The sequence below is a fragment of the Pseudarthrobacter sp. TAF60_1 genome (assembly GCF_052113505.1).
In the GTDB taxonomy this organism is placed as follows: domain Bacteria; phylum Actinomycetota; class Actinomycetes; order Actinomycetales; family Micrococcaceae; genus Arthrobacter.
The window spans coordinates 337,622-447,660 of the sequence record NZ_JBFRDI010000001.1 but is presented as its reverse complement, the minus strand read 5'-3'; the positions used below and the strand labels follow the sequence as shown (position 1 = coordinate 447,660).

General features: G+C 65.5%; 111 protein-coding genes, 2 pseudogenes and 1 riboswitch (1 of these 114 cut by a window edge). Of the genes and pseudogenes, 61 read left to right on the top strand and 52 right to left on the bottom strand.

The window, feature by feature from the left end:
- Positions 1 to 263: pseudogene (locus AB4Y73_RS02230) on the bottom strand (hypothetical protein); the annotation flags it as partial.
- A 179-nt stretch (positions 264 to 442) separates the two neighbouring features.
- Here AB4Y73_RS02230 and AB4Y73_RS02225 point away from each other — a divergent pair.
- From AB4Y73_RS02225 to AB4Y73_RS02205, 5 genes are all read left to right on the top strand, one after another.
- A complete protein-coding gene (locus AB4Y73_RS02225) occupies positions 443 to 793 on the top strand; it encodes a DUF3846 domain-containing protein (protein ID WP_441867928.1) in 351 nt (116 codons plus the stop codon).
- 184 nt (positions 794 to 977) lie between these two features.
- A complete protein-coding gene (locus tag AB4Y73_RS02220) occupies positions 978 to 1,979 on the top strand; it encodes an acetylxylan esterase (RefSeq protein WP_441867926.1) in 1,002 nt (333 codons plus the stop codon).
- 239 nt (positions 1,980 to 2,218) lie between these two features.
- Complete coding sequence (locus AB4Y73_RS02215) at positions 2,219 to 3,322, top strand: 3-deoxy-7-phosphoheptulonate synthase (protein ID WP_441867924.1); 1,104 nt, start codon at positions 2,219 to 2,221, stop codon at positions 3,320 to 3,322.
- 141 nt (positions 3,323 to 3,463) lie between these two features.
- A complete protein-coding gene (locus AB4Y73_RS02210) occupies positions 3,464 to 3,676 on the top strand; it encodes a helix-turn-helix domain-containing protein (RefSeq protein ID WP_190987656.1) in 213 nt (70 codons plus the stop codon).
- Positions 3,677 to 3,849: 173 nt separating this feature from the next.
- Entirely contained in the window at positions 3,850 to 3,948 is a 99-nt protein-coding gene (locus AB4Y73_RS02205) for a 30S ribosomal protein bS22 (protein ID WP_003792170.1), read from the top strand.
- Positions 3,949 to 4,017: 69 nt separating this feature from the next.
- On the opposite strand, the gene AB4Y73_RS02200 is transcribed toward AB4Y73_RS02205, so the two are convergent.
- Positions 4,018 to 4,836, bottom strand: a complete 819-nt coding sequence (locus tag AB4Y73_RS02200) for an HAD family hydrolase (RefSeq protein WP_441867922.1) — start codon at positions 4,834 to 4,836, stop codon at positions 4,018 to 4,020.
- Between the two features lie 100 nt (positions 4,837 to 4,936).
- Between AB4Y73_RS02200 and AB4Y73_RS02195 the strand changes: the two genes are divergently transcribed.
- Positions 4,937 to 5,191, top strand: a complete 255-nt coding sequence (locus tag AB4Y73_RS02195; protein WP_441867920.1) for a glutaredoxin family protein — start codon at positions 4,937 to 4,939, stop codon at positions 5,189 to 5,191.
- Positions 5,192 to 5,282: 91 nt separating this feature from the next.
- A complete protein-coding gene (locus AB4Y73_RS02190) occupies positions 5,283 to 5,990 on the top strand; it encodes a redox-sensing transcriptional repressor Rex (protein ID WP_441867918.1) in 708 nt (235 codons plus the stop codon).
- A gap of 61 nt (positions 5,991 to 6,051) precedes the next feature.
- Here AB4Y73_RS02190 and AB4Y73_RS02185 read toward each other — a convergent pair whose 3' ends face one another.
- From AB4Y73_RS02185 to AB4Y73_RS02175, 3 genes are all read right to left on the bottom strand, one after another.
- Complete coding sequence (locus AB4Y73_RS02185) at positions 6,052 to 6,876, bottom strand: hypothetical protein (RefSeq protein ID WP_441867916.1); 825 nt, start codon at positions 6,874 to 6,876, stop codon at positions 6,052 to 6,054.
- Positions 6,877 to 7,092: 216 nt separating this feature from the next.
- Positions 7,093 to 7,620, bottom strand: a complete 528-nt coding sequence (locus tag AB4Y73_RS02180) for a hypothetical protein (RefSeq protein ID WP_441867914.1) — start codon at positions 7,618 to 7,620, stop codon at positions 7,093 to 7,095.
- A gap of 138 nt (positions 7,621 to 7,758) precedes the next feature.
- A complete protein-coding gene (locus AB4Y73_RS02175; RefSeq protein WP_441867912.1) occupies positions 7,759 to 8,307 on the bottom strand; it encodes a YceI family protein in 549 nt (182 codons plus the stop codon).
- A gap of 195 nt (positions 8,308 to 8,502) precedes the next feature.
- Here AB4Y73_RS02175 and AB4Y73_RS02170 point away from each other — a divergent pair, with 195 nt between their 5' ends.
- From AB4Y73_RS02170 to AB4Y73_RS02140, 7 genes are all read left to right on the top strand, one after another.
- Positions 8,503 to 9,183, top strand: a complete 681-nt coding sequence (locus AB4Y73_RS02170; protein WP_441867910.1) for a histidine phosphatase family protein — start codon at positions 8,503 to 8,505, stop codon at positions 9,181 to 9,183.
- 1 nt (position 9,184) lies between these two features.
- The gene (locus AB4Y73_RS02165; RefSeq protein WP_441867908.1) at positions 9,185 to 9,799 is read left to right on the top strand and encodes a TlpA family protein disulfide reductase; all 615 of its coding nucleotides are present in this window, start codon (positions 9,185 to 9,187) and stop codon (positions 9,797 to 9,799) included.
- 15 nt (positions 9,800 to 9,814) lie between these two features.
- On the top strand, positions 9,815 to 10,570 hold the full coding sequence (locus tag AB4Y73_RS02160) for a cytochrome c biogenesis CcdA family protein (protein ID WP_441867906.1): 756 nt from the start codon (positions 9,815 to 9,817) through the stop codon (positions 10,568 to 10,570).
- Positions 10,570 to 12,324, top strand: coding sequence for a cytochrome c biogenesis protein ResB (gene resB / locus AB4Y73_RS02155; RefSeq protein WP_441867904.1), 1,755 nt, complete (start codon positions 10,570 to 10,572; stop codon positions 12,322 to 12,324). The genes AB4Y73_RS02160 and resB overlap by 1 nt, the downstream gene beginning before the upstream one ends.
- Complete coding sequence (ccsB, locus tag AB4Y73_RS02150) at positions 12,324 to 13,445, top strand: c-type cytochrome biogenesis protein CcsB (protein ID WP_441867902.1); 1,122 nt, start codon at positions 12,324 to 12,326, stop codon at positions 13,443 to 13,445. Before resB ends, ccsB begins: the two co-directional genes overlap by 1 nt.
- Positions 13,446 to 13,601: 156 nt before the next feature.
- Positions 13,602 to 15,764 (top strand): Hsp70 family protein, encoded by a 2,163-nt coding sequence (locus AB4Y73_RS02145; protein ID WP_441867900.1) that lies wholly within the window; start codon positions 13,602 to 13,604, stop codon positions 15,762 to 15,764.
- A 3-nt stretch (positions 15,765 to 15,767) separates the two neighbouring features.
- Complete coding sequence (locus tag AB4Y73_RS02140; protein WP_441867898.1) at positions 15,768 to 17,873, top strand: LuxR C-terminal-related transcriptional regulator; 2,106 nt, start codon at positions 15,768 to 15,770, stop codon at positions 17,871 to 17,873.
- A 104-nt stretch (positions 17,874 to 17,977) separates the two neighbouring features.
- On the opposite strand, the gene AB4Y73_RS02135 is transcribed toward AB4Y73_RS02140, so the two are convergent.
- Positions 17,978 to 18,310: a hypothetical protein gene (locus AB4Y73_RS02135; RefSeq protein ID WP_441867896.1), complete on the bottom strand. Its 333-nt coding sequence runs from the start codon at positions 18,308 to 18,310 to the stop codon at positions 17,978 to 17,980.
- Positions 18,311 to 18,315: 5 nt separating this feature from the next.
- On the bottom strand, positions 18,316 to 18,717 hold the full coding sequence (locus tag AB4Y73_RS02130; RefSeq protein WP_441867894.1) for a PLD nuclease N-terminal domain-containing protein: 402 nt from the start codon (positions 18,715 to 18,717) through the stop codon (positions 18,316 to 18,318).
- 60 nt (positions 18,718 to 18,777) lie between these two features.
- On the opposite strand from AB4Y73_RS02130, the gene AB4Y73_RS02125 reads away from it, so the two are divergent.
- Entirely contained in the window at positions 18,778 to 19,089 is a 312-nt protein-coding gene (locus AB4Y73_RS02125) for a DUF4229 domain-containing protein (RefSeq protein ID WP_441867892.1), read from the top strand.
- On the opposite strand, the gene AB4Y73_RS02120 is transcribed toward AB4Y73_RS02125, so the two are convergent.
- The 6 genes from AB4Y73_RS02120 to AB4Y73_RS02095 all read right to left on the bottom strand — a co-directional run bounded on the left by AB4Y73_RS02120 (position 19,086) and on the right by AB4Y73_RS02095 (position 24,797).
- A complete protein-coding gene (locus AB4Y73_RS02120; RefSeq protein ID WP_441867890.1) occupies positions 19,086 to 19,967 on the bottom strand; it encodes a 1,4-dihydroxy-2-naphthoate polyprenyltransferase in 882 nt (293 codons plus the stop codon). The genes AB4Y73_RS02125 and AB4Y73_RS02120 overlap by 4 nt on opposite strands.
- Before the next feature lie 82 nt (positions 19,968 to 20,049).
- A complete protein-coding gene (locus tag AB4Y73_RS02115; protein ID WP_441867888.1) occupies positions 20,050 to 21,243 on the bottom strand; it encodes an AMP-binding protein in 1,194 nt (397 codons plus the stop codon).
- Positions 21,244 to 21,256: 13 nt separating this feature from the next.
- Positions 21,257 to 22,210 (bottom strand): 1,4-dihydroxy-2-naphthoyl-CoA synthase, encoded by a 954-nt coding sequence (locus AB4Y73_RS02110; protein WP_441867886.1) that lies wholly within the window; start codon positions 22,208 to 22,210, stop codon positions 21,257 to 21,259.
- A 21-nt stretch (positions 22,211 to 22,231) separates the two neighbouring features.
- Complete coding sequence (locus AB4Y73_RS02105; RefSeq protein ID WP_441867884.1) at positions 22,232 to 22,672, bottom strand: VOC family protein; 441 nt, start codon at positions 22,670 to 22,672, stop codon at positions 22,232 to 22,234.
- 66 nt (positions 22,673 to 22,738) lie between these two features.
- A complete protein-coding gene (locus tag AB4Y73_RS02100; RefSeq protein ID WP_441867882.1) occupies positions 22,739 to 23,500 on the bottom strand; it encodes a CPBP family intramembrane glutamic endopeptidase in 762 nt (253 codons plus the stop codon).
- A gap of 46 nt (positions 23,501 to 23,546) precedes the next feature.
- Positions 23,547 to 24,797: an Nramp family divalent metal transporter gene (locus AB4Y73_RS02095; protein WP_441867880.1), complete on the bottom strand. Its 1,251-nt coding sequence runs from the start codon at positions 24,795 to 24,797 to the stop codon at positions 23,547 to 23,549.
- A gap of 245 nt (positions 24,798 to 25,042) precedes the next feature.
- Here AB4Y73_RS02095 and AB4Y73_RS02090 point away from each other — a divergent pair, with 245 nt between their 5' ends.
- Both AB4Y73_RS02090 and AB4Y73_RS02085 read left to right on the top strand, forming a co-directional pair.
- Positions 25,043 to 26,728: an ABC-F family ATP-binding cassette domain-containing protein gene (locus AB4Y73_RS02090; protein WP_441867878.1), complete on the top strand. Its 1,686-nt coding sequence runs from the start codon at positions 25,043 to 25,045 to the stop codon at positions 26,726 to 26,728.
- Positions 26,729 to 26,950: 222 nt separating this feature from the next.
- On the top strand, positions 26,951 to 28,411 hold the full coding sequence (locus tag AB4Y73_RS02085) for an amino acid permease (protein ID WP_441867876.1): 1,461 nt from the start codon (positions 26,951 to 26,953) through the stop codon (positions 28,409 to 28,411).
- A gap of 47 nt (positions 28,412 to 28,458) precedes the next feature.
- Here AB4Y73_RS02085 and AB4Y73_RS02080 read toward each other — a convergent pair whose 3' ends face one another.
- Positions 28,459 to 29,238, bottom strand: a complete 780-nt coding sequence (locus tag AB4Y73_RS02080; protein WP_441867874.1) for a dienelactone hydrolase family protein — start codon at positions 29,236 to 29,238, stop codon at positions 28,459 to 28,461.
- 92 nt (positions 29,239 to 29,330) lie between these two features.
- Entirely contained in the window at positions 29,331 to 29,507 is a 177-nt protein-coding gene (locus AB4Y73_RS02075; protein WP_441867872.1) for a CsbD family protein, read from the bottom strand.
- A gap of 127 nt (positions 29,508 to 29,634) precedes the next feature.
- On the opposite strand from AB4Y73_RS02075, the gene AB4Y73_RS02070 reads away from it, so the two are divergent.
- Both AB4Y73_RS02070 and AB4Y73_RS02065 read left to right on the top strand, forming a co-directional pair.
- Positions 29,635 to 30,093 carry an SRPBCC family protein gene (locus AB4Y73_RS02070; protein WP_441867870.1) on the top strand — a complete coding sequence of 153 codons (459 nt, stop codon included), beginning with the start codon at positions 29,635 to 29,637 and terminating at the stop codon, positions 30,091 to 30,093.
- A complete protein-coding gene (locus AB4Y73_RS02065) occupies positions 30,093 to 30,755 on the top strand; it encodes a pentapeptide repeat-containing protein (protein WP_441867868.1) in 663 nt (220 codons plus the stop codon). The genes AB4Y73_RS02070 and AB4Y73_RS02065 overlap by 1 nt, the downstream gene beginning before the upstream one ends.
- Positions 30,756 to 30,777: 22 nt before the next feature.
- On the opposite strand, the gene AB4Y73_RS02060 is transcribed toward AB4Y73_RS02065, so the two are convergent.
- Positions 30,778 to 31,011 (bottom strand): DUF6480 family protein, encoded by a 234-nt coding sequence (locus tag AB4Y73_RS02060; protein ID WP_441867866.1) that lies wholly within the window; start codon positions 31,009 to 31,011, stop codon positions 30,778 to 30,780.
- A 75-nt stretch (positions 31,012 to 31,086) separates the two neighbouring features.
- Between AB4Y73_RS02060 and AB4Y73_RS02055 the strand changes: the two genes are divergently transcribed.
- A complete protein-coding gene (locus AB4Y73_RS02055; protein WP_441867864.1) occupies positions 31,087 to 31,695 on the top strand; it encodes a GNAT family N-acetyltransferase in 609 nt (202 codons plus the stop codon).
- A gap of 39 nt (positions 31,696 to 31,734) precedes the next feature.
- Here the strand turns inward: AB4Y73_RS02055 and AB4Y73_RS02050 are convergent, their stop codons facing one another.
- Complete coding sequence (locus AB4Y73_RS02050; protein WP_441867862.1) at positions 31,735 to 32,616, bottom strand: SGNH/GDSL hydrolase family protein; 882 nt, start codon at positions 32,614 to 32,616, stop codon at positions 31,735 to 31,737.
- A gap of 177 nt (positions 32,617 to 32,793) precedes the next feature.
- Between AB4Y73_RS02050 and AB4Y73_RS02045 the strand changes: the two genes are divergently transcribed.
- The 5 genes from AB4Y73_RS02045 (at position 32,794) to AB4Y73_RS02025 (ending at position 38,208) form a co-directional block, all read left to right on the top strand.
- The gene (locus AB4Y73_RS02045; RefSeq protein WP_441867860.1) at positions 32,794 to 33,510 is read left to right on the top strand and encodes a tyrosine-protein phosphatase; all 717 of its coding nucleotides are present in this window, start codon (positions 32,794 to 32,796) and stop codon (positions 33,508 to 33,510) included.
- A gap of 103 nt (positions 33,511 to 33,613) precedes the next feature.
- A complete protein-coding gene (locus tag AB4Y73_RS02040; protein ID WP_441867858.1) occupies positions 33,614 to 35,782 on the top strand; it encodes a S1 family peptidase in 2,169 nt (722 codons plus the stop codon).
- Positions 35,783 to 35,872: 90 nt separating this feature from the next.
- Positions 35,873 to 36,955, top strand: a complete 1,083-nt coding sequence (locus tag AB4Y73_RS02035) for a permease (protein ID WP_441867856.1) — start codon at positions 35,873 to 35,875, stop codon at positions 36,953 to 36,955.
- Positions 36,956 to 36,980: 25 nt separating this feature from the next.
- The gene (locus AB4Y73_RS02030) at positions 36,981 to 37,700 is read left to right on the top strand and encodes a TIGR03943 family putative permease subunit (RefSeq protein ID WP_441867950.1); all 720 of its coding nucleotides are present in this window, start codon (positions 36,981 to 36,983) and stop codon (positions 37,698 to 37,700) included.
- 100 nt (positions 37,701 to 37,800) lie between these two features.
- Complete coding sequence (locus tag AB4Y73_RS02025) at positions 37,801 to 38,208, top strand: VOC family protein (RefSeq protein ID WP_441867854.1); 408 nt, start codon at positions 37,801 to 37,803, stop codon at positions 38,206 to 38,208.
- Between the two features lie 53 nt (positions 38,209 to 38,261).
- Here AB4Y73_RS02025 and AB4Y73_RS02020 read toward each other — a convergent pair whose 3' ends face one another.
- Together AB4Y73_RS02020 and AB4Y73_RS02015 are read right to left on the bottom strand one after the other, a co-directional pair.
- Entirely contained in the window at positions 38,262 to 38,549 is a 288-nt protein-coding gene (locus AB4Y73_RS02020) for a hypothetical protein (protein ID WP_441867852.1), read from the bottom strand.
- Between the two features lie 120 nt (positions 38,550 to 38,669).
- Positions 38,670 to 40,022, bottom strand: a complete 1,353-nt coding sequence (locus AB4Y73_RS02015) for an MFS transporter (RefSeq protein ID WP_441867850.1) — start codon at positions 40,020 to 40,022, stop codon at positions 38,670 to 38,672.
- A 310-nt stretch (positions 40,023 to 40,332) separates the two neighbouring features.
- Here AB4Y73_RS02015 and pta point away from each other — a divergent pair, with 310 nt between their 5' ends.
- The 4 genes from pta to AB4Y73_RS01995 all read left to right on the top strand — a co-directional run bounded on the left by pta (position 40,333) and on the right by AB4Y73_RS01995 (position 46,409).
- Positions 40,333 to 42,459: a phosphate acetyltransferase gene (gene pta, locus AB4Y73_RS02010; protein WP_441867848.1), complete on the top strand. Its 2,127-nt coding sequence runs from the start codon at positions 40,333 to 40,335 to the stop codon at positions 42,457 to 42,459.
- Between the two features lie 94 nt (positions 42,460 to 42,553).
- Positions 42,554 to 45,316 (top strand): LuxR C-terminal-related transcriptional regulator, encoded by a 2,763-nt coding sequence (locus tag AB4Y73_RS02005; protein ID WP_441867846.1) that lies wholly within the window; start codon positions 42,554 to 42,556, stop codon positions 45,314 to 45,316.
- A gap of 123 nt (positions 45,317 to 45,439) precedes the next feature.
- Positions 45,440 to 46,129: a hypothetical protein gene (locus AB4Y73_RS02000; RefSeq protein ID WP_441867844.1), complete on the top strand. Its 690-nt coding sequence runs from the start codon at positions 45,440 to 45,442 to the stop codon at positions 46,127 to 46,129.
- Positions 46,130 to 46,160: 31 nt separating this feature from the next.
- The gene (locus AB4Y73_RS01995) at positions 46,161 to 46,409 is read left to right on the top strand and encodes a hypothetical protein (protein ID WP_441867842.1); all 249 of its coding nucleotides are present in this window, start codon (positions 46,161 to 46,163) and stop codon (positions 46,407 to 46,409) included.
- On the opposite strand, the gene AB4Y73_RS01990 is transcribed toward AB4Y73_RS01995, so the two are convergent.
- Complete coding sequence (locus tag AB4Y73_RS01990; RefSeq protein WP_441867840.1) at positions 46,406 to 46,675, bottom strand: hypothetical protein; 270 nt, start codon at positions 46,673 to 46,675, stop codon at positions 46,406 to 46,408. The two genes, AB4Y73_RS01995 and AB4Y73_RS01990, sit on opposite strands and share 4 nt — an antisense overlap.
- A 145-nt stretch (positions 46,676 to 46,820) precedes the next feature.
- On the opposite strand from AB4Y73_RS01990, the gene AB4Y73_RS01985 reads away from it, so the two are divergent.
- The 4 genes from AB4Y73_RS01985 (at position 46,821) to AB4Y73_RS01970 (ending at position 50,058) form a co-directional block, all read left to right on the top strand.
- A complete protein-coding gene (locus AB4Y73_RS01985; RefSeq protein WP_441867838.1) occupies positions 46,821 to 47,264 on the top strand; it encodes a hypothetical protein in 444 nt (147 codons plus the stop codon).
- Positions 47,261 to 47,566, top strand: a complete 306-nt coding sequence (locus AB4Y73_RS01980) for a winged helix-turn-helix domain-containing protein (RefSeq protein ID WP_441867836.1) — start codon at positions 47,261 to 47,263, stop codon at positions 47,564 to 47,566. The genes AB4Y73_RS01985 and AB4Y73_RS01980 overlap by 4 nt, the downstream gene beginning before the upstream one ends.
- 84 nt (positions 47,567 to 47,650) lie before the next feature.
- Positions 47,651 to 48,811, top strand: a complete 1,161-nt coding sequence (locus AB4Y73_RS01975; protein WP_441867834.1) for an acetate kinase — start codon at positions 47,651 to 47,653, stop codon at positions 48,809 to 48,811.
- A 116-nt stretch (positions 48,812 to 48,927) separates the two neighbouring features.
- Positions 48,928 to 50,058, top strand: a complete 1,131-nt coding sequence (locus AB4Y73_RS01970) for a metallophosphoesterase family protein (RefSeq protein ID WP_441867832.1) — start codon at positions 48,928 to 48,930, stop codon at positions 50,056 to 50,058.
- A 57-nt stretch (positions 50,059 to 50,115) separates the two neighbouring features.
- Here AB4Y73_RS01970 and AB4Y73_RS01965 read toward each other — a convergent pair whose 3' ends face one another.
- The 4 genes from AB4Y73_RS01965 to AB4Y73_RS01950 form a co-directional block, all read right to left on the bottom strand.
- Positions 50,116 to 50,478, bottom strand: coding sequence for a hypothetical protein (locus AB4Y73_RS01965; RefSeq protein WP_441867830.1), 363 nt, complete (start codon positions 50,476 to 50,478; stop codon positions 50,116 to 50,118).
- Positions 50,479 to 50,491: 13 nt separating this feature from the next.
- Complete coding sequence (locus AB4Y73_RS01960) at positions 50,492 to 52,468, bottom strand: amino acid transporter (RefSeq protein ID WP_441867828.1); 1,977 nt, start codon at positions 52,466 to 52,468, stop codon at positions 50,492 to 50,494.
- 102 nt (positions 52,469 to 52,570) lie between these two features.
- Positions 52,571 to 53,254: a response regulator gene (locus AB4Y73_RS01955; protein WP_441867826.1), complete on the bottom strand. Its 684-nt coding sequence runs from the start codon at positions 53,252 to 53,254 to the stop codon at positions 52,571 to 52,573.
- A complete protein-coding gene (locus AB4Y73_RS01950) occupies positions 53,251 to 54,891 on the bottom strand; it encodes a sensor histidine kinase (protein ID WP_441867824.1) in 1,641 nt (546 codons plus the stop codon). The genes AB4Y73_RS01955 and AB4Y73_RS01950 overlap by 4 nt, the downstream gene beginning before the upstream one ends.
- A 58-nt stretch (positions 54,892 to 54,949) precedes the next feature.
- Between AB4Y73_RS01950 and AB4Y73_RS01945 the strand changes: the two genes are divergently transcribed.
- The gene (locus AB4Y73_RS01945; RefSeq protein ID WP_441867822.1) at positions 54,950 to 55,501 is read left to right on the top strand and encodes a GNAT family N-acetyltransferase; all 552 of its coding nucleotides are present in this window, start codon (positions 54,950 to 54,952) and stop codon (positions 55,499 to 55,501) included.
- A gap of 16 nt (positions 55,502 to 55,517) precedes the next feature.
- Here the strand turns inward: AB4Y73_RS01945 and AB4Y73_RS01940 are convergent, their stop codons facing one another.
- The 5 genes from AB4Y73_RS01940 to AB4Y73_RS01920 all read right to left on the bottom strand — a co-directional run bounded on the left by AB4Y73_RS01940 (position 55,518) and on the right by AB4Y73_RS01920 (position 63,577).
- Positions 55,518 to 56,720 carry an NAD(P)/FAD-dependent oxidoreductase gene (locus tag AB4Y73_RS01940; protein WP_441867820.1) on the bottom strand — a complete coding sequence of 401 codons (1,203 nt, stop codon included), beginning with the start codon at positions 56,718 to 56,720 and terminating at the stop codon, positions 55,518 to 55,520.
- A gap of 126 nt (positions 56,721 to 56,846) precedes the next feature.
- On the bottom strand, positions 56,847 to 59,321 hold the full coding sequence (locus AB4Y73_RS01935) for a hypothetical protein (RefSeq protein ID WP_441867818.1): 2,475 nt from the start codon (positions 59,319 to 59,321) through the stop codon (positions 56,847 to 56,849).
- 7 nt (positions 59,322 to 59,328) lie between these two features.
- Positions 59,329 to 60,039: a peptidoglycan-binding protein gene (locus tag AB4Y73_RS01930; protein ID WP_441867816.1), complete on the bottom strand. Its 711-nt coding sequence runs from the start codon at positions 60,037 to 60,039 to the stop codon at positions 59,329 to 59,331.
- Positions 60,040 to 60,174: 135 nt separating this feature from the next.
- Positions 60,175 to 61,221 (bottom strand): hypothetical protein, encoded by a 1,047-nt coding sequence (locus tag AB4Y73_RS01925; protein ID WP_441867814.1) that lies wholly within the window; start codon positions 61,219 to 61,221, stop codon positions 60,175 to 60,177.
- Positions 61,222 to 61,348: 127 nt separating this feature from the next.
- Positions 61,349 to 63,577: a S9 family peptidase gene (locus AB4Y73_RS01920; RefSeq protein WP_441867812.1), complete on the bottom strand. Its 2,229-nt coding sequence runs from the start codon at positions 63,575 to 63,577 to the stop codon at positions 61,349 to 61,351.
- 189 nt (positions 63,578 to 63,766) lie between these two features.
- On the opposite strand from AB4Y73_RS01920, the gene AB4Y73_RS01915 reads away from it, so the two are divergent.
- Complete coding sequence (locus AB4Y73_RS01915) at positions 63,767 to 64,219, top strand: hypothetical protein (protein WP_441867810.1); 453 nt, start codon at positions 63,767 to 63,769, stop codon at positions 64,217 to 64,219.
- Positions 64,220 to 64,433: 214 nt separating this feature from the next.
- Positions 64,434 to 64,613: pseudogene (locus AB4Y73_RS01910) on the top strand (Hsp20 family protein); the annotation flags it as partial.
- Here AB4Y73_RS01910 and AB4Y73_RS01905 read toward each other — a convergent pair.
- A complete protein-coding gene (locus AB4Y73_RS01905; RefSeq protein WP_441867948.1) occupies positions 64,591 to 65,490 on the bottom strand; it encodes an NAD(P)H-hydrate dehydratase in 900 nt (299 codons plus the stop codon). The pseudogene AB4Y73_RS01910 and the gene AB4Y73_RS01905 sit on opposite strands and share 23 nt — an antisense overlap.
- Before the next feature lie 88 nt (positions 65,491 to 65,578).
- Positions 65,579 to 66,370: a histidine phosphatase family protein gene (locus AB4Y73_RS01900; RefSeq protein ID WP_441867808.1), complete on the bottom strand. Its 792-nt coding sequence runs from the start codon at positions 66,368 to 66,370 to the stop codon at positions 65,579 to 65,581.
- A gap of 161 nt (positions 66,371 to 66,531) precedes the next feature.
- Between AB4Y73_RS01900 and AB4Y73_RS01895 the strand changes: the two genes are divergently transcribed.
- A complete protein-coding gene (locus AB4Y73_RS01895) occupies positions 66,532 to 66,945 on the top strand; it encodes a hypothetical protein (RefSeq protein ID WP_441867806.1) in 414 nt (137 codons plus the stop codon).
- Between the two features lie 503 nt (positions 66,946 to 67,448).
- Here AB4Y73_RS01895 and AB4Y73_RS01890 read toward each other — a convergent pair.
- The 8 genes from AB4Y73_RS01890 to AB4Y73_RS01855 all read right to left on the bottom strand — a co-directional run bounded on the left by AB4Y73_RS01890 (position 67,449) and on the right by AB4Y73_RS01855 (position 75,455).
- Entirely contained in the window at positions 67,449 to 69,146 is a 1,698-nt protein-coding gene (locus tag AB4Y73_RS01890) for an alkaline phosphatase D family protein (RefSeq protein ID WP_441867804.1), read from the bottom strand.
- A gap of 99 nt (positions 69,147 to 69,245) precedes the next feature.
- Entirely contained in the window at positions 69,246 to 70,352 is a 1,107-nt protein-coding gene (locus AB4Y73_RS01885; RefSeq protein ID WP_441867802.1) for an LCP family protein, read from the bottom strand.
- 181 nt (positions 70,353 to 70,533) lie between these two features.
- On the bottom strand, positions 70,534 to 71,196 hold the full coding sequence (locus AB4Y73_RS01880) for an arsenate reductase/protein-tyrosine-phosphatase family protein (protein WP_441867800.1): 663 nt from the start codon (positions 71,194 to 71,196) through the stop codon (positions 70,534 to 70,536).
- Between the two features lie 143 nt (positions 71,197 to 71,339).
- Entirely contained in the window at positions 71,340 to 71,972 is a 633-nt protein-coding gene (locus AB4Y73_RS01875) for a DUF305 domain-containing protein (RefSeq protein ID WP_441867798.1), read from the bottom strand.
- Between the two features lie 61 nt (positions 71,973 to 72,033).
- On the bottom strand, positions 72,034 to 72,549 hold the full coding sequence (locus AB4Y73_RS01870) for a hypothetical protein (protein WP_441867796.1): 516 nt from the start codon (positions 72,547 to 72,549) through the stop codon (positions 72,034 to 72,036).
- On the bottom strand, positions 72,546 to 74,741 hold the full coding sequence (locus AB4Y73_RS01865; RefSeq protein ID WP_441867794.1) for a heavy metal translocating P-type ATPase: 2,196 nt from the start codon (positions 74,739 to 74,741) through the stop codon (positions 72,546 to 72,548). Before AB4Y73_RS01865 ends, AB4Y73_RS01870 begins: the two co-directional genes overlap by 4 nt.
- 25 nt (positions 74,742 to 74,766) lie before the next feature.
- Positions 74,767 to 75,105, bottom strand: a complete 339-nt coding sequence (locus tag AB4Y73_RS01860) for a heavy-metal-associated domain-containing protein (RefSeq protein ID WP_441867792.1) — start codon at positions 75,103 to 75,105, stop codon at positions 74,767 to 74,769.
- A gap of 143 nt (positions 75,106 to 75,248) precedes the next feature.
- Positions 75,249 to 75,455 (bottom strand): PLDc N-terminal domain-containing protein, encoded by a 207-nt coding sequence (locus tag AB4Y73_RS01855; RefSeq protein ID WP_441867790.1) that lies wholly within the window; start codon positions 75,453 to 75,455, stop codon positions 75,249 to 75,251.
- 151 nt (positions 75,456 to 75,606) lie between these two features.
- On the opposite strand from AB4Y73_RS01855, the gene AB4Y73_RS01850 reads away from it, so the two are divergent.
- From AB4Y73_RS01850 to AB4Y73_RS01840, 3 genes are read left to right on the top strand one after another with little or no spacing between them, the layout of a single operon-like run.
- Positions 75,607 to 76,287: a PAS and ANTAR domain-containing protein gene (locus AB4Y73_RS01850; RefSeq protein ID WP_441867788.1), complete on the top strand. Its 681-nt coding sequence runs from the start codon at positions 75,607 to 75,609 to the stop codon at positions 76,285 to 76,287.
- A 31-nt stretch (positions 76,288 to 76,318) separates the two neighbouring features.
- The gene (locus AB4Y73_RS01845; protein ID WP_441867786.1) at positions 76,319 to 76,693 is read left to right on the top strand and encodes an ArsR/SmtB family transcription factor; all 375 of its coding nucleotides are present in this window, start codon (positions 76,319 to 76,321) and stop codon (positions 76,691 to 76,693) included.
- Positions 76,690 to 77,916 (top strand): cation diffusion facilitator family transporter, encoded by a 1,227-nt coding sequence (locus AB4Y73_RS01840; protein ID WP_441867784.1) that lies wholly within the window; start codon positions 76,690 to 76,692, stop codon positions 77,914 to 77,916. The genes AB4Y73_RS01845 and AB4Y73_RS01840 overlap by 4 nt, the downstream gene beginning before the upstream one ends.
- On the opposite strand, the gene AB4Y73_RS01835 is transcribed toward AB4Y73_RS01840, so the two are convergent.
- The 3 genes from AB4Y73_RS01835 to AB4Y73_RS01825 form a co-directional block, all read right to left on the bottom strand.
- Positions 77,903 to 79,246, bottom strand: coding sequence for an MFS transporter (locus AB4Y73_RS01835; protein ID WP_441867782.1), 1,344 nt, complete (start codon positions 79,244 to 79,246; stop codon positions 77,903 to 77,905). The two genes, AB4Y73_RS01840 and AB4Y73_RS01835, sit on opposite strands and share 14 nt — an antisense overlap.
- A 97-nt stretch (positions 79,247 to 79,343) precedes the next feature.
- Positions 79,344 to 80,357 carry a PDR/VanB family oxidoreductase gene (locus AB4Y73_RS01830; RefSeq protein ID WP_441867780.1) on the bottom strand — a complete coding sequence of 338 codons (1,014 nt, stop codon included), beginning with the start codon at positions 80,355 to 80,357 and terminating at the stop codon, positions 79,344 to 79,346.
- A 27-nt stretch (positions 80,358 to 80,384) separates the two neighbouring features.
- Entirely contained in the window at positions 80,385 to 81,479 is a 1,095-nt protein-coding gene (locus AB4Y73_RS01825) for an aromatic ring-hydroxylating dioxygenase subunit alpha (RefSeq protein WP_441867778.1), read from the bottom strand.
- A gap of 164 nt (positions 81,480 to 81,643) precedes the next feature.
- Between AB4Y73_RS01825 and AB4Y73_RS01820 the strand changes: the two genes are divergently transcribed.
- From AB4Y73_RS01820 to purU, 12 genes are all read left to right on the top strand, one after another.
- Positions 81,644 to 82,243, top strand: a complete 600-nt coding sequence (locus AB4Y73_RS01820) for a PadR family transcriptional regulator (protein ID WP_441867776.1) — start codon at positions 81,644 to 81,646, stop codon at positions 82,241 to 82,243.
- A 72-nt stretch (positions 82,244 to 82,315) separates the two neighbouring features.
- Positions 82,316 to 82,900, top strand: a complete 585-nt coding sequence (locus AB4Y73_RS01815; protein WP_441867774.1) for a histidine phosphatase family protein — start codon at positions 82,316 to 82,318, stop codon at positions 82,898 to 82,900.
- Positions 82,901 to 82,971: 71 nt separating this feature from the next.
- A complete protein-coding gene (locus tag AB4Y73_RS01810) occupies positions 82,972 to 83,376 on the top strand; it encodes a LapA family protein (protein ID WP_441867772.1) in 405 nt (134 codons plus the stop codon).
- Between the two features lie 188 nt (positions 83,377 to 83,564).
- Positions 83,565 to 83,662, top strand: a riboswitch (glycine riboswitch).
- Positions 83,663 to 83,820: 158 nt separating this feature from the next.
- Positions 83,821 to 86,673 (top strand): aminomethyl-transferring glycine dehydrogenase, encoded by a 2,853-nt coding sequence (gene gcvP / locus AB4Y73_RS01805; RefSeq protein ID WP_441867770.1) that lies wholly within the window; start codon positions 83,821 to 83,823, stop codon positions 86,671 to 86,673.
- A 12-nt stretch (positions 86,674 to 86,685) separates the two neighbouring features.
- Positions 86,686 to 87,798 carry a glycine cleavage system aminomethyltransferase GcvT gene (gene gcvT / locus AB4Y73_RS01800; protein ID WP_441867768.1) on the top strand — a complete coding sequence of 371 codons (1,113 nt, stop codon included), beginning with the start codon at positions 86,686 to 86,688 and terminating at the stop codon, positions 87,796 to 87,798.
- Between the two features lie 231 nt (positions 87,799 to 88,029).
- On the top strand, positions 88,030 to 88,413 hold the full coding sequence (gene gcvH / locus AB4Y73_RS01795) for a glycine cleavage system protein GcvH (protein ID WP_441867766.1): 384 nt from the start codon (positions 88,030 to 88,032) through the stop codon (positions 88,411 to 88,413).
- The gene (gene glyA, locus AB4Y73_RS01790; protein ID WP_441867764.1) at positions 88,410 to 89,729 is read left to right on the top strand and encodes a serine hydroxymethyltransferase; all 1,320 of its coding nucleotides are present in this window, start codon (positions 88,410 to 88,412) and stop codon (positions 89,727 to 89,729) included. The genes gcvH and glyA overlap by 4 nt, the downstream gene beginning before the upstream one ends.
- A 103-nt stretch (positions 89,730 to 89,832) precedes the next feature.
- The gene (locus AB4Y73_RS01785) at positions 89,833 to 91,245 is read left to right on the top strand and encodes an L-serine ammonia-lyase (protein ID WP_441867762.1); all 1,413 of its coding nucleotides are present in this window, start codon (positions 89,833 to 89,835) and stop codon (positions 91,243 to 91,245) included.
- A gap of 13 nt (positions 91,246 to 91,258) precedes the next feature.
- Entirely contained in the window at positions 91,259 to 92,269 is a 1,011-nt protein-coding gene (lipA, locus tag AB4Y73_RS01780; RefSeq protein WP_441867760.1) for a lipoyl synthase, read from the top strand.
- Positions 92,270 to 92,308: 39 nt separating this feature from the next.
- Positions 92,309 to 93,142 carry a methylenetetrahydrofolate reductase gene (locus tag AB4Y73_RS01775; RefSeq protein WP_441867758.1) on the top strand — a complete coding sequence of 278 codons (834 nt, stop codon included), beginning with the start codon at positions 92,309 to 92,311 and terminating at the stop codon, positions 93,140 to 93,142.
- Positions 93,132 to 94,643, top strand: coding sequence for a D-serine/D-alanine/glycine transporter (gene cycA / locus AB4Y73_RS01770; protein WP_441867756.1), 1,512 nt, complete (start codon positions 93,132 to 93,134; stop codon positions 94,641 to 94,643). The genes AB4Y73_RS01775 and cycA overlap by 11 nt, the downstream gene beginning before the upstream one ends.
- 9 nt (positions 94,644 to 94,652) lie before the next feature.
- Positions 94,653 to 95,507 carry a formyltetrahydrofolate deformylase gene (purU, locus tag AB4Y73_RS01765; RefSeq protein ID WP_441867754.1) on the top strand — a complete coding sequence of 285 codons (855 nt, stop codon included), beginning with the start codon at positions 94,653 to 94,655 and terminating at the stop codon, positions 95,505 to 95,507.
- Between the two features lie 162 nt (positions 95,508 to 95,669).
- On the opposite strand, the gene AB4Y73_RS01760 is transcribed toward purU, so the two are convergent.
- Positions 95,670 to 96,419 (bottom strand): GAF and ANTAR domain-containing protein, encoded by a 750-nt coding sequence (locus AB4Y73_RS01760; RefSeq protein ID WP_441867946.1) that lies wholly within the window; start codon positions 96,417 to 96,419, stop codon positions 95,670 to 95,672.
- Positions 96,420 to 96,602: 183 nt separating this feature from the next.
- Here AB4Y73_RS01760 and AB4Y73_RS01755 point away from each other — a divergent pair, with 183 nt between their 5' ends.
- Complete coding sequence (locus AB4Y73_RS01755; RefSeq protein ID WP_441867752.1) at positions 96,603 to 96,860, top strand: type II toxin-antitoxin system Phd/YefM family antitoxin; 258 nt, start codon at positions 96,603 to 96,605, stop codon at positions 96,858 to 96,860.
- 2 nt (positions 96,861 to 96,862) lie between these two features.
- Positions 96,863 to 97,126: a type II toxin-antitoxin system RelE family toxin gene (locus AB4Y73_RS01750; protein ID WP_441867750.1), complete on the top strand. Its 264-nt coding sequence runs from the start codon at positions 96,863 to 96,865 to the stop codon at positions 97,124 to 97,126.
- 14 nt (positions 97,127 to 97,140) lie between these two features.
- Here AB4Y73_RS01750 and AB4Y73_RS01745 read toward each other — a convergent pair whose 3' ends face one another.
- A complete protein-coding gene (locus AB4Y73_RS01745; protein WP_441867748.1) occupies positions 97,141 to 97,509 on the bottom strand; it encodes a VOC family protein in 369 nt (122 codons plus the stop codon).
- A gap of 10 nt (positions 97,510 to 97,519) precedes the next feature.
- Positions 97,520 to 98,539, bottom strand: a complete 1,020-nt coding sequence (locus tag AB4Y73_RS01740) for an NAD(P)/FAD-dependent oxidoreductase (protein WP_441867746.1) — start codon at positions 98,537 to 98,539, stop codon at positions 97,520 to 97,522.
- A gap of 113 nt (positions 98,540 to 98,652) precedes the next feature.
- Between AB4Y73_RS01740 and AB4Y73_RS01735 the strand changes: the two genes are divergently transcribed.
- Positions 98,653 to 99,237, top strand: coding sequence for a helix-turn-helix domain-containing protein (locus AB4Y73_RS01735; protein ID WP_441867744.1), 585 nt, complete (start codon positions 98,653 to 98,655; stop codon positions 99,235 to 99,237).
- Between the two features lie 40 nt (positions 99,238 to 99,277).
- Here AB4Y73_RS01735 and AB4Y73_RS01730 read toward each other — a convergent pair whose 3' ends face one another.
- Both AB4Y73_RS01730 and AB4Y73_RS01725 read right to left on the bottom strand, forming a co-directional pair.
- On the bottom strand, positions 99,278 to 99,517 hold the full coding sequence (locus AB4Y73_RS01730) for a DUF2188 domain-containing protein (RefSeq protein WP_441867742.1): 240 nt from the start codon (positions 99,515 to 99,517) through the stop codon (positions 99,278 to 99,280).
- 135 nt (positions 99,518 to 99,652) lie between these two features.
- Positions 99,653 to 100,462: a hypothetical protein gene (locus AB4Y73_RS01725; protein ID WP_441867740.1), complete on the bottom strand. Its 810-nt coding sequence runs from the start codon at positions 100,460 to 100,462 to the stop codon at positions 99,653 to 99,655.
- A 190-nt stretch (positions 100,463 to 100,652) separates the two neighbouring features.
- Between AB4Y73_RS01725 and AB4Y73_RS01720 the strand changes: the two genes are divergently transcribed.
- Positions 100,653 to 101,489, top strand: a complete 837-nt coding sequence (locus AB4Y73_RS01720) for a polysaccharide deacetylase family protein (RefSeq protein WP_441867738.1) — start codon at positions 100,653 to 100,655, stop codon at positions 101,487 to 101,489.
- A gap of 78 nt (positions 101,490 to 101,567) precedes the next feature.
- On the opposite strand, the gene AB4Y73_RS01715 is transcribed toward AB4Y73_RS01720, so the two are convergent.
- Positions 101,568 to 102,302 (bottom strand): GAF and ANTAR domain-containing protein, encoded by a 735-nt coding sequence (locus AB4Y73_RS01715; protein ID WP_441867736.1) that lies wholly within the window; start codon positions 102,300 to 102,302, stop codon positions 101,568 to 101,570.
- Positions 102,303 to 102,452: 150 nt separating this feature from the next.
- Here AB4Y73_RS01715 and AB4Y73_RS01710 point away from each other — a divergent pair, with 150 nt between their 5' ends.
- From AB4Y73_RS01710 to AB4Y73_RS01700, 3 genes are all read left to right on the top strand, one after another.
- Entirely contained in the window at positions 102,453 to 103,151 is a 699-nt protein-coding gene (locus AB4Y73_RS01710; protein ID WP_441867734.1) for a TetR/AcrR family transcriptional regulator, read from the top strand.
- A gap of 124 nt (positions 103,152 to 103,275) precedes the next feature.
- Complete coding sequence (locus AB4Y73_RS01705; protein ID WP_441867732.1) at positions 103,276 to 104,196, top strand: DUF4389 domain-containing protein; 921 nt, start codon at positions 103,276 to 103,278, stop codon at positions 104,194 to 104,196.
- A 28-nt stretch (positions 104,197 to 104,224) separates the two neighbouring features.
- Entirely contained in the window at positions 104,225 to 104,941 is a 717-nt protein-coding gene (locus AB4Y73_RS01700) for a DUF2306 domain-containing protein (RefSeq protein WP_441867730.1), read from the top strand.
- A 54-nt stretch (positions 104,942 to 104,995) separates the two neighbouring features.
- Here the strand turns inward: AB4Y73_RS01700 and AB4Y73_RS01695 are convergent, their stop codons facing one another.
- From AB4Y73_RS01695 to AB4Y73_RS01685, 3 genes are all read right to left on the bottom strand, one after another.
- Entirely contained in the window at positions 104,996 to 105,991 is a 996-nt protein-coding gene (locus tag AB4Y73_RS01695) for an alpha/beta fold hydrolase (RefSeq protein ID WP_441867728.1), read from the bottom strand.
- A gap of 184 nt (positions 105,992 to 106,175) precedes the next feature.
- Positions 106,176 to 106,577 (bottom strand): VOC family protein, encoded by a 402-nt coding sequence (locus tag AB4Y73_RS01690; protein WP_441867726.1) that lies wholly within the window; start codon positions 106,575 to 106,577, stop codon positions 106,176 to 106,178.
- Positions 106,578 to 106,587: 10 nt separating this feature from the next.
- On the bottom strand, positions 106,588 to 107,025 hold the full coding sequence (locus AB4Y73_RS01685) for a helix-turn-helix transcriptional regulator (RefSeq protein ID WP_441867724.1): 438 nt from the start codon (positions 107,023 to 107,025) through the stop codon (positions 106,588 to 106,590).
- 918 nt (positions 107,026 to 107,943) lie between these two features.
- Here AB4Y73_RS01685 and AB4Y73_RS01680 point away from each other — a divergent pair.
- Positions 107,944 to 108,414, top strand: coding sequence for a hypothetical protein (locus AB4Y73_RS01680; protein WP_441867722.1), 471 nt, complete (start codon positions 107,944 to 107,946; stop codon positions 108,412 to 108,414).
- Between the two features lie 424 nt (positions 108,415 to 108,838).
- On the opposite strand, the gene AB4Y73_RS01675 is transcribed toward AB4Y73_RS01680, so the two are convergent.
- Positions 108,839 to 109,045 (bottom strand): hypothetical protein, encoded by a 207-nt coding sequence (locus AB4Y73_RS01675; RefSeq protein WP_441867720.1) that lies wholly within the window; start codon positions 109,043 to 109,045, stop codon positions 108,839 to 108,841.
- 278 nt (positions 109,046 to 109,323) lie between these two features.
- Between AB4Y73_RS01675 and AB4Y73_RS01670 the strand changes: the two genes are divergently transcribed.
- On the top strand, positions 109,324 to 110,039 hold the 5' portion of the coding sequence (locus tag AB4Y73_RS01670) for a DUF4839 domain-containing protein (protein WP_441867718.1). It continues 70 nt past the right edge of the window; 716 of the gene's 786 nt are visible here — the first part of the coding sequence; its start codon is at positions 109,324 to 109,326; the stop codon falls past the right edge of the window.

Sequence of the window (110,039 nt, the reverse complement as noted above, 5' to 3'; positions counted from 1 at the left end):
ATGGCCTGGGTGCGGGTCCGGTCCACGGCCCCTGCGGCGAGGATCTGCAGGTAGTCCACGGACCGGGAGAGCTCCTCGGCCTGGGCGGCGAATTCGGCGGCCTCGGCATAGCCTGCCATGGCCAGCTGGTCCGGGGCGGCAGCGACTGCGGCTCGGACCACCGCGATCGCCGCTGTCAGGCTCACCGGCGCAGGAACACCAACGCGCGTCAGCACCGCGGTACTGCCGACGTTCCCCGCGAGCTGCGCCGTCAAAGCCTCCATAGGAATACTCTGCCTCGAGGCACTGACATTTTCGCCGCCGTCGGACTTCCTTTTCGGAAGAGTGCCCAAGGAACCCGCGAAATCCCCGAACCGACCTTCCGTGAAGCCGTTCTTCACGCGGCGTCGAGCGGGCGGGAACATCCGGATCCGGGGCGTGGTTAAAGCAAATAGGACGAAAAATGAACACCATGTTTACGGCATTAATAATCCCGGCCCGCATCGCAGAACCAGTTCGCATCGAGCCGATCGAAGCCACCCTGAAGAACCTTCAGGAACTGGTTGATGGCGATATTGAGTCAATCACGCGCGGTGACTGGCATGTTTACCTGAACGCGGAAGGCATGATCCGGAACCTGCCGTCGAACCTGCGCGCCGCCCAGCTAACCTACGATCGCGGCCTTGACCTGGCCGGCGCCGGGCGCGGATGCGCCGTCTTCCTGGGAAACGATGGACGCAGCGGTGAATCGGACGTGCCCGCGCATCTTGTCAGGCGGGCCGAGGAACTCTTTGGGATGCCCTTGGCCGCCTAGCGCGCAAGCCGTCATCGCAAACGGACAATCCGGGAAAGCCGTGGCCGCCTCCGAATCTGCGGCCGCGTGGGTCAGCTTCATAGGTTCGCGCCGCAGGCCGCCTGGCCAGCCGGATACTGTCACCGCACGGTTGTATGACATAGGATCTCCAGAGGTATTCCAGACGAGACAGGACCGGCAAACGATGCCCCTCTTCGACCTCCCTCTTGAGCAGCTCCGCGGCTACACCTCAAGCATCACAGCGCCGGCGGATTTGCGGAGCTTCTGGGACGCGACCATCGAGGAGGCGCAGGCATACCCGCTTCGAGCCACGTTCGAGCAGGTGGAGAACCACTTATCCGTGATCGACACCTTCGACGTCACGTTCGCGGGTTTTGGCGGCGCACCGATCAAGGCCTGGCTGCACCTCCCGGCGAACCGGCAGGCTGGGAGCCGGCTGCCCGTCGTCGTGCAGTACGTCGGCTACTCCGGCGGGCGTGGCCTGGTTAATCAGGACACGAAGTGGGCGCAGGCCGGTTACGCGCACTTCATCATGGACACCCGGGGCCAGGGTTTCGGCGGAATCGTGGGCGACACTCCGGACCCCCACCGGTCCGCCGGTGACGTCGCGTATGCCGGGCTCATGACGCGAGGTGCCGGCAGCCGCGAGGACTACTACTACCGCCGCGTTTACGTGGACGCATTCCGGGCGGTGGAAGCTGCGCAGTCCCACCCGGAGGTGGATGACGCGCGCGTCGTCCTGGCCGGAATCAGCCAGGGCGGCGGCATCGCGGTGGCGGTAGCCGGGCTGGTGGCAGGAAGGCTCGACGGCGTCATCGCCGCGCTGCCCGACGTTCCGTTCCTGCAGGACTTCCCCAGGGCGATCGACACCGCACCCCGTGGCCCCTATCCGGAAATTGCTGCCTTCCTGGGCCGGCACCGGGACCGGTACGACCAGATGCTGGAGGTTCTCAACTATTTCGACGGCGTCAACCTCGCCCGGGCGGCGACTGCCCCGGCCCTGTACTCGGTCGCGTTGATGGACGACGTCTGCCCGCCGTCCACCGTCTTCGCCAGCTTCAACGCCTACGGCGGCGACTCCGCGGCACACAAGGAGATCGAGATATACCGGTTCAACAACCACGAAGGCGGCCAGGAGCACCACTGGATCCGGCAGTTGCAGTACCTCCGCAAGCTTCTCGGGTGAGCGGGGCTACGCAGTGTGACGAAAGCGATTTTGTGGAGCCCGGTGCGCGTGGTTATCGTGTGCCTATGACAAACCGTTGGTATGCGTATTTTTCGTTGGCTCTGGAGGGGCCCGCGTCTAACTGACACGCATCCAACTTCCTTCAGAGCCAACAGGGCAGAGATCATTCTCTGCCCTTCGCCATTTCTCCGGCGGGTTCTGATCTGGGCCCGCTTCCTATCTGGAACAGGACCCCGAGCATGAGCCCCGCAACAGCCACTCCCGCAAAATCGTCCAACCTGCGCGTCAGCGAATTCGCCCCGCTGCCCACGCCCGCAGAACTCATCGCCGAGTTGCCGCTTGATAACCGGATTACAGACGTCGTCGAACGCGGACGCGATGAGGTCCGCGCCATCATGGACGGTGTGGACGACCGTCTGCTGGTCATCGTGGGCCCCTGCTCCATCCACGATCCCAAGGCCGGCCTGGAGTACGCCCGCCGGCTGGTGAGCCAGGCTGAAAAGCACAAGGAAGACCTGCTGATTGTCATGCGGACCTACTTCGAGAAGCCGCGCACCACGGTTGGGTGGAAGGGCCTGATCAACGATCCCCGCCTGGACGGCAGCCACGATATGGAGGCCGGCCTCCGCGCCGCACGTCACTTCCTGCAGCAGGTCACCGCACTGGGACTGCCCACTGCCACCGAGTTCCTCGAGCCCATCAGCCCGCAGTACATGGCGGACCTGATCTCCTGGGGAGCGATCGGTGCCCGCACCACCGAAAGCCAGATCCACCGCCAGCTGGCCTCCGGCCTGTCCATGCCCATCGGCTTCAAGAACGGGACCGACGGCGACCTCCAGGTTGCGGTCGATGCATGCGGCGCCGCCGTGGCGGCCCAGGCTTTCCTGGGAATCGACGGCGACGGCCGCGCCGCGCTGGTGGCCACGGCCGGGAATCCTGACACTCACGTCATCCTCCGCGGCGGACGCAAGGGACCGAACTACTCGGCAGCCGACGTCGAAAGCGCCTCTGCCAAGCTCGCCGGAAAGGGCCTCAACCCGCGCCTGATCGTCGATGCCAGCCACGCGAACAGTGGAAAGAGCCACCACCGGCAGGCCGAGGTGGCGCTGGAAATCGGTGCCCAGCTTGAAGAGGGCGGCCAGGCAGCGCAGGCCGTCGCCGGCGTCATGCTGGAAAGTTTCCTCGTGGGCGGCGCGCAGAACCTGGATGTTGCCGAGCACGCCGCGGGCACGTCCGAGCTGGTGTACGGGCAGAGCGTGACAGACGCGTGCATGGAGTGGGACGTTACAGTTTCGGTGCTCGACCAGCTCGCGGCGTCTGCCCGGAAACGCCGTATTGCATAGTGATTACTCCGGATGACTTTCACTACAGCCCCATGAACCTCTAGAGTATCTATCACATGGTTGGTGGATGGCTCAGCATCGGCACACCGCAATGGAACACAGCTGGGGTTAGCCGTCATCCGTCAGCAAAGGAATAGGGAAATGTCCGCAGAACAGAACTTCTCGAACGCGAAGTTCCTGACCGTGGCCGAGGTGGCCGAGGTCATGCGCGTCTCCAAAATGACCGTCTACCGCCTGGTCCATTCCGGCGAAATGCCCGCGGTGCGTTTCGGCCGGTCGTACCGGGTGCCGGAAAGCGCCGTCGAGCAGTATCTTAAGGGCGCTGTAGTGGACGGGCACACCGAAACGGCCTGAGCACTGTTACGGCCTATGGGACGGCTACGGTCAGTGGCCGCCGCAAAGAAGCGGTACCCTGTTAAGGAACGTTTTACGTCATTGTAAGAATCTGTCAGTTGTTTTTGTCTGTAGCTCTGTCCACGGACCTTTTCCATCAGACAGGTACTACATCTAGTTTGTGAGGAACTTTCGTGGGTTCAGTTATTAAGAAGCGTCGCAAGCGTATGGCCAAGAAGAAGCACCGCAAGCTGCTTCGCAAGACCCGTCACCAGCGCCGCAATAAGAAGTAGAGATACTTCGACAAGCGTGAAAAATGCCCGTTGCCCTTCCGGCAGCGGGCATTTTTGTCGTTCCAGCAGTTACATGCGGGGCCCGCGGATGCGGGCGAAGCCTTTCCAGAGCCCGTAGACCACGCCCCCCGCTGTTGCCGCCTTCAGGCCAAGGGTGGCGGCGCGCCGGCCGGAGCGGAAATCGTAGACCGGCCAGTTGTGGTCGCGGGCGTGGCCGCGCAGCCTGGAATCGGGGTTGATGGCCACGGGGTGCCCGACGAGCGTCAGCAGCGGGATGTCGTTGTAGGAATCGCTGTAGGCCCAGCACCGCTTGAGGTCCAGCCCTTCCGCGTCGGCCAGCTCCTGGACTGCTACAGCCTTGGCCGAGCCGTGCAGGATGTCACCCACCAGCCGGCCGGTGTACATGCCGTCGGCTACTTCGCCAACAGTGCCAAGTGCCCCAGTGAGGCCCAGACGGGTGGAGATGACGGTGGCAACTTCGATGGGCGTGGCCGTGACCAGCCAGACGCGCCGTCCCACGCGAAGGTGCTGCTCCGCCAAAGCTTTCGCTCCGGGCCAGATCCTGGAGGCGATCATTTCGTCGTACACTTCTTCGCCCAGTGCCTTGATGTCATCCACCGTGATGCCCGCCGCGAGGGTGAGGGCTGAATCGCGGACCGCATGGACATCGTCCATGTTCTCTCCGCGCGCCACGAATTTGAACTGCTTCCAGGCGAAGCCGGCTGCCTGCGCCAGGGTAAAAGCGCCGCGCTGGTGCATCTTTCGGGCGACGTGAAAGAGGCTGGCACCCTTCATGAGGGTGTTGTCGACGTCGAAGAAGGCCGCTTCGCTGGTCTGCATCACCGCATCCGGCTGGGTGACAACAGCGACGTACTTCTCCTCGGGCATGTCCACGAGTCTAGTCAATGGCCGGCCGCGCGGATTCCCGACGAGGCGTTGGCGGACACCGTGCGCCGCTATACGCCCCCAAGGGCGATACGGTTAAAGCATGGCCAACCCGGAGGTAGTCCTCATCACCAAAGCAGACTGTCACCTTTGCGAAGACGCGCGCGACGCCGTCGAACGCGTTACCTCCGCACTGGGGCTTGGGTGGACGGAACAGCAGGTTGACGAACTGCCCGAACTGCGTGAGCGGTACGCCGAGGAAATCCCGGTGGTGCTGGTGAATGGAGTGCAGCGCGACTTCTGGAAGATCGACGAAACTCGCTTGGAACGCGTCCTTCAACGGCTCCTGCACGATTAGGCAACCGATTGCACAGCATGACGCCGGCTTTTGTTGACAGCGGCGACGGGGATCTAGAGTGGAGTCACAACGCGAGGCAATGGAGGGGCAAGTGAGTTCGCTGGATTCATCTCCCCGGGCCGTAGACGGTACATCGGCGGCGCCGACGGGGGAGATCGCCAAACAGATTCCGCCCGCTGCAGTGGCGAGACTGACCATCTATCTGCGCGCCCTGAACACCTTGCTCGCCGACGGCGTGGAGCGCGTCTCCTCGGAGTCCCTGGCGGAAGCGTCTGGCGTGAGCTCCTCAACCCTCCGCAAAGACCTGTCCTACGTGGGCTCCTACGGGACGCGCGGCGTCGGCTACGAAGTGCAGTACCTCAGCCGCCATATTTCCGCGGCGCTCGGGCTGACCCACGATTGGAAAGTTGCCATTGTGGGCGCCGGCAACCTGGGTAAGGCCTTGGCCCGCTACGGCGGCTTTGAATCCCGAGGCTTCGACGTGGTGGCAATTTTCGACGCCGATCAGCTCGTGGTGGGGAACGAAGTGGGCTGGCTGCGTGTCAGCGATGTCGCGGACCTGGAAACAGTGCTCCACCGAACTGGAGCCAACATGGTGGTCCTGGCGCTGCCGGCGGCGGTTGCGCAGGCGGTCTGCGACCGCGTGGTGGCAGCTGGAGTCCACAGCATCCTGAGCTTTGCTCCCGTCATGCTCCAGGTCCCCGACGACGTCAACCTCCGGAAGGTGGACATGGCCACCGAACTGCAGATCCTGGCCTACCACGCGCAACGGGCGCAGACCCCGGACCAGACCGCCTAGGTTGTCGTTCGGCGGCCGGTGAGGTCCACGCCCGTTGAGGTGTGGGGTACTGCGTGGAACCCTACTGCCCGTAAGGGTTTCCTGGCGTGGTGTAGGGGTTGGCGAACGGCTGCTGCTTGCGGAAGTAAGGAGCGGCGGCTGGCAGGTAGAGGAGCACGATCGCCGCAATGCCCGCGAGCGTTCCCAAGGTGCCGATGTTGGGTACCTGGAACAGTCCGAAGACAGACAGAGCCGCGAATACGGTGCCGAGAATCCTTGCCCAGTTCTTACCCTTGCGGATGAAAAAGGCCACCAGCAGGTACAGGCCGGCACCCACGATGGCGATGACCACCAGCATTCCGGCGAGAACGCCCTTGAAATCATTGAAGTTGAACTCGGTGCCGGTGGCGCCGCTGCTGCGCATCGCGTCATCGAAGGCACGGCGCATCTGCGGGTCATCGAGCATCGTGATGCCCATGAGCATGGAAATGACAAACACCGCAGCGGCGGCGATCAGGAGCCAGAAGGAGATGTTGACCAGCTGGGGAACGCCGCCCGGCCCGGTGGCCTGCGGCTTTTCCGAAGGGTACTGGGCGTAGGGGGACTGGCTGTACGGCTGCTGGCCATAAGCCGGGGGAGTGGGCTGGCCGAACTGCGGTGGGTTCTGCCCGTACTGCGGGGCAGCGGGTGCGTTCTGACCGTACTGTGGAGCGTTCTGCCCGTATTGCGGGGCGTTCTGCCCGTATTGCGGGGCGGCGGGAGCGTTCTGCCCGTACTCCGGTGCGTTTTGGCCGTACTGTGGTGCGTTCTGCCCGGGCTGTGGGCTGTTCTCACCGTAGCGGGGTGCCGGCGGCTGGTTGCCGGGCTCAGGCTCGTTCGGGACGGGAGGCGGGACTGGCGTGCTCATGAGCGGTCCTTTGCAGGTTGGAAGTCAGTTCGGCTGCTGGGTGCAGTCCACTGGCCCTGCCCCCAGTACGGCTTAGTTCAACCGTACCCTCCGGCCGCGCCACGGAGGGTCATTCCAAAGAGGTATTCCCGGCTGAGCCCGGATGCCCCAACCGAGTAGCGGAACCGGCCTGAACGGCGTCAATCAGGTAGTCCAGGCCGGCGCGAAACGGACCGCCTAAGCGCGGCCCTTGACGGCCGTGAACCAGGCCTGCGAGTTAGGTAGCCACATGAGGACCGTTGCTGCGGCACTGATCAGGAATCCGAGCCAGTTGTTGCCGATGCCTTCACCCACACTGCCGCTGAGGAACGCCAGGACCAGTGAGACGCCGGCGACGATGGTGAGCGCCAGGCGGGCCCACTCCTTGCCTTCCTTCATCTTCATGGCGAGGACAATCTGGGCGACGGCCAGGGCGAGTGCCACCAGAACCAGAAGGAGCAGCAAAGCAGCCAACCCCGGGGCGACGGTGAACAGGGCCAGGGTGGCAAGGAGGCCGAAGAAGCTACCGAAGACACCGAGCATGCCGCCGACGAGCCAGATCCAGTAGGAGACCTTGAGCTCGGTGGGCAGTCCCGTCACGCTGAACATGCCGGAAAGACCGCCCTTGGGCATGACGTCGTTGAAGCTGCGGGGACCATCGGTAGGCATCTGGAACTGCCGTCCGCCGGGCTGCTGGGGCTGCGGGTCTTCACTAGGGTTGGTCATGGCTCTCACTGTAGACGGCGTATTCCCGGTTAACGAGGAGATTCGAGGCGAACTGGAGGGGAACGGCCGGGGTTAAAGTATTGAGCCCGGCCGCAGACCCCTTGGGGGATCCGGCGGCCGGGCTCAGTGTGCGAAGGATTATGCCGCGGGGGCGATGAAGGCCAGCTCCAGGTTGATGGCAACCTTGTCGCTGACCAGCACGCCGCCGGCGTCGAGCACTGCGTTCCAGGTCAGGCCGAAGTCCTTGCGGCTGATGGTGGTTTCGGCGGAAACGCCGGCGCGGGTCATGCCGAACGGGTCAACGGCAACGCCGTTGAACTCGGTCTCCAGGGTGACCGGACGGGTAACGCCCTTGATGGTGAGATCGCCGGTCAGCTCGTAGTTGTCGCCAGCGTTCACCAGGCCGTTGGAGACGAAGGAGATTTCCGGGAACTTCTCGACGTCGAAGAAGTCTTCGCCGCGGACGTGGCCGTCGCGGTTGGCGTCGCCGGAGTCAAAGCTGGCGGCCTGGATGGTGGCGTTGATCTTGGAATCGGCCACGTTTTCGGCGAGGTCCAGGGTTGCTGCTGCATCCTTGAACTGGCCGCGGACCTTGCTGATGCCTGCGTGGCGGACGGTGAAACCGATTTCGCTGTGTGAGTTGTCGAGGGTCCAGGTGCCGGTGGTGACGTCTGCGGGAAGAGTCATGGTGTTTCTCCTTGGGTTTGTCGGGTGGTACTTCCGGATAGGCTGATCGGTTGAACTCTCAACTATCCGCTGCACCTACTATAAGCATGCATTTGCATGTTTTGTTCCATGTTCAGGAACTTTTTTCCCAGAGTTTCAGTTCTACGCAATGTAGAAGATTTCGGATCGCACGCCATCTTTGAGAAACTGGTACACATGCCCCAAGCCACTGTCCATCTGCTCCGCCACGGCGAGGTCCATAATCCCGACGGCGTTCTGTACGGACGGCTGCCCGAATTCCACCTCTCCGAGCTGGGCCGGGAGATGGCGCAGACCCTTGCTGCGCACTTCGCGGACCGCGCGGCCCAGGGTGCCCGTATTGTCTATCTCGCCGCATCGCCGCTGGTCAGGGCACAGGAAACCGCAGCCCCCACGGCGGAGCTGCTGAACCTTGAGATATATACGGACGAGCGCATCATCGAAGCGGAAAACTACTTCCAGGGCATGAAGGTCAACAAGGCTGAGCTGCGCAAGCCCAAGCACTGGCCGCGCCTGATTAACCCCCTCCGGCCTTCCTGGGGCGAGCCGTACAAGGAGCAGGCGGTGCGCGTCCGCGCCGCCGTCGAGGACGCCAGGCTCCGGGCCATCGAACTGGCCGCGGGAGACTACGGCGTGGCCGGACCCGAGGCCATCATGGTCAGCCACCAGTTGCCCATCTGGGCCACCCGCCTCAGCGCCGAAGGCCGTCCGCTCTGGCATGATCCCCGCAAGCGCGAGTGCACGCTGACATCCGTCACCTCCCTGGTGTTCGACGACGACGGCTCCCTCCTGCGCGTTGAGTACAGTGAGCCCGCTGCCGCGCTTCTTCCCGGTGCTGCCACTACCCCGGGAGCGTGAGATGACAAACACCCAGCGCCCAACGTCCCGCCGCGCCATCCTGGCCGCCGGCGGCGCCGCCCTGACCGCCCTCACGCTCGGGCTCTCCGCCTGCGCGCAGGAGGATGCCCTGGCCAAGCAGGCCAAGGCCGGTGACAACAAGAACTACATCGCCGGCGACGGCTCCGTCACGGAATTCGCGGCAGGAGACCGGAAGGCCGCCGTCGCCGTCAACGGCACCCTGTTCAACGGCACCACCGTCACGCCCGCAGATTTCCAGGGCAAGGTGACGGTCCTGAATTTCTGGTTCGCCGCATGCGCGCCCTGCCGGGTGGAAGCGCCCATCCTGGAGGAGCTGCACCAGGAGTTCAAGGACCAGGGCGTGCAGTTCTTTGGCGTCAACCTCCGCGACGAAAAAGCCACCGCCGAGGCCTTTGATAAGACCTTCAACCTCACCTACCCGAGCTTCGACGACAAAAACGGCGGCGTGCTCCTGGCCGTGTCCGGGATTGTCCCCCCCGGCGCTGTCCCCACCACACTGGTCCTGGACAAGCAGGGCCGGGTAGCCTCCCGCGTGCTCGGCGAAATCCAGAAGGGCACCCTCAAAGCCCTCATTACCGCCGCCGTGGCAGAGTAGCCGCGGTCCCGGACCGTGAACAGCCCCTTCGCTGAAACCATCCTGAGCGGCTCGCTGCTGCTCGCCATTCCGGTGGCCTTGCTCGCCGGCCTGGTGTCGTTCCTCTCGCCGTGCGTGCTGCCCCTGGTGCCCGGCTACCTGGGCTACGTGACCGGCCTCAGCGGGGTGGACCTGCAAAAACAGAAGCGCGGCCGGATGTTCGCGGGCATCGGGTTGTTTGTGTTGGGGTTCTCGGTGATTTTTGTGCTGCTGGGCGGCGCTTTCGGCCAGCTCGGCACCCTGATCACTGGCTCACAAAACGCCTGGATCACCCAGCTTTTGGGGATCCTGGTGATCATCATGGGTGTGGTGTTCATGGGTGGCTTCGGGTGGCTGCAGCGGGACGCCAAGATCCACGCCAAGCCGCCTGCCGGCCTCTGGGGCGCACCTCTGCTGGGGCTCACTTTCGGCCTGGGCTGGGCCCCGTGCATCGGCCCCACCTACTCCGCGGTCCAGCTGCTGAGCCTGTCCGGCGGGTCATCCGCAGCCAAGGGCGCCTTCCTGGCGTTCGTCTACAGCCTGGGCCTGGGCATCCCCTTCCTGCTGATTGCCCTGGCCGTCCGGCGGGGCATGGGCGTGATGTCCTTTTTCCGCCAGCACCGCCTGGCCATCCAGCGGATAGGCGGCGGCATCCTGGTGCTGCTCGGTCTGCTGATGGCCAGCGGTGTCTGGGGCACCTGGGTCACCGAACTGCAGTACTGGTTCCAAACTGATGTGAAGTTGCCGATCTGATGAGCGAGCGCGTGAAAGAAAACAAGAAGTCCCCGGCCCCCGTAGCTGCTGCCAAGGCTGAAGCGGCCCTCCCCGTCCTGGGACCCCTGGGGATGCTGCGCTGGGCCTGGACCCAGCTGACCAGCATGCGCACGGCGCTTTTCCTCCTGCTGCTGCTGGCGGTTGCCGCGGTGCCGGGGTCGCTGTTCCCGCAGCGCCCCACCAACCCGTTCGTGGTAACGCAGTACATCAAGGACAATGGCGAGTACGGAAAACTGCTGGACACGCTGCAGCTGTACAACGTCTACTCCTCGGCGTGGTTCTCGGCCATCTACATCCTCCTTTTCATCTCGCTGATCGGCTGCGTGGTGCCGCGCGCCATCGCCCACTACAAAGCCATGCGCTCGCAGCCGCCGCGGACCCCCATAAGGCTCTCCCGCCTCCCCGAGTACGGCACCCTGGTGGTGCCCGCCGACGCCGGCCTCCCGGCGTCGGACGCCATCAACAGCGCCGCGGGGCTGCTCCGGAAGCGCGGCTACCGCGTTGAGGTGAGGGACGACGACGGCGCGCGGCCGTCTTTGGGCGCCGAGCGCGGCTTCGCCAAGGAGGTGGGGAACCTGGTGTTCCACACCTCGCTGATCGGCGTGCTGGTATCCGTGGCTATCGGCGGCCTGTTCGGCTACAGCGGCCAGCGCATCCTCGTTGAGGGCGACACGTTCGTGAATACCCTGGTGGGTTATGACCAGTTCACGCCCGGCACCAACTTCCAGTCCAGCCAGTTGCAGCCCTACTCCATCCAGTTGGACAAATTCGACGTCACGTTCGACCGCGAATCGCCGGGCAAGTTCGGCCAGCCCATCGACTTCAACGCCCAGGTCACCACGAGGGAAACGCCGGATGCGCCTGCCAAGCAGGAAAACCTTAAGGTCAACGACCCCGTCACCTTGGGCGGCACCAGCATCTACCTCACAGGCAACGGCTACGCCCCCGTGGTGACCATTCGCGACGGTGCGGGCAACGTGGCCATGCAGGGCCCCGTGGTGGCCAAGCTCCAGGGCCAGAACTACTACTCCTCGGTGGTCATCAAGGTACCCGATGCGCGGCCGGACCAGCTGGGCTTCGTCGGGTTCTTCCTGCCTACCGCGTTCATCACCGACGATGGTGTTTCCTTCAGCGGCGATCCGGGCCTCTTCAACCCGCAGCTCACCCTGAACTCCTACTTCGGTGACCTTGGCCTTGACAACGGTGCACCGCAGAACGTCTTCGAACTCGACGTCAAGGGCCTCACCCCGCTGAACAACCGGAAGCTGGCCGCCGGCGGCATCACCCTGGCGCCCGGCAGCACCTACACCCTGCCGGACGGCAAGGGCAGCATCAGCTTCGACGGCGTGAAGCGCTACGTCGGCGTGGACATCCACCACAACCCGGGCCAGGTCTCCGCCCTCATCTTCGCGCTGCTGGCCGTGGCGGGACTCATCACCTCCCTCTACGTCAACCGCCGCCGCGTCTGGGTCCGCACCGGCACGCACGAGGACGGCCGGACCATGGTGGAATACGGGCTCCTGGCCCGCGGTGAGGACCACCGGCTGGCCGCCGAGGCGCAAGCCATCCGCAAGCTCCTTACCGACGAGTGGCAGCTTCCCGCCGACGACGGCGGCCCGGCTGACCCAGCCGATCCCGCCTCCACCCAGCAAACTCCCAGCCGCCAGGGCCATAATGGCGCAGACTCCGTCACCATCCCCACCGGCTCCGCCGGACCCACAAAGGACCAGTAATGCCTTTCGTCATCAACGAAACCATGGGCGCATACAGCGAACTGCTGATGCTGCTCGCCGCCGGCACCTATACCGTGGCCTTCATCGCCTTCGCCTGGGACCTGGCCAAGAGCAGCAAGGCGTTGCGCGCCATTGACCTCAAGGCGGCGGAGGCTGCGGGGGCTGTTCCCGAAGCCAGGGTTGCGGTCGCAGCCGGGGTAGGTGCGTCTGCCGGCACAGTGGCGACAGCGAACAGGGTGGATTCGCACCTGGCCGGGCCTGCCGGACGGGCCGAACGGCCGTCGTCGTCCGCTGCCAAGCAGGCCGGAACAGGCTCCGCGAAAGGGCAAACGGCCGACGCCGACATGCGCTACGCAGCCGAACGCCGAGTTCCGGCGCGCGTTGCCGTCGCCCTGACCGTTCTCGCTGTCCTGATCCACGGCGCCGGTGTGGTCACCCGTGCGCTGGGTGCCGGCCGCGTGCCGTGGGGCAACATGTATGAGTTCCTGACCACCGGCGCCTTTGTGGCCGTCACCGTCTTCCTGCTGGTGCTCATCCGGCGCGATCTGCGCTTCCTGGGCACGTTTGTGGTGGGCCTTGCGATCATCATGCTGGTGGCCGCTTCCGTTGCTTACTGGACTCCGGTGGGCCACCTGGTACCCGCGCTGCAGAGCTACTGGCTGGTCATCCATGTCTCCATCGCCGTGATGTCCTCGGCGCTGTTCACCCTTACCTTTGCCATGTCCGCGCTGCAACTGGTCCAGTCCCACCGGCAAAAGACCATCGCTGCCGGCGGCGCCGACAAGCTTGGCTTCATGCGCCTGGTTCCTTCCGCCCTGAGCCTGGAAAACCTTTCCTACCGGATCAACGCCATCGCCTTCATCGGCTGGACCTTCACCCTGATGTTCGGCGCCATTTGGGCCGAAAAGGCCTGGGGCCGGTTCTGGGGCTGGGACACCAAGGAAGTCTGGACTTTTGTGATCTGGGTGGTCTACGCCGGCTACCTCCACGCCCGTGCAACACGCGGTTGGACCGGGACCAGGGCCGCCTGGCTGTCGATCGTCGGGTACCTCTGCGTGGTCTTCAATTTCACGATCGTTAACCAGTTCTTCAACGGCCTGCATTCCTACTCAGGCCTCTGAGCAGGGGTTTCATTCGGTTCCTCCCGACACGGTGGCGTGATTCGCCAATCGATGTACGAATGAGGGTGTCGCCCGGCAGGCTGTAATGCTACCTTGGTTGAAGCTCGTCCGTGATGAAGCTCGCGGATTGGCCAGCTGCGCTGTTCTGAGGTACCTATGAGCTACGTTCTCGCCATCGACGTCGGGACCAGTTTCACTGCCGCCGCTATCGCCACCCTTGACCACGGCGTCCAGGCCGCTCCGGAGAGCCTGCCCCTGGGCCTCCGCGGAACCGCAGTGCCGTCCGTGGTGTACTACCCCGAAGAGGGGCCCATCCTGGTGGGGGAAGCTGCCGAGCGCCGCGGCCTGGACGATCCCGGCCGCGTGGTGCGTGAGTTCAAGCGCCGGATCGGGGACAACGTTCCGTTCGCCGTGGGCACGCTGACGCTTCCGGCTGAGGAAATCTTCGCCACGGTGGCCCGCTGGGTAGTGGACAGGGCCGAAGAGCGAGAGGGCTCCCGGCCGGCGGAAATTATCATCACGCACCCGGCGTCCTGGGGCGCCCACCGGACCTCCGCTGTCCTCACAGCCCTGGCAAACGGGGGACTGCGCAACGTCACCCTGATCACCGAGCCGGAAGCAGCGGCGCTGCATTACGCCTCCCAGGTGCGGGTGGAGGACGGCAGCACCATCGCCGTCTACGATCTCGGCGGCGGGACCTTTGACACCGCCATCCTTCGGAAGGCCGGCGAGGGCCACTTTGAATTCCTGGGCAGCCCGGGCGGCATCGAAGGAATCGGCGGCGATGACATCGGCCCCACCGTAGATGCCCTCGAAAGTTCGTTGGAAAGCCTCGGGCTGGAGCCGGCGGACCTGACTGCGGTGCTCCTGATCGGAGGGTCTTCACGGATACCCCTGGTGGCGCAGCTGATTTCAGAACAGCTGGACCGGCCCATCGCAGTGGATGCCGATCCAAAGTCTTCGATCTGCTTTGGTGCGGCTGTGGCCGCCGTGAGGGCCCAGCCGGCAATTGCCGCCGAGCCCGCTGACGCGGTACCCGGAATCCCGGCGCCAGTAGATGTAGCTGTTGAGCCGCACGACGCCGACCGTCGTGCGAGTTGGTCCCGTAAGCCCGGGGCAGCTTTTGGCTCGTTGACTGGCACCGCCGCCGTCGGCGACGGTGCCAGGGGGGTTCCTGCGGGCCACGCCCACCATGACCATGCACATGTGGCGAAAGGCGGGACGCATGCCCCGCGTCCGGCCGTGCGGCTAACTGCGGTTGCTGCGGGTGCTGCCCTGTTCACCATCCTGTCCGCCACTGCGGCCCAAAGCCCCGGCGGCCTGAGCAGCCTCACGGCCATGCTCGCGCCGGATACCACGCCCTCCCAGGCTGCGACTCCAGGTCCGGCCGCACTGGGTGCGGCCGGACCAGCGGGCGGCGGCCCTGCTGCCGCGGCGCCGGGAGCTAACGAACCTCAGGTTGGCATTGAAGCCAGCGCCAAACCGGAAGCCCCGGCTGCCCCGGCAGCGGGGATCGAGGCAGCAGCTTCACCCAGCAGCAGGCCATCCGCCTCGTCACCCCCATCCAACGGTTCGACGCCGGGAGGGGCCACAGGGTCCACGCCCGGCGGGTCAGGCACGTCGAGCAGTCCCACCCTTGCAGCCGGGCCGGGTACGCCCCTGACACCGGGAACGCCCGGGACGCCGGGAACGCCCGGAACTACGTCCCCCACATCCACTGCGACAACGCCGCCGACTACGACGCCACCGCCTGCAACCACCGCGCCGGCTACCACCCCGCCGGCTACGACGCCGCCTGCAACCACCCCGCCGGCTACGACGCCGCCTGCAACCACCCCGCCTGCAACCACCCCGCCGGCTACCACGCCGCCCGCGACCACACCGCCTGCAACCACCCCGTCGACTACGACGCCGCCCGCGACCACCACGCCTCAACCGAGTGTCGATCCTGCCCCCACCACGCCGGCGCCGGCTCCTACAACCACTCTCGCGCCTGCGCCGACTTCGGTGGCGCCTGCTCCGGCTCCCGCTCCCGCGCCTGCTCCGGCTCCCGCGCCTGCTCCGGCTCCCGCGCCTGCTCCGGCTCCCGCGCCTGCGCCGGCTCCCGCGCCTGCGCCGGCTCCCGCGCCTGCTCCGGCTCCCGCGCCTGCTCCGGCTCCCGCGCCTGCGCCGGCTCCCGCGCCCGCGCCGACTTCGGTAGCGCCCGCTCCCGCCCCCGCTCCCGCGCCTGCGCCGACTTCGGTGGCTCCCGCTCCGGCTCCTACAACCACCCTCGCGCCAGCCCCGTCGCCTAGTCCGACCACCGTGCCGGCAGCGTGACGCATGATGCCCCACGAGGCCGCGCCGGCCCAGGAATCAACGGCGCCCCCTCATCCCCAGCACATTGCCAACCAGTTCCACGGGGAGAACGCGGCAGTCCGGGAACTCCTCCTGGCCTTGTCGGTAGGCTTCACTTTGCCAGGACCGCTGCCTGCGGACCTTGAGCGCAGAGTGGCCGAAGGCCAAGTGGAGAGCATGGAAGAGTTGGTGGCCCGGGCGGAATCGTCCGGGCTTCTCCAACCTGACGGCACGGTGGTAGGCACAGTTCAGCACGCGCTCCTCACCGCCACTCCCACCCCGAGAGTCCAGGCATTGCAGCGTGAGCTGGTGGCGTGTTTCGCCGCGGAGGGCCGCCCGTTGGGAGAATTCGCGCGTGAACTGGCGCGCAGCGGGCTAGCTGACAACCGTGTCGCCGCTGAACTCGAAAAAGCCGGGGACCGCGCCCTGGAACACGATCCAGGCTTAGCCGTCCAACTCTACGAGGAAGCCCTCCTTGCCGGCGCGGATGAGATGGCAACCGCAGCACGCCGGGCCCAGGCGGCGTGGGCCACGGGAGACCTGAACTCTGCCGGGCGGATCATCGATGGGCTCCTGATGTGTCCTAATCCGCCGGACCTTCAGCGCGGCGTAGATGTCTCGGCCGCTGTCTGGGCCCAGCGGGGCATGCTCGCCCGCAGCGCAGACGTCTACGGCTGGCTGGGTCCGGAACGGGTGGGGCCATCCGGACCGGCGGCCGCGGTGGCAATGATCGGCCGCGGCAACCGTGCGGCTGCCGAGGCAATGTTCCCGGCCGGTTCCGAGCCGGCGTCACCTACATTCCTCGCCGTGGCACAGGCACAAACGGCCATGGGCCTGGTGGAATCGTTGTCCGGGGACCCGCATCAGGGATTGCCGCTCCTGATCCATGCCTCGGACATGCTGAACGCGTCCGGGGCTGCCCTGCCCATTCCCGACGCGCCCGGAGCCCTGGCTGCGCTGGTTGCCCTGCACAGCGGCGAGCCGCATCTGGCCGAAACCATCGCGCATGCAGCCGCCGCTGCCGGCCAGGGAGGAGACGCCGTCAAGCCGCGGCTGTTCCTGCTCCAGGCGTGGTCGGCCATGCAACAGGACAACCCGGATGAGGCGCGGCTGGCCATCAATGAAGCCTCAAAAGCCAATCACTGGCCGTTGGTGCCCCGCGACGAATTCCTGTGCGTTGCCTTGGAAGTGGGCCTGGCCCGCAGAAGCGGCGAAGTCCACGACCTCATCCTGGCCTGGGAGCGCGCCCGCGAAGCAATGCTCCACACTACGGTGGACCTCTACAACCTCCTTCCCTGGGGGGAACTCCTGATCGCCGCAGCCCGGCTGGGGGAGACCAGGCGCGTCTCGCATTATCTCGAGGAAGCGTGGAAGCTGCTGCGGGACCTTGGCAGTCCGCCGCTGTGGGCGGTACCCCTGCACTGGGCGGCCGTCCAGGCGGCACTGCTGAACGAGAGCCCCACCGATCTGGCACCCCATGCGGCAGCACTTGCCCGGGCGGCGGACCACAGCCACCTTGCCTCGCAGCTGGCTTCAGCAGGGAAGGCCTGGGTATCGGTGCTCGCGGGCAGGTTCAGGGTCGCGGATGTGGAGTCAGCCGCACGTGGGTTGAACGCCGTCGGGATGCCCTGGGAAGGTGCACGGCTTGCCGGGCTAGCCGCTGCCCGGGCAGATGAGCGCAAGGACATGGTGCGCCTGCTGTCCTGCGCACAGGACCTACACCCGCAGGGAAACTCCTCCGCTCCCTCCACAGGCCAGTCTGAAGCCCGCGTTGCGCCCGCCAAGGACCAGGGCAACGGAAATGGCGCTGTCCAGCCGGACCCTTCGGTGCTGAGCGAACGGGAAAAAGAAGTGGCAAGGCTGGTGCTGGAGGGGAAGACCTACCGGGAGATTGGGGAAACCATCTATATCTCGCCCCGCACTGCTGAGCATCACATTGCCCGGATGCGCCGCCGTCTGGGCGCTGAAAACCGTTCGGACCTGCTGGTAAGGCTCAGGCTTGCCTTGGGAACCGAGAACCCGCAAGCGAGTGAATCCCCTACAACCCCTAACGGCACCGGCTCCGAAACCCCGGCCGAGGCTGGACAGTAGGGGGAGGCGGCCCGATGCCCCGTCCCCAGGGGGACCTTTAAGTTTGATTCAAGCCCAGCAGCGAGGCCGGGCTACCCACAAATTCAGAAAAGATTTGCGGACCATCAAATGCCAACGCTCCTGCCCCAAAAGACGATGCCCGCGGAGGTGCTGATGGCGTCGGCATCGCCGCCGGGCGCCATCTCGTCCACCACGGGTCGGAGCCGCTCCAAGTTGGAGGTGCGGGTCAGGAAAGATCCCACCACGACGGCGCTGCCTGCGATGAGGCTGAGCAGCCAGAGCCCCCGGGCCACGCTGATACTGCGCGGAGTCTCCGGGATGACTTCAATGGGTGCCGGGGCGGTGTAGGACAGGCCGGGCCGCGGCGGGGGAGGGGGCGTAACAGCCCCGGCGGGGGCAACTGGCAGTTGGTGGTCTCCGTCGGGGTGCTGGGGCATGGGTCCTACTTCACGTCGCCGGTGTCGTGGGTGTCTGCGTCTCCCGTGCCGTCGGATCCGGTGCCGGCCGGACCGGCGTCGCCCTTCGACTCCAGCTCATCCTTGAGCTTTTTGAGGCGGGCGGCTTCGGCCTGCTTCCGGCGGCGCATCTCCAGGTTCCGGAGGAAATCGGGATCGTCATCAGGAGCCGTGGGACCGCTGTACTGCCGGAGTACCGGTGCGGTGCTCCCGGGACGGCCGATCAGCAGCCACAGGACGGCGCCGATTACCGGCAGGACAATCATCACGGCGATCCAGGCCGGCTTCGAGATGCCCCGCGTCTGGCGGGCGTCAGTGCGGATCACGTCCACCAGTCCATACACAAAGACGACGAGTACTGCGACGGCCAGAACCACACGGAAGAGCATGCCATTAAGTCTATCGTCCGCAGGCGGTTGGCGTTCAGGGAGGGCGGCTAAACTTGGACGGTGGCTTTCCTGAAATACTCCCTGATCCGGCTGGCGCTGTTTGCGCCGCTCTTTGTGTTGTTTATGTTCCTGCAGTTGGGGGCGGTGCTGTCGGTGATCTGCGCCGGGCTGATTGCTTTTGCCGTCAGCTACCTGTTCTTCCAGAAGCAGCGCGACGACGCGACCGCTTCCCTGCACCACCGGTTCTCCGGCAAAGCCAAGCCGCTGCGCAGCGCCGGCGAGGTTGCTGACGCAGACGCGGAGGACAGCCTCCTGGACACCAACCCGGATGTCACCATCCGTTCCAGCACCCCGAAGACGCCCGACGCCTAAAATCCGTGGCTGAGGACCAGCCCCAGTGAGAAAAGCACGCTGTAGCCGAGGTTGATCAGGCCGGTCTGTTTGAGCACGGGGATCAGGCTCTTGCGTTTGCGTCCGTTGATCATCAGCCAGGCCGGCATCAGGCAGGCCGGGATGAGAAGCAGCACAATCAGGATCCAGGGCCGCCCGGGCGCCAGGATCACCACCAGCAGGATGGCTACGGCAAGCATCAGCACGTAGCTTTCACGGGCGTGCTTGTCGCCCAGGCGCACGGCGAGGGTCTTTTTGCCGGCCTGGATGTCGGTGGGAATGTCGCGCACGTTATTGGCCATCAGCAGCGCCGTGGCGATCAGTCCGGTGCCGATGGCGCCGATGACCGCGGACAGGCTGATCTGTCCGGCCTGCGTGTAGGTGGTGCCGAGGGTTGCCACCAGGCCGAAGAAGACAAAAACGAAGACGTCGCCCAGGCCCATGTAGCCGTAAGGGTTTTTGCCGCCGGTGTAGCCCCAGGCTGCCATCACGCACCCGATTCCCACCAGGATCAGCCACCAGCTTTGGGTGATCACCACCAGTGCCAGGCCGAACAGCATGGCCATGGCGAACGTTCCGAATGCCGCGTACTTGACGTGCTCGGGCCGGGCTGCGCCGGAACCCACCAGGCGCAGCGGACCGACACGGTCATCATCGGTGCCGCGGACGCCGTCGGAATAGTCATTCGCGTAGTTCACGCCGACCTGCAGGAGCAGCGCCACCAGGGCCGCCAGGACGGCGTTGACGGGGCGGAACGAATCCAGCTCATAGGCCGCTGCGGTGCCGATCAGCACGGGGGCGATGGCGGCCGGCAGGGTGCGGAGGCGGGCGCCTTGGATCCATTGTGCGGCTGTGGCCACGGTGAGTACCTCGTGTTGGGTTGGGAAGAACGGTGTAACGGTCTGCGCGCCGGCCGCGGATGGGCGCCGGTGCAGCTCTACTCTACTTTCCCTGATGCAGGGCGTTGAGCCGCTCGATCATGGCCAGGCGGTCCGGTTTGCCGTTGGGGAGCATCAGCAGCTCCGGCGCGGCCAGCACGGTTTTGGGTGCCAGCAGGCCCAGCCGCTGGTGCCAGTCGTGTTCAAGCACGACGGCGTGATCCCCGCTGGGGGAGGCGCCTTCCGCGCCCGGCGGGGCGCCGGCGCGGGCCAGCGCCACAAAGGCAGCCACGGCCTGGCCCCATTCCGCAGACGGAACGCCGGCCACAAAGGCCGCTGCGACGCCGTCGGACTTTTCCAGCTCTTCCTGCACGTGCGCGGCGGAGACCTTGACACCGCCGGTGATGATGACGTCGTCGGCGCGGCCCAGCACGGTGAGCCGGCCGTCCGCGTCGAGGGTGCCAAGGTCGTTGGTGCGGTACCAGCGGACGCCGTCTTCCTCGAAGAACGTGTCCGTGCTTTCGGGCGCGTCGAGGTAGCCGGCGGCTATGGTGTCGCCGCCCAGCAGGATGCGGCCGTCCTCCGCTATCCGGACCTCCACGCCGGTGAGCGGCACGCCGTCGTACACGCAGCCGCCGCAGGTTTCCGCGGAGCCGTAGGTGGTGATCACCCTGAGGCCGGCCTCGCGGGCGGCGGTCAGCAGCGCGTGCGACGCCGGTGCGCCGCCCAGCAGGATGGCATCGAACCGGCGCAGGGCGGCGAGGGTTTCCGGCGACGGCGATTCCAGGAGGCGCTGCAGCTGCGTGGGCACCAGCGAGGTGAAGCGGATCTTATCGGTCAACTCCAGGGCGCCGGCAGTGAATGCTGCGGGAGTGAAGCCGCCGGACATGTCCATGACCCATGGCCGGGTGCCGGCGAACAGCGACCGGACCAGGACCTGCACGCCGGCCACGAACTGCACCGGCAGCGCCAGGAGCCACTGGCCTTCGCCCTGGAGGGCAAGCGCGGTGGCCATGGAGGAGGCCGCCAGCGCTTCAACGGTCAGCACCGTGGCCTTCGGCGCCCCGGTTGAGCCGGACGTCCTGACCACTGCCACGGCGTCATCGCAGCCAGGGGTCTCCGTGTGCCCCACCACGAGCTCGCCGTCCGGGTTCACGGAAAGTTCGACGGCGGGTCCCTCACCGCGGAGCGCGGCGGCCAGTGCGGTGAGCGCCGGTTCGATGTCCAGAGGCCCGATGTGCTGGCGTCCGATGTTCATGTGCCGTCCTGCCTTAGAAGTAGTGCGGGAAGCGGGACCAGTCCGGGTCGCGTTTTTCCAGGAAGGCTTCCTTGCCCTCCACGGCCTCGTCCGTCATGTAGGCGAGGCGGGTGGCTTCGCCGGCGAAGACCTGCTGGCCGGCCAGGCCGTCGTCGGCGAGGTTGAAGGCGAACTTGAGCATGCGGATGGCCTGGGGTGACTGGCGGGCGATGTCCGCGGCGTATTCCAGGGCCACTTCCTCGAGCCGCTCGTGGTCCACAGCCTCATTGACGGCACCCAAGCGGACCATGTCCTCAGCGGAATATTCGCGGGCGAGGAAGAAGATTTCCCGGGCTGCCTTCTGGCCGATCTGGCGCGCCAGCAGCGCGGAGCCGTAACCGGCGTCGAAGCTTCCCACCGTGGCGTCTGTCTGCTTGAACTTCCCGTGCTGGCGGGAGGCGATGGTGAGGTCTGAGACGACGTGCAGGGAGTGTCCGCCGCCGGCGGCCCAGCCGTTCACGACGGCGATGACCACCTTGGGCATGGTGCGCATGAGCCGCTGGACTTCCAGGATGTGGAGGCGGCCGGCGCGGGCGGGGTCGATGGTTTCCTGGGTCTCGCCGTCGGCATAGCGGTAGCCGTCCCTGCCGCGGATCCGCTGGTCCCCGCCGGAGCAGAAGGAGTGGCCGCCGTCCTTGGGGGAGGGGCCGTTGCCGGTGAGCAGGACGGTGGCGACGTCCGGCGTCATGCGGGCGTGGTCCATGGCCCGGTAGAGCTCGTCCACGGTGCCGGGCCGGAACGCGTTCCGGACTTCGGGGCGGTTGAACGCGATCCGGACGGTGGGCAGGTCCCTTGTCACGGTGCCGTCCGCGGAGCGTTCCACCTGACGGTGGTAGGTCATGTCCTGGAAGTCATCGAAGCCGGAGACGGTGCGCCAGCGGGTGGGGTCAAAGACATCGGACACCTTGGCGGGAATTTGGTTGCTCACCGGACAAGTCTAGTAATCGGGTCAGCTGATGCAGAACTCGTTGCCTTCCGGATCGGCCATGGTGTGCCATCCGTGCGGCCCTTCGCTGGCGCTCCAGAGAAACGTGGCCCCACGGGCTTCCAGCTGCTTCCGGACCTCGTCCTTGTCCCGGCCGTCCAGGCGGACATCCCAATGGACGCGGTTCTTGACGGTCTTTCCTTCCGGGACCGCCTGGAACAGGACGCGGTGGCCGGGTGCTTTGGCCTCGAGTTCCTCCGGCGGACGGATGGCCTGTCCGGTCCGCCACACCAGTTTGCCGTGGTGGGTGAGGGTTTCCTCTTCCGTGGCGTAGCCCTGGCTGATCATGGAGCGGATGAAGGCCTCATCCTGCGGCTCAACGGCCCAGTCCAGGGTTTCCGCCCACCAGTCAGCGAGCTCGTGCGGGTTCTTGCTGTCAACCACCATCTGGATCTTCAGTCCCATGGCACCAACCTAGTCGCGGGGGCGGACTGGTGGATAGGGGAGGCAGCCCCCTCCTCACTGGCTGGCTTAGGGCTGTGCCTGCTGGAGCTGCTCGAAGAGCTCCGGCGGGATGGCGTAGATGAAAATGACTGCGAGCAGGTTCTTCGCCGCATGCACGAAGTAGGAGAACATCAGGTTCCTCCCGGTCCAGACGTACACAAACACCAGGGTGGCGCCCATGGCCAGGTAGGGCAGTAGGGCAGGTAAGGTGATCGCTTCCTGCCCCACGATGTGGAGTGCGGCGAACAGGACCGCGGACAGCGCGCAGCACAGCCAGATGTTGACCCGCCGGCTGAGTTTGCCGATCAGCAGGTGCCGGAAGATGTACTCCTCCACGAAGGGGCCCACGATCACCACCACCGGCACCATCAGCCAGGCGGGGACCTGCTGCATCAGGTCCTGCAGCCCGGCCTGGTTTGCGGAGGTCTGCACCCCGCCGGCGGCCGAGACCACCAGCGCGGTGAGAATCATCATGGCTATGACCGCCGCGGGAATCATCATGAGGGTGAACCAGGGCCGTGTGGCCAGCACCCGCAGGTCCCGGTTTATGACCCGCCGCGCGGCAATCACCGCCAGGATGCCAACGGACCCGTAGAAGAGCAGGTTCACACCGTAGGAGGCGGCGGCGGGGCTGGGGGCCAGTTGCCGCAGGAGCGGGGCGAGCAGTTCACCGGCGACGGCGAACAGTCCGGCCACGGCCACGTACAGGCCGACGTTACCGAAATCCAGAGGGGAAAACCGGTACAGCTCAGGCTGCGGAGCGGGTGGTCGCCGGTGTGTGGTTGTCATGCATTCAGCTTAACTTCCGCCTCGCGGCCCGTGGGTGCGGAATTCGTCAGGTCTGGCCCGTGATGGTGAGGGCGATCAGGACGCAGTTCAGGACAACGATCAGCGCCGCGCTGGTCCAGCCTGCGATCTTCAGCGGCAACGAGTCCGTGTGGATGCCCATGACGTCGCGTTTTCCCGTGAGCCGGATCAGGGGGATCAGGGCGAACGGTATTCCGAAGCTGAGCAGGACCTGGCTCAGAACCAGGGCCAGGGTCGGCTCGATCCCGGCCCCCAGGACCACCAGTGCCGGGATCAGGGTGATCACACGGCGGGTCAGCAGCGGCACGCGGACCCGCAGCAGCCCGCCCATGATGGTGGCACCTGCGTAGCAGCCGACCGATGTTGAGGCCAGGCCCGACGCCAGCAGCCCGATGCCGAACGCCACGCCAATGACCGGGCCGAGAGCGGAGGTGACAGCCGCGTGGGCGCCGGCAATGGTGTCCGTCCCTTCAACGCCGCGAAGGCTCGACGCGGCCAGTAGGAGCATTGCGATATTGACTATCCCGGCGAGCATCAGGGCCCCGGCAACGTCGAACCGGGTCGCCCGGATAAGCCGTGTCCGGACGGCAGGATCCTCCGAGAAGCCGTGCCTGTCCCGGGCCAGCGCCGAATGCAGATAGATGGCGTGCGGCATCACGGTTGCCCCGAGCATGCTGGCCGCGAGAAGAACCGTATCCGTTCCCTCAAAGCGGGGGATCAGGCCGTTCAAGGCGCTTCCGGCGTCCGGTGGATTCACGAAAAGCCCCGACACGAAACCGATAGCGATCACGCCCAGAAGGATCAGTATCGCGTACTCGAAAGACTTTTGGCCGCGGGAGGACTGCAGAGCCAGCAGCAGCATCGACGCCAGGCCGATGATGATGCCACCGGCCAGCAACGGCAGCCCGAAGAGCAGGTTCAGTGCCACCGCACCGCCGATGACTTCGGCCATGTCGGTCGCCCCGGCCACGACTTCAGCCTGGGCCCAATACAACCGCCGGCGGCCCTTGCCCAGGCGCCGGCCCATAATCTCGGGGAGACTCATACCCGTTGCCAGGCCGAGCTTCGCCGACTGATACTGCACCAGAACGGCCATCGCGTTCGCCGCCACCAAAACCCAGACCAGCAAGTACCCATAGCTGGCACCGGCCGTCAGGTTGGCGGCAACGTTCCCGGGATCCACGTAGGCAATGGCGGCAACAAACGCCGGTCCCATCAGGAGTAGGCGTGACCATCGCCCCCCTGCCGCACGCCGTGCCTGAAGTGTGGGAATAGCCATCACGGTCCTCATCATCGGGGCGAACTGATACCACCAAGATAGCCTAATTTAGGCATACCGAAAACTTTTATTCGGGATTCCGTATTGACCTGCCGGCCTGGCCAAGGCAGGCTGGACCGATGAAGTCCTAAGCAGCAGCCCGGCCGGACCGGACTGCAACCTCCCAATCCACGGCCGCCGTCGAGCCTTATCTGAGCCTGCATCTGCTCCGGCGGTCATACTGCGGAAAATCAAAAGGACTTCCTGTGACTGAACATCTCAATCTTTCGGGCGTTTCCCATGGGTACGGCGACCGGCTGCTGCTTGACGGCATTAGCCTGGTCATCACCGGTGGCGAGCACGTGGCGATCGTCGGCGAGAATGGCGCCGGGAAATCCACGCTGCTCCGACTCCTGGCCGGGCTCGAGGCTCCCGACCAAGGCGCCGTGAGCAGCCACGGGCGGTTGGGCTACCTTGCCCAGACCCACGGGCTGCCGGAATCCTTCACCGTCGGTGCCGCCATCGACGCATCCCTGGCGTCGCTGCGGATGCTCGAGGCCGAGCTGGACCGGCTGAAGGCTGGCCTGGCCGACGCCGAGGATGACGAGCTGGAGACCTACGGCCGGCTGCAGACCGAGTACCAGCTGCGCGAAGGCTACGCGGCGGAATCCAGGGTGGAGGCTGCGCTGGACAGGCTGGGCCTGGGCGGCTTGGACCGGGGCCGGCTCCTGGGCTCGCTCTCCGGCGGTGAACAGGAACGTGTGGCGCTGGCCTGTGTCCTGGCCGATCCGGCGGACATCCTGCTCCTGGACGAGCCCACCAACCACTTGGATGCCCGCGGAACGGCGTGGTTGGAGGACCGGCTGGCTGCGCACCGCGGCACCGTGGTGGTGGTGTCCCACGACCGCGTGCTGCTCCGCAGGGTGGCCAGCACCATTATCGAGGTGGATGCCGAGCGCCGTGCGGTGACCCGTTACGGCAACGGCTATGACGGTTACCTCCGCGAGAAGGCCGCAGAACGTCAGCGCTGGGTCCAGGACTACCACCAGTGGATCGACGCGATGGAGGCCGAACAGCGGCAGGCGGACACCGTGACCGGGAAGATGGGCTACGCCCGCAAACGCGACGGCGACAAGATGGGCTTCGACTTCAAAGCCGGCACCTGGCAGAAGGCGGCGACCAGCAAGGTCCGCAACGCCCAGGAGCGACTCCGCCGGCTTGAGGCCAGCCCGGTTGACCGCCCGCCGGTTCCCCTGCGGCTGAACGCGGATCTGGCCGTGGGCCCTGAAGTCTTGCCGACGTCGGCCGGCCTGGATGAGCCCTCGGCGGTGCTCTCGGTTCGCGGCGTGAGTGTTCCCGGCCGGTTGCGTCCTACAGATTTTGAAGCGTGGACCGGCGACAAGATCCTCATCACCGGCCCCAATGGCGCCGGCAAGTCCACGCTGCTGTCCGTGCTGGCCGGCACTCTGGAACCGGCCGAGGGGGCTGTGGTGCGCCCGGCCCGCGTCGGCTACCTGCAGCAGGAGCTCGAACTGCCTGAGCGGCCTTCGCTGCGTCTGCTGCCAGCCTTCGTGGCGGGCCTGGGCGGCAACGTCGATCAACATGCCGAGGCCCTCCTTCGCCTGGGCCTGTTCCGCACCAGTGAGTTCCACGTCCCGGTGGGCAGCCTGTCCGCGGGCCAGCAGCGCAGGCTTGCCCTCGCCCGCCTGCTCCTGGGTGGCTTCAGCACCCTGGTCGTCGATGAACCCACTAACCACCTGGCGCCCGTGCTGGTGGAGCAGCTTGAGGAAGCGCTCGCCGACTTCGCCGGGACCCTGGTCATGGTCAGCCACGACCGCGCCCTCCGGGACTGGTTTGCCCGGAATGCGAAGAAGAACGAAAAGTCGAGGACTGCCGAGGCAGGTCGATGGATCCGGTATTCGATGGACCGCGGGGTGCTGGCGCGAGCCTGATGACCGGCCGAATGACTTCGCAGCTTGTGCGTTATTTCGGAATCAAGCCGAAATATCATTTGGTGCGATCCGCCAGTTGGCCATTTTAATTCGCGTTAACCGCCGCTGAGTGTTGCCCGCGTCACGAACACATAACGGCACCTTGTAAGATTGAAAAGCCGCGCGGGCCCTCAACGCCTGGGACCTTGTGCTGGCCACCCCCCGACTCCACAAGGAATTGTTGTGCCTCAAAGTACCCCCACAGAACTTAAGAGCCAGGCGGCGCCATCCGCCGCCGTCGACTCTTCCCTCAGCGCCGAGGGCTACAAAAAGACCCTGGGCCGCCGCCACGTAACCATGATCGCGATGGGCGGCGCGATCGGCGTCGGGCTCTTCATGGGCGCCGGCGGACGCCTGGCCTCCACCGGACCCGCCCTGATCTTCTCCTACGCCATCGCCGGCGTGATCGCGTACCTGCTGATGCGGGCGCTCGGTGAACTGATCATGTACCGCCAGACCTCCGGCTCGTTCGTCAGCTACGCCGGGGAGATGTTCGGCAAGAAGGGCGCCTACCTGTCCGGCTGGATGTACTTCATCAACTGGGCCATGACCGGCATTGCCGAGCTCATCGCGATCGGCCTCTACTTCCAGTTCTTCTTCCCGAACGTCCCCGTTGAGCTGTCCGCCATCGCCGCGCTGGTGCTGCTGGTGGCCGTGAACCTGCTCAGCGTCAAGGCGTTCGGCGAGTTTGAATTCTGGGCGTCCTGCCTCAAGGTGGCGGCCATCGTCACCTTCCTCGCCGTCGGCACGTTCATGGTGGTCACCAACGCCAAGGTGGGCGACGGCCACGCTTCGGTCAACAACCTCTTCCACGACGACGGCGGCATGTTCCCCAAGGGTGCCCTGGTCATGATCCTGGTGCTCAACGCCGTCATCTTCGCCTACAACGCGATCGAACTGGTGGGCATTACCGCCGGCGAAATGGAGAACCCGGAGCGCGAAGTCCCCAAGGCCATCCGCGCCGTTGTGGTCCGCATCGTGGTGTTCTACGTGGGCTCGGTGTCCCTCCTGGCCATGCTGCTGCCCTCGGACCAGTATCACGCCGGCACGTCACCGTTCGTGACGGTGTTTGGCCAGATGGGCCTGGCCTGGATGGGCGACGTCATGAACATGATCGTCATCACCGCGGCGCTGTCCTCCTGCAACACCGGCCTGTACTCCATTGGCCGGATCTTCCGCACCATGGCCAACAACGGTCATGCCCCGCAGTGGCTGACCAAAATGTCCAGCCGGCACATCCCGTACGCAGGCATCCTGGCCATCGCCGCTGTGTACCTCGTGGGCATCCTGCTGAACATCTGGCTGGGCGGCTCGCACGCGTTCGACCTCGCACTGAACTCGGCCTCCATCGGCGTCATCTTCACGTGGGGCTCCATCTTCGCCAGCCAGATCGCGCTGCGGAAGAAGAAGGGCAAGGTGTCGTCGCTGCCCATGCCCGGCTCGCCGTGGACCAGCTGGGCGGGACTCGTGGCGCTGCTCGCGATCACCGTGCTGATCGGGTTCGACACCATGACCAGCGACACGGGCGAAGTCTTCATGCTGGGCCTCTGGACCCTTGCCACCATCCCGTTCTTCGCGCTGGTGCTGTGGCTGGGCTGGCAGAAGGTCAAGCACAACGAGCCCAAGAGTGAGCTCTTCAGCTGACGGTTCCGCCTCAGTAACCGGGCGCCCAGAAGTACGACGTCGGCGGGTCACCCTCTCGGGGGCGACCCGCCGACGTCGTTATTTGGCGTTGCCGCTGCGTCCGAGCCCTTCAGGTGCCGGGCGAAGTGGTCCTCGATCCGCCGCCACGCCTCGGGGGCGGACTGGGGGTCGGGGCCGATGCCCATCACGCGCATCAGCGGCCGGAGCACTGCCGGACCTTCCTCGGTTTCGTTGAGGAACGAGTGGCCGGCGGTGGGAAATTCCTTGACGCTGTTTTCGATCCCCAGGTTGTCCAGCGCGGTCTCGAGCTTGTCCGCGGCGCCCTTGAGGGTCTTGTCCTTACCGCCGAAGGTGGCCACGACGGGGCAGGCCCCGCGGAGGGCTCCCTCCAGGTCCTGGGGCAGGCGGCCGTAGTTAACCGAGGCCGCGTCAAAGCCGTCGCGGGCCACCAGCAGGGCGAAGCCGCCGCCCATGCAGAACCCGATCACGCCGGTTTTTCCGGTGGACAAGGGTGAGGCGGCCAGCCAGGCCCGGGCTGTGGCAAGGTCGGTAAAGACCCGGCCGCTCCCCGTCATCATGCTGCGCATGGTGCTGACCAGGCAGCGGCGGGCACCGCCGTCGCTGAACAGGTCCACCGCGAGCGTGAGGTACCCCGCCCGGGCCAGCCTGTCCGCATGTGCCCGTATCTGGTCGTTCAGCCCGAACGCTTCGTGGATCATCAGGACGGCGGGAAACGGGCCGGGGCCCGGGGGTGTGGCGAGGTATCCGCCCAGGGAGGGCGAACCTCCCGCAGCGGCACTCCGGGCACTGATGTCGACGTAGGTCATGGGCCAAGGGTAGCCGCCGCGCTCCAGGAAAAGGGCAAAAGGAAGGCGGCGGATCCCCCATGAGGATCCGCCGCCTTCCGGTTCTTGAAGGACTAGTCCTTCTTGAAGGTGTCCTTGACGTCTTCGCCGACCTTCTTTGCGTCAGCCTTGACCTGGTCGGTCTGGCCTTCGGCCTTCAGGCGGTCGTTGTTGGTGGCGTTTCCGGTCGCTTCCTTGGCCTTGCCGCCGAGGTTTTCCGCTTCGTTGCTGATCTTGTCTCCGAGGCCCATGGCTGGCCGCCTTTCGTTGTGCGTTGATCGAACAATGCAATTTCACCATAACACAAAGCATGCTTATCATTTCAAGCCCCCGGGACAACTCCTGCCCGATGTCACGCTCCCCGGCTAGGCTCGATGCATGGATCACACAACAAACCTGACCCAGCACATCGATGCCCGTCCGGACAAGGTTTGGACCGTTATCTCGGACATTCCAGGCTCCCCCGCAACGCTCTCCGGCATCAAGGCCGTGCAGTTGCTCACCGACGGGCCCTACGGTGAAGGGACCCGCTGGAAGGAAACGCGGACCATGATGGGCCGGGCTGAAACGGTGGAAATGTGGGTGGCCAAGGCCGATCCGCCCCGCAGCACCACCGTCAAGGCGCACCAGGGCGGCGCCGATTACACCACCCGCTTCAGCCTGGCCGAGCGGGACGGCGGAACGGACCTTACGCTGACCTTCGGTGCCGACGTCGTCAATCCCACCGTTCTCAGCAAGGTCACCATGGCGTTGTTCGGCAAGATCGGCATGAGCATCACCCGCAAGGCCCTCGCGAAGGACCTGGCGGAAATCGCGGCCAAAGCGGAATCGCTCTAGTGGCGGCCAAGCTGCCCAAAGTCACGGGTCCCCGGCTCTCGGAGGTCCGGTTGGAGGACCTGACCGAGGACGCTGCCCCGGATTTCCGGCGGGGTGAAAAGTACGACGGCGTCCGGTACAGCCGCGTAGCTGCCGACGGTCTCGAACTGAGCGGCACTGACTTCGCTGAGTGCGAGTTCCAGGGCGTCTCGTTTAACGACACCCAACTCCGCGGGGCAGGCTTCCGCGATTGCATCGTGTCCGAGCTGTACGCGCCAGTGTTCAGGGCGGCCCGTTCCACGTGGCGTGACGTGCACCTGAACAACCCTCGGCTCGGGTCGGCTGAACTCTACGAGAGCGGCATGCAGTCCGTGCGGATCGACGGCGGCAAGCTGGACTTCCTCAACCTGCGCGGAGCCAAACTGACGGACGTCCTGATCACTGATTGCATCATTAACGAACTGGACCTGGGTTCCGCCATGGGAACCCGGGTGGAACTGAAGAACTGCACCATTGGGGCGCTGGACTTCACTGGTGCACGGCTGAAGGACTTCGACGTCCGCGGCAGCGATTTCCGGACCATCAGCGGCCTGGGCAGCTTGGCCGGGCTGGTGGTAGACGACTACCAGCTGAGCCTGCTGGCCCCGCTCCTTGCCGGACACCTGGGTATCCGGGTGGTGTAGCGGGCGTTCGGTTCAGAGCCGGTCAGTCGAAAAAACCCACAATGTAGCCGATGAAGAAGAGCAGGACCAGCAGTACGCCGGCGGCGATGGCGCCTATCCAGAACACCTGCAAGCCTTTTCCTGAGCCCTTAATTACGGGTTCATGCGTGCCCGCCACGGAACCTTCACCGGGCGGTGTTTCGCCGGGAGGAACACCGCCGCCCGGTTCCAGTCCGGTGATCTTGTCGTCCTCCGGATCGGGATTAGGTCCAGTCACAATTACTCCCTCAGTTCGGGTCCTGGTGGTGTCCCCAGAGTAACCGGCAGGGGTTGGCGGGCCTAGGCTGGTGCCGTGACTTTTCTCGAACCCATTACCCTCACCGGCCGGCACGTCATCCTTGAACCGCTCAGCCATGAACACCACGACGGGCTAGTCGCCGCAGCGCGCGATGGCGAGCTGTGGAATCTCTGGTACACGTCCGTTCCCGAGCCGGAGAAAATGACCGCGGAGATTGAACGCCGGCTGGAGATGCAGGCGCAGGGGTCCATGTTGCCGTTCACCACCAGGCTCATCGACCCGACCACGGGCGGTCCGGGGCCGATCATCGGCATGACCACGTACTGCAATATCGACGCCGCCACGCCCCGAGTGGAGATCGGCTACACCTGGAATGCCGAGTCCGTTCACGGCACCGGCACCAACCCGGACTCGAAACTGCTGCTGTTACGCCACGCCTTCGAGACCATCGGCTGCGTGGCGGTGGAATTCTGCACGCACTTTATGAACCACCAGTCGCGGGAGGCCATTGCCAGGCTCGGCGCCAAGCAGGACGGCGTGCTGCGAAGCCACCGCCGGACCAGCGACGGCGTCCTCCGCGACACCGTGGTGTTCTCCATCCTGGAACACGAGTGGCCCATGGTCCGGAATGGGCTCGAACACAGGCTCGCCAAGCACCGGTAGGGGGTGCTTGGCGAGCTTCACAGCTTTAGCTCAGAGCGGTTAACGCCGGGCGAGTTGGGCCGGCTTCACGGCTCCCATTGTCGCTGCGGCATAGCCCAGGGAATAACCGGCCGGGTTCGGGTGCAGGTTCTGCGGATTCATCAGGTTATCTGGCGTAAAAACAATCCACGGATCAGCAGAATTGGCTGCGTGGCCAATGAACCGGTTGGTGACGTCGACGAACTGCACTCCTGCATCGTTAGCGGCGGAGGCAATGGTGGCGTTCAGGGCGTCGGTTGCCGTGTTGAGTGCATTTAGTACTGACGGGTCAACGTTCGGCACGCTCACGCTGGCATCGAACAGCCTGGGATAGCCAAGCACAGCGATCTTTGCGGTCGGGGCTGCCGTCCGAACGGCGCCGTACGTTTCGGCCAGTCCGACGCGAAGGTCTGTGAGGGTGGCAGTGGGCGGAAGTACGGCCGCGCAATTTTGCGGTTGGGTGGCGCACGTCAGAACCACACTGCTGAAGCCCACATCGTTGCCGCCGGCCGTGATGGTGACAAATTCGGCTGCAGCGAGGGGGCCCCCATTGGCAAGAATCTGTTCGGCAACGGTGGTGGCACTGGTGTCCGCCATATAGAGCGGGCTATTCGGCGACAGGAGTGCCCCATTGCAAGCGGCGTTGACTTCGAGATTTACCCGACCGGTGTTACCAACGATGTCTGCATAACCGCCGCGGCTCTGGAGACACCGGGGAGCGGACGAAATGTCGAAGGGGCCTGCCCCTGTCCCCGCCGTGTAGGAATCACCCAGCGCAACATAGTCGGCCTTGGGTGGAGGTGCGGCCTCCGCCGGAACGGCTGCAAAGCCCAGCGCCATGGCCATGGTGGCGAGCCCGGCTGCAAAAGCCGAGCGCCGTCGTCGTACTGCTGACGTTGCCATCGGATTCCCCTCAGATTGATCAATTGGACGAGCGACACAAACGGGTAATGGTTACCGTACGCCCCAAGCCGGCACCCGTCACTGAGTGGGTGTACTCGACTTTCCGTATACCCGGCTACGTATGAATACCGGCATCCGCGCATAGAGCCGGGAGCGGCTTTGTGGTTAGCTTTGCGGGTGGACAAACGAGGCGGGCCCGTGGGCTGGGACGGGGCCGTTAATGCCTGGCACGTCGCCGGCGGCGTCTACCGCATGGGGCGGCGCGAATGGCTCACCGAAACCGGGTGGCAGCAGGCGTACGACGACGGCGTCCGCACCGTGGTGGATCTGCGTCACCCCCGCGAGGCGCTGCGGCGGGACACGGACCCGGTTGTGGCCGACCGCGCGTGGTCAGGCGTGAAGATCGTCATTGCCGCCACCGAGGAACCCGGCGACCCGCGGTTTACCGCCGTCTGCGGCCCGTACCTCAACGATCCCGCCCATTACCTGCACAACGTCAGGCTTTACCCGGCGAAGTTCGTGGAAGTCTTCCGGGCTGTGGCTGAGGCCGTAACGGGCGCCGTCGTCATTCACTGTGCGGCCGGCCGGGACCGCAGCGGAATGGTTGCGGCCATGATGCAGGATCTCGCGGGCCACTCCGATCAACTCATCGCCGACGGTTACTCAAAGGCCGCCCGCGGCATCAACGAGCGTTACCGGACGCACGGTCCTCCGCACGCGCGTGAGCGCTACCTCCACGACGCAGAACTTACGCCACTGCTGGAAGAGCGGGGCCGGATGGTGGTGCAATTCGTCCGGGAGTTGGATACCCGGGCGTTCCTGCTGGAGCACGGTTTGTGCCTGGAAGAAATCAACGCCATTGATCGGCTCCTCAACAGGCCGGTACCCTTGTGACTTAAGTGGCCATTGTGACAGGTGGTGGACCGGTACGTGAGCAGGCCTAGCAGCTTCCGTGCGGAACGGACGTATTAGCAGGACGAGCGGAACGGCTACCCGAATGAAACGAATTTCTGCCGCAGGAACAATCGCAGGCATGGCTCTGGTGTTGGGATTCGGTGTTGTCCCGGCGGTGGCCGCCCCGGGCGCCAACGATTCGGCAGCAGCTTCCTCTCCCTCATCCGGGCCGTCGGAATCGGGCCTTTCGGAAGCCGTGCTTCGTGATCTGGGCATGAGCCTGGCGGAATTCAACGCCGCCGGGGAACTTGGCCGGCGTGCAGCCGACGCCCTCGACGCCCTGCAGGCGGTTCCCGGCTTTGTGGGCGTCAGCCTGAAGAACGGCGAGATCCTCATCCAAGGTGCGGGCCCGGCCCTCCACGCCAAAGTGGATGAGCTCAACCAACCTGGCCCGGCACACTTTGTGCTGACGCCATCCATGGCTGCACGGCCGGCACAGTCCTCCCGAACGCCCGAATCCACGGCTGTATCGGCCGCCCCCGTGCCAAGTGCCACCCCCGCCGCAGTTCAGCCGGATCCGGCTCCTTCTGCACCGGAGCTGGTGGCGCAAAATATTGATCAGCTGTTCCAGGCCTACGTCAGGGAGGTTGGAACCCGGGGCCTTCAGGCCGTTGCCTACACTGACGGGCACTTTGTGATCCGCACCGGTTCCGTGAATACTGCGGAATCCGATGCCCCCGTCACCGGGGGCGGACAGCCCTCCCCGCCGGGGACCACACCTGCACCGGCCACCGCCGGCAAGCTGACCCCTGCGCAGTTTGTGTCCCGCTACGCGAATGTGCAGCTGGAGAAGGGCGCAGCCGTCAAAACCGAGGACGATATTTTCGGCGGCCAGGGATATTTTGTCGACAGCATGGTCAGGTGCTCGACCGGCTTCAGCGCGTTTGGGCCCACAGGACTTCCACTGGTACTTACCGCCGGGCATTGCACCCAGGACGGTTCGGCCAAGGCTGCCGGCCTTGAGCCGCTCAGCTGGGCACCGGCCAGCGGGAGTCCTTCGCCCACCCCGTGGCCGCTGCCTCCGCTGGCCCCACTCGGCAACTTCGGGTTCAGCCAGTTCGGTGGGCCCAACAATGCCGCGGCAACGGCAGATGGATCTCCAGTGGGCACCGACATTGCGGTCATCAAGGACATCGCCCCCGGCCTCAATCTCGAGCCGGCCGCCACCACCTGGGGAGATGCCAAAACTCCGGACCCCGTCAAGATTGTGGGGACCAAAGCCCCGGTGCAGGGCGATCCCGTGTGCCGGTCGGGACGGACGACAGGGTGGAAGTGCGGCTTTATTGATTCCATTGCCATCCTGATGATGCCCGGGTCAAAGAGTATGCCGCCGAATTACGACAACGACCTGCGTCCTGTGCGCGCCTTCGACTCAACATCCGTCACGTCCGCGGGCGGTGATTCAGGCGGCCCCTGGATCAGCGGCAACTACGCGGTGGGCACGCACACCGGAGCGGAAATTCTCAACGGCGTTCAGACGCGGGCCATTGCCGCCACCCTCGAGAACTCTCTCGCCAGCATCCCCGGGGGAGTCCAGCTGCAACTCTTCCTCAACAAGCCCACCGTGACCGCGCCCGCCCCCGGTGCAACGTTCGACGCCGGCCAGACCGTCACAGGCATGGTTGCCGCCGCGCCGGCCTCCGCAGTCGCGGCCGGCTCAAAGGTCAAGGTAACGCTGGCAGGAGACGCGCCCTTCGAAGTGCCGGTGCACGCCGACGGGACGTGGTCGTTTACTGCGCCTGCCGGCGACGGGCCCCTGCGTTTTACGGCCGAAACGGTCAACGGATTCAGTGCATCCGGAGCCGTGGCGTTCGATTTCGCCGCGGCTACTCCGGTGTCGGCTGCGCCTCCGCCTCCGGCCGCCCCACCCGTTGTCGACGCGGCGGTCGGTGTGCCGCCGGTTGTCGACGCGCCGGTGATTGTGCCGCCGGTTGTCGAGGCGCCGGTGGTTGTGCCGCCGGTTGTCGACGCGCCGGTGGTTGTCCCGCCGGCCGCAACCCCGGCTGTGGCGCCTGCCGCGAACGGTGCGCCGACCCCCGCAGCCGGCACCGCCGTCGTCGTACGTCCGCTGGGAGATGAACGCCCCGCAACCCTGGCCAGCACCGGCGCGTCCGGGCTCTTCCTGGCGGGCGGCCTCGCGGCCGCAGCGCTCGCCGTCGGAGGCGTGCTGCTCGTGGTGCTCCGGAGGCGGAAGGGCCAGCGGCCCAACTGACAGGCGCTACCCGGGTTCGATGACCGCGCCCGGGGGAGCGCGGGGCGCCTCACCCTTGCCTACCGGCGACCCGGCCACTAACCTCGCTGCATGGGGCAACCGGCGCCGGGGTCAGAGAACGTGCCGGTGGCCGCCGCGCCGGCCTGGGACCCGGAACGGCTGGCCGACAGGGAGAAACGCCGCGCTGCTGGATACCGGCGGCTTAATCTCGTCCTTGCCATCGGCGTAATCGTTGCCATCGCCCTTCTCTTCCGGACGCTGGCCCCCTCAGCGACGGCCGGGATCGAGGGCGCTGCGCGGGACTTCTTCACGCTCGCGATCAGCGTGATCGTCGAGTCGCTGCCCTTTGTGTTTCTGGGCATCCTGGTCTCGATCCTCGTGCAGGTATGGCTGCCACCGGATTTTATGTTCCGCTGGCTCCCGTCCCGCCCGCTCCCGAGGCGTATGGTTCTTTCGCTGCTGGGGATGCTGATGCCCGTGTGTGAGTGCGGGAACGTACCCACGACGCGCGGGCTAATGCTGAAGGGGCTGGGCGTCGGCGAGTCCATGACGTTCCTCTTCGCAGCCCCCATCCTGAACCCCATCACCATCATCACCACGCAGCAGGCGTTTGGCTGGGACAGCGGCATTCTCGTGTGGCGGATCGCGGGCGGATTTATGATCGCCAACCTCATCGGTTGGCTCTACAGCCGCAACCGCGAGCCCCACCGCCTGCTGACGCCGCGGTTCGAAGCGGCCTGCAACGCGGACGACCATCATCACTCACCACACGGAAAATTGCGTCAAAGCGTCGAGCTGTTCCAGCGCGAAGCCAACGCCATGATGCCGGCCCTGTTCATCGGCGCCGGCCTGGCCGGGCTCATCCAGGTCGGCGTGCCGCGCAATATTCTGGTGGCACTCGGCAGCGATCCGCTGTGGTCGGTGCTCGCCCTGATGGTGTTGGCCTTCATCGTCTCCCTCTGTTCCACCGTTGACGCGTTCTTCATCCTCTCCTTCGGGGCCACCTTCCTGCCGGGGTCGATTGTGGCGTTCCTGGTGTTCGGCCCGATGATCGACGTGAAGATGCTTGCCTTGCTGCGAACCACCTTCACGGCCAGAACGCTCCTGCATCTGACCGGACTCATCTCGTTATGCGCTGCGGTGCTCGGATGGGGGGTCAACCTTGCTTCTTAGAGGGTTTGTGGGGCGGCACGGGGTGATGTTGAGCCTGATCGGCACCGCCGCCACGCTGTGGCTGGCCCTCACCGGCAAGCTCGAGCTGTACATCCACCCGCGCTACGTTCCGTTCACCGTGTCCATGGCCCTGATCGCCGCGGCGGTATCAATTGCGGGCTTCGTCATGCGTCAGGAGGATAGCGAAGATCCGCACGGACACCCCGATGCGGAGCCACCGAAGACCGGGCGGCTGCGCGCAGCGGGCAGCCTCCTCATCGTGACCGCCGCCGTTCTGGGCCTACTGATTTTGCCGCCGTCCCCATTGACGGCTGAGGCTGCCAACCAACGGGACCTGAATCACTCCGGCACGTTGAGCCGGCACCAGACCACTGACCTCCTACAGAACGACCCCGGCGACTTCACTGTGAGGGACTGGGCCTCGCTGCTCCGCTACAGCCCCGGTGAGGACTACTTCGCCGACAAGACGCCCACAATCACCGGATTCATCACCGCCGACCCGAAGGACGCGACAAACGTCTTTTACGTCACCCGTTTTGTGGTCAGCTGCTGCACCGTTGACGCCCAGCCGGTAGGAGTCCCAGTGCGACAAGCCGGCTGGCAAAAGCAGTACAAGCAAGGGAACTGGATCACCGCTACCGGCGGATTCGGACGCAACCCGAACCAAGACAGCACCAATGCCATCCTCATGACGGACCCCCAGATCACTCCTACCACCGAACCGCAACGCCCCTACCTCCACTAGCCCTCGACATAGCCACCCGCCGGAAGCAAAGGTGACAGCGCACGGTCCGAAGCTTTTGAGGGCGGCCAGGCGTAAGCTTTCCCCCGTAGGAGGTGGCGAAATGAACCTAGCCCTGAACACAGCCACAACCATCCTGCCGGTTGATGACGTGGCGCGCGCCCACAGTTTCTATACTGAAAAATTGGGCCTCCCGCTCCGCAGAACGACTGAGGATGGAAGCGAGTTACTCGGTGCCGACGGCGGCCCGATGCTGCAGCTGAAGCCAGTCTCGGATGGAAAGCATTCCGAGCACACCGCCCTCAGTTTCGAGGTGCGCGATATTGAACGGACCGTCCAGGACATGGAGGCCAGAGGCGTCCGGTTCCAGGATTACGACTTGCCCCATCTGAGGACCGAAAACCATATCTGCACCACGGACTCCGAGAAGTGCGCCTGGTTTATGGACACGGAGCACAACATACTCTGCGTCCATGAAACCTTGGAAGCCCAGGCTGATTACCAGCTTTGAGATGGCCCGCTAACACGGCCCGCTGGCAACACAGGCTGCTGAAGCAGACGTCCTCAGGCTTCCGCGCCGCCGTGGAGGCCGTCGTCGCTGCTGTCATCCGACGGGCCGGTGCCGGTGTCGGTCAGGTCCATGTTCCCGCGCGCTTCCTCCATGGTGGGCCCGCCGCGCGGCACGCTGTAGGTGTCCGGGCGGATGCCGTGCAGCTGTTCCTCGATCAGCGCCTGCTCTTCGCTGAACCGGATGACGTTGGCCTCGTCACCGACGTCGCCGGGGCTGTCCTCCCGGAGGGTGGAGGGGTCGGGAACGATGAATCCGGGGTCCGGCTCTTTGTGATGGCTCATGGCAGGCCTTCCTTCGTTTGCGGCTGATTCTGTCCTTCCACCGTAGCCGCACGAGCTCGGGGACAAAACAAAAGCGGTGGACCACCTGGGGTGGTCCACCGCTTTTGTAACGGAGTGCAGTTAGCTGGCGTTTTCTTCCAGCGTGAGGTCTCGGTCCTTGGTCTCGGGGGCCTTGATCGCCTGGAACAGGGAGATGCCCACGATGATCATCATGTAGACGGCGATGGGCCAGTAGGAGTTGGTCATCCAGGCCAGCAGAGCCGAGCAGATGATGGGTGCGATGCCGCCGCCGAAGATGGCGGAGAACTCGCGGGCGATGGCCACACCGGCGTAGCGGTACTTGGAGCCGAACAGCTCGGCATACATGGCGGACTGCGCCGCGATGCCGCCCTCAACGGCGAACGTGAAGCCGACGGCGTAGACGAGGGCGATCAGCCAGACGTTGCCCGTGCTGCTGAGCCAGAACGCCGGGAACGAGAACAGGAACAGGAACGCGAGGATGACGACGTTCACGGGCTTGCGTCCCCAGCGGTCGGTGGCGCGTCCCGCGATCAGTGCCGCGGGGATGGCGAACAGGCCGCCCATAGCCAGCATCTGGGGGATCAGTGACTTCTCGACGCTGACAACGGAGATCAGGAAGGTGCCCAGGAACGCCTGGTAAATGTAGGAGTGGGCGTGCGTGCCCATGTTGATGAGGAAGACCTGGCGCAGCGGCCGGCGGCCCTTCTTGAGTACCTCGGAGACCGGCGAAGCGGCCTCGACGTGCTCCTTCTTCAGCTCGGCGAAGACGGGGGATTCCTTCATGTTGCGGCGGATCAGGTACGCCGCAATGGTCACCAGCGCGCTGGAGAGGAACACCAGGCGCCAGCCCCAGGACTCGAGGTCTTCACGCGGCAGCAGCTGGACCAGGATCCACGCGCCGGAACCAAAAACGGAGCCGACGGCGGCACCCGCCCAGACGAGCGAGGTCATGGCACCGCGTTTGCCCTTGGGGGCAAACTCGGCGAGCAGCACCACGGCGCTGGCCATTTCGGCGCCGGCGCCGAAGCCCTGGATAAAGCGCAGCACTGTCAGCAGGATGGGGGCGAGGATGCCCACGGATTCGTAGGTGGGCAGCAGGCCCATGGCGAAGGTGGCGGTTCCCATCAGTGCCAGCGTTGCCACGAGGACGAACTTGCGCCCGATCTTGTCGCCGTAGCGGGAGAAGAACAGACCGCCCATGGGCCGAGCGATGAAGCCAACTGCGTACGCGCCGAAGCTGGCGATGAAGCCGACTGCAGGGGAGACGTTGGGGAAGAACAGGGTGTTGAAGATGATGGCAGTGCCAACGCCGTAGACAACCATGTCGTAGTTTTCCAGGACGGTGCCGATGAAACCGGCCCAGCCGGCGCGGCGCAGTTCGGTCTTATTGACGGCGGCAGGGTGAAGCGCACCGTGTGTCTGTGTGCCCGTAGGCGAGGGGGTTTGCGTCATTGCTTTTCCTGTTCTGAGACGGCGCCCACAGCTCCGTCGACGCGGTACTACCGTAGCGGAGGAAACAACTTTTGGCAATCGGTTGCCTCAAGTTGGCAATAAGTTGCCACGCGCTCCACCCGCCGCGACGCTCTCTCACTTAATGGGTGCTTTTTTGAAGCGCTCTCTCACTTTCCTCAAGAAAGTGAGAGAGCATCCCGAGAAAATCCACATTAAGTGAGAGAGGGTCCGTGCTGGAGGGATTGACCTGCGCCGACCCGGGAGGTGCAAGGATGGTTGGTACCTGCACCAGCACAGCAAAGGGCGGACCATGGCCAAAGGCATTTACGTCAGCGCAACCACTCCGGGCTCAGGCAAATCGCTTGTGGCCCTGGGCCTCGCGGACACACTTCACCGGCACGCGGACCGGATCGGTTTCTTCAAGCCGGTGGTCCACGGCCCGGACGCCGCGGATGACCCCATGGTGGCACTGATGAAGGCGCGTTTCGGGCTCGACGACGACCGGTGCCGCGGGGGCCTGACGTCCGGCGAAGTGCGTGCCCTCCTGGCGGACGGAAAACGGGCCGAGATCGACTCCCGCTGCGTGGAGATCTTCGCCGACATCGCCAAGGACTGCGACGTGGTGATCGTGGAGGGGACGGACCTGACCGGCCAGGACGCCGCCGTCGAGTTCGATCTCAACGCCCGGCTGGCCAACAACCTGGCCGCCCCCGTGGTGGCCGTGGTGGGCGCGAAGGGTCTCAGCGTGGCGGAGGCGGCGGCCGCCGTCGAAGTTGCCCGCAAGGAGCTGATCGCGGAGAAGTGCGCGCTGCTGGCCATCATGGTGAACCGCGCCGATCCGGAGCTGGTGGACAGGATCGCGGCCGAGGTGAGGGTAGGCGCTTCGGGCCGGCCGGTGTACGTGCTGCCTGAGCTTGAGGAGATCGCCCGGCCCACCACCGGCGAGGTGGCCACGGCACTGGGCGTGCGGCAGATCGCCGGCCGCGCGGACATGGAACGCGACGTGAGGGACATCAAGGTGGCGGCCATGAACGTGGGCAACTTCCTGAATGTCCTGGAAGAGGGCGCCCTGGTCATCGTCCCGGGGGACCGCGCGGACGTGATGGTGGCCTGCCTGGCGTCGTCGTTCTCACCCGAATTTCCGGTGCCTTCTGCGCTGATCCTCACCGGCGGCCTGGCGCCGGACGCCAATATTTACCCGCTTCTGGCGCAGGCGCCCTTCCCCGTGTTTTCCGCCGGCGAGGACACTTACATGACGGCCAAGCGCGTCTCCGAGGTCAGGAGCGAGATCTGGTCCGGGCACCGCCGGAAGGTGGCCTCCGCCCTGGGCCTCTGGTCCAAGCGCGTGGACGAGACCGAACTGGTGGAACGCCTGCACCTGCCCCGCCTGGAGCGCATGACCCCGCTGCGGTTCCTGCACGACCTCATCGAGCGGGCCCGCGCGCAGCGCCGGCACGTGGTGCTGCCGGAGGGCACGGACGTACGGATCCTGCGCGCCGCGGAAATCCTGCACCGCCGTGATGTCTGCGACCTGACCCTCCTGGGGCCTGAACCGGACGTCCGGGAGCTGGCCGCGGCCAACGGGATCGACCTGTCAGGGATCAACATCGTGGACCCGGCCACCTCGGAGCTGCGCCAAAAATTCGCCGAGGAGTACGCCAGGCTGCGGGCGCACAAGGGCGTGGACCTGGCCAAGGCGCTGGAAACCATGCAGGACGGCAGCTACTTCGGCACCATGATGGTTCAGCTGGGCGTGGTGGACGGCATGGTCTCCGGCGCCGCGCACACCACCGCGCACACCATCCGGCCCGCGCTGGAGTTCGTGAAAACCCGCGACGGCGTAAAAATCGTCTCCTCGGTTTTCCTGATGCTCATGCCGGACCGCGTGCTGGTGTACGGCGACTGCGCCGTGAACCCGGACCCCAACGTCGAGCAGCTGGCGGACATCGCACTCGCCTCCGCGGAGACCGCCGCGCAGTTCGGCGTGGAGCCCCGGGTGGCCATGCTGTCCTACTCCACCGGCGGCTCCGGCTCGGGCGAGGCCGTGGACGAAGTCCGGCAGGCCACCGAACTGGTCCGTAAGCGCCGCCCGGATCTCGCCGTCGAAGGTCCCATCCAGTACGACGCCGCCGTGGATGCCTCCATCGCGGAGTCGAAAATGCCGGGCTCGTCCGTGGCAGGCCAGGCCACCGTGTTCATCTTCCCGGACCTGAACACCGGCAACAACACGTACAAGGCGGTGCAGCAGAGCTCGGGAGCGGTCGCCGTCGGGCCCGTCCTGCAGGGGCTCCGCAAGCCGGTCAACGACCTCTCCCGCGGCTGCACCGTGGAGGACATCGTGAACACGGTGGCCATCACGGCCATCCAGGCGCAGGTGCCGGCGGACAGCAACGCGGGGTCACTTAAAGTCCCTTCCGGAGGTAACTTTGGGCGTTAAGTGACCCCGCGTTGGGATTAGGGGTTTCCAAACTCAAACGTTCGACGGCGGCACCTGGCCGGGTGCCGCCGTCGCCTAGGTAGAACGGGACCGCATGAAGCGTTCGTTGATTGCCACGAAGCTTTATGTCCCCGCGCCGCGTCGGGGATTTGTGGCTCGCCCGCGGCTTCGGGAGAAGCTGCGGGTCGGCGCGGAGTCCGGGCTGACGCTGGTGTCCGCCCCCGCGGGGTTCGGGAAGACTGCACTCCTCGCGGACTGGTTGGGTGCGGCGGGCGGGGACGGCAGCGTTGCCTGGCTCTCCCTGGAACCGGCGGACAGCGAGCCGGCCTCATTCTGGAGTTATGTTGTCACGTCCTTGCAGACCGCGGTGCCCGGCGTCGGAACCGGGGCGCTTGAGCTTCTCGGGTCCTCGCCGTCGGCAACCGAGCTGATCCTCACCTCCCTCGTGAACGACCTCGCGGAGGTGGCCCGGGACGTGTGGCTGGTGCTGGACGACTATCACGCGGTGGACAGCCAGGCAGTTCGTACCGGCATGACCTACTTCGTGGAGCACCTTCCGCCGCAGGTGCACGTGGTGCTGAGCACCCGGTCCGACCCCGATCTTCCCCTGTCCCGTTGGCGGGTGCGGGGCGACCTGACGGAGATCCGTGCTGCCGACCTGCGGTTTACCCCGGACGAGACCGCGGCGTACCTCAATGATGTTGGGGGACTGGATCTGGCCGCCGAGCAGGTGTCCAGGCTGGCACAACGGACCGAGGGATGGATTGCCGCGCTCCAGCTGGCCGCGCTTTCGCTCAGGGATCGCGACGACGCCGCCGGTTTCATCGAGAGCTTCGCCGGAAACGACCGGTACATCGTGGACTACCTGGTAGAGGAGGTCCTGGAGCACCAGCCGGAGGCCGTCCGCAGATTCCTGCTGGACACTGCTGTCCTGGGCAGGCTCACGGGACCGCTGTGTGACGCGGTGACGGGCCGCGATGACGGAAGCGCCACGCTAGTGGCCCTGGAACGCGCCAACCTTTTTGTGATTCCGCTGGACGACCGGCGCGAGTGGTTCCGCTACCACCACCTTTTCGCTGACGTGCTGCGTGGACGGCTGCTCAGCGAGGAGCCCGCCCGGATTCCCCTGCTGCATCAGCGCGCCAGCCGCTGGTATGAGTCACAGGGACACGTTGAGGACGCCGTCCGGCACGCACTCGCCGGCCTGGACTTTGACCGTACGGCGCAGCTGATGGAGCTCGCCGTACCGGTGCTGCGGCGCAGCCGCCAGGACGCCGTGCTGTTCGGGTGGCTGAAGGAGCTGCCGGATGCCGCCATCCGGCGAAGCCCTGCTCTGAGCGTGTATTACGGCGGGATGCTCATGGCGGCCGGCGACCTCACCGGGGTGGAACAGCGGCTCGACGACGCCGACCGTGCGCTGGCGGATGTGGCACCTGCCGGATCCGCGCCTCGGGTTGTTGATAAAGAAGTTCGGATGCTGCCGGCCACCATCGCCATGTACCGGGCGTCCCTCGCGCAGGCCATGGGTGATGTGGCCGGCACCTCGGCCCATGCCCGGAATGCCCTGGCGCTGGCCGGCCCGGACCACCATTTTGCGCGCGGCGCGGCCGGCGCATTCCTGGGGCTTGCCGCGTGGGCGGAAGGCGATGTGGCCCGTGCGCTGGAGACGTTCACGCAGGCTGTTGCGAACCTGCGTTTGGCCGGAAACAAGCTGGACGAGCTCAGCAGCACGGTCATACTTTCCGACATGTGGCAGGCAGCTGGCCGGCCCGGCGAAGCGAAGCGGATCTGCGAGGCCGCGTTGGAACAGGCGGATGGCCGGGGCGAAGCCATGCTGCGGGCGAGCGCCGAGCTGCACGTGGCCCTCAGCGAGCTCTGCCGTCAGTCCGGTGACCTGGGCGGCGCAATCCGGCACCTCGATGCCGCCGCGCCGTTCATCGACAAAGGGCCCATGACCGAAAGCCGCTACCGGTGGTTCGTGGCGAGGGGGCTGGTTGCCCAACACGAGGGGAACCCGGGCAGCGCCATCGGTTACCTGGACCAGGCGGAGCAGCTATTCCGGCCGGGGTTCTTCCCGGCGGTACGCCCCATCCCGGCCATCAAAGCCCGGATCCGGATACGCCAGGGTGACCTGGCCGCGGCCGCAGCCTGGGCGCGCGCGGCTGGCGTTACGGCCGCCGATGACGCCGATTACATGCGGGAGTACAGCCACCTCACCCTGGTCCGTTTGCTGATTGCGCAGCAGCGGGACCACCCTGGTAGCGGCGCCGCCGAGGCTGGCCTTGACCTGCTGGACCGGGTGCTCGCCACCGCCGAGGACTCCGGCCGTGCGGGCAGTGTGGTGGAAATCCGCCTGCTGCAGGCCCTCGCGCATGATGCGCTGGGCCATGACCCGCAGGCCCAGGAGGCGCTAGCTTCCGCGCTGACCGGTTCGCCCGAGCCGGATGGGTATGTGCGGCTGTTCCTGAACGAGGGGCAGCCCCTGCTGGAGCTGCTGCGCGGGGCAGTGCGTGAGGCAGGGAATGATTCAACGCACGACGGCGGTGCTGCCGCCCACGCGCTGCGTTTGCTCGGCCTGGGTGCGCCTCCACAGCCTGCACCCTCACAGCCTGCACCCTCACAGCCGGCACCTTCGCGCCCGGGGGAGCATCCGCCGTCGGACGTTGACCCGCTGAGTGAGCGGGAACTGCAGGTCCTCAGGCTCCTCGACAGTGAGCTGAGCGGCCCGGAGATCGCCCGCGCCCTGTTCATTTCACACAACACGCTGCGCACGCACACCAAACACATCTTCACCAAGCTCGGCGTCACCAGCCGCCGGGCCGCCGTACTCCGTGGGCGGGACGGCGGCCTGCTGTAAGCGGAACCGGTTTCACCCTGACCGTCACATCATGGGGTGACGCGCGCTCACCCCGCCGGTCCCTACCTTGGAGTTAGCCGGCAGCGCCTCCGTTGCCGCAGACCACCATTCAGGGAGCCTGACATGTCCATCACCACCACCAAACTCACCCGCTGGGCCGGCCTGAGCGCGGCCGCCGCGGGCCTGCTGTTCATTGGTGTCCAGATCAACCACCCCCATCTGGACGCAGAATTCGCCACCACCGCGGAGTACACGGTCCGCCAGGGCCTGAAGGTGCTTATGGCCGGCCTGTCACTCATCGGCATCACCGGCATGTACCTGCGCCAGGTTACGCGGGCCGGAGTGCTCGGGCTGGTGGGCTACCTCGTGTTTGGTGCCGGCTACCTCATCATGATCAGCATGGAGGTCATCGGCGCCGTTGTCCTGCCGACCCTCGCCCGCACTGAACCGGGCTACGTCAACGACATTTTTGCCACAGTCATGGGCGACCCCGTGACGGGCGATATCGGCCTGATGTTCGGCCTGAACCTGGCCTCCGCAGTCACGTTCCTCGGCGGCGGCCTCCTCTTCGGCGTCGCGCTGTTCCGGGCAAGGGTGCTCGCCCGTTGGGCCGCGGCGTTGCTCGCCGTGGGTTCAGTGGCGACCCTCGCCCTCCCACTGCTGCCGCAGGTCAATGACAGGCTGTTCGCCGTGCCCATCGGCGTGGCACTGACCGGCCTGGGCTACTCGCTGTGGAGCGGACTGCGCACCACGGCGGCCCGGACCATCCCGGGCGCCGTCGCTTCGCCGGTCCAGCCGGAAGCCGTGAAGTGACAGCCGGGGCGGCGGCCCGTGTGAGGGCATCATGACTGCGCCCCCAAACCGGCAGGTGCCCACCCGATACGACATCCGTATCGGCGGGCACCTGGACCAGCACTGGTCGGCCTGGTTCGACGACCTCGTGGTGACCCCGGAAGCCGACGGCACCACAACGCTGAGTGGGCCCGTGGCTGATCAGGCCGCGCTGCACGGGGTGCTTACGAAGGTCCGTGACCTTGGGCTGGTCCTCATCTCCGTAGAGGCCGTGGACGCCGGCGAGGTTGAACGGCCCTAGCTGTTCTCAGGCTTGGCGACGCTGTCCGGGTCCTCCTGCTTGGCAGGCTCATCGGAGAGGCCTTCGGGCGTCAGGTCCAGGTTTTGCGGATTCTCAGGCTGTTCCGGGGCTTCGCCAACTTCCGCGGCCTTAGGCTTGCCGGTGTCGTCCAGGGCCGGGTTGGCGCCTTCGACGCCGGTGGGGTCCTGCGTTCCGCCGGTGTTGGCGGAATCCGCGGTGTCGGCATCCGGGTTTGAGTTGTCGGGCTGAGTGGTGTCGTTCGGCATGGAAGTCCCTCTCTGCGTAGTGCAACGTGTCTGCCGACTCTATGCAGGCTAGGGCCGCTGACGCAACGGGGAGTGGAAAGTACTTGACGCAATGGAAAGTACTTTCCTACGATGGGTGCATCAGCCGCCAGCGAAAGGCAACACCATGAACGAGGCAACCGGAACCCCCACCCCAGCCGAGGCGCAGGAGCTCCTGGCGAAGGCGCAATCAATCGGTGCCGCCTCCATCAACGCTGTCGCGTGGCCTGTCGCTATGGTCTTTACCAGCCTCGCCATCCTGGGCTCCATGCTGATGATCGGCATGCACATCGTGTCCCACACAGGCTACGGGGCTCCCATCCTGGCAACCGCCGTCGGAATCTGGGCCGCAGTCACAGCGTGCATTTGGCCCATGTTCCAGACGTCCACCAAAGCCGGGTACACCAAGCGCTTCCTGACGTCGTTGATTGCCTACTTCGCCCTGTACGGCATCGCCCTGGGGGCGGGAGTCAGCCTCTTCCGCGACGGCAACCTCTGGTATTACACAAGCGCCGCCGTCGTACTCGCCGGAGTCGGCCTAGCAGGTGCCTTCCGCGAGCTGCGGGCATGAGCACGGCCGCGGATCATCCCCGCCACCGGCTTAACGACCTCATCCACGCACCGGTGCGCTTCTCCATCATGGCCGCCCTCGCCGGCGCCGAATCGATGGATTTCAAGGACCTGCGGGACGCCATCCAGGTCAGCGACTCCGTCCTCAGCAAACAGTTGGCCGTCCTGGAAAAAGCCGCTTACGTGAAGATCAGGAAGAGCTTTGCGGGCAAGATGCCGCGGACCTCGGCGAGCGTGACTCCCGCCGGACGGACAGCCTGGGACGAGCACCTGCAGACCCTGCGGGATATTGCGGGAGGCTGACATCACCATCGGGGGTCCCGTCAAACACGCGCCGGCCCCACCTATAGTGGCAGTAACCACGCCAGCAAGGCTCAGGAGGCCCGCATGCTTGTGCTCGTCATCAATTCCGGCTCGTCCTCGCTCAAGTACCAGGTGCGCGATGTCGCCGCCGGCAGCGTGCTGACCGAGGGGCTGATCGAGAAGATCGGCATGGGCACCGGCGGTGGCGGGGACGGCGAGATTGAGGGCCCCCGGGACCATGCCGAGGCGCTGGAGCAGGTGGATGCGGCCATCCATGCGGAGCTCGGCGACCTGAAACTCGGCGCCGTCGGTCACCGGGTGGTGCACGGCGGGGAGCGGTTCGCCGAACCTGTCCTGATCGACAACGAGATCACCCGCGCCATCGAACGGCTGAACCCGCTGGCCCCGCTGCACAACCCCGCCAACGTGCTGGGCATCCGCGCCATCACCAAGAAATGGCCGGACCTGCCGCAGGTTGCCGTGTTCGACACCGCCTTCCACCGCAGCCTCCCCGAGCACGCCTGGCGCTACGCCGTCCCTGACGAGCTCTACACCAACCACGGAATCCGCCGGTACGGCTTCCACGGCACCTCCCACGAGTACGTGACGCACCAAGCCGCCGCGCTGCTGGACCTGCCGGTCGAAGAGTTCGACGGCGTCATCGCCCACCTCGGGAACGGCGCCTCAGTCACGGCCATCCGGGGCGGCAAATCCGTGGACACGTCCATGGGCTTCACCCCGCTCGAGGGCCTGGTGATGGGCACCCGTTCGGGCGACCTGGACCCGTCCATTCTGGTGTTCCTCGGGCGGGCAGGCTGGACGCCGGAGGACCTTGACACCATGCTCAACCGTGAATCCGGGCTGAAGGGCCTGGCCGGCAACAACGACATGCGCTCCGTGGTGGAGGCCTCCGAGGCGGGCGATGCGAAGGCGGCCATGGCGCTCGCGGTTACGTCCTACCGGCTGGCCAAGTACATCGGCGGCTATCACGTGGCCGTCGGCGGCGCGAAGGCGCTCGTGTTTACCGCGGGCATTGGCGAAAATTCGCACCAGTTCCGCGCGCTGGTAGCGGACAAGCTGGGCGCGCTGGGCATAGAGCTCGACGCCGGCCTGAACGCACAGCGGTCCAAGGAACCGCGCGTGATTTCCACCCCTGAGTCGGCAATTCCTGTTTTGGTGGTGCCCACCGACGAGGAGCGGGCCATCGCGGAGGCGACTGCCGCCGTCGTACACCCAGCTGGCTGAGGACCTCGGGCGCACCGTTCGTTCACTGCCAGTTCCTGGGCCGGATACCTGGCTCCTCTATTGTCGCGGCGGTAAGGCGGCACGAAACGATGCCGCCACAGCAACGAGGGGGAACAGTGACTTCACGCATCAACCAGCCCACACTCAGCAGGCGAGCAGCCCTGGCGGCAGCCGGAACGCTCGGGGCGCTCGGAATTACGGTGTCAGCTGCAGGCGCCGGCAAGGCCGCCCCCGGTGCGAAGGCGCCGAAGCCCACGCTTGCTTTCCGTCCGGACGGCAAGTTCAAGGTGGTGCAGTTCAACGACACCCAGGATGACGAACAGACGGACCGCCGTACCATCGAACTGATGGACCGGACCTTGGATGCGGAGAAGCCGGACTTCGTGGTGATCAACGGCGACGTCATCAACGGCGGATGCGACACGGAACTGGACGTCAAGCAGGCGCTCAACCACGTGGTCAAACCTATGGAGAGCCGTAAGATCCCGTGGGCCGTGACCTTTGGCAACCACGACGAGGATTCGGCGCAGCGGACCGGCATGACCGAGGCCAAGATGCTTCAGTTCCTGCAGAGCTACGCCTACAACGTCAACGCCGACTCGGTGCCCGGCCTGACCGGTACCTCGAACTCGCAGCTGCTGGTCCAGTCCTCACGGTCGAAGGACCCGGCCTTCGGTCTATGGCTCATTGACACCGGCCGGTACGCCCCGGACGCCATCAACGGACAGAATTTCGAAGGCTACCCGGACTGGGACTGGGTACGCATGGACCAGGTCACCTGGTACCGGAACCAGTCCATCGCCACGGAGCAGAAGTACGGAACGAAAATCCCCTCCCTCATGTGGGGCCACATCGCCCTGCACGAGCACCGGAACATGTGGTTCGCCAGCATTGACTCGCGGACCGACGCCGACCACGCACGCGCCGTCGCCAAGCACAGCATCGTCGGCGAGCGCAACGAGGACGAGTGCCCGGGTCCCTTCAACTCCGGCCTGTTCAACGCCTTCCTGGAGCGCGGGGACGTGCGGGGATACTTTGTGGGGCACGATCACGTCAACACGTACGTCGGTGACTACTACGGCGTGCAGCTGGGCTACGGTCCCGGAACGGGTTTTGGCGCGTACGGGCTGGACGGCGCTGAGCGGAACCGCTCCGTGGGGCCCGCGTCTTCGAACTGGACGAGAACCACCCCGGCATCTACAAGGACACCCGGCTCGTCTTCGCGAAGGACTTCGGCATCGACCTGACGGCGAACGATCAGCCGATCGTCCCGGTCCCGTTGGACCCGTCCCAAAGCTGACCCCTCACCCGCCGGGGCGGGGGATGCGGGCGGCCACTTCCGCGGCTTCCTCCAGGCTGAGCGGTGCGTTCTGCAGGAACGCGGCATCCGCGTCGGCACGGAGCACATCTGCGGCAAGGACCCGCACGTGGACGAGTTCGTCGTGGTGCTCGCTGCAGGCCAGGACATCACCGCGGACCAGGGCGCGGCGGGAATGTATGCCGGCCGATTCCTGGAAGATGATCCACCACGGGTCCCCGGCGGCGTCCATGAACAGGATTCCGGTGCGCGGCAAATATGCGGCGCCGTCCACGCCGCGGCCCTGGTAACCCACCACCTCGTGAGCCGGAGCATCGAACCTGACCCCGCCTACGTCACGCCAACTCATGGTGCAGTTCCGTTCAGCCGACGTGGACCCAGGGGCGGTTGGTGACCTCCGGTACGGCCTCCCGCAGGACTTCGCGGGTGACAGGAGCAATTTCACCCTCGCCCAGGAACAGGAACCGCAAGAGATTGGTCACCGGATTCCCTTCAGTCCAGCGGAAGTAGATGTGCGGCATCAGCCCGGTCACGTCCCTGATGTGGAGCAGCACGGAGGCGATGGTGTTCGGGACCACGGGGCCGTGAACTTCCAGGATCCGGTAGCCGTGCCGCTCCACGCCGTGGACCTGCAGCTCGGTCTCGAAGTCGGAGGAGTCGTCCACAATGACTTCCAGGAACAGGGCCTCGTGGTTCAAGGGAAGATGGCTGACTTCGATGGCCGAGGTGAGCTTATCCTCGTACGCCTCAGCGCTGATCCGGAGCGGTTCGTGGGAAATGATGGCCAGCGGCCCTTCCACCACTTCCGACATGAATTCCAGGGCCTGCCGGTCCATGTGGACATGGGTGGCGTGCAGTTCGAAGGAGCGGCGGACGCGGGACAGCAGGGAGATGATGATGATCCCGGCGATAAAGACGGCGGCGATCCGGATGCCTTCCGGGCGTTCAAAGATGTTCGCGATGGTGGTGTAAATGAAAACCACGGCGATGATGCCGAAGCCGACTGTGCGTTTGCGCTGCCGGCTGCGCCGGGCCGAGAGGGTGACCGCCACAGATGCGGAGGTCATCAGCACCAGCACACCGGTGGCGTATGCGCCGCCCTGGGCATCGACGTCCGCCTTGAACAGGAAGGTGATGACGAACCCGATCAGGGTGAACACCAGAACCAGGGGACGCACGGCTTTCGCCCATCCGGGCGCCATGCCGTACCGAGGCAGGTACCGCGGGACCAGGTTCAGCAGCCCTGCCATGGCGGAAGCACCCGCGAACCAGAGGATGGCGATGGTGCTGATGTCGTAGACGGTGCCGAAGCCGACACCGAGGTATTCGTGCGCCAGGAAGGCGAGGGCCCGGCCGTTGGCCTGGCCGCCGGGCTCGAATTCCTGCTGCGGGATCAGCACCACGGTGATGAAGGAGGTGGTGACCAGGAAGGCGCTCATGATTACCGCGGCTGTGGTCAGCAGCCGCCGGGCGCCTTTGATCCGGCCCGCGGGGTTCGCCTCGGTGTCGGTTTCGGCTCCCCGGATCTGCGGCATGACCGCCACTCCGGTTTCAAAACCCGAGAGGCCGAGCGCCAGTTTTGGGAAGACCAGCAGGGCGATTCCGATCACCATGAACGGGTTGCCGTGTGAGGTGGTCAGGGCCTGCCACCAGTCGCCCACGGCAGCGGTGTGGGTGAATACCTCCGCCAGTGTCAGGACAACGACGACGGCGTTCAGCCCCAGATACAGGACCACCAGGACCACGGCGACGCCGATCGCTTCCTTGAACCCGCGCAGGAACACTGCCGCGAGCAGCGCCAGCAGGAACAAGGTGACGGCAATGTTCTGTCCCCCCAGCCAGCCCGGAGCCAGGGGGTTCTGGATCAGGTGGGCCGTGGCATCGGCAGCGGAGAGGGTCATGGTGATCATGAAGTCCGTTGCCGCGAAGCCGAGGAGGACCAGGACGAAGAGTTTGCCGCCCCAGCGGGGCAGGAGCCGCTCCAGCATGGCGATGGAGCCTTCACCGCGGTGGCTTTCCCCGGCCACCCGCCGGTAGACCGGCAACGCTCCGAGCAGTGTCACCAGGACCAGCACGATGGTGGCCAGCGGGGAGATGACGCCTGCTGCCAGGGCGGCGATGGCGGGCTGGTAGCCCAGGGTGGAGAAGTAGTCCACACCGGTCAGGCACATGACCTGCCACCAGGTGTGCTTCTTCTCGTGGGCGGTGGTCACCCCATGCGGACCCTGGTGGGCGCCCTTGCTGTCCTGGAGGCCAAACAGCAGCCAGTTTCGCAGGGCAGTTTTGCCGCGCGGGGGCCGGGCCGACGGGTCGGTGGGGGTCCTGCTCAACGTGGTCATGGAGTCCTTTCCGGGCCGCACACACGCACCCGAGATCACACTCCGAAGCTAACACCGGCGGAAAATGGCGGCCCGCGAAAGAGGAAATTATTGACGAATCATTTACGGCTCGAAGCGGTACCCCATGCCGGCTTCGGTGAGCAGGTGCCTGGGCCGGGCCGGGTCGGCTTCAAGCTTGCGGCGCAACTGGCCCATGTACACCCGCAGGTAGTGGGTTTCGTTGCTGTAACCCGGGCCCCAGATCTTCGCCAGCATCTGCTGCTGCGTGATGAGCCTCCCGGGGTTGCGGACCAGCAACTGCAGGATGGCCCACTCCCGCGGGGTAAGCCGTACCGGGGCTCCGTCGCGGGTCACTTTGTGGCTGGCCAGGTCCACTTGGAAATCCCCGACGTCGATGGTCCCGGGTTGTTCGCCGCCGTCGGAGGAACTGAGCCGGCGTTCAGCCACCCGCAACCGGGCAAGGAGCTCGTCCAGCCCGAACGGCTTGGTCACGTAGTCGTCGGCTCCGGCGTCGAGGGCCCGGACCTTGTCCACGGATCCGTGCCGGGCAGACAGCACAATGATGGGCGTGCTGCTGGTCCGGCGGATCCTGGTAATGACGTCCACTCCGTTGATGTCCGGCAGGCCGAGGTCGAGCACGATGATGTCCGGCCGGCTGTTCTCGGCGTGGTGGAGGGCATCGGCTCCGTCCAGTGCGGTGAGCACGGCGTACCCCTCGGCATGCAGGTTGACCTGCAGCGCCCGCAGGAGCTGGGCTTCATCGTCGACGACGAGGACTGTTCTCATCGCCCGCCCACTCCTGTGGAACGTCCGTCATCGCGGGAATTGCGGTGTCCGGTCTCAGGCCCCGTGGAGAGGGGGAGCCGGATGACCATGGTCAGGCCCCCTCCCGCGGTCGGTTCGGCGGCCAACTGCCCGCCCATTGCCTCGGTGAAACCCTTTGCGACGGCCAGGCCCAGGCCGATTCCCATGCCCTCCGGAGCGTCGTCGAGACGCTGGAAGGGTTCGAACATGCTGATGACATTCGCAGCGGGAACTCCCTGGCCATGATCCACGATCCTCAGTTCGCCGCAGGGGCGTCCGTCGATGGTGGCCATTACAGGGCCGCTGGCGGGACCCACAATGACGACGTCAGAGCCCGGCGCATATTTCAAAGCGTTCTCCGCAATGTTGGCGATGACCCGCTCCAGCATGCCCAGGTCGGCGTCGATGAGGGGCATGTTCGGCGCGAGATCCACCCTGATTCCGCCGGCGGGGATGCCTCGGAGCGCTTCTTCGATGGCATCCCGCCAGGTAATAGGCGCCGTGAGCGGTGCCGCGGATCCGCTCGAAATCCTGGACATGTCGAGAAGGTTGCCCACCAGCGACTCGAGGCGGTCCGAATACGACTCGATGGTCTCAAGCATTTCGGCCTGGACCTCCGCCGGGAGCCGCTTATTCTGCCGCCGCAGGGCCGTGACGGCAAGCTTTATTCCTGCCAGGGGTGTCCGCAGGTCATGGCTGACGGCGCGCAGAATGGACGTCCGGATGCTGTTGCCCTCGGCCAGCTTTGCCGTCTCGCTCAGCTTGAGCTGGAGCGACTGACGTTGGCGCAGCAAGAGGAGATGGGAACCGTAGGCTTTCATCAGCCGCCGGTCTGCCTCGGTCAGGGCCCTCCCGGCGACCACCAGTGCAGTGGCCGGGTCCGCCAGTTCAACAGCGGCGGCGGGGTCATGGGAACCCGGGGGCGGGGGCGGCGCCTGGCCGGAGTATGCCTGCAACGTCCAGCCTCCGCCGGTATCCGCACGCAGGTCGTCCGCAGGCAGGCCGTCCGCAGGCTGGCTGTCCGCACGCTGGCCATCCGCACGCAGGTCGTCCGCAGGCAGGGTATACAGCCCTGCGGATTGGACCTGGAACGTTTTCCGGACCTTGGTCAGGAAAGCCGCCACCGTATCGTCCTCGATCAGCGCATCCCGGGCCAGACCTGCCAGAGTGGCTGCCTCGGACCGTGCACGGGCGGCCTCGCGGGCGCGCCTGGCCGAGAGCCCCACCAGCAGGGACACGGCAATTGCCGAGCCAAGGAAGACCAGCAGCGAGAAAATGTTCTGCGGATCCTTGACGCTGAACGTCCCCACCGGGTCCGTCTCGAAGTAGTTGAGCAGCAGGGAGTCCAGCAGCGTGGCCACCACCGCAGGCCACAGGCCTCCGATGAAAGCCACCGCCATCACCCCCGTGAGATGGACCAGCACGTGCGTGGCCAGGTTGAGGTCCGGTGCAAGGGAAAGCATGAGGGTGGCGAGTGCCGGTAGGAGCACGGCGAGAATGAAGCCGGCCGTTGTCCGGGCGCGGCCGAGTGTCAGCGGTGCCGTTTTGGGCGGGACCGTGAAGGTTTTGCCCACGCCGGGAGCCGCGACCGGAAATATGCGATGAGGTCCCTTTGCCACAGTGACAGTCTGTCAGTTTTGATCGAGCCTGGTTGGAGCATGGCGTAGCCTTCACTTCATGCCGGAAATCACCCTGCCGATCCGCACTGCCCGCTTAACACTGCGCCGTTTCGAGGGCCGCGACCTGGACGCCTTCCACGCCTACCAGTCCCTGCCCGAGACCGCCCGTTTCCTCCCCGGGCCGGCGAAAAGCTATACCAAGTCGATGGAGTCCGTGGGCAAGTACGCCAACTTCAGCTTTGACAAGGAGGGCGATTGGGTCTGCCTGGCCATCGAGGCCGCGGATGGTTCCGGCCTCCTTGGCGAGGTGGTGCTCAAATGGCTGCCGGGCCGCGGACAGGCCGAAGTGGGCTGGAGCCTGGCTCCGGAGGCGCGCGGCAAGGGATACGGCAGCGAAGCGGCGGCGGCAATGCTGGAATTGGGGTTCGGCGAGTTGGGCTTCCAGCGCATCGAGGCGCGGCTTGACGCCCTCAACTCTGCCTCGGCCGCCCTATGCGAACGGCTCGGCATGCGGCTCGAGGCCCGGCACGTGGACAAATGGCACTACAAGGGCGAGTGGGCCACCGAGCTGGTCTATGCGATATTGGCGGATGAATGGCACGCGCGTTGAAGGGGCGCGAAGGCAGTTACGCCCGGCCCTTGAGAATCAGGTTCCAGTAGACCTGCGGGAAGACATCGCGGTCCACCACCCATGACACCCGGCTTTCCTTCCATGTGGGCACCTTGGGGATGGTGGGCATGGGCCGGTAGTCGGCGTCGAACTCGGCGAACACCACGGTTGAGCGGGAGACGGTGAACGGGCACACCGCGTAGCCGTTGTACTTCTGCGTCAGGGGCCTTCCCTTCCGGGCAGCCACGAGGTTCTTGGCCAGGACCTTGGCCTGCTTGCGCAGTGCGCCGCCGCACTTGGAATTGGCGGTTGCGGCGGCGTCCCCCAGGGACCAGACATTGGGGTAGCGGACGTGCCGGAGGGTTTCCGGGTCCACCTGCACGAACCCGCCTTGATTGCCCGGTGCCGGCAGGTCCGTGGCCTTGAGCCAGTCCGGTGCCGTCTGCGGCGGAACCGCGTTGAGGACGTCGTAGCGGATCTCCTCGATGCTACCCGCCGCGTTATCGCGGACCAGCACGGTCCGTCCGAGGGGGTCCACGGCTGTCAGTTCGCTGTTGAGGCGCAGTTCGATACCGTATTCGGCGATCTTCCGGTTCAGTTCGTCATCAACGCCGGGGACGCCAAAAACGGTGGGGTAGGGCTGGACCATGACCACCCGGATGTTGTCGAGGACTTCGTGTTCCTTCCAGAAGTCGCAGGCCAGGTACATGGGTTTCTGGGCGGCACCGGCGCACTTGGCCGGTCCGGACGGCATGGTGAAGACTGCGGTGCCGGACGTGAGGCTGCTCAGCAGGGTCCAGGTTTTGGCGGCGAGATCGAACTCGTAGTGTGAGGAGCCGAAGGGCGAATGGGCCGCCGCTTCGAGGCCCGGGATCTTGTCCCAGTCCAGCTGCAGGCCCGGGCAGACCACCAGGTGGCCGTAGGTGATCTGCTCGCCGGAGTTCAGTGTGACGATGTTGTCTACGGCGTTGATCACCAGGGCTCCGTCCCGGATCCACTCGACGCCCGGGGGAGTGACGGAGGCCTGCGGCCGGATAGCCTCGGCCGCTTTGGCCTTGCCGCCGGCGATGTGGGAAAAGAGCGGCTGGTACAGGTGGTGGTCTTTGGGTTCGACGACGGCGATGTCACGAACGCCGTACCGGTGCAGTCGTGCCGCCAGGGAAATTCCTGCGTTGCCGCCGCCGATGATGAGGACCTCGTGGTGCGTGGCGTCAGACATGTCTGCTCCTTCGGCCCGGGGTGGGAAACAAGCTGCACCCAATAGTAAGCATGGTTAGTATCGCGGGTCACGGGCTGGAGCCCCACCCATTGCTTCGTAACGGCCGTTATGCACCCAAAAGGGACGTTACGGAGCAATCGATGGGGTGGGTTGACCAGCGGCGGGTGACGTTCCGTCACTACCCGTCGTCGGGAGGGCCGGCGCCTCAGCAGTGGCAACGGACGACGGCGGCGTGTCGCCTGGAGCAGGCTGCGTCCCTTGCGCTGTGGGCGGTGGAGCGGGCGGCGCTGTAGCCGCGCTGCCGCCGGTGGGGCGCGGCGCTGGTGCCGTGGAGCCGGGGGAGGGCTGCGTTGTCGAGCCCGGTGTGGGCGTGGGGGTAGCAGTTGCGGTGCCGGCCTTCGTGGCGCTGGGGTCGGCTTTGATGATCGCGGTGATCTGCTCCTTGAACCCGTTCAGCTTGCCTTGGATTTCGGAGAGGGGGACGTTCGCCAGGTGCCGCCCGTAATCCGCGATTTGCTGCCACAGGGCATTCAGCCGGGCCATGCCGTCCTGGCTCAGCGGCCCGTCGAGCGTGAGCACCAGTTGGTTGGCCAGCGCATACGTGAGGCAGCGGACGCAGTTGTAGTTCGCGGCGGCGGACAGGTTTTCCGGCACAATCACATCCGCCTGGCCCACGATCAGCACCACCTGGAAGCCCACGGCCACGGCGGCGCAGTCGGCGCAGCTGGCGAAGGCGTAGGCCCCGTTGCGGGTGTCCACGGGATTGCCGTCATCGGCCCAGACCAGAGCAAAGGCAACGTCGTACACCACGGAACCGTCCGTGGTGTTGACGGCAAGCGCCTGGTTGTTTCCGTCGTCGGGTGCGGCGGGCCGGTCGAAGGGAAACACCCACGAAGGCGGCGCGGCGGTTCCAGCGCCAGCTTCCGGAGCGCTGGCGGCGGCACCCTGGTGCGGCACCAGCACCATGCTCAGTTGGGGCTGTTCCCGCGTGGGCTTCGCAGCGCCCGCGGGCCACAACGCCACAGTCCTCCCGGCCTGGCCCTCCCGCAGGGAAGTACTGGACGAACCGGCCGGGAATACCGCCGTCGTGGCATCAGTCAGGGTTCCGCGTTCGTACGGCTGCACCGGGCGGTAGGTCCCGGAACCGGGCCACCAGGCCCACGCGAGGCCCGCCGCCACGGCCAGGACGGCGGCCATTGCGACGCCGCGCTGCAGCATCTTGCCCCGGGTTTTCTGCCAGAGGCCCGTGACGAGCTGGCGACCCAGGCGCAGCAGGATGTAGAAGATCCCCAAGATCGGCAGCGCAATGCAGAGGATCGCCACCACCCGCACGGCGGCGTCGGCAAAGTCACCCGCCCCGATGCTGCTGACCAGCGCGGCCTGCTGCTTCACTCCGTTGTCCCAGGCGGTTCCGAGGATCCGGGGCAGCGCGATGACCATGGTGACCATGCTGAAAACCAGCAGGGGAACAGTGACAAGCGCCCACACGGTGACTACGGCCCGGGCCCATGGCTTCAGGAGCTCGGCCTCGGGGTCTGTTTTCCGCCAGGGAATCAACGCCAGGAGGGTCGGTTTGATGCGCTGGAACAGGTCGGGGACTCCGATGACGTCGGCGAGGATGTGGTAGCCGTCGAAGCGGACCATGGGCAGCAGTTGCCGGACCATCTGCACGATTTGGGTGACCACCACCAGCAGCAGCGCGTCAAAGCCGGTGGCCCACCAGGTACCCATGATGGCCACGGCCACGATGGCGTTGAAGTACAGGCCGCCCAGGTCGGTGCGGATCCGGCCGGCACGGCCCAGCCGGTAGGAATCGGTGACGTCAGTGTAAAACGCGGGCCACATCAGGTAGAGGCCGGTGCCCATGGCACCCGGCGTTGCGCCGCCGCGGCGGGCAGCGGCGGCGTGTCCGAACTCGTGAAAACCGGCGGAGAGCACAGTGACCATGAGGATCAGCAGCACCAGGCCCGGATTGGCGAATGCCTCATGGGTGGCTGAGGCGAGCCCCTTGACCATCAGCACCCACCAGCAGGTGGCGAGGAATGCCGCCGTCACGGCCACAACTATCAGCGGGTTGAACAGGGCGCCAAACGGTGCGGTGAGCTTTCGCGTGCGTTCCGGATCCGTGACGGAGTAGCGGAACCGCATACCCAGGAGCGGGTTGGCTTTCCTGACTTCCGGCTGGGAGCCGTCTGCCAGCCGCAGCAGGCCGAGGGGTAGCAGCTGGGAGTCGATCAGAGTCCGGACGTTGTCTGCGCTGACCTGCTTGCCGAATTTCCCGCCGGTGAGCTCGGCGATTTCTTCTACGCTGCGGCGGCCGTCCACGGCCTCGAGTACCAGGTAGAGCAGGCGCGTCAGCTGCAGGGTCTGTCCGTCTGCACGCCGGACCAGGGACGGGGCCTGCTTGTAGCCTGAGCCCTTTGTCTCACCGATCAGCTGGACGCCGTCCGCCAGCGCCGGCGGCGGCAGGATGCCCGCGGCAAGGGAGGACGACGCCGTGTGGCCGGCTTCCGCGCCTGCGTCGCCACGTGACGCGGCACCGGCAGGGGACAGGTCCGGAGGGCCGCCCTGCGGGGACGGCCCTCCGTGCATGGTGGTCATCCAGGCGCTACTGCGTCAGGTCGGACTGCTGGTCAGCCGAAGCTGTGGCGTTGCCGTGGATGTCCTGATTGATGATGGCGTCCTGATGGGCCACGGCGTACGCCTGGCTGTCGATGGAGCCGATGTTGGCCCCCACTGCGGCGTCGATGGGCGCGGCAACGTTGGCATTGGCGGCCACTGCACCGTTGATGGGGGCGGCGATGCCTGCATTGGCGTCCAGGTTCACGTCGACGTTGAGCAGGTTGCCGTTGAGGGCACCCGCGGCACCGGCAGCTCCGGACAGATCCGTCGGCACTGCGGCGCCCAGATCGGCGGCGGCCCCGGCAGTCGGATCCGTGGCGGCCGGCGCGGCAGCCGCATCTGCCGCGGCAGGTGCCGTTCCGGCGTCGGCCGTGCCCTGGTCAATGGTGCTGTCCTGCACTGAGTGCGCCGTGGCGTCGCCGGTGATGCCCTGGTTGATGAGGGTTCCCTGGTCGGCGAGGGCTTGCGAGTCGGACCCGAAGGAGAGAACGTTTGCGGACGCGGCAGCGTCAATCGGAGCCGCAACGTTGGCGTTGGCGGCAACGCCGAGGTCGATCGGTGCCGCGGCGCTGATGCCCAGATTCAGGTCGGCGTTCAGGTCCAGGACGGAGGCGACTTCCTTGTCCGGCAGGGCAGTGGCGCCCTCGGCCAGCAGTTCCTCGTTGGACAATCCGTTCATGGCGTTTTCAGTACTCATGATTGACTCCAGCTCCGGCACCGGGCCTGCTGCCCCCAGTGAGCAACTTTCCCCCGACGTGCCTAGTGACGGTCAATAGTAAGCATGATGATCAAATTTTGGCACCACCGGGCTTCGGCCGCGCCAAGCCGGGGTTCACATGGAGCCGGGGTCGCACGCCTCTGCTGGTCCGTCGGTGCCGTCCTCGTCGGCACCCTGATCGGCCTGGATGACGTCGATGATCTGTCCCTTGTACTCCTCCAGCCGGCCTTGGATCTCCGACGGCGGTATGTCTTCGAGGTTGCTGCCGTACTCGTCGATTTCGGCCCACAGTGCTGAAAGTTGCTCTGTCCCGTCATCGCTCAGCCCGGGGTCCACGGCTAGGACCAACTGGCTGGCCAGCGCATGAGTATTGCATCCCTGGCAGTTGTAGTTCACGGCTGCGGATTGGTTCTGCGGAGCTATGACGTCGGGTGGGTCCTCAATGAGGACCACCTGGAACGCCACGGCCACGGCCCCACAGCCTGTGCAGTTGGCAAGGGCGTATGCTTCGTTCCTCGTGGCCACAGGGTGGCCAGCTTCCGCCCAGACCAAAGCGAACTCTGCGCTGTAGGTCACCGAGCCGTCAGTGGTGTTCACGGCGAGGGCCTGGTTGCCGTCCTCCTCCGGGGCATTCGGCCGGTCGAAAGGGAACGCCCAAGACGGTTCCGGAGTTTCCCCGCCCGGAAGCGCATCAGGTTCAGCTGGAAGCGCATCCGGTTCAGCTGGTTCGGCGGGACGAGCATCCGGAAGAGCATCCGGTTCAGTTGGCTCGGCCGTGCTGGCGGCGGGCATCAGCACCATGCTGAGTTGGGAGTCCGCCGGCCTCGGCCGGGCCGCCTGGGCGGGCAACAGTGCTACGGTGCTGCCAGGTTTCCCACCCCGGAGCGCCTCAGCGGACTGCGCAACTCTCGGCGTGGCGGCGGTGTCTGCCACTGGTCGTTCGTATTGCTGCACCGTTCCGTACGCCCGGCCGTCGGGCGGCCAAGCCGCGGTGAGCGCGGCCCAAAGGGCAGCCACGGCAAGCGCCGTAAGGACGGCCAGGACAACCGGATTTTGCCGGGCCTTGCGGGTCAGGTCGCCGACGACTGCCGTCAGGATCAGATAGGGGTCCGCGCCCGTGGCTCCGGGCCTGACGCCGCACCCGATGTGCTGGGAAACCATGCTCACGTCACCTCAAGTCCGGCGCGGGTTGATCTGCCCCCAGCGGACAGCACTGCATCAGACAATAGTAAGCATGGCTAGCTTTTTAGGAAACCCGTTCCAGGCCTCCGGACTCCATCGAGTGGGGTTATTTCAGGCCGGCCCCCGGTATCAGCTCGGTGGCGCCGAGGGAGTCGGCGATGAACGCGTAGTCCCACGCCCGCTCGCGCCACTGCACGTACCGGCCTGAGGCGCCGCCGTGGCCGCCGTCCATCTCGATCTTCATGACGATGGGCTCGGTGCCGGTGGTCTTGTTCCGCAGCTCCTGGACCCACTTGGCCGGCTCCACGTACAGGACGCGGGTGTCGTTGAAGGATGTCACCGCGGCGATCTTCGGGTAGGCCACCTCCCGCACATTCTCGTAGGGCGAGTAGGAATTCATGTAGGCGTACACCTCAGGATCCGTGATGGGGTTCCCCCATTCCTCCCACTCCAAAGCGGACAGCGGAAGTTCCGGGTCCAGGATGCTGGTCAACGGGTCCACGAACGGCACCTGGGCCACCACCGCGGCGTACTTTTCCGGCGCGAGGTTGGCCACGGCCCCCATCAGCAGCCCGCCCGCCGATCCGCCCATCGCCGCAATCCGGGACGGGTCCACCCAGCCCGAGTGGGCCAGCCAGTCGGTGGCAGCCACGAAGTCCGTGAAGGTGTTCTTCTTGGTGAGCTTCTTGCCGTCCTCGTACCAGTGCCGGCCCAGCTCGCCGCCGCCGCGGATGTGGGCGATGACAAACACCACGCCGCGGTCCAGCAGCGACAGCCGCGCGATGCCAAAACCGGGGTCCATGCTCAGCTCATACGAGCCGTACCCGTAAACCAGGCCCGCCGCCGTCGAATCCTGCTTGATGCCCTTGTGCCGGAGCACGGAGAGCGGGATGCGGGTGCCGTCCGCGGCGTCCGCCCATTCCCGGGTGGCGACGTAGTCAGCAGCGGAATAGCCGCCCAGCACCGGGCTTTCCTTGCGGAGCAGCAGCTCGCCGACGGGCTGTGCCGGGGTGGGAAGGACGAAGTCGTAGACGCGCGACGGCGTGAAATAGGACGTGTACCCCAACCGGATCACCGGCGCCTCATAGTCGGATCCGCCGACGCCGGCCGTGTACAGCTCCTCGTCGAACGCGGGCTCCACAGGCGCCTCTTGCGCGGGGGTTCCCAGCCCCGAAAGCCCCATCACCTGGACCCGCTCGATGGTGTCCTTGCGGACCGAGACGATCAGGTGCGTGGAGGTGACCCCCGCACCGTTGACCCGGACGTCATCGGAATGCTCGACGACGGTGCTCCAGTGCTGCTCGGCGAGCGGCTTGGTGAGCTCGGCCGGGTCAACCAGGGAGACCATGGAGTTCACGGCGTTCCGGTTGTGCGTGATGAGGATGCGCTCCTGCTTGTTGCCGTCAGGGCCGGTGAGCAGGAAGGGTTCGGCCTCGTAGAGCACGCGCTCGTCGCGCGAAATAACGGTGGTCAGGGCCGCCGTCGGGTCATCAAAACGCAGCAGCCGGGTCTCGCTGTACTCGGAGCAGCCGATGCCCAGCACGAGGTGACGCCGGTCCGAGGAGAGCTCAAAACCGAGCCACATGGCGACGTCGTCCTCCTGGTAAATCACCTCATCGTCGGTGACCGGCGTGCCCAGGACGTGGGACTTGACCTGGTACGGGCGCCACGAATCGTCCACCACTGTGTAGAAGATGCGCGTGCCGTCGGGGGAGAAGCTGACGCCGTAGAAGACGTTCTCGATGACGTCCGGCAGGAGTTCGCCGGTCCGCAGGTCCTTGATGTGCAGGGTGAAGCGTTCGTCGCCGGCGTTGTCCACGGCGTAGGCGAAGAGGTTTCCGTCCACGGTCACGGCGGAGCCGCCCACGGAGAAGAAGGGCTTGCCCTCGGCCTCGACGTTGCCGTCCAGCAGCACTTCCTCGCCCGGGATTTCGACGCCGGCCTCTACCGCCGGGGGAGTCCAGTCGGCTACGGGGTTGCCGGTGTCCTGGGCTCGGACGCGGCACTGGATGCCGTATTCTTTGCCTTCGACCGAGCGGCTGAAGTACCACCAGCCGTCCTTGCGGTTCGGGACAGACAAGTCTGTCTCCTGCGTTCGGCCCTTGATTTCCTGGAAGATGGCCTCGCGCAGCGGCTGCTGGTGCGCGGTGACCGCCTCCTGATAGGCGTTCTCAGCCTTGAGGTGCTCGACCACTTCGGCGGATTCCTTGTCGCGCAGCCACTCGTAGTTGTCCACGAAGGTATCGCCGTGGTGGGTCCGCTCGTGGGGGACCTTCTTGGCGACCGGCGGCGTGATGGAAGCGGTGGCGGAATCCTGCAGCGGAGTCTGAGTCATGCCTTCAATATAGATACCCCCGCCAGCAAAGGGCACGCCCGTTCGCTACCGGGGTAGCCCCGCCCCCTCCCCCCGGACGCTCTCTCACTTGATGGGGGATTTTTCCGGACGCTCTCTCACTGAGGCCCCTACTGGGCAGGGTGCCGATGGTCCCTGTTGGTCATTGGTGTGTGGGGCTACAGTCAGCCCATGAGGACCCTTGTGAGTCTCCCGATTTCCAGCAAAACATTCTCGGGCGGACTCGTCGCCCTCCTGATCTTCAACGCCCTGTCAGCTTTTGGGGGTGCAGTACTGGCCATTGCCTTTGGCGGCGCGGGTGTCCCGTTGGAACATCTGGCGGGTACTTGGTTCGCGTCCTCCGTTGTGCTGGGGCTCATTCTGGGCATCGTCGTCGGGGGCACGCACGCGGCCGCCGCCTTTGGCTTGGTTACGCGGCGTCCCTGGGCTTTGTTGGTGGCTGCGGTTGCGGGCTTCGCCATGATCATCTGGATCTTCACCGAGGTGGCGATGATCGGATACTCCTGGCTGCAGAGCCTCTATTTCGGGCTCGGTACGTTGGAACTGATCCTTGTTCTGGCACTGCTGGGAATTGCCCCGTCAATCGGTTCCCCTGCGGGACATGAGGCGTTGAAGGTGCCGTAGAAGCTTTGGGAAAGTTACCGGCGGGAACCCCTTGAACCGCCCTTCATGCGGTGCTAAAACAGCATTACCGGGAGGATCCGGACGCGTTCTTTTTCATCTGCCTCTTGAGGGCGGTTAGCCGTTTGGGCACGCCACAGCGCCAGATCGCGCATCGGCAGTTGCGGGTGACCCTCCCGATAAGGTGGCCCCCGGCCTCGCCGGGGGCCATCCCTATGAGCGGCTGCGCGGAACTTTCAGCCGCCAGTTGGTCGTCGGTGACACCTTGGACGTGGAACACGTCAAGGCAGCGTACGACGGCGGCGTGCTGACGCTGCGGATACCGGTCGCCGAAAAGGGCCAAGCCACCGCGGGCATTGAGGAAGAAGCAGGGATCAGGTTCCCAGTTCCAGCATGAGCGCCGGCAGTTCATCGGTTAGTTCGCGGGCCAGGAATCCCAGCGGACCCAGCCGGCTGGCGAGCCTGTCGGCGGCGGCCGCATGAAGGTGGGTTCCCCAGCACGCGGCCTGGGCGTCGCTGGCGCCCCGTGCACGGAGCCCGGCGATGGCTCCGGCCAGTACATCCCCGCTCCCGGATGTGCCCAGACCGCCGTGGCCGGTAGTGATCTCCCAGAGTTCGGGACCTTCCGGAGCCTGCCCGCCGGGTGGGCGCGCAATGAATCCCTGACAGCTGACCACCGCCTGGTACTGCCCGGCAATCTCGCGCACCCCGGATTCGAGTTGGTCCAGCTCCCGGCCCAGCAGGATCCCTGCCTCCTTTGGATTCGGGGTGAGGATCAGCCGCCCGTGCCACGGCTGCAGATCATTCCCCAACCTGGGCAGGCAGCCCAGGGCGTAAGCGTCCAGAATGATGGTGGCACCGCCGGTTCCGGAACCCGCGCCGGCGCTGCCGCCGTCGTGATCCCTTTCCAGCAGAGTCCTCAGCAGGTCCTCCGTGCGGTCTGCATCGTCCAGTCCGGGCCCAACCAGAACAGCGTCGGCGCTCTCGAGATCCCCGAAAACGGGGTCCAGCCCCGAGCCCCGCACCGAACCGTCACTCGTTTCCGGAAGTCCGACGACGCCCGCCTCCGGGAAGCTGACTGCCAGCTGCGCGGCCACAGATTCGGCGACGGCCATGGTGAGTCTCCCGGCGCCGGCACGGAGCGCTGCGAGTCCGGCCAGCAGGGCGGCGCCTGGCGTGGCACGGGCGCCGCCTATCACCACCACCGCGCCGCGGGAGTACTTGTCCTCCCCGGCAGACGGCAGCGGCCAGCCGCGCAGCAGCGACGGCGTCACCGGAGTCGCCTGCGGACCTCCCGGACCGCCCGGCGCCGTTCCGCCGTGGCCGTCCCCGCCCGGGCCTGTCCCGCCACCGGCAGACTGGCTACCGGGGGTGGACATTGGCATCCCCGGCGTGTTCGGTGACCTCGACGCCCTGTGCGGTCAGATGGTCCGCCCTGTTGAAGCTTTCCAGCGTCCACGGGCCGTGCCCTTCGGGGCGCATATAGCGGGTGATGGACGCATTGAGGATCGACGTACTGGCGGCCAGGTCCAGGAGTTCCGCTTCCGTCATCCCTTCCAGGACGTAGCGGACCAGCAGGATCAGGGCGTCGTGGCACACCAGCATCACCCGCTGCCCGCCGGCCGGGCTGTTCAGTTCGTCAAGGACGGAGCGCAGCCGCAGCACAACGTCTGCCCAGGACTCGCCACCGGGGGGACGGTAGTAGAACTTGCCCAGCCACCGCCGTCGCTCGGCTTCTTCCGGGAGCCGGCGCTCTACGCCCTGGCGGGTGAGCATGTCCAGGATGCCAAGTTCACGGTCGCGGAGGCGCTCGTCCGTGCGGACTTTAACGGGCCAGCGGGCGGTTTCCACGGCAATCTCCGCGGTCTGATGAGCCCGGACGTACGGGGACGACACCACGGCATCGGGCCGGAGTTCCTCAGTGATCGCAGCCAAGGCCCTGCCCAGCGCGAGCGACTGGTCCTGCCCCGTAGCGGAAAGGGTGACATCCGCGTCGCGGGCCGGCACGTCGATCACGTCCGCGCCGGCCTGGCTGGCCTCCGTGGCCGCCACGTTGCCTTCGCTTTCGCCGTGCCGGACCAGGATGAGCTCCACCGCCCCGGCCTGCCGCGCTGCCTGGGTCAAACCGCTGTTTTCCAAGACCAACCACCCCATCGACGTCCGTCCTGCCAGTGCAGAACCGTACTGGGGGCGTACCCACTTTCCGGTCCGTATAACGATCAATGTGGCATCCCACAAAGTGCCCGGCCAGACCCTTGACAGGGCTTCGTTACCGCGCGGTAATTAAAAGCACACTTTGTTAATTGGGGTCGATAATGAGAAACCTGATACCGAAAGGCACCCTCCGCCAGATGCTTCTGCCGCCCACGTTCGGGCTGCACATGACCAAGGCCGCAGACTTCACGGTGCTCTCCGTGGAGGTCTGGAGCACCTGTCTCGTTGTCAACATACATGTGGAATCCGCTGCCGGCGCCGCGGTCCCCGAAATCACCGTCGAGGATCACTGGGGCACGGTCTACACGCTGAAGGATTCGGCCAGCGTGGGCTCGCGGAACCTGCAGGTGTTCACCCCTTCCGTGCCGGCCGGCACCCGCAGCCTGACCATCCGGTCCACAGACGCCGCCGAGGCCCGCCTGGTGGTGGCCTTCGCCGTCCGCGCCATGCACGACGCCGACGACCTCGGCCGTGCCTCGGCCTACCAACCGCACCACCTGCGCCGCCCCGCGTAGGGGGTTTGCTCGCAACGCGCCGCCGCCGCACTGCCCAACGCTCTCTCACTTAATGCGGGTTTTTGACCGACGCTCTATCACTTTCCGGTGCTCCGGCGTCGTGCAGTGAGAGAGCGTCCTGGGATTTGCCGCGTTAAGTGAGAGAGCGTCCGGGAATTTCGCCCATTAAGTGAGAGAGCGTCCGGCCGTAGATCGCGTGAAGGGGGCGGGCGTATCCTGATCACGCAAAGGCGCATCCGCCCAGCGTGAGAGGGGAAGCTGAATGACCATCCCGCCAGTGCACGAACCCGAGCCGTTTCCACCCGAGCCCGGGCCCGACCCGTTAACCCCGGACCCCAGCCATCCCGGCCACCCGGGACCAGCCAGGCCCAGCCCCGTTCCGACGCCGGAGCCTCCCGGCCCCCTGCCCATCCCGGACCCGGGGCCGACGCCCCTGCACCCGGACCCCACCCGCAGCTAAAGGGATCCCAGGCGGGCCGCCACGGCCCGCCCGGGACAGCCGGCTACTTTTCCGGGGTCAGCACCTTCGAAAACACTGTGACGCCGTTCGCGTTGCGGAGGCTGGCCGTGAAGGAGTTGTCCTCACCCAGTTGCACGTGCCCGAAGAACTGGCTCTCGCCGTCGCGCGGGGACTGGTTCGCAGACCGGCCCGCCTTGGAGAAAACGACCTCCGGGCCAAACGTGCCGTCCATGGCGTTGGGCCCAAAGGACCCCGCGGCGATGGGACCGGCCACGAACTCCCAGAACGGATCGAAGTCCGTGAAGGCCGCACGTTCGGGCGAGTAGTGGTGGGCGGCGCAGTAGTGCACGTCGGCCGTCAGCCACACGATGTTCTTCACGTTGTTCCGCTTGAACGCGCTCAGCACGCCGGCGATCTCCAACTCACGGCCCAACGGGGCGCCCGGATCGCGGTTGGAGACGCTTTCCTCATTCACCGGGCCGTCCGGGACCACGATGCCCAGCGGCAGGTCGGCTGCGATGACTTTCCATGTTGCCTTGGACTTCGACACTTCGCGGATCAGCCAGTCCACCTGCTCCTGGCCCAGGATGGACGTGGCGTACGCTTCTTTCCCGTCCGTGTTCGGGGACTTGAAGGTGCGCATGTCCAGGCAGAAGATGTCCAGCTGCGGGCCGCGGCTGATCTTCCGGTAGATGCGCGCCGGCTGGTACTGCCCGCCGTCGTCGAACGTTCCCGGGCGCCACAGCGCCGAACTGTCCGCGATGGGCATGTTCTCCTGCCAGGCCTGACGGCCGCGGGCGGCGAGGGTGTTGACGTCGCGGACGGTGTACCGGGCGTCGTCGATGATCTGTCCCGGGTACCAGTTGTTGTGGGTCTCGTGGTCATCCCACTGGGCGATCACCGGGACGTCCGCGAACATGGCACGCATGTTGGCATCCATGGAGTTGTAGCGGTGCCGGCCGCGGAATTCGGTGAGGGTTTCGGCCACCTTGGACACTTCTTCCGTCACCAGGTTGCGCCAGATCTGACCATCCGGTTCCACCACCGTTGCGGCGATGGGGCCGTCGGCGTAGATGGTGTCGCCGGAGTGGATGAAGAAGTCCGGACGGGTGTTGTGCATCGCCTGGTAGCCGCGCATCCCGCCGAGTTCCTCGTTGATGCCCCACCCCTGGCCGGCGGTATCGCCGGTCCAGACAAAGCTCTGGACGGACGACGGCGAGCCGTCGGCTTTGGTGCCGCCCTTGCCGTTGGTGCCGCCCTTGCCGTTGGCGCCGCTCTTGAAGGTCCCGGTGTCCGGTGCCGTGCGGAAGGTGCCGTTGATGGTTTCGCCCGCGGCGCCGTCCTCGTCCTCGAAGCTGATTTCGAGGCTGAAGCGGGTGTTGGCGGGGAGGTGGCCGGCATGGATTTTGGCGGTGAAGTCGGAGGCCTGCGTGGCGCGCGGACCGCGGAGGGTCCGCTCAAAGGCGCCCCGCCCGCCCAGCGCGGCGCCGCCGTCGTCCACGGCCCGGAGGGTGGCCAGCATCCTGCCGGGCCCCGAGGCGCGCGACCACAGCACGGCGGAATCGGCGGTGACGTCGCCGGTGGCGATCCCGCTGGGGAGGGTGAGCCGGTTACGGACAAGCGGGATGCCCGACGGCGTGGGGCTGCCGGGTGCGGCGGCCTGGGCTGCGGTGGGTACGGCAGCCAGTGCGGCGGCGAGGACGGACCCTTTGACAATGGTGCGGCGCGAAAGTTCAGTCATGCCTCCACCCTTCACGCAGCGGGCACACGGGCGCCCACCCTCAGGTGAACGCCGGATGTGCCGCGTCTGAACAGCTCCCGCGCCGGAACAGCTCCGCCGTCAGCGGGCTGATATGTACTCGGGCAGGCGCCCTTCGCGCATCGCGGCGGCCACCTGGGCGATCCCGTCGTAGTCAGGGAAAATCACCGAGGCTCCGCCGGCGGCTATGCCCGGCCCGGCCGTCGGCAGCGTGAGGGACACATAGCTGTTGGGGTTGATTCCGCGCATCGCGTAGGCGAGGACGGCCACGCCCACGGGATCGAAGCCCTGGTCCACGGTGAGGTAGTTTCCGGCGAAGTTCACCAGGGCCCGCACGGCGGTGACGTCGCGGAGGGCGCCGTCGCGGGTCAGCCGCGTGAGGATGGCACGGAGGAACGTCTGCTGGTTCCGGACCCGCTGGTAGTCGCCGTCTCCGAAGGCGTAGCGCTCGCGGACGAACTCCAGCGCCGCCTGGCCATCGAGGTGGTTGATGCCCGGGGTAAAGACGTGCTCGGTGTCGTGCGTGGACTGGAACGGCAGGGCGACGTCCACATCGATGCCGCCAAGGTCGTCCGTGAGTGCCCGGAAACCGTTGAAGTCCAGCATGAGGGTGTGGTCGATGGGGATTCCCATGAGGTCCTCAACGGTCTTGGCCACCAAGGGGATGCCGCCCACCAGCAGGCTGTCGTTGATTTTGGAGGTGCCGTAGCCCGGAATGTTTACATACAGGTCCCGCATGATGGAGACCACGTGCACGCTCCGGCGGTCTGCCGGGACGTGGACCAGCATCAGGCTGTCGGATCGCTGGTCCTGGTACGCGCCGGTGGACTGGGTAATGGCCGCCTGCTCCCTGGCATTGCCGCGGCTGTCGCTGCCGATCAGGAGGATGTTCATGGCCACTGCCCTGAGCTCGGCGATGGGTTCGGGCGGCGGCGTAGGCGCGGGTGCCGGCGTGGAAGGCGTCCCCGACTGGGTGGGCGTTGGGGCCGCGGTTAATGTGGCTGCCGGGACGGCAACCTGCGCAGGCGGGCGGTTGAAGACCAGGGAGGATACGGCCACCACGGCCACCAGCAGAAGCGACAGCAGGACCGCGATGACCCGCCGGCGTGTCAGTTCCCCGGAGGCAGCATCATCGTGGCCCGGAGTGCCGGGGCCAATCCGATCAGGGCCGTTTGGGGTGCTCACCATGACTTAGTGTCCGCCCCCGGGCCCGGTTCCCGCCATAGGCCGGACTATGTCGTTTTCCTAACACTTCACCTGGCCCAACGCGGGGGCACATCTTGCCGCTTCCGAGGCCTCAGAGCGGCGGGAAGTGACCCCGCGTTGCTCTGCTCACCGGCAAGTGGGCGTACGACGTCGGCGTGCCGGGTTAAGCGGGCGCATTCAGGCGGGCGTGGCGCAGCACAGAGATGATCGCCGGTGCGAGCTCGTCCTCCATCTGGCGGTAGACCTCAGGCCCCCGGCGGTAGGGGTCGATGATGTCGTTCTCGGCGGAATCCGCCGGCAGTGACAGGTGCCGCACGGACGCGGCCCGGGCTGGCAGCCCGCGCCAGAAGGCGGTGTTGGCACTCAGGGGATCGCCGCCGTCGGCCGTTCCTGATTGGTCCCCGACAGCGTTGGTGCCGTCCGCGCGGCTGTCCAGGACGTCGAGCATCCGGGCGAACTCACGGATGGTGAACGTGCGCTTGAGCAGGGACGCATCCAGCTGAAGCACTTCGCCGCGGTGGCCGGAGGTCATGGTGAGCACCAGGTCCACGCTGCGCAGGATCTTGCTGGTCAGCTGCCGGGACACAAAGCGGTCAGGGTTCCCGCCGAAGGTGCGCACGATGTCGCCCGACAAGGGCTGCATGGGGTCACCCACCATGGCCCGGGTCCCTGCGCTGGTCACCACAAACCCGCCCGGCAACACCTGGTCCAGCCCTGCTTGGAGCAGCCTTTCGGCCACCGGGGAACGGCAGATGTTGCCGGTGCAGACGGTCAGGATTCTCACGGGCGCGGCGTCGGGGGCGGGGGCAGGTGCGGGGGAGTGCACGGAACTTCTCTTTCCAGCCGGGGCGCCGGACCGGGTACGGCCGGGCATCTTTCAACTTAACACGAGTGGCGCCGCCGTCGGTGGATACCACCACGCCGGTGAGGCGCCGGCCCGCAGCCGGGCCGGCGCCCCGGGGCTGCTGGCTAGAGCTTGGCGAGCAGCGCTTTCATCTCCACGATCTCGGCTTCCTGCGAGGTGACGATGTCGCGGCTGAGCTGGATCGTCGCAGGGTACTTGCCGGCGCTGATCTCCTGATTGGCCATGTCAATGGCGCCGTCATGGTGGCCGATCATCTGCTCGAGGAACAGCCGTGCGGCGGCAGTCCCTTGGGCTGACTTGAGCTTGTTAATGCCGTCCGCGTCCACCATGCCGCCCATCCCATGGCCGGGCATGGCGGAGGCGCTCATCATTCCAGCGGGCTGGTTCCAAGCGTCCAGCCACCCTTGCATCGTCTTGATTTCCGGCGCCTGGGCTGCCTTGATTTTGGTGGCCAGGGTGGCGACTTCGGCCGGGATGTCCTGCTTCGCCAAGATGATGTCGCTCATCTCCACGGCCTGCGCATGATGCGGGATCATCATCTGGGAGAACATGATGTCCGCCTGGTTATGGTCAGCGTTGGCGTCCGGCATCATGCTGGCCATGGGGCTTGAGCTGCTGCCGTGCATCCCCGGCATGGTGTTGCCGCCGGCGGGGGTGGACACGGCTGCGCAGCCAGCCAGGCCCAGGGAAGCCGCCAGGGCAGCGGCGATGGAGATGTTTCGAATCTTCGTGTTCATGAAATGTCCTTACAAACGTTTTGGGAACTGTGCCGAGGGGATTGTGGTGGCGCAGCTCCGGTTACGTCCGGCTGATGGACAGTTCGCAGGGCGTTGGGCTCGCGGGGGTATGGGCGTAGGCAACCGTGGGGCCGGTGTGGCTTCCGGAGCCTGCCCGGAGGACGAAGCCGCTTTCCTGGGGTGGGAAGACCGTCAGCGCGCCCGCCTTGGCGGAGGGGATGCACGACGCCCCGGACTCCTGCATAGAATGGCACGATCCTGCGCAGGAGTCGCTGCCGGCTATCGTGGGCACAGCCTCAATTTCCACAGCCGCAGTGTGCCCAACCGCCATGTGCCCCGCCGTGGCATGGCCCGCGTCGTGGCCCGCGTCCGGATGGCCACCAGCCACCTGCACCGCTGCGGTGTGATCCCCGTGGGCGGCATGATTCCCGGTCATCACGTGCATGCCGAAGATCCCGGCGATGATGGCCAGCACGGCCGTAATCAGGGCGCCGCGGAGGAGAAGCGTCCGGGCAAAACCCGCGTTAAGTGAGAGAGCGTCCGGGAAAAACCCGCAGCAAGTGAGAGAGCGTTTCATTGGACCTCGGACGGGCTGAGTTTCACCCGCCGCAGGAGCTGGGCGTTGAGGGCCACAACAATCGTGGAGGCGGACATCAGTACAGCACCCGCAGCGGGGGAAAGCACTACGCCGGCGAAGGCGAGGACGCCCGCGGCCAGCGGGACGGACAGGACGTTGTAGCCGGTGGCCCACACCAGGTTCTGCCACATCTTCCGGTAGCTGGCCCGGGAGAGGTCCAGCATGGACAGCACTGCGCGGGGATCGTTTCCGGCCAGGACAACGCCTGCCGATTCCATCGCGACGTCTGTTCCGGCGCCGATGGCGATGCCCACTTCAGCCCGCGCGAGCGCGGGGGAGTCGTTGACGCCGTCGCCCACCATGGCAACCTTCAGCCCGCGGGCCTGGAGTTCGGCGACCTTCTTGTCCTTGTCCGCCGGGAGCACTTCGGCGAAGACTTCGTCGATGTGCAGGTCTTCGGCCACTGCCTGGGCCACCTGGTGGGCGTCTCCGGTGATCATGGCCACCTTGATTCCCCGGTTCTGCAGGGCCGCCACGGCCTGCCGGGATTCGGGGCGGACGCTGTCTTCGAGGCTGACCGCTCCCAGAACGGTGCCGCCGTCGATCACGTGCAGGACGGCCGCGCCGCGGTCCATCCATGCATGCGTGGAACGTGCCAGTTCTTCAGGCTCGACGGCGCCGAGCTCGCGCAGGAGCGCCGGTCCGCCGACGTGAACAGTACGTCCGTCCACGCTCGCGCGCACGCCCCGTCCGGTGAGGGAGGAGAATCCGGCGGCGGCGGGGATGGCCAGGTTCCGCTGGCGGGCGGCTTGGACGATGGCCCGTGCCACGGGGTGTTCGCTGTCGGACTCGACGGCGGCGGCCAGCGCCAGCAGGCGGTCAGTGTCTGCGCCGCCAACGGAGGCGATGTCCTTCAAATCCGGTTCCCCGGTGGTGAGGGTGCCGGTCTTGTCGAAGAGGACCACATCGATGGTGCGCATGCGTTCCAGGGCCATCCGGTTCTTGATGAGAACTCCGGCCCGCGCGGCCTGTTCCGTGGAAATAGCGATCACCAGCGGAATGGCGAGGCCCAGGGCGTGCGGGCATGCGATCACCAGAACGGTGACGGTGCGGGTGACCGCTTCCGGGACGCTGCCCAGCAGGGACCAGACAATGAACGTGATGACACCCGCGCCGGCGGCGAAGTAGAACAGGAACGCCGCGGCGCGGTCAGCCAGTGCCTGAGCCTTGGACGAAGATGCCTGTGCTTCCGCAACCAGGCGCTGAATGCCGGCAAGGGCGGTGTTTTCGCCGACGGCGGTCACCCTGACGCGGATGGTGTTGTCCGTCGCCACCGTGCCGGCCACCACCGCGTCACCCGGGGCGCGGGGCACGGTCTTGGACTCGCCGGTGATCATGGATTCGTCCACTTCCGCCTGGCCGTCGACGACGGTTCCGTCGGCAGGCAGCCGCGCACCGGAGCGGACCAGGACAATGTCCCCCTCACGGAGCTCCGAGACAGGCACGGTCTCCGTCCCGGCGTCGGTAATGCGGTCCGCTTCGTCGGGCAGCAGGGCGGCGAGGGCATCCAGGGCGCCCTGGGCCGAGCCGAGGGCGCGCATTTCAATCCAGTGGCCCAGGAGCATGATGGCCACCAGCAGGGCCAGTTCCCACCAGAAATCCAGGTCAAACCCGCCGATGCCCAGGCTGGTGATCCAGGACGCCGCAAAAGCCACGGTGATGGCCATGGCAATCAGCAGCATCATTCCTGGCTGCCGGGTCTTCAGCTCCTGGACGCCGCCCTTAAGGAACGGCTGGCCGCCGTAGAGGAAGATGACCGTTCCCAGGACGGGCGGGATCCACTCCGAGCCGGGGAACATCGGCGGCATGTAGCCGAGCAGATGCCCCACCATCGGACTGAAGTACACAACCGGAACGGACAGAACCAGGGTCAGCCAGAAACGGTTCTTGAACATGGCGGTGCTGTGCCCGGCGTGCTGGCCGTGGGTGTGCATGGTGTGGTCATCGTCGTGGGCGGCGTGAGCGTGTTCGGCGCCGTGCTGCTGGTGGGCGCTGTGGCCGGTGTGCCCGGCCTGCTCTGCGTGGCCGGCCTGCGCCGACGGGTTGGCTACCGCCGTGGCCTGGCCCGTTACAGGTTCTGGGGGCTGGTGGCCGGCGTGGTCGTCGCAGTCGTGGTGGGTATGGTTTTCCATTGCTGCCCTCCTACGGGAAATGTTCCTACCGGCTGCTGACGCTGTATCCGGCCGACGTGACCGCGTCACGAATGGCGGCGTGATCAGCGGAGCCGGAAACCACCAGGAGTGAACGCCCTCCCGGGACAAGGCTGACGGATGCATTCTCGACACCCGCCACGCTGGAAACGGCCTCCTCCACGCTCTTGACGCAGTGCCCGCAGGTCAGCCCATCCAGGGAGAATTCGGACTCGTCCATGACGACGGCGGCGCCCGCGGCTGGTGCGGGGGCTGCGGTTGGCGCGGCGGCTGCCGGTGAGCAGCAGCTGCAGCCGGAGGCGGCGGAGGCCAGGGGAAGTTGGGTGCGGTTTCCGCTTAAAGACATGTCAGTTTCCATTCCTTGGCGACGAAGTGATGGGCGCTGGGGTTGAACGGCTGTGACGGCGGTGCGGGGCACCTGCCTGGACATACCAGTTCACTGACAACAATTCGAAATATACCCCTAGGGGGTATAAAAGTCAAGTGGGCTTACTGTCGCCGGGGGCGGCCGGCAACCAGCCAGGCGATTGCTCCCACAGCACTTCCGAAGACCAGGATGGCCAGCCAGACGGGCCGGGTGAACGTCCGGATGTCCCGCTCGTCGGTGTTGAGGAAGTCCACCAGCCCGTAGGCCCAAAAAACCACGACCACCACGAGGACAAACCAAGGAAACCAGAAGACCAGGAAGGCGTTCATGATCAAAGTATGCGCCCGGAGTGAGGTGACGTAGGGGCAAGACGCATTCGGGACCAGCGGCCCTTAGGGAGTGCGCGTCGCAGGCCCATAATGGCAGGATTGTAGGATTGCGGCCGCCAACGGCGACGGCCGGACAGTTTGGAGGTACCACGTGGCTAAGCTGGACAGCCCCATGACCTATTCGAGCGCACTCGGCGCCGAGCAATGCCTCGCCGGCACGTTCCGCGTGGAGTTTCCCGCACAGACAGTGGAGTGGTCGGACGGGATGTACCTGGTGCACGGGTACCAGCGCGGCGAGGTGGTTCCTACCCTGGCCCTGCTGTATTCCCACAAGCACCCTGAGGACAGGCCGTGGTGCCAGGGCATCGCGGCGGAGGTCATCCAAGCCGGCGGCTACTTCTCCATGTACCACCGGATCATCGATGCCCAGGGCCGCGTCCGCCACGTCCTCACATCGGGCGACGCGATCCGGGACGCCCGCGGCAATGTCACGGCGCTGGAAGGCGTCATGCTGGACCTGACCTCCACGCTGCGGCGTGAGACGGAGCAGACAGCACACGACGCCGTCGTTGCTGCCACTTCCACCCGGAGCGTCATCGACCTGGCCCGGGGCATCCTGATGGGCAGGCTTCTGGTCGGCTCCGAAGCCGCGTTCCAGCTGCTCGTCAACGACAGTAGCCGCCGCAACGTCAAGCTGGCTTTGGTGGCCTCGGAGTTGGTGACGCTGGCCGAACGCCCGGACGGGGCCGACGCGCTGGAAGCTGCCGTCCGGCGCATGCTTGCGTGGCCGAAGATGGCTCCCCGGAAGCTGCGCCAAGAGACCGGAACTTGAACTGCATTCCAGAGAATGACAGTATCTGCGTATGAATGCAGATACGAAGGCTTATGGGCTAACGCCGGACAGCCAGTATGTCGAGTTGGCCGTGGAAGTCTTTGCGATGCTGGCCGACGCCACCCGGGTGCGGCTGATCCTGGCCCTCCGTGACGGGGAGCAGCCCGTGAACGCGCTCGCCGAGATTGCCGGAAAATCGGCTGCGGCCGTGTCCCAGCACCTGGCCAAGATGCGGCTGGCGCGGCTCGTCTCCACCCGCCAGGAGGGGACTAAGGTCTTCTACCGCCTGCAAAATGACCACGTGTGGCAGCTGGTGGCCGACGCGATGCACCAAGCCGAGCACTCCCTTGGGACAGCCCCGAACCATGGCATGACACCCCACACACCGCGGGAGGCCGGCGAATGAGCCACGAGCACGCCCATACCGGCAATCACCAGCACGCACACACTGAAACGCCCGACGGCGGCCATCACCACGGCGCGGATGCTCACCTGGACCACGGCCACGACCACGACGGCGCCGGGCACGACCACAGCCACGACCATGGCAGCCATGACCACAGCCACGACCATGGCAGCCATGACCACAGCCACGACCATGGCAGCCATGACCACAGCCACGACAGCCACGATCACCATCACGAGGGCCACGACCACCACCACGCCACCGGACTCAAGGGCTGGCTCCAGGAAATGTTCGTCCCGCACTCGCACGACTCCGCGGACTCGGTGGACGACGCCCTGGAGAGCAGCGCGCAGGGCATCCGGGCGGTCAAGATCTCCCTGCTGGGCCTCGGCGCCACATCCATCTTCCAGCTAGCCATCGTCCTGATCAGCGGATCGGTGGCCCTGCTGGCGGACACGGTGCACAACTTCTCCGACGCCCTCACCGCGGTTCCATTGTGGATCGCGTTTGTGCTCGGCCGCAGGCCGGCCTCCCGGACGTTCACCTACGGCCTGGGCAAGGCCGAGGACCTGGCAGGCCTGTTCATCGTGGCCATGATCGCACTCTCGGCGGTGGTTGCCGCCGTCGAATCCATCGTCCGCTTCTTTGAGCCGCAGCCCGTGCAGAACCTGGGCTGGGTACTGGCGGCAGGGCTGGTGGGCTTTGCCGGCAATGAGCTGGTGGCCATCTACCGGATCCGCGTGGGCCGCAGGATCGGTTCGGCAGCGCTGCTGGCGGACGGCATCCACGCCAGGACGGACGGGTTTACGTCGCTGGCCGTGGTGGCCGGCGTGATCGGCGTCTGGCTGGGCTTCCCGCTGGCTGATCCCATCGTGGGGCTGCTTATTTCCGTGGCCATCGGCGTCCTGTTGTGGGGCACCGTCCGCGACGTCGGCCGCCGCCTGCTGGACGGCGTCGATCCTGATTTGTCGGACCGGCTCGCCGCGCTGGTCGCGGAGAATGCACCGGCGGGAAGTTCCTCGCGTCTGCGGTGGAGCGGCCACCGGCTGCACGCGGAAATCACCATCCCGGCCGCCGACGCTACGCACCTGGGGGAGTTCGCCGCCGTCGCGCATGATCTGGAAGCGAAGGCGCGCGCCTCGCTGCGCAACCTCGGCTCGGTCACGGTGGTACCGCTGGTGGGGAGCGCTCCGGCCGGTAGCGCCGGAATCACACTCCGGTGAGCTCCTCCGCGGGTGCCGCGCTCCTGGCGGCCTCCTTGGAGCGGATCATGCCGACGGCGACGGCGCTGATCAGCACCACGGCACCGACTCCGAGGTAGAGCTGAACGGCGGACCAGGACGCATCGAGCAGGGCACCGGTGATCAGCGGGGCAATGATGGCTCCGATGCGTCCGATGCCGATGCCCCAACCGACGCCCGTGCTGCGGACCGACGCGGGGTAGAGGGAAGGAGCGATCGTGTAGAGGCCGGCGATGCAGCCGTTGATCAGCAGGCCGACGAGGACGCCTGCCCCGAGGGCGAGCACGATCATCGAGGCGGAAGAAATGAAGACGACGGTCATGACGGCCGAGAGCACGGTGAATACCACCAGGACGATCTTGCTGTTCCATTTGGTGGCGAGGACGCCGTAGAGGACTGAGCCAAATATTCCGCCCAGGGTGAGCATCAGGCCGCCGGTAATGCCTTGGCTTTCCGTCATGCCTGCGGTGACCAGCAGGCGCGGGGTCCAGCTGTTGACAAAATAGAAACCGAACATTGTGGTGAAGAACGCCACCCAGAGCAGAAGCGTGGAACGCCGGTTGGCGGGGGACAGGAGATCGGAAACGGGGTTGGCTTTTGGCTTGGCGGCGGCCTGGACCTCCTGTTCCTGGAGGGCCGTGACTTCGGGGTGTCCTGTCTTGCGGGCGATCCGGTTGAGGCGATCCAGCACGTTGCGGGGCCGCTTCGTCAGGAGGAAGTCAACGGATTCGGGCAGCAGGAACAGCAGGACCACCAGGATGCTGAGGGTCGTAATGCTGCCAAAAACGAAGACTGAACGCCAGCCGTACTGGCTTTGGAGGTAGACGGCGGCGGTGCCGCCAAGGGTCGCCCCGATGCCGTATCCGGCGGTGTAGATGCCGATGCTCAGTCCGCGGCGTTTTGTGGAGGAGTACTCGCTGGCGATGACGTTGGTGCAGGCAAGGATGCAGCCCACGCCCAGCCCTGTCAGCAACCGCCAGATGCCAAGCTGTGCCATGTTGCCGGCTGTTGCCGCCAGCAGCATGCCTGCGCCGGCGGTGCCTACGGCGGCATTAATCATGGGCCGCCGTCCGATGATGTCCGCCAGCGGGGCGAGGCACAGTGACCCGACGGCCATGCCCACCAGGCTCGCGCTGAGCAGGATGCCCAGTTCGGAGCCCGTAAGGCCAAACTCTTTGGTGACTCCGTTGGCGGTGAAGGCCATTGCCAGCACGTCAAAGCCGTCGAGGGCGTTGAGCAGGACGCACATTCCGATGATTGCCCATTGGTATGGCGACATTTTCGAGGTGTCTATACGTTGACGCAGATCCATGGCAAGTTCCTTGAAATCTAGGGGCTCCCAGGCGGGAGCTGTTGCTGATATAGCTGCACACGGTGCGGGCAGCCCTGGTGGGGCCAATCAGGGGGGTCTAGGACACGTCGATGGTGACAACCGCAGGCGCGCCCGAAGAGTAGGCGTCAGCACGCGAACCCGTGGCGGAACTGACGGCCCGCGAGACACAGCAGCACATCTTTTCTCCGGCATGCTGCTGCCGTTCGCTGTAGAAGACGTCGCGGTGGTCGACGGCGCCATTCAAGTTCAGGATGCGGACTTCGCACAGGCCGCACTCACCCTTGCGGCAGTCGAACATCATGTCCACGCCGGCGTCCTCGAGTGCCTCGAGCATGGAGCGGCCCTGCCCGACTTTGGCTTCGATGCCCAGCCGCGGAATGCGGACGAGGAACTCCTCCGGGTCATACCAGCCGGAGTTTCCGAACGTTTCGTACCGCAGGTCGGGCAGCGCCAGCTCGCGTTCCGTCCAGCCGCGGCGGACCGCATCCATCAGCCGGATAGGCCCGCACATATAAAGTTCGGTGCCCAGATCGATTCCACCCACCAGAGCGTTCACGTCCAGGCCGCTTCCCTCGTCATCAACGTGGACCTGCAGCCGGTCCCCATGCAGGTTCTGCAGACCCTGCAGGTAGGCCATCGCGGCCCGCGTCCGGCCCGCGTAGACCAAGGTGTAGTCTGCCTTGACATTGCGAAGTACCGCCGCCATGTTCAGGATCGCGGTGATGCCGATGCCACCGGCCAGCAGGACATACCGTTTTGCCCCGATCCGCAACGGGAAGTTCTGCAGGGGCTGGGTGATGCGCAGTGTGTCACCGGGCTTGAGCGAGTGCATAAACACAGATCCGCCCCGGGAAACGGGTGCCTTGAAGACGCTGATGACCAGATTGTTCCCGAGGTCGTTGGATTCCACTACTGAGTAGGAGCGCTTCTCCTGCTCGCCGTTGATGGTGACGACGAGGTCGATGTGCGAGCCGGGCTCCGCATGCTTCGGTGCCGACGGTTCCAGTTCAATGCGCCGGATGCCTGCGGCCACGTCGGCGACGGCCACGACCGTTGCGGACTGCCAGACTTCGTTGTTGGTTGCTGCCATTGTCTTTTTCCTTGAGTCCTTTACCGGTCAGAGAGCCGCTGCCAGGCGGCCCTCTGCCTGGAGCATGCGCTCGATCAGCCTGCGGACCCACATGCCGCCGGCGTCGATGTTCAGGCTGTAGAACTCGTAATCGGGATTGGCGTCGATTGCTTCCTGCTGGGCCTTCAACATCGCTTCATCCTCACCGAACACGCCGTGCACGCCGTTGCGAAGCTGCGTGGTGATGAGCTGGCTGTCCAGGCAATAGTTGCGCATGAAGGCCCAGAAGTAGTGGCAGGTCTTGGCAGTCTCCGGGCTGATCGTATTCATGACGTAGCCGTTGACGCCCTGGCTGCGGTCACCATTGGGGGCGCCGGTGCCGGCTTTGGCAACGCCGACGTCAATGCGGATGGTGGAGGGCGCCTCGAAGCGGATGATCTGCCAGCGGTCCACCTTGCCTTCGAAGCCGGGGAACTTGTCCCTCATGTTCTTGAGCCAGAAAGGAGGGGCGTCGATGTTGAGCATCCACCGGGACACGGTGACAGTACGGTCATCGTGGGTGACCACGAACTCGGATTCGCTGAGCTCTTCCTGGCCAATGCTGGAGGCGTGGACGAATTCCTCGTGGGTCAGGTCCATCAGATTGTCCAGGACCAACTGGTAATTGCACGGAGCGAAAATGGTCTCCCCGTCGCCAGCCCACTCCAGGCTGTCCATCTGGTGCATATCGGGGACAAGATCGGGGTCCGCCTGGGTCGGGTCGCCCAGCCATACCCACACAAACCGATAGCGCTCGACGACAGGGAAGGACGGGACGGTCGCCGAGGGGTTGATGCTTTCCTGCGCCGGCATGGACGCGCAGCGTCCCGCAGAGTTGTAGACGATGCCGTGGTACGGACACTGGATGCCGTCCTTGCCCACGGTCTTCCCCATGGACAACGGCGCCAGGCGGTGCCAGCACGCGTCCGCCAGGGCAACGGCCTTGCCGTCCTCGGTGCGGTATAGCGCCAGCGGTCGGTCAGCAATCCTGCGCGCCATCGGCTTGCGGGTCACTTCGTGGTCCCAGGCGGCGACATACCAGGCATTGAGCGGATGGCCGAGGACTTTATTGGTGGTGGAACGGCTGGACTGGAGCACAGTCATCTTTGACCTCTTTCCGGTGCCTGGCGGCGTTTCTTAGGCGGCATGCCAGACGCATGAAGATTTTTCGTGGGAAACCTTCAACTACCTATGTCCATAGTTGGTGGCTTGGATCACACACTATCTATCGATATAGTTATTGGCAAGAGCCTGGAAGGGAATTCACCGTGAGTCTTCGTTATGCGCTTTTGGCTCTGCTTTCGGTGGAGCCCATGACCGGTTACGACTTGGCAAAGCGGTTTGAGTCCTCGGTTGCCTTCGTCTGGCATGCCCCTGATTCGCAGATCTATCCGGAGCTGCGGAAGATGGCAAAAGAGGGGCTGCTGCAAGCGGAGGAGGTTTCCTGGGGCCCCCGCGGCAAGAAGACGCAGTACCGAATCACCGACGACGGCCGGGCCGCGTTCCGTGCCTGGATGCACGAGCCCGTGGAGTATGCCCGGGAGCGTGATCCCGTGCACCTGAAGGCTGCCTACCTTGAGTGGACGGAACCCAGTGCTGCGCGGGAGCACATGCAGGCCCATATTGACTATCACACGCTTCGTCGCGACCAATGGGCGGAGATGATCGCCCAATTGCGGGCAGGAACAAATGAGATGTTGAGCAAACGCCTGGCCGCCACCCCGGAAGTGGACCGCCAGCGGACCATTGAATACAAGGTTTTCACCTATGAAGGCCTGATCGCCCGCGCGGAGACGGAAATTGCCTGGGGAAAGCGCGGGCTCAAACTTATCGATGCCCTGTCGGGATCCGCGACCCGCGGCAGCTGATCCAGGCCGTCATTCCTCTTTCCGCGTCCCCGCTGGGTGTGCACCCTCCCGCCGTCGGGGACAATGGAAGGCATGACCTTCACGACGTTTGCCCTCGTCCGCCATGGCCAGACTGACTGGAACGCCGAGCGCCGGCTTCAGGGCGCCACCGACATTCCGCTGAACGACGTCGGCCGCGGCCAGGCGCGCGACGCCGTCGCCAACCTTTCCGGTCACGAATGGGACACCGTGGTGTCCTCGCCGCTCAGCCGCGCCGCGGAAACTGCCCACCTGATTGCGGCCGGGCTCGGGCTCACCGTAGCCCGGCACGTCCCGGAGCTCACCGAGCGCAGCTTCGGACTGGCGGAAGGCATGCAGGCCGGTCCGGAACTGGAGGCCCTGCGCATCCCGGGCGGTTTCCAGGGTGCCGAAAGCGAGGACGATGCCGCCGTCCGCGGCCTGACCGCGCTGGAGGCCCTTGCCGAGGAGTTCCGCGGCCGCCGCGTCCTGGTGATCGCTCACGGCACACTCCTGAGGGTCAGCCTGAGCCGCGCCATCGGCCGGACCCTGCACAGCATCGACAACGCCGTGCTCAACCTGGCCCACCACCACGTCGACGACGGCTGGCAGCTCGAGTTCTACAACGGTGAGCGGCTGGCCGCTGACGCCCCGGCCTGACCGTCCAAAGCCCTTCGGGGTCACCGGCCCGGTTACCGTCGAAAGCCCTCATGGAGGGGGACAATGGCGGTATGAGCTCAGAAGAACCGCTGCACCCTTCAGACTTGCCTCCCAACCCGCCTTCCCAGCCCGCGGGCCAACCCACCGCCCCTTCCCAGCCCGCGGTCCGGCCCACCGCCCCGGCCGCGCCAGCTCCGAAGAGCGCGCCCGACAGGAGCCGCACAACCCGGACCGCGGTCATCTGGAGTGCGGTGGCAGTCAGCCTCGTAGTGTTGGTGCTTTTGATCATCTTCTTTATCCAGAACCAGGACATGGTGGCCGTCCGGTTCCTCGGCTGGGAGGGCAGCCTCGCGCAGGGTGTGGCGTTCTTCATCGCCGCCGTCGGAGGCGGAATCCTTGTAGCCATTGCCGGGGGAGCGCGCATCCTGCAGCTGCGGCACAACGAACGACGGCGGCGGAAGGCCACCGACGCGTAGCCGCCACCGGACTTCTTACCGCAACGCGGGGTCACTCCACGCTCAATAAACCGTAAATATAGGGCGTGATGTGACCCCGCGTTGGGTTTGGTGGGGGCTGTGACGGCCGTCCCTGACTGTAAAATTGCTAGCGGTCGGGAATCCGGCTAAGCTGTGAGGCGTGTCACGGACTTTTGTGACATGGCTTTTGATCTGCGGCGGGAGAGTCCTGCCAGTACGTTAAGCAGGCGCCGTAGGAGCAAATCCTCTCCGGGAATCTCTCAGGCCCACGTACCGCCGCGGTTAGGCAACTCTGGAAAGCAGTCCGGCAACGGGCTCACCGACGGTGCAAGCATCACCCGTAAAAGCAGGTGGCGCGGAAACTCTCAGGTCCAATACAGAGCGGGGAGGAACCCGAATCAATGTGGCGTACCCAGCACGCCACCTGAATTATGGAGTTCCTTCATGACAGTCCAGTCGTCCCCTTCCACCTTTGCCGATCGGCATATCGGTGCCCGCCGCCAGGCCGACATCGACACCATGCTTAAAGCCGTTGGCTACGACAGCGTTGACGGCCTCGTGGACGTTGCCGTCCCCGATTCCATCCGCCAGGCCAAGCCGCTGGCCCTCAAGGACGCCCTGAGCGAGGTTGAGGTCCTGGCCGAGCTGCGCAGGCTCGCGGGTAAGAACAAGACGGCTGTGCAGATGATCGGGCAGGGTTATTACGACACCGTCACCCCTGCCGTGATCCGCCGCAACGTCCTCGAAGCCCCGGCCTGGTACACCGCGTACACGCCGTACCAGCCCGAGATCTCCCAGGGCCGGCTCGAGGCGCTCCTGAATTTCCAGACCATGGTCCAGGACCTGGTGGGCCTGCCCATCGCCAACGCCTCCCTGCTGGACGAAGCCACCGCTGTGGCCGAAGCCGTGCTCATGATGCGGCGTGCGAACAAGAACAAGGCAGCTCATGACGGCAAGACGGTCCTGGATGCTGATGTGATGCCGCAGACCATCGCGATCGTGAAGGGCCGCGCCGAGGCCCTGGGCTTCGAAGTTGAGGTCGCCGACCTGTCCAAGGGGCTGCCCGAGGGTGTCATCAACGGCATCGTCCTGCAGCAGCCGGGCGTCTCCGGCCGGGTCTTCAACCATGCCGAGGTCATCGCGGCGGCGAAGGAGCGCGGCGCGCTGGTCACGGTCGCCGCTGACCTGCTGGCCCTGACCCTGATCACCCCTCCCGGTGAGCAGGGCGCTGACATCGCGGTCGGTTCCACCCAGCGTTTTGGTGTGCCGTTGTTCTTCGGCGGCCCGCACGCTGCCTACATGGCGGTCGCGAAGGGCCTGGAACGGTCCATGCCCGGCCGCCTGGTGGGTGTCTCCAAGGACGACGCCGGCCTGCCCGCCTACCGCCTGGCCCTGCAGACCCGCGAGCAGCACATCCGCCGTGAAAAGGCGACCTCGAACATCTGCACCGCGCAGGCCCTGCTCGCGATCGTGTCCTCGTTCTACGCGGTCTACCACGGCCCGGACGGGCTGAAGGCCATCGCCGAGCGCACCCACAACCACGCCCGCACCCTGGCCACCACGCTGAAGGCCGCCGGCCGCGAACTGGTCTCCGACACCTTCTTCGACACCCTCACGGTCTCCGTGCCGGGCAAGGCCGACAAGGTCATCGCCGCCGCCGAAGCACGCGGGATCAACCTGCGCCACATCGACGCGGACACCGTGGGTGTCTCCGTTGATGAAACCACGACGGCGGACGCCCTGGCGGGCGTCGTTGTCGCCTTCGGTGCCGGCCCCGTCGTCGAGGCCAAGGGCTTCGACCTGCCCGCCGACGTGCTCCGCACGTCCGCCTTCATGCAGCACCCGGTGTTCAACACGCACCGTTCCGAAACCCAGCTGCTGCGTTACATCCGCAAGCTGTCGGACCGGGACCTGGCCCTGGACCGGACCATGATCCCGTTGGGTTCGTGCACGATGAAGCTGAACGCCACCGCCGAGATGGAAGCCATTTCCTGGCCGGAGTTCGCCTCGATCCACCCGTTCGCTCCCGAGTCCCAGACCGTGGGCTGGCGCGAACTGATCAGCGGCCTCGAAGCTGACCTCGCGGAGATCACCGGGTACGACCAGGTCTCCCTGCAGCCGAACGCCGGTTCCCAGGGTGAGCTCGCGGGCCTGCTCGCGATCCGCGGCTACCACCGCGCCAACGGCGATGCCCAGCGCAACGTGTGCCTGATCCCGGCCTCGGCGCACGGCACGAACGCCGCCTCGGCCGTCCTGGCGGGCATGAAGGTCGTTGTTGTCGCCACCGCGGCTGATGGCACCATCGATCACACGGACCTGTACGCGAAGATCGAGGCGCACAAGGACGCCCTCTCGGCGATCATGATCACCTACCCCTCCACCCACGGCGTGTACGACGCGGACGTGACCGAGATCTGCGAAGCCGTGCACGCAGCCGGCGGCCAGGTGTATGTGGACGGGGCGAACCTGAACGCCCTGGTCGGCCTGGCCCAGCCGGGCAAGTTCGGCGGCGACGTTTCGCACCTGAACCTGCACAAGACCTTCTGCATCCCGCACGGCGGCGGCGGACCCGGTGTGGGCCCGGTCGCGGCGAAGGCCCACCTGGCACCGTTTATGCCCGGCGATGCCAATAAGGCAGCCCACCAGGACGGCCACGGTGTCGCGATCAGCGCCTCGAACTTCGGTTCCGCCGGTGTCCTGCCCATCTCCTTCGCCTACGTGAAGCTCATGGGCGGCGAAGGCCTGACCGAGGCCACCAAGTCCGCGCTGCTCGCGGCGAACTACGTTGCCGTGCGCCTGAACGAGTACTTCCCGGTCCTCTACACCGGCGAAGGCGGCCTCGTGGCGCACGAGTGCATCCTGGACCTCCGGGCCCTGACCGCCAAGACCGGCGTGACCGCTGAAGATGTGGCGAAGCGGCTCATTGATTACGGTTTCCACGCCCCCACCCTGGCGTTCCCGGTCGCGGGGACCCTGATGGTGGAGCCCACCGAGTCCGAGGACCTGGCCGAGATCGACCGGTTCATCGATGCGATGATCACCATCCGCAAGGAAATCGACCAGGTCGCCAACGGTGACTTCACCGTGGAAAACTCCCCGCTGCGCCACGCACCCCACACCGCATCCGCCGTCGTGAACACGGACTGGACCCGCGACTACAGCCGTGAGCAAGCCGTCTTCCCCGTCCACCACCTCAAGCAGGACAAGTACTTCCCGCCCGTGGGCCGCATCGACGGCGCCGGAGGCGACCGCAACCTCATCTGCTCCTGCCCGCCGCTCTCCGAATTCGAAAACTAAGGGATTCCGATCATGACTGAGAACTACACCGCTCTCTACGAAGAGCACAAGAAACTCGGCGCCTCCTTCACCGATTTCGGTGGCTGGCAGATGCCCCTGAAGTACAGCTCCGAGCTCGCCGAGCACCACGCGGTCCGCAAAGCTGCCGGCCTGTTCGACCTCTCCCACATGGGTGAAGTCTGGGTCACCGGCCCTGCAGCCGGCGCGTTCCTGGACTACGCCCTGGTGGGCAAGCTCTCCGCCATCGCGGACGGCAAGGCCAAGTACTCGCTGATCTGCAACGCCGACGGCGGCATCATCGATGACCTCATCGTCTACCGTTTCGGTGACGAGAAGTACCTCGTGGTCCCCAACGCCGGCAACGCACCCACCGTGGCTGCCGCCCTGGCAGAGCGCGCAGCGAACTTCGACGTGAAGGTGGACGACGCCTCCGCGGCAACCTCGCTGATCGCCGTCCAGGGACCCAAGGCCGAGGCCATCCTGCTCAAGCTGACCGATGAGGCCCAGCACGCGCTGATCACGGACCTCAAGTACTACGCGTTCAACGAGCTCACTATCGCCGGCCACGACGTCATCCTGGCCCGCACCGGCTACACCGGCGAGGACGGCTTCGAACTGTTCATCCCGAACGAGGCCGCCGCTGACCTGTGGGCTAAGGTCGCCGAAGCAGGGGAAGAGTTCGGCATCATCCCGTGCGGCCTCGCCTCGCGCGACTCGCTCCGCCTTGAAGCCGGCATGCCGCTGTACGGCAACGAGCTCTCGCTGGACCGTTCACCGTTCGACGCCGGCCTGGGCCCTGTGGTGGCGCTCAAGTCCAAGGAAGGCGACTTCGTGGGCCGCTCCGCCCTCGAAGCTGCCAAGGAAGCCGGTTCCAAGCGCAAGCTCGTGGGCCTGAAGGGCCTCGGCCGCCGCGCCGGCCGTGGCGGCTACCCGGTCCTCAAGGACGGCAACGTCGTCGGCGAAGTGACCTCCGGCCAGCCCTCGCCCACCCTGGGGTACCCTGTTGCACTGGCCTACGTCGACGTCGAGCACGCCGAACTGGGCACCGCCCTGGACGTCGACCTGCGCGGCAAGGCGGAGCCGTTCGAAGTCATCGCCCTCCCGTTCTACAAGCGCCAGAAGTAGTCCCGCCGGGGGCCGGGTCCGGAACCGGCAACCCGGAGTTTTCACGCGTGCTGCTCGTTCCTCGCTTTGACGCACGCTTTCGAAAACTCCGGGCCGCCGGCCCCTCGAGCCCACCATCCCCGAACGCTCTCTCACTTAATGCACGTTTTGACCAAACGCTCTCTCACTTGATGTGGTGTTTGGGCGAACCCTCTCTCACTCTTTGAACTCCAAACTTAAGGAAACACACACATGGCCAAGGTTGCCGCTGAACTGAAGTACTCCGCCGAGCACGAGTGGATCGCCGCTGATGGCGACGGTCCGTCCGTCGTTGGCGTGTCCGCTGTTGCTGCTGAAGCACTCGGCGACATCGTGTACGTGGACCTGCCCGAGGTTGGTTCCACCGTTACTGCGGGTGAGACCTGCGGCGAGATCGAGTCCACCAAGTCCGTCTCGGACCTGTACTCCCCGGTCACCGGCGAGGTCACCGAGATCAACGACGAAGCCGTCGGCGATCCCGCTGTCATCAACTCCGACCCGTACGGTGCCGGCTGGCTGTTCAAGGTCACCGTGACCGAAGAGGGCCCGCTGCTCTCCGCCCAGGAGTACGCCGAAGCCAACGGCGGCGAACTGTGAGCACCACAGCGGAAGCCACGTTCGAGCAGGTAGTCTCGCTCTCCCTGGACGCGGACCTGAGCACGCTGGACCCGGAAATCGCCGTCAAGATCGACGACGAACTGGGCCGCCAGCGTGACGGCCTGGAGATGATCGCCTCGGAGAACCACACGGCCAAGGCGGTCATGCAGGCGCAGGGCTCGGTCCTGACCAACAAGTACGCCGAGGGCTACCCGGGCAAGCGCTACTACGGTGGCTGCGAGCACGTGGACGTCATCGAACAGCTGGCCATCGACCGACTCAAGGCACTCTTCGGCGCCGAGTTCGCCAACGTGCAGCCGCACTCCGGCGCACAGGCCAACGCCTCGGTGATGCACGCGCTGATCAAGCCGGGCGATACCATCATGGGCCTGAACCTGGCCCACGGCGGCCACCTGACGCACGGCATGAAGATCAACTTCTCCGGCAAGCTCTACAACGTGGTCCCGTACCAGGTCCGCGAAGACACCCACACCATTGACATGGCCGAGGTGGAGCGACTGGCACTGGAAACCAAGCCGCAGCTGATCGTGGCCGGCTGGTCGGCTTACGCCCGCCAGCTGGACTTCGCCGAGTTCCGCCGGATCGCCGATCTGGTGGGCGCGTACCTGATGGTGGACATGGCGCACTTCGCAGGACTGGTGGCTGCAGGACTGCACCCGAGCCCGGTGCCCTACGCCCACGTGGTCACCTCCACTACGCACAAGACCCTCGCCGGTCCGCGCGGCGGCATCATCCTCACCAACGATCCCGCGATCGCCAAGAAGATCAACTCGGCTGTGTTCCCGGGCCAGCAGGGCGGCCCGCTGGAGCACGTCATCGCCGGCAAAGCTGTGGCCTTCAAAATTGCAGCATCGCCGGAGTTCAAGGAACGCCAGGAGCGCGTCCTGCTCGGTGCCAGCATCCTGGCCGACCGCCTGGTCCAGCCCGACGTCACAGCCAAGGGAATCTCCGTGATCTCCGGCGGCACCGACGTCCACCTGGTCCTCGTTGACCTGCGCAACTGCGAGCTGGACGGCCAGCAGGCCGAGGACCGCCTCGCCGCGATTGACATCACCGTCAACCGCAACGCCGTGCCTTTCGACCCCCGCCCGCCGATGGTCACCTCCGGTCTCCGCATCGGCACCCCCGCCCTGGCCACCCGTGGTTTCGGCGAGGCAGCGTTCCGTGAAGTTGCGGACATCATCGCCGAGGCATTGATTGCCGACGCCGACGCGGACCTTTCCGGCCTGCGTCACCGGGTTGAGGCACTCGCCGCAGCCCACCCGCTGTACCCGTCAGTCACAGCGCTCAGCTGATGGAGTTTTTGTCCAGATAATGCAGGTTTTAGGCTCGTTTGGGCGCATTATCTGGACAAAAACTCCAGACTGGTCACGAAGAATTAGTTAGTTAGGAACCGTCATGGCTGTTGGAGTCTTTGATCTTTTTTCGATCGGGATCGGACCGTCGAGCTCGCACACTGTGGGGCCGATGCGTGCTGCTGCCGTGTTTGCCGAGGAGCTCAAAAGCTCCGGCCACCTGGACAGGGTCGCGGGGCTGCGGGTGGACCTGTACGGGTCGCTCGCTGCCACGGGCCACGGCCATGGCACCATGACGGCCATCCTGCTGGGCCTGGAGGGGTACCACCCCGAAAAGATCCTGCCGGCCGAGGTGGAGGAGCGGCTCGCCGCGATCGCCGAAACCGGGATGCTGCAGCTTGCCGGCGCGGGTGAAGGCGGCGGCGTGCAGCTTCCCTACGGCGTCACGGATATGATCCTGCGCCCGCTGACCGTCCTGCCCCGGCACACCAACGGCATGACGTTCACCGTCAGCGACAAAGACGGCGCAGAGCTCCACAAGGCCACCTTCTTCTCCGTCGGCGGCGGCTTCATTGTCCGCGAAGGCGAAGAGGATGCGGCGCTGAAGGAACTCGACGAGTCCAAGAAGGAACTGCCGCTGCCGTTCCGCACGGCGGCCGAGCTCCTGGGCCGGTGCCAGTCCAAGGGCCTGTCCATCGGCGAGATCATGTTCGTCAACGAGCGCGCCTCCAAGACGGAGGAAGAGATCCGCGAGGGCCTCCTGCACATCTACTCCGTGATGGAGGAGTGCGTGCAGGTCAGCCTCAAGCGCGAAGGTTTGCTGCCCGGGGGACTGAAGGTCCGCCGTCGTGCGCCTGATTGGCACGAACGCCTCCTCAAGGAGGACAAGGACCGGGACCCCAAGTACTGGCAGGAATGGGTGAACCTGATCGCCCTGGCGGTCAACGAGGAGAACGCATCCGGCGGCCGCGTGGTCACCGCACCAACGAACGGCGCGGCCGGGATCATTCCCGCGGTCCTGTATTACGCACTGCATTTCGCGCCGGGGATGGACAAGGCAACGCAGGAAGACCGCGACGACGTTGTGGTCAAGTTCCTGCTCACGGCCGGCGCCATCGGGGTGCTTTACAAGGAACAGGCGTCCATTTCGGGCGCCGAGGTGGGCTGCCAGGGCGAGGTGGGCTCGGCGTCGTCGATGGCGGCGGCAGGGCTCGCGGAGGTCATGGGCGGCACGCCCCAGCAGGTGGAGAACGCCGCGGAAATCGCGATGGAGCACAACCTGGGCCTGACATGCGATCCGATCGGCGGCCTGGTGCAGGTTCCGTGCATCGAACGCAACGCCATCGCGGCGGCGAAGGCCATCAACGCGGCAAAGATGGCGCTCTGGGGCGACGGCACCCACCGGGTGTCGCTGGACGAGGTGATCGTGACCATGCGGGAAACCGGCAGGGACATGAGCTCCAAGTACAAGGAAACAGCCATGGGCGGCCTCGCCGTCAACGTAGTGGAATGCTAAGGAAAGAGTACTGATGACACTGGCACCAGAAGGCCGGAAGCTGCTGCGCGTTGAGCAGCGCAACTCCGCTGTACCCGTGGAGCGGAAGCCGGAGTGGATCAAGGCCAAGGTCCAGATGGGTCCCGAGTACGTCCAGCTCAAAAACCTCGTGAAAAAGGAGGGCCTGCACACGGTCTGTGAAGAGGCCGGCTGCCCGAACATTTTCGAGTGCTGGGAAGACAAGGAAGCCACGTTCCTGATCGGCGGCTCCGAATGCACCCGGCGCTGTGATTTCTGCCAGATCGATACGGGCAAGCCCTCCCCGGTGGACATGTTCGAGCCCACCAAGGTGGCCCGCTCGGTCCAGGCCATGCAGCTGCGCTACGCCACGGTGACCGGTGTGGCCCGTGATGACCTCGAGGACGAGGGCGTGTGGCTGTACGCCGAGACGGTCCGGAAGATCCACGAGCTGAACCCGGGCACCGGGGTGGAGCTGCTGATCCCGGACTTCTCCGGCAAGCCCGAGCACATCGCGGCGATCTGTGATTCCAAGCCTGAGGTGTTCGCGCACAACGTCGAGACCGTGCCGCGAATTTTCAAGCGGATCCGGCCGGCGTTCCGGTATGAGCGGTCCCTGGATGTCATCACCCAGGGCCGGGCACTGGGCATGGTGACCAAGTCCAACCTGATCCTGGGCATGGGCGAGACCCGGGAGGAGATCTCCGACGCGCTGCGGGACCTGCACGAGGCCGGCTGTGACCTGATCACCATCACCCAGTACCTGCGCCCGTCCGAGCGGCACCTGCCGGTGGACCGGTGGGTCAAGCCGCAGGAGTTCGTGGACCTGCAGGACGAAGCAACAGAGCTCGGGTTCCTCGGAGTCATGTCCGGCCCGCTGGTGAGGTCCTCCTACCGTGCCGGCCGGCTCTGGGCCACCGCGATGCGGAAGAAGGGCTGGGAGATACCGGCCCAGCTCGCCCACATTGAGTCCTCCGGCAGCACCCGCCAGGAAGCCAGCTCCCTGCTGGCCGCCCACGCGAGCTGACCCGCGCCGGTACCTAGAGCCGATAGCAAGACAGGACCAATGATGTTCCCTACAAGAATCGAAATCATCCCCTCCACGGGGATCGTGGACCAGGTCCAAAAAACGGTTCCGCTGACCACCACGCTGACCGTGACGTGCCTGCCCCACCACGGCATTGAACGGACCATGCGCGCCGCGGTGGAGCTGAGCATGCTCGGCTACACCGTCGTCCCGCACCTGGCCGCCCGCAGCGTGCCGAGCCGGGCCCAGCTGACGGACACCCTGCGCGACTGCGACGTCGCCGGCATTAACGAGGTGTTTGTGATCGGCGGCGACCGGAAGGACCCGGCCGGCCCGTACGGGTCGGCCCTGCCACTGCTCGAAGACATCGCCCAGTACACCGGGGGCCGCATGCGCGCAGGCGTTGCTGGCTACCCGGAAGGCCACCCGTCGGTGGCCGCCCTGGACCTGATCGATGCCTTGCAGGAGAAGCAGCACCTGGCCTCCAGCGTTGTCACCCAGATGTGTTTCTCCGCCCCGAAAATCCTCGACTTCGCCGCGCTCCTGCGCCGCGAGGGCGTGGACCTGCCCGTCTGGGCGGGCGTGGCGGGGTCCGTCCCGCGGACCAAACTGGTCAACCTGGCCACGCAGATCGGCGTCGGAAGTTCCCTGAAGTTCCTCACCCGCAAAGGCCCGCTGGCGCGCAAGCTGCTCAGCGGCGACCGTTACTCACCCAACTCCCTGGTGGCCGGGCTCCACAGCCAGCCCGGCATCGCAGGAATCCATCTTTACACCTTCAACAACCTCGATGCGGTCCCCGATGAAGTGGGCCCCGCGTCTTCCCCGACGGCACTCAAGCCAGCACTTATTCAAGGAGCAGCACGTGAGTACTAAAACCATCACCACCCCGGGCCAGCCGCCCCACCTTGAGCGGCAGCTCAGCAACAGGCACATCCAGCTGATCGCCATTGGCGGCGCCATCGGCACGGGCCTGTTCATGGGCTCCGGCAAAACGATCTCGGCGGCCGGCCCGTCCGTCATTTTCGTCTACATGATCATCGGCTTCATGCTGTTTTTCGTCATGCGGGCCATGGGCGAGCTCCTGCTCTCCAACCTGAACTACAAGTCCTTCAGCGACTTCGCCGCTGACCTGCTGGGACCGTGGGCCGGCTTCTTCACCGGCTGGACCTACTGGTTCTGCTGGGTGATCACGGGCATTGCGGACGTCATCGCCATCGCCGGGTACTCCCAGGAACTCTGGCCGGGAGTCCAGCTGTGGATCCCGGGCATCGCCACCGTGGTCATCCTCCTGGTCCTGAACCTCGCCACCGTGAAGGCGTTCGGCGAGACCGAGTTCTGGTTCGCGCTGATTAAGATCATCGCCATTGCAGCGCTGATCATCGTTGGCCTGTTCATGATCTTCAGCGGTTTCCAGTCCGACGCCGGCCCTGCCACCTTCTCGAACCTGTGGAGCCACGGCGGTTTCTTCCCGAACGAATTCATGGGCTTTGTGGCCGGCTTCCAGATCGCCGTGTTCGCGTTCGTGGGCATTGAACTCGTGGGCACCACCGCCGCCGAGGCCAAGGACCCGGAGAAGAACCTGCCCAAGGCCATCAACTCCATCCCCATCCGCGTGCTGCTCTTCTATGTAGGCGCCCTCATCATCCTCATGTCGGTCACCCCGTGGACCCAGTTCCAGGCCGGCCACAGCCCGTTCATCGCCATGTTCTCCCTGGCCGGCCTCGGAGCCGCAGCCACCATTGTCAACCTGGTGGTGCTCAGCTCGGCCATGTCCTCGGCCAACTCCGGCATCTACTCCACCTCCCGCATGGTCTACGGCCTGGCGCAGGAGGGTGACGCGCCCGGCGTGTTCAGCCGCCTGTCCAGCCGCAAAGTCCCGCAGAACGCCCTGTTCCTCTCCTGCGTCCTGCTGCTCTCCGGCGTCATCCTGATGTACGCGGGCAAGGACATCGGCAAGGCGTTCGACATGGTCACCACCGTGTCCGCCGTCTGCTTCGTCTTCGTTTGGTCGATCATCCTGGCCAGCTACCTGAAGTTCCGTTCACGCCGCCCGCACCTGCACGATGGCTCCAAGTACAAGATGCCCGGCGGCATCCCCATGGTCTGGGTGGTCTTCGCGTTCTTCGCTTTCGTCCTGTGGGCACTGACCACGCAGCCGGACACTTTCCTGGCCCTGCTGGTCACCCCGATCTGGTTTGTTGTCCTGGGCGTGGCCTGGGTCATCCTCCGCAAGCGCCCGTCGCACCTGGCCCGCTACGCCGAGTTCCAGAAGGACCTCTCCGGCGAGAAGGTGGTAGCCGAGGCGAAGGCCGACGCCGACGCGAAGGCCCTCGCCGACGCAGACGCGAAGGTTGCCGCCGGGAAAGCACGCTAGGAGCGCTAAATGGAAACCGAACACGTCCTCACCGTCAACTGCGCCGAGTCCCCGGGCATCGTCCACGCGATCACCGGCTTCCTGCTGGACCACGACTGCGACATCATCGACACCAAGCACTTCGGTGACCGGCAGGCGCAGCAGTTCTTCATGCGGGTGCACTTCGCCGCCGGTAAGAAGGACTTCAGCACCGAGGACCTGCGCCGCGACTTCCAGCCGCTCGCCGGCGAGTGGAAAATGAACTGGCAGCTCGAGCCAAACGGCCGCAAGCGCCGGGTCCTGATCATGGTGTCCAAGTTCGGGCACTGCCTCAACGACCTGCTGTTCCGGGCCCGCACGGGTGACCTGCCGGTGGACATCGTGGCTGTGGTGTCCAACCACACGGACCACGAGGACCTGGTCAAGTGGCATGGCATCCCGTTCTTCTACCTGCCGGTCACCAAGGAGACCAAGCCGGCGCAGGAAGCACGGCTGCTGGAACTGGTGGACGAGTTTGATGTGGAGCTGGTGGTCCTGGCCCGTTACATGCAGGTTCTCAGCGATGAGCTCTCGGCCAAGCTGACGGGTAAAACCATCAACATCCACCACTCGTTCCTGCCCAGTTTCAAGGGCGCCAAGCCGTACCACCAGGCGTACGACCGCGGCGTCAAAACCGTGGGCGCCACTGCACACTACGTCAACGCTGAACTGGATGAGGGCCCGATCATCGCCCAGCAGGTCATCGAGGTGGACCACACCCACACGGCCGAGGACCTGGTCCGCGTTGGCCGCGACGCCGAGTGCAAGGCGCTGTCCAACGCGGTGCGCTGGCACTGTGAAGGCCGGGTCATGCTCGACGGCGGGCGGACAGTCATTCTGCGCTGACCGTCCTGCGCGTCCCCACCCAACTAGGTCGCAGCAGATGTCGTTATGAGCCCTCAAAACGACATCTGCTGCGACCTACATTCGGGGGAGTGGGGTGGGGACGTGGGGGAGCGGGGTGGGGGAGCAGGACGGGGCGGCGACCCTGGTAAGCGAGGCGCCGGGTCAGGCGCGGGCTGTGAAGTGGCTGGCCGGGATCCCGCCGGGCAGAACCTGCAGGAGGCCCTCGGCAACGTTGCGGACGGTGAGGTTCCGCTGCTTCGATTCCTGCCGGAGCGTCTGGAGCGCAGCCTCGTAGGTGCAGCCTTGCTGTCCCATGAGCACGCCGCAGGCGGTGTTGATCGCGGCGCTGCTGGCGAGAGTGGCGCGGTATTCGGCGGACTGGGCCAGATCCGCCCGGTGCTTCAGTGCCAGCCGAAGGCTCTTGGCCGCGACGCCGGAGAACACCAGAACCTTGGTGGCAACGACCGGGGCGAACATGTTCGCCGTCGCGGAATAGAGGGTCAGGGCGGCACTGTAACCGCGTTCCAGCTGGAGGGGAATGGCGACGGCGGACAGGTAACCTGCCGCCGTGAGGCTGCCACGGTACTCCGGCCAGCGCGGGTCCGGGCAGCGGTCGTTGAGGATGATGGACAGCCGGCCGCTCAGTGCCCGCGCGGTGGGGCCTTGTCCGGTGCGCTGGTCCCAGTGGGAAAGCTCGACGGCGGTGCCCTCAGTATTTGCCCCAAGGCACACCGTTCCGTCCGGCCTCACCAACGTCACGGTGCTGTCCGCCTTCAAGCGGGACAGTCCGCTGAGCGACGCAGCGACGATCCGCGCCAGGGAACCCGCCAGGGCGGCCTCCGAATGGCCGTGGATATCGAGCAGGGCTCCCGAGCCGGAGCCACGCCAGGTCAGGTGTTGTTCGATTAGCATTGCCAAACCCCCAGAGTCGGTACGCATCATGGTAGGGAGGTGCCGGGGGGAGGACAAGAGTAGGGGGTACCCTATTTAGTCGACTGGATGGTGGAAAAACTGACTACCGCGCAATAATTCTTTACGTATTGCCACTTTGGGCAGTTTTGTACGAAACGCCAGATCGTGGATTACACTGTCTGCATGGAATCTGATCCCCGCTCTGTGACCGTTGGCGCACTGCGTGAACATCTCCCCGATGTCGTGAACAGGGCAAATTATGGACATGAGCGCGTGCAAATCACGCGCCATGGCAAGCCGGTGGCTTTCCTCATAGGCGTCGAGGACTTGGAACGTTTGGAAGAGCTCGAGGACGCAGTGGATCTCGCCGAATTTCGTGCCGCCAAAGCCGAGGACGATGGACAGCGAGTGAGTCTCGCCGAGCTTCAAGCTGAAATTTAGGAGTGACCGACTATACGGTCGAGTTCACCGCCGGAGCAGCCAAGGAGCTCCGCAAGCTCGAGATCACTACCCGTAGACGAATTCTTGTCTCCATAGCCGGCCTGGCAATCGAGCCGCGCCCGGCTGGGTGCAAGAAACTGGTTGGCGAACAGAACGCATGGAGGATCCGTATCGCGGACTACCGCGTGCTCTACGAGATCCATGACGAAGTCTTGACTGTCACTATATTTCGCGTGGCACACCGGCGAGAGGTTTATAAGCGGTAGCGTCGCCTAACGTTTTACCGCGCCGGGATCTCCTGGATGACCCACCGGTTGCCGTCGGGGTCGCTGAAGTAGGCGAAGGCGAACCCGCCCATGTCCTGCGCTTCGCTGACGGGGGCGCCCCGGCCCACTAGTTCGGCACGCGCGGAGGCCATGTCCGGCACCACCAGCTGCAGGCCTTCGAGGCTGCCCGGGGCCATGCCGGTCATGCCGGTGCCGATGACAATCGACGCGGCAGAGCCCGGCGGCGTCAGCTGGACAACGCGCATCCCGGGAATGTGTTCGACGTCGTGATCGAGCACAAAGCCGAGCTGGTCAGTGTAGAAGGCCTTGGCGCGGTCCACATCGGAGACGGGCACCTGTACAACCTCGAGTCGGAGTTCCATGTCCGAAACCCTACCTTGCGATGCCGTGAGCCCGCTCACCCAGCACCATATTTGAGACGGCGGCTTCGGAGGCGGCCGAGAAGGGACCGAACCGCCCCTCAACCGCCCAGCGGGTCTCCTCGTCGATGAGGTCGGCGTTGATCCTGGCGCCGGCCATGACGCCCTCGGACGCCGCGGTGATCACCTGGGCCATCAGGTTGGTGACGTTGCCCGCCGCATAAACGCCCGGGATGGCCGTCGCACCGCCCACAGCGTCGGTCTCGATGAAGCGTCCGGCTCCGGACGGGTGCACCTGCGAAGGAAGCCCGAGTGACTCCAGCAGCGCGGACCTGGCTTCCATCCGTGACCCGACAGCCAAGGCGGCTACGGAGAACTGCGGACCAACGCGGAGCGTGACCCCCGTGAGGACACCATCCACGGCGTCAACACTGGCCACGGCACCGTCAACCACCTGGACGGACCGGGCCGCGAGCTTTTCCCATTCCTCGTCGGTGGGTTCCACGGTGTCGTTGAGGAAGAGGGTGATCTCCGGGGACCATTGGCGGAACATGAGTGCCTGGTTGGTGGACAGCGGGCCGGTGCCCAGCACGCCGATCCGTTGCCCGCGGACTTCCCAGCCGTGGCAGTAGGGGCAGTGCACCACGCCCTTGCCCCATTGTTCCCCCAGCCCGGGGATGGGCGGCAGTTCGTCCGTCAGGCCGGTGGTGACCAGGAGTCGTCTGCCCAGGAACCGGCGCGAATCTTCGAGAGTAATTTCGAAATCAGAAGGTGTCCGCCGTGCCGAGACCGCGTCGCCGTCAAGGACCGTTCCTCCATAGGAGGTCACTTCGCTGCGTCCGATGGACAGGAGTTCCCGGGGATTCAGACCGTCGCGGGAAAGAAAGCCGTGCACGCCCGCCGCGGGTGCGTTGCGGGGAGTTCCCGAATCGATGACCAGCACCGAGCGCAGCGCCCGGGCCAGTGTGGTGGCTGCGCTGAGTCCCGTGGCGCCGCCGCCAATGATCACAACGTCGTATCGTGTGGTGTCCATGCTGATTGCCCTTCGGCAAAGTTCGCCGCCAGCGTCCGACGGCGGTCAAACCAGCATGCGTCGCAGCAAGACAAAGTGGCAAACATTCTTGCCGTTATGGCAAAATGAGGGACATGGCCAATGAACTTGATGACGTGCTCGGGGCGGTGGGTCCGCGCCTTCGGGCCCTCCGCACGGAACGCAACCTCACCCTTGGGGAAGTGTCTGCTGCCTCCGGCGTATCGGTCAGTACCCTGTCCCGGCTGGAGTCCGGCCAGCGCAGGCCGAACCTTGAAATCCTGCTGCCGCTCGCGAGGCTGTACGGGGTTCCGCTTGATGACCTGGTGGGTGCCCCGCCCACCGGGGATCCGAGGATCCACCTGCGGCCCATCACGCATGCGGGCATGACTGCTGTTCCGTTGACGCGCCGGCCGGGCGGCTTGCAGGCGTTCAAGATGGTGCTCGACGGCGGTGCGCGCGGCGGCGAGCCCGATCCCCGCGTTCACGAGGGATACGAATGGCTCTACATCCTGAACGGACGGCTGCGCTTGGTGCTGGGGGAGAAGGACTTTGAACTCCGCGCCGGCGAAGCAGCGGAGTTCGACACCCATACTCCGCACTGGTTCGCCAGCGCCGACGGCAAACCCGTCGAGTTCATCAGCCTGTTCGGACAGCAGGGCGAGCGGATGCATATCCGCGCGCGCCCCACGCCCTCCTAGGGGCGGATGTGTCCTCGCCATCCACCGCTTTTCTTTTGATTCAGTTCAGGTCGAATTCCCGGTAGGCGTGCCCGTCCCGGGCGTGCATCACCACATGCGCAGGCTGCGATCCGACGGCCACGTGCGCTGCGGCAAGAGCTTCCTTCTGGGTGCGGAAATACTGGTGCTTGCTGGTCCTGAATTTATGCAGGTCCCACTTGTTGCCGTCCGTCCCGTTGCAGGGTTGCACATGGAAAATGGCGCGCTTCACTGCCTTCTTTTCGAGCATCGCTGTGCTCATGACGATCTCCATCCGTGATTCTTTCTTGTTGGACCAGGCTCCGCCAAGGCGCATACTTATGGCCGCAGCACAAGCCATGGAATCAGTGCACTCCCGCAGGGAAAGGAAATCAAGTGTTTGAGCGGTTTCCGCGACTCAGCCGCAGGAGTAGTCGTAGTCGAAGCCACCCGAGACATACTGCGTGAGCGTGACTTTGCCGCCTCCGGTCAGCGGCGCAGCGGCACACATACGCTTTGCCGACGCCAGTGAACTTGCCCCGGCGAGCCAGCTCCTGGAGGTGTAGAGCGGGCTCGTCGTTGGAGTGGTACCGGCAATTTGAGACCACTGGCTACTTGTCGAGTAGAGTCCGCTCGTGGCACCAATGCTCGCGAAATAGGCCATCATGCCTTCAAGATCCGCGCGGTTGGCGGCCTTGTCGGCGGACCAGCTGTTGCCGGTTTCGACATCAAGCCACCAGGTGTATGAGGCAGGACTGCTCACGCCTCGGATGTTCGCATCGTCGTAAGCCTTGGCATACCCGTACATGTATGAGCAGGCCGCCCCAAAAGACCCGCCCGTGCACTGGCCGTAGGGGTTGGCCACATCAGTTCCACCATAAGTATTGCTCGAAGGCCACCACGCGCCAGCTGACCCCGGATTACCGGTGTTGACGTAGAGCGCGGCCTTGGGTTGTCCGGCAGCGCCCGTTGACGAATGGGCCCAGGCCAGCTCGGTAGCGAGGCAGGGATTAGTGGTGTTCGCGAGGCCATTGTTGACGCCAACGATGCCAAAGGTCTGGCCTTTGGGGAGCGCCTTGCCGCACTGCGGCCATGAGACGTCATTGCCCGGGCCGGGGGCTGTTGCGGCTTCCGCCGGGGACGCGTGGAGCACCAACAGCATTGCTGCAATGGCGGCCAGCGGATAGTGGAACCGGTTTCGCATTGACGTTGCGCGGGTGATGTTCATGGTCGGGCCCCGTTTCGGCTCTAAGCAATTAGGTACCCAGCATGAGGGCCCCTGCTGTCCCGGTCAAGGTAATGGCGTTACCTTCACCAGAGCAACGCCGTCACCCGCGCCTATCTCCCGGCACCCCTCCATGCCATGATGAGGCAGGAAGGTCCTCCCGGCCCTCCCTGAATGCAGCATCATTATGTGTTTGGATCCCTCACTCCACAGTTCAGCACCTGTTGGGCGCCGCGCCGCCGTCACTGCGATCGGCGCCGCCCTGGCGGCAGGGCTAAGCGCCTGCGCCGGACCAGAGACTGCAGTTTCTGAGCCGCCACCCGGTGATCCGGATCAGGTTGCGGCGGCATCGTGGGGCAGCGCTTCCGCGACGCCGTCGCCCGCACCGTCCAAGCAGAGCAGGAGGAGATTCATACCCGATTACCGTATTCCTCCGGTTCAGAACGGACTGGCCCCGGTCATCACCAGAATCCCAACCCAGCACCCGGTGGTCTTCCTGACCATTGACGACGGAATCACCAAGACCCCCGAGACGGCCGCGCTCATGGCAGAATCCGGTCTTCCCGCCACCCTGTTCCTGACCCGCAACTTTGTCCGGGACAACCCTGCCTTCTTCAAAGCCTTCCAGGCCCAGGGCAGCCTCGTGGAGAACCACACCATGAGCCACAACACCAACATGGTCCGGCAAATGTCCTACGACCAGCAACTGGCCGAGATTACCGGAATGCAAACCTACGCCGAGCAGCAGTTCGGACGGCGCCCCACCCTATTCCGCCCTCCGGCGGGCGCCTACTCCAACGTCATGCGCAAAGCCGTCGCCGACGCCGGCCTCCAAGCCATCATCACTTGGGAAGCTAAGGCCAATGCCGGCCACATGGACTACCAGGTCGGCAACGCCCTGCGGCCCGGCGACATCGTTTTGATGCATTTCCGCCCCGAATTCGCCGCAGACATGGCAGCCTTCCGGCAGGCTCAGCTTGCCGCCGGCCTCGAAGTCGTCCTACTCGAAGACTTTCTCCAGGTCGCCTGAGTCGACTCACCGCCCGGCCCATGAGGCAAACAGGACGACGAAAGCGCCCTGCCAGCCGAAGAGGCCCGACGGCGGGACTTACTTGTCGAAGTAGGTGACGGGTTCCTCGCCCGAAACCTTCATGACGATTTCCTCGGCAATGTCACGGAGCTTCTGGTTCCGGTGGCTGGAGACCTTGATCAGGATGTCCATGGCTTCGTTCTGCGTGCAGCGGTTCTGGCCCATAACGATGCCGCAGGCCAGGTTGATGGCGGTGCGGCTGATCATCGCCGCGCTCAGGTCATCCGCTGCGCCCTCGGCGGTGGCCACCCGTACGGCCAACTGGACCGCGCTGCGCGCCACCCGGGCGAAGCTTGCTGCCTCGTTGACGGTGTCTTCCGTAAACACGCCGGTGGCCGGAGCGAAAAAGTTCAGGGCAGCGGTGGCATCGTCACTGAGATCGAGTGGCACGCCAAGGGCGCTCAGGCATCCCTCCTCTAACAGCCGTGCCTGGTAGGTGGGCCAGCGGGGGTCCGTCCTGACGTCCGGCAGGAGGACGGGAGCGTTCACCTTCAGCGCCTCAATACAGGGGCCCTCGCCCACCTGCTGCTCGATCTGGTCCAGGTGGATGGCACGTTTTGTACTGCCGCCCACCGTTGCGGTCCGCTTGTTGTGTTTGAGGGTTACGCCGCACTCGATTGTTGTGCCGGTTGCACGGCTGAGCGAGGATGCGGCCATGACCGAGAGCCCGCCCAGGAAGTCGGCCACGGATCCCGTGCCGATAATCAGGTCCTGCAGCTCAAGGAGGAGCTCATGTTCGGGGGAAATGGTCATGCCCAAATCTAGGCCCGAACGACAAGAGCTCACAAGCCGAGCGTCCCCCCGCGGATTGTCGTGTGACAACCCGCTGGGTCCCAACCCCATTCGTACGCTGTACGGTAAAGTAGCGTACATAGTACTAATCCGTTACGGCTGGGAGCCCCGATGTCCACCACCGCACAAAATTTGCCCCCTAAACGCGTTCCGCTCAGTCGCGAAAGGGTGCTTGGCTGCGCCCTGGTCCTCGCGGATGAGTCGGGGATCGCCGGGCTGACCATCCGGTCCCTGGCCACCAGCATGGGTACCAAGCCCATGTCGCTCTACCACTACGTGTCCAACAAGGACGAGATTCTGGACGGCATCGTGGACGCCGTCTTCAATGAAATCGCCCTCCCGTCCCCTGCGGGCGAATGGCGGCAGGAAATGTACGAAAGAGCGCACGCGGTGCGCCGGGCACTCAAGCGCCACCCGTGGGCGGTGGGACTGCTGGAAACCCGCAGTTCGCCGGGGCCGTCCACCCTCCGCCACCATGAAGCCACACTGGCCACCCTGCGAACTGCCGGATTCTCGGTGCAGATGACAGCCCACGCCTACGCACTCCTTGATAGCTACACCTACGGATCCGCCCTGCAGGAAGCCGCCCTGCCCTTCCACGGGCCGGACGCCGCAACCGAGGTGACCGCCTCGATCATGAACCTCTTTGCCGAGGGGGAGTATCCCCGCCTGGTTGAGATTGCCACTGAGCGCGTGCTCAAACCCGGGTATGACTTCGGGGACGAGTTCGACTTCGGGCTGAACCTCATTCTCGACGGGCTCGCCAAGGTAATTCCCCATCCCGACGGCGGCGCCACGGTTGAGGAGTAATCCCACCTGAGGCGGGGTAGGGGGAAAACGCCAAACCTATCGCTTATTCGTACAATGTACGGTAGCGTGATCGTACGGCGTACGAAAAGGCGTCGCTGTCAGCCCCTGAGGAAAGAAGAAAGCCATGTCAACCACAATGCCGGGCAGCCCCCGGGGCCCAGACTCGCCAGTAGCCAGAATGCCCGCGCTGCCGATGACTGCCGTAGTGGTGGGGGTCCTGCTCGGGCTAGCCACAGTGGGTGTCCTGTCGGCCTACCGACCCTCCGGCATGGACGGGGTTACCACCGCCCTGCTCGCGTTCGGTGCCTCCTTGGTCCTAATCCTTGTGGGGGCTGCCGGCCTGGGGAGAGGGATTGCACCCGGTGCTTCCCAGGAAGCGGACCGGCTGGGAAACGAGCCGTCCCAGATGACGGGGCACCTTGACCCAGGGCTGTCGAGATGGCTTTGGCTGGTCAAATGGGTCCTCGTGATTCCGCACTACATCATCCTGGCGGTGCTCTGGATCGCCTTCCTGGTGGTCACCGTGGCAGCGGGCTTTGCCATCCTGTTCACCGGCCGGTATCCGCGCTCGCTCTTCCAATTCAGCGTCGGCGTGCTCCGCTGGAACTGGCGCGTCTCGTTCTACGCCTACGGCGTCCTGGGGACGGACCGCTACCCGCCCTTCACCCTCGCCCGCAGTGATTATCCGGCCGAGCTGGATGTTGCCTACCCGGTGAAGCTCTCGCACTGGAAGGTGCTGTTCAAGTCCTGGCTGTTCGTCCTGCCGCAACTGCTCATCGTCACCGCCCTCACGGGAAGCCTGGGGTCCTCGTCAGCGGCGAGCTTCTCCCTGCTCAGCCTGCTGGTGTGCATCGCCGCCGTCATCCTGCTCTTCACCGGCGTCTACCGGCTCGGAATCTTCGACCTTCTCATGGGCATCAACCGCTGGACCATCCGGACCATCACATATGCGGCCTTGATGAGTGACAAGTACCCGCCCTTCCGGCTGGACCAGGGCCCGCTCGATCCGCCGCCGATCGCGGCAGCATCCCTACAGACCGCGTGATGCGGCGCCCCGGCCAGAGAGCAATCCCATGACACTGGAAATCGTGCCCCGCTCCCGCCAGAACCCGCGGAAGCGGTGGCTTGTGCCCGCCGGCCTGATCCTCCTGAGCCTCGTCCCCGTCATTGCCGGGGGAAAGCGCCTGACCGAGCTGTCAGGGGGCCAGGTCACGCCGGATAACGCGCGGTTCTTCGACTCGCCGGTCCCCGTGCTCGTCCACATACCGTCAGTCACCATCTATCTGCTGCTCGGGGCGTTCCAGTTCGTTCCCTCGCTGCGACGGGGCAAACGGGGCAGGCTCAGCTGGCACAAGATTGCCGGCCGCACCCTTGCCCCCCTGGGCCTGCTGGCAGCCCTGTCGGGCCTGTGGATGGCGGTCTTTTACGACCTTCCGCCCCTGGACGGGACGTTGCTCCTAGTCCTGCGGCTGATCTTCGGCTCGGCCATGGTGGCGTTCATCATCCTGGGATTCATTGCCGTGCGGCGCCGGAACTATGTCCGCCACAGTGAATGGATGTCCCGGGCGTACGCCATCGGCATCGCGCAGGGAACCATCGTTGTGGTCACCATCCCCTGGATCCTCCTGGTGGGGCCGGTGGATGAACTGACGCGGGCGCTGCTGTTCGGCGCATCATGGGTCCTCAGCCTGGCGGTGGCGGAATACGTCATCTACCGTCGGGCCCAACAAGCCGGGCCATCCCGGCCCTCCAGCCGTCCCCTCAGCCCGCAGCCCACGGCCGCCGGATAAGCGCCAACCACCGGGGCGCCCCCCCTGCCCCCGGTGGTTGAGCACGTCCGAAACCTACCCCGCCGCAGGCGCCAGGAACTGGTTGATCTTCTCCGCCATCTCCTTGGCATGGCTCCAGTGCAGGTAGTGCGGGCCGTCGAGGACAACGATCTCATGGCGCGTGACGGCCTCCACCTGCCGTTCGTGGAGGTCCACCCATTCGGCTCGGCCGTTCAGCGTGTCCCGTGAAAGGAGCATCAGCACCGGAATGTGGCTGGGGTAGCTGAGGCCGTGCAGTTTCGCGGCGTTTTCGCCCACCCGTTCCGTTTCGTCGGTCACTGCCGCGTTGCCGAAGTTCCAGCTCGAGAGCATGCGCATCTGGTCAATTTCCGCCTGCGTGTAGCTGCTGCTGTCCGGGTCCGTCAGCCCCAGCGCTGCCGCCCAGCGAATCAGGCCGAGCGTGGCCGGCAGACGTGCCCAGAAATTGTCCGACGGCGGCGCATCAGCAGGTGCCGGAGACCCGGGTGGCGGCCCGGGAGCGGTAGGAACGGTGGGGTCGATCCCGATCACGGCTGAGACTTCCGCCGGATATTTGTTGGCGTAGTACAGGGTGGTGAAGCCTGCGATGGAGTGCCCGGCCAGGATGTAGGGTCCATGAATGCCCAGCGCAGAGAGCACCGAGTGCAGTTCCTCGGCGGTGTTTTCGATGGTCCGCGGCCTGACCTCGGTGTCGCTGTAGCCATAGCCGAAGCCCTCCACCACCACGGTCCGGTAGCCGGGCAGTTCCCGGACCAGCGGAGCGAAATCGAGCCCCGGAGCCGCGGTGCCCAGTCCGCTGAGCAGCACCAGCGTGGGCCCGCTGTCACCTGCCCGGGAGACGTTGATGGTGCCCTGGTCGATCTGGATCCGTTCGCCGTAGGGAGTGGCGTTTGCGCGTTCAACGCGCTCAAGAAGGAGGTTCACAACGGTGGAGACAACCACCAGCCCGAGCAGCGTCAACGCGATGATCGCGAGGACCCGCAGGCCCCGCCGTCGGCGTTTATTCGGGCTGCGGGTGACCTTTGCGCGCATGAATGCCGCCTTCTCCTGGCTGGAATCACTGTTCCGCCCGATGCAGGCACCACCCCGCTGCTTGAGGTGGCACCGTGCCCCACGGTCCCACCTCCGGCAGGCGAGGTCAAGTGCTGCCGGAAACGCACGACGTCGGCACCCGAGGTGAGTGCCGACGTCGTGCGTTCCGGTGGTGGGGTGAAACCTACCCCTGGTTGATGCGGATCATGTTGCCGGACGGGTCGCGGAAGGCGCAGTCGCGCGGGCCCCACGGCTGGTCGATGGGTTCCTGCAGGACCTCGGCGCCGGACGAGCGGAGCTTTTCGAAGGTGGCGTCGAGATCGTCCGTGGTGAACACGAGCATGGGCATGACGCCCTTGGTGAGCAGTTCCTGGATGGCGTCGCCGTCGGCCTGGGAGCGGCCGGCGTGCGGAGGGGAGAGGACCAGTTCGAGGTCGGGCTGGGCATCGCTGCCCAGGGTGACCCAGCGCTGCCCGTCGGAGCCGACGTCGTTCCGGACGTCGAAGCCCAGGGCGTCGCGGTAGAAGGGGAGGGACTCGTCCACATCGTTGACGGTGACATGTGCGTATTTCAGTGAGATTTTCATGTCTTCCACGCTATTTCAGCGCGGGCGCGGGCGCTTCTTCAATCCTGCTCGGTTTGCGGGCGGGCCGGGTGTGCTGCCGGGCGATGCAGGACGGCATGGCCTTCACGGCGTGGTGCTCACGGGCCCGGTAGGCGCTGGGGGTCATGCCCACGATCTCGGTGAACCGGGAGCTGAAGGAACCCAGCGAGGTGGAGCCCACCTCCATGCACGCATCGGTGACGCTGGCCCCGGCGCGCAGCAGCGCCATGGCGCGTTCGATCCGCCGGGTCATCAGGTAGTTGTAGGGCGTCTCGCCGTAGGCGGCCTTGAACTGGCGGGAGAAGTGCGCCGCGGACATCAGCGCGCCGGCGGCCATGGTGGGCACGTCCAGCGGCTTGGCGTACTCGCGGTCGATCAGGTCACGGGCACGGCGCACGTGCGCCAGGTTGACCAGCTCCTGCGGTGTCATGACGCCATTCTACGGCGGAGCCGCGGTGATGCGACGTGCTGGCTGAGGATCTCAAGCATCGACGCACTCGCCAGGCACGATCACCGATGGACGAACCCAGATGGCCGAAGCCCACTTTGGGCCTGTACTGGATCGTCCAGTCGGGAGAGCCGGAGGATCGAACCCAGTAACGCTGGAGTAACGCAGCCAGTACTAGTGTCCGCAACACGAGGGTGTAGGGCCCCCGTGAATTCCCCCAAAGGAGCATCAGAAGCCATGCCAACTGAGAAGGACGTGCAAGAGCGGCAATGGTGGTGGTGCCCTAAATGGTACTGGCCATTCGCCGTATGCTCCGGAATCCGCACTGCGCACAAGTGGTGCTACAACTTCTCCTGGGTCCGCGAGACTCGATACGGGGTGTTCATCCACTTGGAGGGTTGCGAGAACGGCACTCTCTTCACTTGGAGTAAGCCCTCCGTAACCCTCTTTGGCAGTACCACCTATCCTGGGGGTGAACTGTGTTTCGACAGTCCTCGTTCCCAAGAAGGACGATGCGACCCCAGTGCGACCGGGCTGCAGGCCTCCGGCCTCTCTCCCAGTGTTCCGTACGTATCGAATCTTGTGTCGGAGACGACGACAAAGGCTTCACGGTCGGTTGAATCGGGGGCATTTGAATTCACCGAGGAAAACGGCGGCCTTTGCCGACGGGGGACGTGGCCATGGAAGAGAACGCTGCATGACCAAATGATTAGAACCTCGGTGGCCACCCGATTCGTGGAAATCCAGTGGTACTTAGGGGGAGTGCCCGTGACAGCTAAAGCGGGTACGGTTTCGGTGGCATCAAGCTCCAGTTGGCCGTTTCCGCTGCCCAAGGGACGAAGCGAAAACAGAGTCTCCCACATCCGGTATGAAGTGGTAAATGAACCCAATCGCAGTGTCTTGAAGGCGTTCAATGACCCGGCTGACGGGACGTACTCCGTCTCAATCGGATTTACGGCGTTCGATGCTGGAAAGGAGTACGGCTCCGCGTACACCGACGAGCAATTCACGGGCGAAACCTGCGACTTTGATGCGGTCCTGGTAGCTGAGATGACCCGTTGTGTTGCCAGGTTTGCTGACGTTTCCAAGAAATACGCCAGAATCCAAGACCCCAAACCGGGAGAACCGGTCGTGACGTTCCCTGAAGAAATTTGGAGATATGCCCGCGACCGAGGACTCGAATACGCGGATTCGCTGCTGGAAATCGCCGCAAACTCTTACCGAGCAGACCCCGAAATCTTCCTACAAGCCGTTAACCAGCTGGAACAGGACGTTGGCGTCGCTGGACTCATGCGGCAAATTACCGTTGAGCCGCGAACGAGGGAACAAAAGGTTGTACTGCAGTCAGCCGAGACAGGACCTGAAACGTGAACACTGTAGGACCCGGGCGGAACAGCTTGCGGCGCGTCCGGATTCCGGGGTTCCGTCCCCATCAGGAGATAGGTCTTGGAGACGCGGCAAAGCGGGTAACCTCCTTGGCGGGAATTACTCCTTGCGGTGGCTGCCAGCAACGAGCCGAGGCGCTGAACCGACGAATCGTGCTTCACGGTGCCGGATCGAAGCGACCAAGCCGCCATAAGAGCTTGCTTTACAGGATTCGATGGATGGCAACACGGATCATCGTTGCAGCCAGACGGACAGCCAACACAGGGCACCGTTAGCCTCACATAAGTGTCCTTCCAGCTTGCCCATCTATTCGCCTGGACCGCGACGGCAGAACAGACCCTAGAATCCATCGGCTGGTCCTGAACGGAATTTCAGGCACAAGCCACTAGGTTCTGGGCTGCCGAAGCCCCTACTTGTGGGGTCCCCCGATGCGGACGATCTCCAGCGCTTCCGGATCCAGCAGCTTCCGCACGCCGGTATCGGCGTCCAGGATCCAGATCAGTTCAAGTGAACGTACGACGTCGGTCACCCGCCCCTGGTGGAAGAGCTTGCCGTTGTGCCACGCCTGGATGTAGTCGTCCACCTGAATCTTGGCCGTTGCTGTTTGTGCCGTCATGCTGTGCCTCCTGCTGGTTTGTCCCCGTATGCACAGCATGCCGCGGCCAGATTGCCGGGGTATTTCCGCAGGATGATATTTCTGTGACGGCGTGAGCGTCAGGCCGGGACCGGCTCCAACCTGCGACCACGTAACGTCATGACCCGGGGAAATTAGTCGAGCAAAACCCGGATATATTCGATGAGCCCCGTGACTGAACGCGGCGGCGGGGTCGGGTCGTCACTACGTGCACGACGATTTCATAAACAACTGGTTTTATTAGGAGTGGGGGGAGCCTCATGGCTGGCGACGACGCAAGCTACGAGATCAAGTCCGTGCAGACAGTGCGCGGAATGGAAGCCAGGACGATGGCGAAGTGGGAGAAAGAAGGCTGGGAATTCGTTACCCAGAGCCAGGAGCCGCTGTTGCGGACGAAGTTGACCTTCCGCCGCCTGAAGCCGAAGCGGCCCCGGTACCTCTTGCCAGCGGCGGCTGGGGCGCTCCTGCTCATCGGAATTATCGTGGCCGTCGGCGTCGCCCAAGAGGGCGATGACACCCCGGAGGCGAACACGCCCCCGACAAATGCCGCGGTGGTGCAAAGCGAACAGCCCTCAAATAAGCCGTCTGAGAAGCCGAGCCAGACAACTGAGCCCAGCGCACCGGCTACGCCTACACCATTGGCGTCAACGGCTGAGCAGACCCTGACTGTACAGAACAATGCGGAACTTGCAGCTCTTCTTACCGCGACAGATTTGGATTACGACCGCATCGAAGGCTTTGCAACTAAATATAAAGGTAGGACCATTGAGTTCGATGGAAATATCGCTGACATGAATAATCACGGTGACTACAAGACAAGGTACGACATCCTGATCGGCGCCGGGAACTACAGCGCAACGTCAATGCCCGGACCTAACTTCCAGTTCAAGGACGTGAACATCGTTAGCGATCTGCATCTGACGGGTTCGAACATTCCCGACGGCTTAGGCAAGGGAAACAACCTTCACATCATTGC

What these genes read in the sequence shown, in the direction of transcription:
- AB4Y73_RS02225 (WP_441867928.1), top strand. Translation starts at nt 443, where the DNA reads ATGAACACCATGTTTACGGCATTAATAATCCCGGCCCGCATCGCAGAA.
- AB4Y73_RS02220 (WP_441867926.1), top strand. Translation starts at nt 978, where the DNA reads ATGCCCCTCTTCGACCTCCCTCTTGAGCAGCTCCGCGGCTACACCTCA.
- AB4Y73_RS02215 (WP_441867924.1), top strand. Translation starts at nt 2,219, where the DNA reads ATGAGCCCCGCAACAGCCACTCCCGCAAAATCGTCCAACCTGCGCGTC.
- AB4Y73_RS02210 (WP_190987656.1), top strand. Translation starts at nt 3,464, where the DNA reads ATGTCCGCAGAACAGAACTTCTCGAACGCGAAGTTCCTGACCGTGGCC.
- AB4Y73_RS02200 (WP_441867922.1), bottom strand. Translation starts at nt 4,836, where the DNA reads ATGCCCGAGGAGAAGTACGTCGCTGTTGTCACCCAGCCGGATGCGGTG.
- AB4Y73_RS02195 (WP_441867920.1), top strand. Translation starts at nt 4,937, where the DNA reads ATGGCCAACCCGGAGGTAGTCCTCATCACCAAAGCAGACTGTCACCTT.
- AB4Y73_RS02185 (WP_441867916.1), bottom strand. Translation starts at nt 6,876, where the DNA reads ATGAGCACGCCAGTCCCGCCTCCCGTCCCGAACGAGCCTGAGCCCGGC.
- AB4Y73_RS02180 (WP_441867914.1), bottom strand. Translation starts at nt 7,620, where the DNA reads ATGACCAACCCTAGTGAAGACCCGCAGCCCCAGCAGCCCGGCGGACGG.
- AB4Y73_RS02175 (WP_441867912.1), bottom strand. Translation starts at nt 8,307, where the DNA reads ATGACTCTTCCCGCAGACGTCACCACCGGCACCTGGACCCTCGACAAC.
- AB4Y73_RS02170 (WP_441867910.1), top strand. Translation starts at nt 8,503, where the DNA reads ATGCCCCAAGCCACTGTCCATCTGCTCCGCCACGGCGAGGTCCATAAT.
- AB4Y73_RS02165 (WP_441867908.1), top strand. Translation starts at nt 9,185, where the DNA reads ATGACAAACACCCAGCGCCCAACGTCCCGCCGCGCCATCCTGGCCGCC.
- resB (WP_441867904.1), top strand. Translation starts at nt 10,570, where the DNA reads ATGAGCGAGCGCGTGAAAGAAAACAAGAAGTCCCCGGCCCCCGTAGCT.
- ccsB (WP_441867902.1), top strand. Translation starts at nt 12,324, where the DNA reads ATGCCTTTCGTCATCAACGAAACCATGGGCGCATACAGCGAACTGCTG.
- AB4Y73_RS02145 (WP_441867900.1), top strand. Translation starts at nt 13,602, where the DNA reads ATGAGCTACGTTCTCGCCATCGACGTCGGGACCAGTTTCACTGCCGCC.
- AB4Y73_RS02140 (WP_441867898.1), top strand. Translation starts at nt 15,768, where the DNA reads ATGATGCCCCACGAGGCCGCGCCGGCCCAGGAATCAACGGCGCCCCCT.
- AB4Y73_RS02135 (WP_441867896.1), bottom strand. Translation starts at nt 18,310, where the DNA reads ATGCCCCAGCACCCCGACGGAGACCACCAACTGCCAGTTGCCCCCGCC.
- AB4Y73_RS02130 (WP_441867894.1), bottom strand. Translation starts at nt 18,717, where the DNA reads ATGCTCTTCCGTGTGGTTCTGGCCGTCGCAGTACTCGTCGTCTTTGTG.
- AB4Y73_RS02115 (WP_441867888.1), bottom strand. Translation starts at nt 21,243, where the DNA reads ATGAACATCGGACGCCAGCACATCGGGCCTCTGGACATCGAACCGGCG.
- AB4Y73_RS02105 (WP_441867884.1), bottom strand. Translation starts at nt 22,672, where the DNA reads ATGGGACTGAAGATCCAGATGGTGGTTGACAGCAAGAACCCGCACGAG.
- AB4Y73_RS02100 (WP_441867882.1), bottom strand. Translation starts at nt 23,500, where the DNA reads ATGACAACCACACACCGGCGACCACCCGCTCCGCAGCCTGAGCTGTAC.
- AB4Y73_RS02095 (WP_441867880.1), bottom strand. Translation starts at nt 24,797, where the DNA reads ATGGCTATTCCCACACTTCAGGCACGGCGTGCGGCAGGGGGGCGATGG.
- AB4Y73_RS02080 (WP_441867874.1), bottom strand. Translation starts at nt 29,238, where the DNA reads ATGACCTACGTCGACATCAGTGCCCGGAGTGCCGCTGCGGGAGGTTCG.
- AB4Y73_RS02075 (WP_441867872.1), bottom strand. Translation starts at nt 29,507, where the DNA reads ATGGGCCTCGGAGACAAGATCAGCAACGAAGCGGAAAACCTCGGCGGC.
- AB4Y73_RS02070 (WP_441867870.1), top strand. Translation starts at nt 29,635, where the DNA reads ATGGATCACACAACAAACCTGACCCAGCACATCGATGCCCGTCCGGAC.
- AB4Y73_RS02050 (WP_441867862.1), bottom strand. Translation starts at nt 32,616, where the DNA reads ATGGCAACGTCAGCAGTACGACGACGGCGCTCGGCTTTTGCAGCCGGG.
- AB4Y73_RS02040 (WP_441867858.1), top strand. Translation starts at nt 33,614, where the DNA reads ATGAAACGAATTTCTGCCGCAGGAACAATCGCAGGCATGGCTCTGGTG.
- AB4Y73_RS02035 (WP_441867856.1), top strand. Translation starts at nt 35,873, where the DNA reads ATGGGGCAACCGGCGCCGGGGTCAGAGAACGTGCCGGTGGCCGCCGCG.
- AB4Y73_RS02030 (WP_441867950.1), top strand. Translation starts at nt 36,981, where the DNA reads ATGTTGAGCCTGATCGGCACCGCCGCCACGCTGTGGCTGGCCCTCACC.
- AB4Y73_RS02025 (WP_441867854.1), top strand. Translation starts at nt 37,801, where the DNA reads ATGAACCTAGCCCTGAACACAGCCACAACCATCCTGCCGGTTGATGAC.
- AB4Y73_RS02020 (WP_441867852.1), bottom strand. Translation starts at nt 38,549, where the DNA reads ATGAGCCATCACAAAGAGCCGGACCCCGGATTCATCGTTCCCGACCCC.
- AB4Y73_RS02015 (WP_441867850.1), bottom strand. Translation starts at nt 40,022, where the DNA reads ATGACGCAAACCCCCTCGCCTACGGGCACACAGACACACGGTGCGCTT.
- pta (WP_441867848.1), top strand. Translation starts at nt 40,333, where the DNA reads ATGGCCAAAGGCATTTACGTCAGCGCAACCACTCCGGGCTCAGGCAAA.
- AB4Y73_RS02005 (WP_441867846.1), top strand. Translation starts at nt 42,554, where the DNA reads ATGAAGCGTTCGTTGATTGCCACGAAGCTTTATGTCCCCGCGCCGCGT.
- AB4Y73_RS02000 (WP_441867844.1), top strand. Translation starts at nt 45,440, where the DNA reads ATGTCCATCACCACCACCAAACTCACCCGCTGGGCCGGCCTGAGCGCG.
- AB4Y73_RS01995 (WP_441867842.1), top strand. Translation starts at nt 46,161, where the DNA reads ATGACTGCGCCCCCAAACCGGCAGGTGCCCACCCGATACGACATCCGT.
- AB4Y73_RS01990 (WP_441867840.1), bottom strand. Translation starts at nt 46,675, where the DNA reads ATGCCGAACGACACCACTCAGCCCGACAACTCAAACCCGGATGCCGAC.
- AB4Y73_RS01985 (WP_441867838.1), top strand. Translation starts at nt 46,821, where the DNA reads ATGAACGAGGCAACCGGAACCCCCACCCCAGCCGAGGCGCAGGAGCTC.
- AB4Y73_RS01980 (WP_441867836.1), top strand. Translation starts at nt 47,261, where the DNA reads ATGAGCACGGCCGCGGATCATCCCCGCCACCGGCTTAACGACCTCATC.
- AB4Y73_RS01975 (WP_441867834.1), top strand. Translation starts at nt 47,651, where the DNA reads ATGCTTGTGCTCGTCATCAATTCCGGCTCGTCCTCGCTCAAGTACCAG.
- AB4Y73_RS01965 (WP_441867830.1), bottom strand. Translation starts at nt 50,478, where the DNA reads ATGAGTTGGCGTGACGTAGGCGGGGTCAGGTTCGATGCTCCGGCTCAC.
- AB4Y73_RS01960 (WP_441867828.1), bottom strand. Translation starts at nt 52,468, where the DNA reads ATGACCACGTTGAGCAGGACCCCCACCGACCCGTCGGCCCGGCCCCCG.
- AB4Y73_RS01955 (WP_441867826.1), bottom strand. Translation starts at nt 53,254, where the DNA reads ATGAGAACAGTCCTCGTCGTCGACGATGAAGCCCAGCTCCTGCGGGCG.
- AB4Y73_RS01945 (WP_441867822.1), top strand. Translation starts at nt 54,950, where the DNA reads ATGCCGGAAATCACCCTGCCGATCCGCACTGCCCGCTTAACACTGCGC.
- AB4Y73_RS01940 (WP_441867820.1), bottom strand. Translation starts at nt 56,720, where the DNA reads ATGTCTGACGCCACGCACCACGAGGTCCTCATCATCGGCGGCGGCAAC.
- AB4Y73_RS01935 (WP_441867818.1), bottom strand. Translation starts at nt 59,321, where the DNA reads ATGACCACCATGCACGGAGGGCCGTCCCCGCAGGGCGGCCCTCCGGAC.
- AB4Y73_RS01930 (WP_441867816.1), bottom strand. Translation starts at nt 60,039, where the DNA reads ATGAGTACTGAAAACGCCATGAACGGATTGTCCAACGAGGAACTGCTG.
- AB4Y73_RS01925 (WP_441867814.1), bottom strand. Translation starts at nt 61,221, where the DNA reads ATGGTTTCCCAGCACATCGGGTGCGGCGTCAGGCCCGGAGCCACGGGC.
- AB4Y73_RS01920 (WP_441867812.1), bottom strand. Translation starts at nt 63,577, where the DNA reads ATGACTCAGACTCCGCTGCAGGATTCCGCCACCGCTTCCATCACGCCG.
- AB4Y73_RS01915 (WP_441867810.1), top strand. Translation starts at nt 63,767, where the DNA reads ATGAGGACCCTTGTGAGTCTCCCGATTTCCAGCAAAACATTCTCGGGC.
- AB4Y73_RS01900 (WP_441867808.1), bottom strand. Translation starts at nt 66,370, where the DNA reads ATGGGGTGGTTGGTCTTGGAAAACAGCGGTTTGACCCAGGCAGCGCGG.
- AB4Y73_RS01895 (WP_441867806.1), top strand. Translation starts at nt 66,532, where the DNA reads ATGAGAAACCTGATACCGAAAGGCACCCTCCGCCAGATGCTTCTGCCG.
- AB4Y73_RS01890 (WP_441867804.1), bottom strand. Translation starts at nt 69,146, where the DNA reads ATGACTGAACTTTCGCGCCGCACCATTGTCAAAGGGTCCGTCCTCGCC.
- AB4Y73_RS01885 (WP_441867802.1), bottom strand. Translation starts at nt 70,352, where the DNA reads ATGGTGAGCACCCCAAACGGCCCTGATCGGATTGGCCCCGGCACTCCG.
- AB4Y73_RS01875 (WP_441867798.1), bottom strand. Translation starts at nt 71,972, where the DNA reads ATGAACACGAAGATTCGAAACATCTCCATCGCCGCTGCCCTGGCGGCT.
- AB4Y73_RS01870 (WP_441867796.1), bottom strand. Translation starts at nt 72,549, where the DNA reads ATGAAACGCTCTCTCACTTGCTGCGGGTTTTTCCCGGACGCTCTCTCA.
- AB4Y73_RS01865 (WP_441867794.1), bottom strand. Translation starts at nt 74,741, where the DNA reads ATGGAAAACCATACCCACCACGACTGCGACGACCACGCCGGCCACCAG.
- AB4Y73_RS01860 (WP_441867792.1), bottom strand. Translation starts at nt 75,105, where the DNA reads ATGTCTTTAAGCGGAAACCGCACCCAACTTCCCCTGGCCTCCGCCGCC.
- AB4Y73_RS01855 (WP_441867790.1), bottom strand. Translation starts at nt 75,455, where the DNA reads ATGAACGCCTTCCTGGTCTTCTGGTTTCCTTGGTTTGTCCTCGTGGTG.
- AB4Y73_RS01845 (WP_441867786.1), top strand. Translation starts at nt 76,319, where the DNA reads ATGAATGCAGATACGAAGGCTTATGGGCTAACGCCGGACAGCCAGTAT.
- AB4Y73_RS01840 (WP_441867784.1), top strand. Translation starts at nt 76,690, where the DNA reads ATGAGCCACGAGCACGCCCATACCGGCAATCACCAGCACGCACACACT.
- AB4Y73_RS01835 (WP_441867782.1), bottom strand. Translation starts at nt 79,246, where the DNA reads ATGGATCTGCGTCAACGTATAGACACCTCGAAAATGTCGCCATACCAA.
- AB4Y73_RS01830 (WP_441867780.1), bottom strand. Translation starts at nt 80,357, where the DNA reads ATGGCAGCAACCAACAACGAAGTCTGGCAGTCCGCAACGGTCGTGGCC.
- AB4Y73_RS01825 (WP_441867778.1), bottom strand. Translation starts at nt 81,479, where the DNA reads ATGACTGTGCTCCAGTCCAGCCGTTCCACCACCAATAAAGTCCTCGGC.
- AB4Y73_RS01815 (WP_441867774.1), top strand. Translation starts at nt 82,316, where the DNA reads ATGACCTTCACGACGTTTGCCCTCGTCCGCCATGGCCAGACTGACTGG.
- AB4Y73_RS01810 (WP_441867772.1), top strand. Translation starts at nt 82,972, where the DNA reads ATGAGCTCAGAAGAACCGCTGCACCCTTCAGACTTGCCTCCCAACCCG.
- gcvP (WP_441867770.1), top strand. Translation starts at nt 83,821, where the DNA reads ATGACAGTCCAGTCGTCCCCTTCCACCTTTGCCGATCGGCATATCGGT.
- gcvT (WP_441867768.1), top strand. Translation starts at nt 86,686, where the DNA reads ATGACTGAGAACTACACCGCTCTCTACGAAGAGCACAAGAAACTCGGC.
- gcvH (WP_441867766.1), top strand. Translation starts at nt 88,030, where the DNA reads ATGGCCAAGGTTGCCGCTGAACTGAAGTACTCCGCCGAGCACGAGTGG.
- AB4Y73_RS01785 (WP_441867762.1), top strand. Translation starts at nt 89,833, where the DNA reads ATGGCTGTTGGAGTCTTTGATCTTTTTTCGATCGGGATCGGACCGTCG.
- lipA (WP_441867760.1), top strand. Translation starts at nt 91,259, where the DNA reads ATGACACTGGCACCAGAAGGCCGGAAGCTGCTGCGCGTTGAGCAGCGC.
- AB4Y73_RS01775 (WP_441867758.1), top strand. Translation starts at nt 92,309, where the DNA reads ATGATGTTCCCTACAAGAATCGAAATCATCCCCTCCACGGGGATCGTG.
- purU (WP_441867754.1), top strand. Translation starts at nt 94,653, where the DNA reads ATGGAAACCGAACACGTCCTCACCGTCAACTGCGCCGAGTCCCCGGGC.
- AB4Y73_RS01760 (WP_441867946.1), bottom strand. Translation starts at nt 96,419, where the DNA reads ATGCTAATCGAACAACACCTGACCTGGCGTGGCTCCGGCTCGGGAGCC.
- AB4Y73_RS01755 (WP_441867752.1), top strand. Translation starts at nt 96,603, where the DNA reads ATGGAATCTGATCCCCGCTCTGTGACCGTTGGCGCACTGCGTGAACAT.
- AB4Y73_RS01745 (WP_441867748.1), bottom strand. Translation starts at nt 97,509, where the DNA reads ATGGAACTCCGACTCGAGGTTGTACAGGTGCCCGTCTCCGATGTGGAC.
- AB4Y73_RS01740 (WP_441867746.1), bottom strand. Translation starts at nt 98,539, where the DNA reads ATGGACACCACACGATACGACGTTGTGATCATTGGCGGCGGCGCCACG.
- AB4Y73_RS01735 (WP_441867744.1), top strand. Translation starts at nt 98,653, where the DNA reads ATGGCCAATGAACTTGATGACGTGCTCGGGGCGGTGGGTCCGCGCCTT.
- AB4Y73_RS01730 (WP_441867742.1), bottom strand. Translation starts at nt 99,517, where the DNA reads ATGAGCACAGCGATGCTCGAAAAGAAGGCAGTGAAGCGCGCCATTTTC.
- AB4Y73_RS01725 (WP_441867740.1), bottom strand. Translation starts at nt 100,462, where the DNA reads ATGAACATCACCCGCGCAACGTCAATGCGAAACCGGTTCCACTATCCG.
- AB4Y73_RS01715 (WP_441867736.1), bottom strand. Translation starts at nt 102,302, where the DNA reads ATGACCATTTCCCCCGAACATGAGCTCCTCCTTGAGCTGCAGGACCTG.
- AB4Y73_RS01710 (WP_441867734.1), top strand. Translation starts at nt 102,453, where the DNA reads ATGTCCACCACCGCACAAAATTTGCCCCCTAAACGCGTTCCGCTCAGT.
- AB4Y73_RS01705 (WP_441867732.1), top strand. Translation starts at nt 103,276, where the DNA reads ATGTCAACCACAATGCCGGGCAGCCCCCGGGGCCCAGACTCGCCAGTA.
- AB4Y73_RS01700 (WP_441867730.1), top strand. Translation starts at nt 104,225, where the DNA reads ATGACACTGGAAATCGTGCCCCGCTCCCGCCAGAACCCGCGGAAGCGG.
- AB4Y73_RS01695 (WP_441867728.1), bottom strand. Translation starts at nt 105,991, where the DNA reads ATGCGCGCAAAGGTCACCCGCAGCCCGAATAAACGCCGACGGCGGGGC.
- AB4Y73_RS01690 (WP_441867726.1), bottom strand. Translation starts at nt 106,577, where the DNA reads ATGAAAATCTCACTGAAATACGCACATGTCACCGTCAACGATGTGGAC.
- AB4Y73_RS01685 (WP_441867724.1), bottom strand. Translation starts at nt 107,025, where the DNA reads ATGACACCGCAGGAGCTGGTCAACCTGGCGCACGTGCGCCGTGCCCGT.
- AB4Y73_RS01675 (WP_441867720.1), bottom strand. Translation starts at nt 109,045, where the DNA reads ATGACGGCACAAACAGCAACGGCCAAGATTCAGGTGGACGACTACATC.